Source organism: Pseudomonas sp. MWU13-3659 (assembly GCF_023757525.1).
Lineage (GTDB): Bacteria > Pseudomonadota > Gammaproteobacteria > Pseudomonadales > Pseudomonadaceae > Aquipseudomonas > Aquipseudomonas entomophila_E.
Genome location: NZ_JAMSHW010000001.1, coordinates 396205 through 511547, shown reverse-complemented (window position 1 = coordinate 511547; position 115343 = coordinate 396205). Strand labels below are relative to the sequence as shown.

General features: G+C 64.6%; 97 protein-coding genes and 3 pseudogenes (2 of these 100 only partly in view). 62 read left to right on the top strand and 38 right to left on the bottom strand.

The window, feature by feature from the left end:
* A protein-coding gene (locus tag NGM28_RS02240; protein WP_252088532.1) for an AsmA family protein crosses the window boundary here: on the bottom strand, positions 1-1819 show its 5' portion. Its footprint begins 431 nt before the window's first position; 1819 of the gene's 2250 nt are visible here — the first part of the coding sequence; it begins with the start codon at positions 1817-1819; the stop codon falls past the left edge of the window.
* Between the two features lie 371 nt (positions 1820-2190).
* Between NGM28_RS02240 and NGM28_RS02235 the strand changes: the two genes are divergently transcribed.
* The 6 genes from NGM28_RS02235 (at position 2191) to hisF (ending at position 7291) form a co-directional block, all read left to right on the top strand.
* Complete coding sequence (locus tag NGM28_RS02235; RefSeq protein ID WP_252088531.1) at positions 2191-3849, top strand: OFA family MFS transporter; 1659 nt, start codon at positions 2191-2193, stop codon at positions 3847-3849.
* A 220-nt stretch (positions 3850-4069) separates the two neighbouring features.
* Entirely contained in the window at positions 4070-4663 is a 594-nt protein-coding gene (hisB, locus tag NGM28_RS02230; protein ID WP_011536181.1) for an imidazoleglycerol-phosphate dehydratase HisB, read from the top strand.
* A complete protein-coding gene (gene hisH, locus NGM28_RS02225) occupies positions 4664-5302 on the top strand; it encodes an imidazole glycerol phosphate synthase subunit HisH (RefSeq protein ID WP_028688463.1) in 639 nt (212 codons plus the stop codon).
* Positions 5303-5563: a DUF2164 domain-containing protein gene (locus NGM28_RS02220; RefSeq protein ID WP_252088530.1), complete on the top strand. Its 261-nt coding sequence runs from the start codon at positions 5303-5305 to the stop codon at positions 5561-5563. It abuts the gene before it with no gap.
* Positions 5564-5677: 114 nt separating this feature from the next.
* A complete protein-coding gene (gene hisA, locus NGM28_RS02215) occupies positions 5678-6409 on the top strand; it encodes a 1-(5-phosphoribosyl)-5-[(5-phosphoribosylamino)methylideneamino]imidazole-4-carboxamide isomerase (protein ID WP_252088529.1) in 732 nt (243 codons plus the stop codon).
* A gap of 111 nt (positions 6410-6520) precedes the next feature.
* The gene (gene hisF / locus NGM28_RS02210; RefSeq protein WP_011536177.1) at positions 6521-7291 is read left to right on the top strand and encodes an imidazole glycerol phosphate synthase subunit HisF; all 771 of its coding nucleotides are present in this window, start codon (positions 6521-6523) and stop codon (positions 7289-7291) included.
* A gap of 139 nt (positions 7292-7430) precedes the next feature.
* On the opposite strand, the gene choV is transcribed toward hisF, so the two are convergent.
* The 3 genes from choV to NGM28_RS02195 form a co-directional block, all read right to left on the bottom strand.
* The gene (gene choV / locus NGM28_RS02205; protein ID WP_213658725.1) at positions 7431-8609 is read right to left on the bottom strand and encodes a choline ABC transporter ATP-binding protein; all 1179 of its coding nucleotides are present in this window, start codon (positions 8607-8609) and stop codon (positions 7431-7433) included.
* Positions 8606-9454: a choline ABC transporter permease subunit gene (gene choW / locus NGM28_RS02200; RefSeq protein ID WP_193383931.1), complete on the bottom strand. Its 849-nt coding sequence runs from the start codon at positions 9452-9454 to the stop codon at positions 8606-8608. The genes choV and choW overlap by 4 nt, the downstream gene beginning before the upstream one ends.
* 81 nt (positions 9455-9535) lie before the next feature.
* Complete coding sequence (locus NGM28_RS02195) at positions 9536-10483, bottom strand: choline ABC transporter substrate-binding protein (protein WP_240065269.1); 948 nt, start codon at positions 10481-10483, stop codon at positions 9536-9538.
* A 443-nt stretch (positions 10484-10926) separates the two neighbouring features.
* On the opposite strand from NGM28_RS02195, the gene NGM28_RS02190 reads away from it, so the two are divergent.
* Both NGM28_RS02190 and gbdR read left to right on the top strand, forming a co-directional pair.
* Positions 10927-12303: an L-serine ammonia-lyase gene (locus tag NGM28_RS02190; RefSeq protein ID WP_240065270.1), complete on the top strand. Its 1377-nt coding sequence runs from the start codon at positions 10927-10929 to the stop codon at positions 12301-12303.
* 389 nt (positions 12304-12692) lie between these two features.
* Complete coding sequence (gene gbdR, locus NGM28_RS02185; protein WP_011536172.1) at positions 12693-13799, top strand: choline metabolism transcriptional regulator GbdR; 1107 nt, start codon at positions 12693-12695, stop codon at positions 13797-13799.
* Between the two features lie 80 nt (positions 13800-13879).
* Here gbdR and NGM28_RS02180 read toward each other — a convergent pair whose 3' ends face one another.
* From NGM28_RS02180 to choX, 5 genes are all read right to left on the bottom strand, one after another.
* Positions 13880-14137, bottom strand: coding sequence for a hypothetical protein (locus NGM28_RS02180; protein ID WP_044488534.1), 258 nt, complete (start codon positions 14135-14137; stop codon positions 13880-13882).
* A 371-nt stretch (positions 14138-14508) separates the two neighbouring features.
* A complete protein-coding gene (locus NGM28_RS02175; protein WP_252088528.1) occupies positions 14509-14982 on the bottom strand; it encodes a thioesterase family protein in 474 nt (157 codons plus the stop codon).
* A gap of 10 nt (positions 14983-14992) precedes the next feature.
* Positions 14993-15958 carry an L-carnitine dehydrogenase gene (locus NGM28_RS02170; RefSeq protein WP_252088527.1) on the bottom strand — a complete coding sequence of 322 codons (966 nt, stop codon included), beginning with the start codon at positions 15956-15958 and terminating at the stop codon, positions 14993-14995.
* 82 nt (positions 15959-16040) lie between these two features.
* Complete coding sequence (gene cdhC / locus NGM28_RS02165) at positions 16041-16925, bottom strand: 3-dehydrocarnitine:acetyl-CoA trimethylamine transferase CdhC (protein WP_050703418.1); 885 nt, start codon at positions 16923-16925, stop codon at positions 16041-16043.
* A 97-nt stretch (positions 16926-17022) separates the two neighbouring features.
* On the bottom strand, positions 17023-17967 hold the full coding sequence (gene choX / locus NGM28_RS02160; protein WP_252088526.1) for a choline ABC transporter substrate-binding protein: 945 nt from the start codon (positions 17965-17967) through the stop codon (positions 17023-17025).
* 145 nt (positions 17968-18112) lie between these two features.
* Here choX and NGM28_RS02155 point away from each other — a divergent pair, with 145 nt between their 5' ends.
* Positions 18113-19081 carry a GlxA family transcriptional regulator gene (locus NGM28_RS02155; RefSeq protein ID WP_240065276.1) on the top strand — a complete coding sequence of 323 codons (969 nt, stop codon included), beginning with the start codon at positions 18113-18115 and terminating at the stop codon, positions 19079-19081.
* Between the two features lie 106 nt (positions 19082-19187).
* Complete coding sequence (locus NGM28_RS02150) at positions 19188-20237, top strand: metallophosphoesterase family protein (protein ID WP_252088525.1); 1050 nt, start codon at positions 19188-19190, stop codon at positions 20235-20237.
* A 165-nt stretch (positions 20238-20402) separates the two neighbouring features.
* On the opposite strand, the gene NGM28_RS02145 is transcribed toward NGM28_RS02150, so the two are convergent.
* Positions 20403-20804: a lysozyme inhibitor LprI family protein gene (locus NGM28_RS02145; RefSeq protein WP_240065278.1), complete on the bottom strand. Its 402-nt coding sequence runs from the start codon at positions 20802-20804 to the stop codon at positions 20403-20405.
* 286 nt (positions 20805-21090) lie between these two features.
* On the opposite strand from NGM28_RS02145, the gene NGM28_RS02140 reads away from it, so the two are divergent.
* From NGM28_RS02140 to etfB, 6 genes are all read left to right on the top strand, one after another.
* Complete coding sequence (locus tag NGM28_RS02140) at positions 21091-22068, top strand: dipeptidase (RefSeq protein WP_011536164.1); 978 nt, start codon at positions 21091-21093, stop codon at positions 22066-22068.
* Positions 22069-22145: 77 nt separating this feature from the next.
* Positions 22146-22676: a DUF5943 domain-containing protein gene (locus NGM28_RS02135; RefSeq protein ID WP_252088524.1), complete on the top strand. Its 531-nt coding sequence runs from the start codon at positions 22146-22148 to the stop codon at positions 22674-22676.
* 15 nt (positions 22677-22691) lie between these two features.
* A complete protein-coding gene (dgcA, locus tag NGM28_RS02130; protein WP_240065280.1) occupies positions 22692-24752 on the top strand; it encodes a dimethylglycine demethylation protein DgcA in 2061 nt (686 codons plus the stop codon).
* Between the two features lie 156 nt (positions 24753-24908).
* Positions 24909-26861 (top strand): dimethylglycine demethylation protein DgcB, encoded by a 1953-nt coding sequence (dgcB, locus tag NGM28_RS02125; protein WP_252088523.1) that lies wholly within the window; start codon positions 24909-24911, stop codon positions 26859-26861.
* Positions 26861-28093 carry an electron transfer flavoprotein subunit alpha gene (gene etfA / locus NGM28_RS02120; protein ID WP_252088522.1) on the top strand — a complete coding sequence of 411 codons (1233 nt, stop codon included), beginning with the start codon at positions 26861-26863 and terminating at the stop codon, positions 28091-28093. The genes dgcB and etfA overlap by 1 nt, the downstream gene beginning before the upstream one ends.
* Positions 28094-28104: 11 nt before the next feature.
* Complete coding sequence (gene etfB / locus NGM28_RS02115; RefSeq protein WP_252088521.1) at positions 28105-28875, top strand: electron transfer flavoprotein subunit beta; 771 nt, start codon at positions 28105-28107, stop codon at positions 28873-28875.
* A gap of 572 nt (positions 28876-29447) precedes the next feature.
* Here etfB and NGM28_RS02110 read toward each other — a convergent pair.
* Positions 29448-29903 carry an REP-associated tyrosine transposase gene (locus NGM28_RS02110; protein ID WP_252088520.1) on the bottom strand — a complete coding sequence of 152 codons (456 nt, stop codon included), beginning with the start codon at positions 29901-29903 and terminating at the stop codon, positions 29448-29450.
* A 176-nt stretch (positions 29904-30079) separates the two neighbouring features.
* Complete coding sequence (gbca, locus tag NGM28_RS02105) at positions 30080-31372, bottom strand: glycine betaine monooxygenase oxygenase subunit (RefSeq protein WP_011536156.1); 1293 nt, start codon at positions 31370-31372, stop codon at positions 30080-30082.
* A 298-nt stretch (positions 31373-31670) separates the two neighbouring features.
* Between gbca and gbcB the strand changes: the two genes are divergently transcribed.
* Positions 31671-32771 carry a glycine betaine monooxygenase reductase subunit gene (gene gbcB / locus NGM28_RS02100; protein WP_252088519.1) on the top strand — a complete coding sequence of 367 codons (1101 nt, stop codon included), beginning with the start codon at positions 31671-31673 and terminating at the stop codon, positions 32769-32771.
* Positions 32772-32893: 122 nt separating this feature from the next.
* On the opposite strand, the gene NGM28_RS28905 is transcribed toward gbcB, so the two are convergent.
* Positions 32894-33757 (bottom strand): methyl-accepting chemotaxis protein, encoded by an 864-nt coding sequence (locus NGM28_RS28905; RefSeq protein WP_431196970.1) that lies wholly within the window; start codon positions 33755-33757, stop codon positions 32894-32896.
* A pseudogene (locus NGM28_RS28900) lies at positions 33749-34504 on the bottom strand (MCP four helix bundle domain-containing protein); the annotation flags it as partial. The gene NGM28_RS28905 and the pseudogene NGM28_RS28900, both read right to left, overlap by 9 nt.
* A 291-nt stretch (positions 34505-34795) precedes the next feature.
* On the opposite strand from NGM28_RS28900, the gene NGM28_RS02090 reads away from it, so the two are divergent.
* The 4 genes and pseudogenes from NGM28_RS02090 to NGM28_RS28890 all read left to right on the top strand — a co-directional run bounded on the left by NGM28_RS02090 (position 34796) and on the right by NGM28_RS28890 (position 37446).
* Entirely contained in the window at positions 34796-35026 is a 231-nt protein-coding gene (locus tag NGM28_RS02090; protein WP_011536153.1) for a hypothetical protein, read from the top strand.
* The gene (locus NGM28_RS02085) at positions 35023-35325 is read left to right on the top strand and encodes a cell division protein ZapA (protein ID WP_011536152.1); all 303 of its coding nucleotides are present in this window, start codon (positions 35023-35025) and stop codon (positions 35323-35325) included. The genes NGM28_RS02090 and NGM28_RS02085 overlap by 4 nt, the downstream gene beginning before the upstream one ends.
* A 183-nt stretch (positions 35326-35508) precedes the next feature.
* Positions 35509-36582, top strand: a pseudogene (locus NGM28_RS28895) (HAMP domain-containing protein); the annotation flags it as partial.
* 126 nt (positions 36583-36708) lie between these two features.
* Positions 36709-37446, top strand: a complete 738-nt coding sequence (locus NGM28_RS28890; protein ID WP_420806635.1) for a methyl-accepting chemotaxis protein — start codon at positions 36709-36711, stop codon at positions 37444-37446.
* A gap of 118 nt (positions 37447-37564) precedes the next feature.
* On the opposite strand, the gene NGM28_RS02075 is transcribed toward NGM28_RS28890, so the two are convergent.
* Positions 37565-38605, bottom strand: coding sequence for a threonine aldolase family protein (locus NGM28_RS02075; RefSeq protein WP_240065289.1), 1041 nt, complete (start codon positions 38603-38605; stop codon positions 37565-37567).
* 327 nt (positions 38606-38932) lie between these two features.
* On the opposite strand from NGM28_RS02075, the gene NGM28_RS02070 reads away from it, so the two are divergent.
* The 8 genes from NGM28_RS02070 to NGM28_RS02035 all read left to right on the top strand — a co-directional run bounded on the left by NGM28_RS02070 (position 38933) and on the right by NGM28_RS02035 (position 48620).
* Positions 38933-40186 carry a serine hydroxymethyltransferase gene (locus NGM28_RS02070; protein ID WP_252088516.1) on the top strand — a complete coding sequence of 418 codons (1254 nt, stop codon included), beginning with the start codon at positions 38933-38935 and terminating at the stop codon, positions 40184-40186.
* 15 nt (positions 40187-40201) lie between these two features.
* Positions 40202-41452 (top strand): sarcosine oxidase subunit beta family protein, encoded by a 1251-nt coding sequence (locus NGM28_RS02065; RefSeq protein WP_240065291.1) that lies wholly within the window; start codon positions 40202-40204, stop codon positions 41450-41452.
* 16 nt (positions 41453-41468) lie between these two features.
* Positions 41469-41804, top strand: coding sequence for a sarcosine oxidase subunit delta (locus NGM28_RS02060; RefSeq protein ID WP_011536147.1), 336 nt, complete (start codon positions 41469-41471; stop codon positions 41802-41804).
* On the top strand, positions 41801-44818 hold the full coding sequence (locus tag NGM28_RS02055; RefSeq protein ID WP_252088515.1) for a sarcosine oxidase subunit alpha: 3018 nt from the start codon (positions 41801-41803) through the stop codon (positions 44816-44818). Before NGM28_RS02060 ends, NGM28_RS02055 begins: the two co-directional genes overlap by 4 nt.
* A 121-nt stretch (positions 44819-44939) precedes the next feature.
* Positions 44940-45572, top strand: a complete 633-nt coding sequence (locus tag NGM28_RS02050) for a sarcosine oxidase subunit gamma (protein WP_240065293.1) — start codon at positions 44940-44942, stop codon at positions 45570-45572.
* A gap of 12 nt (positions 45573-45584) precedes the next feature.
* Positions 45585-46442 carry a formyltetrahydrofolate deformylase gene (gene purU / locus NGM28_RS02045; RefSeq protein WP_011536144.1) on the top strand — a complete coding sequence of 286 codons (858 nt, stop codon included), beginning with the start codon at positions 45585-45587 and terminating at the stop codon, positions 46440-46442.
* Between the two features lie 253 nt (positions 46443-46695).
* Positions 46696-47895 carry a formaldehyde dehydrogenase, glutathione-independent gene (gene fdhA / locus NGM28_RS02040; RefSeq protein WP_240065294.1) on the top strand — a complete coding sequence of 400 codons (1200 nt, stop codon included), beginning with the start codon at positions 46696-46698 and terminating at the stop codon, positions 47893-47895.
* A gap of 155 nt (positions 47896-48050) precedes the next feature.
* Positions 48051-48620, top strand: a complete 570-nt coding sequence (locus NGM28_RS02035) for a DUF2780 domain-containing protein (RefSeq protein ID WP_252088514.1) — start codon at positions 48051-48053, stop codon at positions 48618-48620.
* Positions 48621-48807: 187 nt separating this feature from the next.
* Here NGM28_RS02035 and yihG read toward each other — a convergent pair whose 3' ends face one another.
* Positions 48808-49695, bottom strand: coding sequence for a 1-acylglycerol-3-phosphate O-acyltransferase, YihG family (gene yihG / locus NGM28_RS02030; protein WP_240065296.1), 888 nt, complete (start codon positions 49693-49695; stop codon positions 48808-48810).
* Between the two features lie 182 nt (positions 49696-49877).
* Between yihG and rloA2 the strand changes: the two genes are divergently transcribed.
* From rloA2 to creD, 4 genes are all read left to right on the top strand, one after another.
* Complete coding sequence (gene rloA2 / locus NGM28_RS02025) at positions 49878-50375, top strand: retropepsin-like aspartic peptidase RloA2 (protein ID WP_252088513.1); 498 nt, start codon at positions 49878-49880, stop codon at positions 50373-50375.
* 101 nt (positions 50376-50476) lie between these two features.
* Entirely contained in the window at positions 50477-51157 is a 681-nt protein-coding gene (creB, locus tag NGM28_RS02020; RefSeq protein WP_252088512.1) for a two-component system response regulator CreB, read from the top strand.
* Entirely contained in the window at positions 51157-52590 is a 1434-nt protein-coding gene (creC, locus tag NGM28_RS02015) for a two-component system sensor histidine kinase CreC (protein WP_252088511.1), read from the top strand. The genes creB and creC overlap by 1 nt, the downstream gene beginning before the upstream one ends.
* A 214-nt stretch (positions 52591-52804) precedes the next feature.
* Positions 52805-54133, top strand: coding sequence for a cell envelope integrity protein CreD (creD, locus tag NGM28_RS02010; protein WP_240065300.1), 1329 nt, complete (start codon positions 52805-52807; stop codon positions 54131-54133).
* 160 nt (positions 54134-54293) lie between these two features.
* Here creD and NGM28_RS02005 read toward each other — a convergent pair whose 3' ends face one another.
* The 5 genes from NGM28_RS02005 to aceE all read right to left on the bottom strand — a co-directional run bounded on the left by NGM28_RS02005 (position 54294) and on the right by aceE (position 62999).
* Positions 54294-54908, bottom strand: coding sequence for a glutathione S-transferase (locus NGM28_RS02005; protein WP_240065301.1), 615 nt, complete (start codon positions 54906-54908; stop codon positions 54294-54296).
* Between the two features lie 3 nt (positions 54909-54911).
* Positions 54912-55580 (bottom strand): peptide-methionine (S)-S-oxide reductase MsrA, encoded by a 669-nt coding sequence (msrA, locus tag NGM28_RS02000; RefSeq protein ID WP_240065302.1) that lies wholly within the window; start codon positions 55578-55580, stop codon positions 54912-54914.
* A gap of 131 nt (positions 55581-55711) precedes the next feature.
* Entirely contained in the window at positions 55712-58405 is a 2694-nt protein-coding gene (locus NGM28_RS01995) for a putative bifunctional diguanylate cyclase/phosphodiesterase (RefSeq protein WP_240066868.1), read from the bottom strand.
* Positions 58406-58711: 306 nt separating this feature from the next.
* Positions 58712-60340, bottom strand: coding sequence for a dihydrolipoyllysine-residue acetyltransferase (gene aceF / locus NGM28_RS01990; RefSeq protein ID WP_252088510.1), 1629 nt, complete (start codon positions 60338-60340; stop codon positions 58712-58714).
* Between the two features lie 13 nt (positions 60341-60353).
* On the bottom strand, positions 60354-62999 hold the full coding sequence (gene aceE / locus NGM28_RS01985) for a pyruvate dehydrogenase (acetyl-transferring), homodimeric type (RefSeq protein WP_217868016.1): 2646 nt from the start codon (positions 62997-62999) through the stop codon (positions 60354-60356).
* Positions 63000-63382: 383 nt separating this feature from the next.
* Between aceE and glnE the strand changes: the two genes are divergently transcribed.
* The 8 genes from glnE to NGM28_RS01945 all read left to right on the top strand — a co-directional run bounded on the left by glnE (position 63383) and on the right by NGM28_RS01945 (position 73498).
* Positions 63383-66316, top strand: coding sequence for a bifunctional [glutamate--ammonia ligase]-adenylyl-L-tyrosine phosphorylase/[glutamate--ammonia-ligase] adenylyltransferase (gene glnE, locus NGM28_RS01980; protein WP_252088509.1), 2934 nt, complete (start codon positions 63383-63385; stop codon positions 66314-66316).
* Positions 66317-66540: 224 nt separating this feature from the next.
* A complete protein-coding gene (waaF, locus tag NGM28_RS01975) occupies positions 66541-67590 on the top strand; it encodes a lipopolysaccharide heptosyltransferase II (protein ID WP_240066871.1) in 1050 nt (349 codons plus the stop codon).
* On the top strand, positions 67591-68649 hold the full coding sequence (gene waaC / locus NGM28_RS01970; RefSeq protein ID WP_240066872.1) for a lipopolysaccharide heptosyltransferase I: 1059 nt from the start codon (positions 67591-67593) through the stop codon (positions 68647-68649).
* Complete coding sequence (locus NGM28_RS01965; RefSeq protein ID WP_252088508.1) at positions 68649-69770, top strand: glycosyltransferase family 4 protein; 1122 nt, start codon at positions 68649-68651, stop codon at positions 69768-69770. Before waaC ends, NGM28_RS01965 begins: the two co-directional genes overlap by 1 nt.
* Positions 69767-70573, top strand: a complete 807-nt coding sequence (gene rfaP, locus NGM28_RS01960; RefSeq protein ID WP_252088507.1) for a lipopolysaccharide core heptose(I) kinase RfaP — start codon at positions 69767-69769, stop codon at positions 70571-70573. Before NGM28_RS01965 ends, rfaP begins: the two co-directional genes overlap by 4 nt.
* On the top strand, positions 70573-71307 hold the full coding sequence (locus NGM28_RS01955; protein WP_252088506.1) for a lipopolysaccharide kinase InaA family protein: 735 nt from the start codon (positions 70573-70575) through the stop codon (positions 71305-71307). Before rfaP ends, NGM28_RS01955 begins: the two co-directional genes overlap by 1 nt.
* The gene (locus tag NGM28_RS01950; protein WP_252088505.1) at positions 71304-72056 is read left to right on the top strand and encodes a lipopolysaccharide kinase InaA family protein; all 753 of its coding nucleotides are present in this window, start codon (positions 71304-71306) and stop codon (positions 72054-72056) included. Before NGM28_RS01955 ends, NGM28_RS01950 begins: the two co-directional genes overlap by 4 nt.
* On the top strand, positions 72056-73498 hold the full coding sequence (locus NGM28_RS01945; protein ID WP_252088504.1) for a lipopolysaccharide kinase InaA family protein: 1443 nt from the start codon (positions 72056-72058) through the stop codon (positions 73496-73498). The genes NGM28_RS01950 and NGM28_RS01945 overlap by 1 nt, the downstream gene beginning before the upstream one ends.
* A gap of 163 nt (positions 73499-73661) precedes the next feature.
* Here the strand turns inward: NGM28_RS01945 and NGM28_RS01940 are convergent, their stop codons facing one another.
* From NGM28_RS01940 to NGM28_RS01910, 7 genes are all read right to left on the bottom strand, one after another.
* Positions 73662-73838, bottom strand: a complete 177-nt coding sequence (locus tag NGM28_RS01940) for a DUF4175 domain-containing protein (RefSeq protein ID WP_252088503.1) — start codon at positions 73836-73838, stop codon at positions 73662-73664.
* Positions 73835-74947: a PepSY-associated TM helix domain-containing protein gene (locus tag NGM28_RS01935; RefSeq protein ID WP_240066879.1), complete on the bottom strand. Its 1113-nt coding sequence runs from the start codon at positions 74945-74947 to the stop codon at positions 73835-73837. The genes NGM28_RS01940 and NGM28_RS01935 overlap by 4 nt, the downstream gene beginning before the upstream one ends.
* A 129-nt stretch (positions 74948-75076) precedes the next feature.
* Positions 75077-77509, bottom strand: coding sequence for a TonB-dependent siderophore receptor (locus tag NGM28_RS01930; protein WP_252088502.1), 2433 nt, complete (start codon positions 77507-77509; stop codon positions 75077-75079).
* A gap of 198 nt (positions 77510-77707) precedes the next feature.
* Positions 77708-78664, bottom strand: a complete 957-nt coding sequence (locus NGM28_RS01925; RefSeq protein WP_252088501.1) for a FecR domain-containing protein — start codon at positions 78662-78664, stop codon at positions 77708-77710.
* Complete coding sequence (locus NGM28_RS01920) at positions 78661-79179, bottom strand: RNA polymerase sigma factor (protein ID WP_240066882.1); 519 nt, start codon at positions 79177-79179, stop codon at positions 78661-78663. The genes NGM28_RS01925 and NGM28_RS01920 overlap by 4 nt, the downstream gene beginning before the upstream one ends.
* A 232-nt stretch (positions 79180-79411) precedes the next feature.
* Complete coding sequence (locus tag NGM28_RS01915) at positions 79412-80122, bottom strand: 3'-5' exonuclease (protein ID WP_252088500.1); 711 nt, start codon at positions 80120-80122, stop codon at positions 79412-79414.
* A complete protein-coding gene (locus NGM28_RS01910; protein WP_252088499.1) occupies positions 80119-82056 on the bottom strand; it encodes a DUF294 nucleotidyltransferase-like domain-containing protein in 1938 nt (645 codons plus the stop codon). Before NGM28_RS01910 ends, NGM28_RS01915 begins: the two co-directional genes overlap by 4 nt.
* Positions 82057-82282: 226 nt before the next feature.
* Here NGM28_RS01910 and NGM28_RS01905 point away from each other — a divergent pair, with 226 nt between their 5' ends.
* The gene (locus NGM28_RS01905) at positions 82283-82726 is read left to right on the top strand and encodes a response regulator (RefSeq protein ID WP_430624230.1); all 444 of its coding nucleotides are present in this window, start codon (positions 82283-82285) and stop codon (positions 82724-82726) included.
* Between the two features lie 142 nt (positions 82727-82868).
* On the opposite strand, the gene NGM28_RS01900 is transcribed toward NGM28_RS01905, so the two are convergent.
* Positions 82869-85046, bottom strand: a complete 2178-nt coding sequence (locus NGM28_RS01900; RefSeq protein WP_240066886.1) for a malate synthase G — start codon at positions 85044-85046, stop codon at positions 82869-82871.
* Positions 85047-85507: 461 nt separating this feature from the next.
* Between NGM28_RS01900 and NGM28_RS01895 the strand changes: the two genes are divergently transcribed.
* Positions 85508-86026 carry a glycine cleavage system transcriptional repressor gene (locus NGM28_RS01895; RefSeq protein ID WP_240066887.1) on the top strand — a complete coding sequence of 173 codons (519 nt, stop codon included), beginning with the start codon at positions 85508-85510 and terminating at the stop codon, positions 86024-86026.
* A 262-nt stretch (positions 86027-86288) separates the two neighbouring features.
* Here NGM28_RS01895 and rarD read toward each other — a convergent pair whose 3' ends face one another.
* The 4 genes from rarD to NGM28_RS01875 form a co-directional block, all read right to left on the bottom strand.
* A complete protein-coding gene (rarD, locus tag NGM28_RS01890) occupies positions 86289-87176 on the bottom strand; it encodes an EamA family transporter RarD (RefSeq protein ID WP_213658674.1) in 888 nt (295 codons plus the stop codon).
* Between the two features lie 64 nt (positions 87177-87240).
* Complete coding sequence (locus NGM28_RS01885; RefSeq protein WP_240066889.1) at positions 87241-88215, bottom strand: serine/threonine protein kinase; 975 nt, start codon at positions 88213-88215, stop codon at positions 87241-87243.
* A gap of 139 nt (positions 88216-88354) precedes the next feature.
* Positions 88355-89119, bottom strand: a complete 765-nt coding sequence (locus NGM28_RS01880) for a TOBE domain-containing protein (protein WP_252088498.1) — start codon at positions 89117-89119, stop codon at positions 88355-88357.
* A gap of 57 nt (positions 89120-89176) precedes the next feature.
* On the bottom strand, positions 89177-89914 hold the full coding sequence (locus NGM28_RS01875; protein WP_240066891.1) for a ComFC family protein: 738 nt from the start codon (positions 89912-89914) through the stop codon (positions 89177-89179).
* 89 nt (positions 89915-90003) lie between these two features.
* On the opposite strand from NGM28_RS01875, the gene bioB reads away from it, so the two are divergent.
* The 9 genes from bioB (at position 90004) to NGM28_RS01830 (ending at position 100569) form a co-directional block, all read left to right on the top strand.
* On the top strand, positions 90004-91062 hold the full coding sequence (gene bioB / locus NGM28_RS01870) for a biotin synthase BioB (RefSeq protein ID WP_240066892.1): 1059 nt from the start codon (positions 90004-90006) through the stop codon (positions 91060-91062).
* Between the two features lie 2 nt (positions 91063-91064).
* Complete coding sequence (gene bioF, locus NGM28_RS01865; RefSeq protein ID WP_240066893.1) at positions 91065-92237, top strand: 8-amino-7-oxononanoate synthase; 1173 nt, start codon at positions 91065-91067, stop codon at positions 92235-92237.
* Positions 92230-92961: an alpha/beta fold hydrolase gene (locus tag NGM28_RS01860; protein ID WP_252088497.1), complete on the top strand. Its 732-nt coding sequence runs from the start codon at positions 92230-92232 to the stop codon at positions 92959-92961. The genes bioF and NGM28_RS01860 overlap by 8 nt, the downstream gene beginning before the upstream one ends.
* Positions 92954-93778 carry a malonyl-ACP O-methyltransferase BioC gene (gene bioC, locus NGM28_RS01855; RefSeq protein WP_252088496.1) on the top strand — a complete coding sequence of 275 codons (825 nt, stop codon included), beginning with the start codon at positions 92954-92956 and terminating at the stop codon, positions 93776-93778. The genes NGM28_RS01860 and bioC overlap by 8 nt, the downstream gene beginning before the upstream one ends.
* Position 93779: 1 nt before the next feature.
* Positions 93780-94460 (top strand): dethiobiotin synthase, encoded by a 681-nt coding sequence (gene bioD, locus NGM28_RS01850; protein ID WP_240066896.1) that lies wholly within the window; start codon positions 93780-93782, stop codon positions 94458-94460.
* A gap of 240 nt (positions 94461-94700) precedes the next feature.
* Positions 94701-95000: a pyrroloquinoline quinone biosynthesis protein PqqE gene (locus NGM28_RS01845; RefSeq protein WP_240066897.1), complete on the top strand. Its 300-nt coding sequence runs from the start codon at positions 94701-94703 to the stop codon at positions 94998-95000.
* A 272-nt stretch (positions 95001-95272) separates the two neighbouring features.
* Positions 95273-97078 carry a phenylacyl-CoA dehydrogenase gene (locus NGM28_RS01840; protein WP_240066898.1) on the top strand — a complete coding sequence of 602 codons (1806 nt, stop codon included), beginning with the start codon at positions 95273-95275 and terminating at the stop codon, positions 97076-97078.
* Positions 97079-97383: 305 nt separating this feature from the next.
* Positions 97384-98667, top strand: coding sequence for a GGDEF domain-containing protein (locus NGM28_RS01835; RefSeq protein ID WP_240066899.1), 1284 nt, complete (start codon positions 97384-97386; stop codon positions 98665-98667).
* Positions 98668-98790: 123 nt separating this feature from the next.
* Positions 98791-100569, top strand: coding sequence for an acyl-CoA dehydrogenase C-terminal domain-containing protein (locus NGM28_RS01830; protein ID WP_252088495.1), 1779 nt, complete (start codon positions 98791-98793; stop codon positions 100567-100569).
* A 387-nt stretch (positions 100570-100956) separates the two neighbouring features.
* Here NGM28_RS01830 and NGM28_RS01825 read toward each other — a convergent pair whose 3' ends face one another.
* Positions 100957-101880 carry a LysR family transcriptional regulator gene (locus NGM28_RS01825; protein ID WP_252088494.1) on the bottom strand — a complete coding sequence of 308 codons (924 nt, stop codon included), beginning with the start codon at positions 101878-101880 and terminating at the stop codon, positions 100957-100959.
* A 210-nt stretch (positions 101881-102090) separates the two neighbouring features.
* Between NGM28_RS01825 and NGM28_RS01820 the strand changes: the two genes are divergently transcribed.
* Together NGM28_RS01820 and NGM28_RS01815 are read left to right on the top strand one after the other, a co-directional pair.
* Positions 102091-103368: an aspartate aminotransferase family protein gene (locus NGM28_RS01820; protein WP_252088493.1), complete on the top strand. Its 1278-nt coding sequence runs from the start codon at positions 102091-102093 to the stop codon at positions 103366-103368.
* Between the two features lie 166 nt (positions 103369-103534).
* On the top strand, positions 103535-103693 hold the full coding sequence (locus tag NGM28_RS01815; RefSeq protein ID WP_009681539.1) for a YqaE/Pmp3 family membrane protein: 159 nt from the start codon (positions 103535-103537) through the stop codon (positions 103691-103693).
* A gap of 13 nt (positions 103694-103706) precedes the next feature.
* Here NGM28_RS01815 and NGM28_RS01810 read toward each other — a convergent pair whose 3' ends face one another.
* Complete coding sequence (locus NGM28_RS01810) at positions 103707-104111, bottom strand: YkgJ family cysteine cluster protein (protein WP_011536098.1); 405 nt, start codon at positions 104109-104111, stop codon at positions 103707-103709.
* A gap of 198 nt (positions 104112-104309) precedes the next feature.
* Here NGM28_RS01810 and NGM28_RS01805 point away from each other — a divergent pair, with 198 nt between their 5' ends.
* From NGM28_RS01805 to NGM28_RS01795, 3 genes are all read left to right on the top strand, one after another.
* The gene (locus NGM28_RS01805) at positions 104310-106775 is read left to right on the top strand and encodes a glycogen/starch/alpha-glucan phosphorylase (protein ID WP_252088492.1); all 2466 of its coding nucleotides are present in this window, start codon (positions 104310-104312) and stop codon (positions 106773-106775) included.
* 208 nt (positions 106776-106983) lie between these two features.
* A complete protein-coding gene (locus NGM28_RS01800; protein ID WP_011536096.1) occupies positions 106984-107994 on the top strand; it encodes a class 1 fructose-bisphosphatase in 1011 nt (336 codons plus the stop codon).
* Positions 107995-107997: 3 nt separating this feature from the next.
* The gene (locus NGM28_RS01795; protein ID WP_252088491.1) at positions 107998-108594 is read left to right on the top strand and encodes a DUF924 family protein; all 597 of its coding nucleotides are present in this window, start codon (positions 107998-108000) and stop codon (positions 108592-108594) included.
* Between the two features lie 119 nt (positions 108595-108713).
* Here NGM28_RS01795 and NGM28_RS28885 read toward each other — a convergent pair whose 3' ends face one another.
* Both NGM28_RS28885 and NGM28_RS28880 read right to left on the bottom strand, forming a co-directional pair.
* The gene (locus NGM28_RS28885; RefSeq protein ID WP_420806634.1) at positions 108714-109439 is read right to left on the bottom strand and encodes a methyl-accepting chemotaxis protein; all 726 of its coding nucleotides are present in this window, start codon (positions 109437-109439) and stop codon (positions 108714-108716) included.
* Positions 109440-109568: 129 nt separating this feature from the next.
* Positions 109569-110606 (bottom strand): annotated as a pseudogene (locus NGM28_RS28880) (HAMP domain-containing protein); the annotation flags it as partial.
* 224 nt (positions 110607-110830) lie between these two features.
* Here NGM28_RS28880 and bamE point away from each other — a divergent pair.
* Both bamE and NGM28_RS01780 read left to right on the top strand, forming a co-directional pair.
* On the top strand, positions 110831-111085 hold the full coding sequence (gene bamE, locus NGM28_RS01785) for an outer membrane protein assembly factor BamE domain-containing protein (protein WP_240066933.1): 255 nt from the start codon (positions 110831-110833) through the stop codon (positions 111083-111085).
* Entirely contained in the window at positions 111082-111654 is a 573-nt protein-coding gene (locus tag NGM28_RS01780; protein WP_240066932.1) for a lipocalin family protein, read from the top strand. The genes bamE and NGM28_RS01780 overlap by 4 nt, the downstream gene beginning before the upstream one ends.
* A gap of 130 nt (positions 111655-111784) precedes the next feature.
* Here NGM28_RS01780 and NGM28_RS01775 read toward each other — a convergent pair whose 3' ends face one another.
* The gene (locus NGM28_RS01775; protein ID WP_252088489.1) at positions 111785-113149 is read right to left on the bottom strand and encodes a formimidoylglutamate deiminase; all 1365 of its coding nucleotides are present in this window, start codon (positions 113147-113149) and stop codon (positions 111785-111787) included.
* Between the two features lie 145 nt (positions 113150-113294).
* Here NGM28_RS01775 and hutC point away from each other — a divergent pair, with 145 nt between their 5' ends.
* The 3 genes from hutC to hutU all read left to right on the top strand — a co-directional run.
* Positions 113295-114005: a histidine utilization transcriptional repressor HutC gene (hutC, locus tag NGM28_RS01770; protein ID WP_162042970.1), complete on the top strand. Its 711-nt coding sequence runs from the start codon at positions 113295-113297 to the stop codon at positions 114003-114005.
* Positions 114002-114574 carry a HutD/Ves family protein gene (locus NGM28_RS01765; protein WP_252088488.1) on the top strand — a complete coding sequence of 191 codons (573 nt, stop codon included), beginning with the start codon at positions 114002-114004 and terminating at the stop codon, positions 114572-114574. The genes hutC and NGM28_RS01765 overlap by 4 nt, the downstream gene beginning before the upstream one ends.
* A 250-nt stretch (positions 114575-114824) precedes the next feature.
* Positions 114825-115343: the beginning of a urocanate hydratase gene (hutU, locus tag NGM28_RS01760; RefSeq protein WP_011536088.1), read on the top strand. Its footprint extends 1155 nt past the window's final position; the window shows 519 of its 1674 coding nt (coding positions 1-519); the start codon lies at positions 114825-114827; its stop codon lies off the right edge, out of view.

Below are 115343 nucleotides of genomic sequence, written 5' to 3'. Positions count from 1 at the left end.
GTGGCTCACCACTGAGCTGCTTGCGGTTGAGGGTGGCGATGGCCTGGCACAGTTGCTGTTCCAGGTTGGCGTTGACCAGCACGCCGTCGTTGATGGTGAAGCTGGCGTTGCCGTTGAGGGTGTCGACCAGCGCTTTCTGGCTGTTGCCGGTGGCGGTCAGGTCGCTGCTCAGGGTCAGCAGGCCTTTGACGGGGGGCGCCTGGTCGGGGCCTTCGCGCTTGATGAAGTGCTCCACCGGTACGCGGTTGATCTTGGTGTTCACGCCGATCTGCGGCACGGCGGGGCGCACGTCGACCGTGCCCTTGGCTTCGAAGCTGCCGTCGTAAAGGCCGCCGCGCAAGGTCTGCAGGGTCACCAGGCCGCCCTGGCCGGTGGCCGTGAGCTGGGCGTCGCTGATGGGCAGCTTGTCCAGCACCAGGGCGCCGAAGGACAGGTCGGCCTGCAGGTCGAGGGCGCGCAGGCGGTCTACCGGCAGCAGCTTGTCGTTGCTCCAGGCCTGTTGCGTCGGGGCGTTGGGCAGCGGGGTGGTGCCGGCACCGGCGACGGCGCTGGCTTCCTGCTGCTTCACTTCGGCCTGGCGCGCCGCAGTGGCGCCCTTGGCCTCGTCGCTCTTGGCCGGGAGGTAGCGGTCGGCGTCGAACTTGTCGCCCTTGAGGCGAATGCGCAAGGCTTGTTTGGCGAAGTCTTCCACGGCCACGCGGCCGGTGAAGGTGCTGTCGTCCAGTTTCACCGCCAGGTCTTCCAGCGCCAGGCTGTCGCGAGTGCCGTCGAGACGGGTCACCAGCTCCAGTTTCTTGAAGGCGGCCGGGTCGGCGGTGGCCGGCAGCGGGTGGCCGATACCGTCGAGGAAGGTGCGCAGGTCGAACTGGGCGATGGACAGCCCGCCGCTGACCTGCGGCGCCTTGTCCAGGTCGCGCACGTTCAGTTCGCCGAGGGCGCGCAGTTGGTTGGCCGAGACTTTCAGGCCGCTCCACGAGGCGACGTTGGCGGCCAGGTCGACCAGCACCTGGCCCTGGGCGACGAAGGTCAGGGTCTTGCCGGCCAGCGGCTCGCCCGAGGTTTCGCCAGACAGGCGCATGTCTTCGAGGTTGTAGCGCTTGAGCTTGCGGTCGAAGCGCAGTTCGCCGGTCAGCTCGGTGCGTGCCTTCATGTTGGGCTGGCTGGCGCTGAGGAACGCACTGGCCTTGAGCGGAATGTTGATGCCTTCGTGGACGGCGCCGGTGCTCAGCTGGATGCTTTCGGCACCGTAGCTCTGGCCGGCCTTCTCGTCGGTGTACAGCACCCGGGCGTTGTTGACGGTCAGGCTGTCGATGTCGAGCTTGACCATGCGCTCGCTGGCTTCGGGCTTGGCAGGTGGGTTGGTGGGCGCCTCGCCCGGGGTGGCGGCAGGTGCATTGGCGGCCGTCGCGTCGGGCAGTGGCTTGCCGATGTCTTCCCAGTTGCCGTGGCCATTGGCGTCACGGGTCAGGGTCAGGTTCAACCCCTCTACACGCACGTCGCTCATCTGCACTTCGCGGCGCAACAAAGGCAGCACGCGCACCGACAGGCCGAGCATCTGCAGGTCGGCGAACGGCACCTTTGGGTTGTTCAGCGTGGCGATGCTTGCCTCGTGCAGTTCAAGGCCCAGCCAGGGGAACAGGCTCCAGCCGATGTCGCCATTGAGCGTGAGCTCCACATGGGCCTTGTCGCGGGCCAGCTGGCGGATCTCGTCTTTGTAGTCGTTGGGATCGAAGAGGTGGGTCAGGGCGAAGCCCAGCGCCACGATGATCAGCAACAACCCGAGCAGCCCCAGCCCCAGGATTTTGCCGAACGCTTTCATGGGCGAGTCCTTGTAGTCCGAAAGTGAAATTCAGCGGCGAGTATAGCGCCGTGGCGCCAGGCTCTGCGCATTCGACGTTTCGACCGCGCGCAGGGTGGCCTGTTCGCCGGCAAGCCGGCTCCTACCGAATCCCGTAGGAGCCGGCTTGCCGGCGAACCAGGCGACACGGTCGGAGAAATACCGTTTCAGCTGACGAAAAAAACACGATATCAGATTGCTTTCATGCCATCGGCTGCTGGTAATCTTGCGCCGCCCGTGGAGCCCCCGCGACCCATTGTCGCGGGGTGCCGAGCGAAGCGGCCGGGCTGCCTTGCGTGCAGCCGTACAGAGCCCTCCGCGTGCACCGCCCACCTACAAAAAAGGAACAACCCATGAACAGCAGTATCACGGCGGGAGTGGCGGCGAGCGCGCCGGGCTTCCTGTCGAAGGAGCGCATCATCGCCCGCCCGGGCTTCAACCGCTGGCTGGTGCCGCCGGCGGCCCTGGCCATCCACCTGTGCATCGGCATGGCCTATGGTTTCTCGGTGTTCTGGCTGCCGCTGTCCCAGGCCCTGGGTGTCAGTGCACCGGTGGCCTGTGCTGCGGACATGGGCTTTGTCGCCCGCCTGTTCAGCGCCGAGTGCGACTGGCCGATCTCCATGCTCAGCTGGATCTACACCCTGTTCTTCGTGTTCCTCGGCTGCTCGGCCGCAGTACTCGGTGGCTGGTTGGAACACGCCGGCCCGCGCAAGGCCGGCCTGGTATCGGCGCTGTGCTGGTGCGGCGGCCTGCTGATCTCGGCGATCGGCGTGAAGACCCACCAGCTGTGGCTGATGTGGCTGGGTTCGGGGGTGATCGGGGGGATTGGCCTGGGGCTGGGTTACATCTCGCCGGTATCGACGCTGATCAAGTGGTTCCCGGACAAGCGCGGCATGGCCACCGGCATGGCGATCATGGGCTTTGGCGGGGGGGCCATGGTGGGCGCGCCGCTGGCCACCGCGCTGATGGGGCATTTCTCCAGCGCGACCGAAGTGGGCGTGTGGCAGAGCTTCGTGGCCATGGCTGCGATCTACTTCGTGTTCATGACCGTGGGCGCCCTGGCCTACCGCGTGCCGCCGACCGGTTGGAAGCCTGAAGGCTGGACCGCGCCGGCGAAGAAAGCCAATGCCATGGTCACCGACCGTCACGTGCATGTCAGCGTGGCCTGGAAGACGCCGCAGTTCGCGCTGGTGTGGCTGGTGCTGTGCCTGAACGTCTCGGCGGGTATCGGTATCCTCGGCATGGCGTCGCCGCTGTTGCAGGAGGTGTTTGCCGGCAAGCTGCTGGGCAACGAACTGACCTTCAGCCAGCTGAACGCTGCGCAGTTGGCGCAGATCGCCGCCATCGCCGCAGGCTTCACCGGCCTGCTCAGCCTGTTCAACATTGGCGGGCGTTTCTTCTGGGCTTCGTTCTCCGACTACATCGGCCGCAAGAACACCTACTTCGCCTTCTTCGCCCTGGGCGTGGGGCTGTACAGCCTGGTGCCGAACATGGGGCATATCGGTAACGTGGCGCTGTTCGTGGCCGCGTTCTGCATCATCCTGTCGATGTACGGCGGCGGCTTCGCCACGGTGCCGGCGTACCTGGCCGACCTGTTCGGCACGCAGATGGTCGGCGCCATTCACGGTCGCCTGCTGACTGCCTGGGCGGCGGCCGGCGTGCTGGGACCGGTATTGATCACCTACCTGCGCGAGGCGCAACTGGCGGCGGGCGTCGAGCGGGCGGCGGCCTACGACATGACCCTGTACATCCTGGCCGGCCTGCTGGTGCTGGGCTTCATCTGCAACATGCTGGTGCGGCCGGTGGCGGACAAGTACTTCATGACCGACGCCGAATTGGCCGCCGAGCGGGCCTTGAGCCACGACAAGGGCGCGGATTCCGCGCGTGCGCTGGAGTGGCATGCGGCGCCGGGCAGCCTGCCGCTGGTGCTGCTGGCCTGGGCCGTGGTGGTGATTCCGCTGGCCTGGGGGGTGTGGATTACCTTGCAGAAGACGGCCGTGTTGTTTCATTGATTAAGGTTTGACGCTGTTCGCCGGCAAGCCGGCTCCTACAGGGTATTGGCATGCACCTGTAGGAGCCGGCTTGCCGGCGAAAAGGGCTGGTTGTATAGACCTGTAGGCCTGTCCAACCCCCGTAAATGCTTGCCCCGCCATATGTCATCCGCGTTTCAAGCCGGCGCATTCTGGGCCTATAATGGAACCCTTTTCGCCCAATGATTTTGCGGAGCTGGTGATGGTCGAACGTAAGGCTTCCGTCGAGCGCAATACCCTGGAAACCCAGGTCAAGTGCTCGATCAACCTCGATGGCAGCGGCAAGGCCCGATTCGATATCGGCGTGCCATTCCTTGAACACATGCTCGACCAGATCGCCCGGCATGGGCTGATCGATCTGGACATCGAGTGCAAGGGCGACCTGCATATCGATGACCATCACACCGTCGAGGACGTCGGTATCACCCTCGGCCAGGCCTTCGCCCAGGCCATCGGCGACAAGAAAGGCATCTACCGCTACGGCCACGCCTACGTGCCGCTGGACGAAGCCCTGTCGCGGGTGGTCATCGACTTTTCCGGCCGCCCGGGCCTGCAGATGCACGTGCCCTACACTCGCGCATCGGTGGGTGGCTTCGATGTCGACCTGTTCCAGGAGTTCTTCCAGGGCTTCGTCAACCACGCCCTGGTAACCCTGCACATCGACAACCTGCGTGGCCACAACACCCACCACCAGATCGAGACCGTGTTCAAGGCCTTTGGTCGCGCGCTGCGCATGGCCATCGAGCAGGACGAGCGCATGGCCGGGCAGATGCCTTCCACCAAAGGGTGCCTGTAAATGCAGACGGTAGCTGTAATCGACTATGGCATGGGCAACCTGCACTCGGTGGCCAAGGCCCTGGAGCACGTGGGGGCCGGCAAGGTGCTGGTCACCAGCGACGCCGCGGTGATTCGTGAAGCCGACCGCGTGGTGTTCCCGGGCGTCGGCGCGATCCGCGACTGCATGGCCGAGATCCGCCGCCTGGGCTTCGACAGCCTGGTGCGCGAGGTCAGCCAGGACCGCCCGTTCCTCGGCATCTGCGTGGGTATGCAGGCGCTGCTCGACCATAGCGAAGAGAACGATGGCGTCGACTGCATCGGTCTGTTCCCTGGTCAGGTGCGCTTCTTCGGTAAAGACCTGAAGGAAGACGGCGAGCACCTGAAAGTGCCGCACATGGGCTGGAACGAGGTCAGCCAGACCATCGACCACCCGCTGTGGCACGACATCCCTGATCGCGCACGCTTCTACTTCGTGCACAGCTACTACATCAATGCCGGCAAGCCAGGCCAGGTGGTCGGTCGCGGCCACTATGGCGTCGACTTCGCCGCCGCGCTGGCCGACGGTTCGCGCTTCGCCGTGCAGTTCCACCCGGAGAAGAGCCACACCCACGGCCTGCAACTGCTGCAGAACTTCGTCGCCTGGGATGGGCGCTGGTAAATGAGCCGATCGAAGACCAAGGCCCCGATTATCACGCTGGCCCCCGAGCAGGAGCGCGAGGCGCTCGACAAGCTCAAGCGCTTCCTCGAAGACCGTTTCGAGCTGGAGCTGGGGTCGTTCGAGGTGGCCGAGGTCCTCGAGCTGTTTTCCAGGGAAGTGGCTCCGTATTACTACAACAGGGCGATTGCCGATGTTCAACTGCACCTTAAGGAGCGGTTCGAGAGCATCGAAAGCGACCTGTGGGCTTTAGAAAAGAGCTGAAAGCTTCAAGCTTCAAGCTTCAAGCTTCAAGCCAAAGCTGGATCGCCAATCCGACACATAATGCGCATTGCTTGCAGCTTGTCGCTTGCAGCTTGCCGCTTGAAAGGAAAGAGCATGCTGATTATCCCCGCTATCGATCTCAAGGACGGTGCCTGCGTACGTCTGCGCCAAGGCCGCATGGAAGACTCCACCGTATTCTCCGACGACCCGGTGAGCATGGCCGCCAAATGGGTCGAGGGTGGCTGCCGCCGCCTGCACCTGGTCGACCTGAACGGCGCCTTCGAAGGCCAGCCGGTCAACGGTGAAGTGGTTACTGCCATCGCCAAGCGCTACCCGAACCTGCCGATCCAGATCGGCGGCGGCATCCGCTCGCTGGAAACCATCGAGCACTACGTCAAGGCGGGCGTCAGCCACGTGATCATTGGCACCAAGGCGGTCAAGCAGCCGGAGTTCGTCGCCGAAGCGTGCAAGGCCTTCCCGGGCCGGGTCATCGTCGGCCTGGACGCGAAGGACGGCTTCGTCGCCACTGATGGCTGGGCCGAAGTCAGCGCGGTGCAGGTGATCGACCTGGCCAAGCGTTTCGAGGCCGATGGCGTCTCGGCGATCGTCTACACCGACATCGCCAAGGATGGCATGATGCAGGGCTGCAACGTGCCCTTCACCAAGGCGCTGGCCGAAGCCACCTCGATCCCGGTGATCGCCTCGGGCGGCATCCATAACCTGGGTGACATCAAGGCCCTGCTGGACGCGAAAGCCCCCGGCATCATCGGCGCCATCACCGGCCGCGCCATCTACGAAGGCACCCTCGACGTTGCCGAGGCCCAGGCCTTCTGCGACAACTATTGAGAGCAGCGGCAAGCTGCAAGCGGCAAGCCGCAAGAGAAGCGCCAGGCTGCGATCAGCCTTTCTCTTGCAGCTTGCAGCTTGGAGCTTGAAGCTGCCGCTCCAGGAGAAGTCATGGCTTTAGCTAAACGCATCATCCCTTGCCTGGACGTGGACAACGGCCGGGTGGTCAAGGGCGTCAAGTTCGAGAACATCCGCGATGCCGGCGACCCGGTGGAGATCGCCCGTCGTTACAACGAGCAGGGCGCCGACGAGATCACCTTCCTCGACATCACCGCCAGTGTCGATGGCCGTGACACCACCTTGCATACCGTCGAGCGCATGGCCAGCCAGGTGTTCATCCCGCTGACCGTGGGCGGTGGCGTGCGCACCGTGCAAGACATCCGCAACCTGCTCAATGCCGGTGCCGACAAGGTGTCGATCAACACCGCCGCAGTGTTCAACCCCGAGTTTGTCGGCGAGGCGGCGGACCGTTTCGGTTCGCAGTGCATCGTCGTCGCCATCGATGCCAAGAAAGTCTCCGGCCCAGGCGAAGCGCCGCGCTGGGAGATCTTCACCCACGGCGGGCGCAAACCCACCGGGCTGGATGCGGTGGAGTGGGCGAAGAAGATGGAAGGGTTGGGGGCTGGTGAAATCCTGCTGACCAGCATGGACCAGGATGGCATGAAGAACGGTTTCGACCTGGGGGTGACCCGGGCGATCAGCGATGCGCTGGGGATTCCGGTGATCGCCTCAGGTGGTGTGGGTAACCTGCAGCACTTGGCGGACGGGATCCTGGAAGGGCATGCCAGTGCGGTGCTGGCAGCCAGTATCTTCCACTTTGGCGAGTACACGGTGCCTGAGGCGAAGGCCTATATGGCTTCGCGTGGGATCGTCGTGCGCTGAGCCATTGCTGGGAGGGCTTTGCCCTCCTTTCGCGGCACAAGGCCGCTCCTACAGAGATACGCGTTGACCAACAGGTTACACGCTCCCCTGTAGGAGCGGCCTTGTGCCGCGAAAGGGCCGCAACGCGGCCCCGATGCCATCACCCGTGATTCTTGCCGAGCAACGCGTGATACAGCTCGGTATCCCCGAGAATCCCCACCACCTTGTCGTTATCCTGCAACACCAGCTTGTTGCCGGTCTGGTAACGAATCCGCAGCGCCTCGCGCATGCCGATATCGGCGTGCACCACGGTCGGCCTGCGCTCCAGAAGTTCCACGTCCTGCCCCGGTGCCCAGTTCTGCATGTCCAGCCCGTTCTGGCCCTGGCGTGCGCGCTTGATCGAATTGCCTTCGCCCAAGTCCAGCCATGAATCAATACCTGGGTCCAGGCACACCGAGCCATTGACCCGCCTGCAGTTGTCCAGGCTGCGCATCAGGCTGCGGCCGCACAGCACGTTCAGCGGGTTGGTGTGGGCGACGAAGGTGCGCACGTACTCGTCGGCCGGGTTGAGCACGATGTCCTCCGGCTTGCTGTACTGGATGATCCGCCCGTCCTTCATGATCGCGATGCGGCTGCCCAGCTTCAGGGCCTCGTCCAGGTCATGGCTGACGAACACGATGGTCTTGCTCAGCTTGCTCTGCAGGGCCAGCAGTTCGTCCTGCAGGCCCTGGCGAATCAACGGGTCGAGGGCCGAGAACGGCTCGTCCATCAGCAGGATGTCGGCGTCCATCGCCAGTGCTCGGGCCAGGCCCACGCGCTGTTGCATGCCACCGGAAAGCTCATCGGGCTTCTTGTTGCGCCATTGCGTCAGGCCGACCAGCTCGAGTTTCTCGTCGACCAGCTTGCGCCGTTCCTTCTCTGGGCGGCCCTGCATCTCCAGGCCGAAGCTGATGTTCTCGCGCACGGTCAGCCAGGGCATCAGGGCGAACTTCTGGAACACCATGGCGATGCGCTTGGTGCGCATCATCTTCAGTTCGGCCGGGGTGCAGTGGGCGATATCGATATGCTTGCCTTCGTGCTCGACGAACAGCTTGCCGCGGCTGACGGTGTTGAGGCCGTTGATGCAACGCAGCAGGCTGGACTTGCCGGAGCCGGACAGGCCCATCAGCACGCAGATCTCGCCCTTGTTGATGTCCAGGTTGGCTTTTTCGACGCCGACCACCAAACCGGTCTGCTTGAGGATCTGCTCGCGGGTCTTGCCCTGGTCGAGCAGCGACAGCGCCTCGCGCGGCTTGCTGGAGAAGATGACGTCGACGTCTTCGAAACGAATGATGCTCATGCCTCACCCCTTACCGGCAGTTCCGGTTGCTTGCAGATTCGGTCGAGCATGATCGCCAGCAGCACGATGGCCAGGCCCGCTTCGAAGCCCAGGGAGATATCGGCGGTGTTGAGTGCGTTGACCACGGGTTTGCCCAGGCCATCGGCGCCCACCAGGGCGGCGATCACCACCATCGACAGCGACAGCATGATGCACTGGGTGATGCCGGCGGCGATGCTCGGCATGGCGTGGGGCAGTTCGATGCGGGTCAGCAGTTGGCGGCGCGAGCAGCCGAAGGCCTTGCCGGCGTCGAGCAGCTCCTGCGGCACGTCGCAGATACCGAGATAGGTGAGGCGGATCGGTGCGGCGATGGCGAATACCACGGTAGAGATCAGCCCCGGCACCACGCCCAGGCCGAATAGCGTGAGCGTGGGGATCAGGTAGACGAAGGTGGGCACGGTCTGCATCAGGTCGAGCACCGGGCGCATGGCGGTGTAGAACATCGGCTTGTGCGCGGCCGCGATGCCGAGCGGCACGCCGATGACCACGCAGACCACCGTGGCGAAGGTTACCTGCGCCAGGGTTTCCATGGTTTCCTGCCAGTAGCCCAGGTTGAGGATGAGCAGGAACGACAGGGCGACGAAGACGGTAAGGGCCCACTTGCGCTGGATCAGGTGCGCCAGGGCGGCGAACAGGGCGATGAGCACGAACGGGTTGAACCAGGTCAGGGCGCTGGTGACGCCATGGATCATGAACTCCAGGCCCTGGGCGATAGCGTCGAAGTAGCTGGCGCCGTTCTGGGTCAACCATTCGACGAATGAGGCGATGTACTGCCCCAAGGGTATTTTCTGATCGATAAGCATGATAGCGAGCTTCCACCTGCAAAGATTGAAATCATTCCGGGGCGGGCACGGTCCCGCCCCGCGGTGTTGCCATTGCGTCTTGCGTTATTGCGTCAGTTTGGCCTTGGCCGCCTCAAGGCCGGGTTTGCCATCCACGGTGGTCACGCCGGCCAGCCAGGTGTCGAGCACTTGCGGGTTGCTCTTCAGCCACGCCTTGGCGGCGGCATCGGCTTTCATCTTGTCGTCCAGGACCTTGCCCATCAGCTCGCTTTCCATGTCGAGGGTGAACGACAGATTCTTCAGCAGTTGCCCGACGTTGCTGCATTCCTGCGCATAGCCCTTGCGGGTGTTGGTGAGCACGGTGGCCTTGCCGAAATCGGGGCCGAAGAACTCGTCGCCGCCGGTGAGGTACTTCATGGCGAAGCGCTTGTTCATCGGGTGCGGTTCCCAGCCCAGGAACACCACCGCCTCGCCGCGTTTCTGCGAGCGGTCGACCTGCGACAGCATGCCCGCCTCGCTGGACTGCACCAGCTTGAAGCCGGCGCTCTTGAGGCCGAAGGCGTCCTTGTCGATCATGCTCTGGATGGTGCGGTTGCCGTCGTTGCCCGGTTCGATGCCGTAGATCTTGCCGCCCAACTCGTCCTTGAACTTGACGATGTCGGCGAAGTCCTTGAGGCCCTTGTCGTACAGGGCCTGGGGCACGGCCAGGGTGTACTTGGCGTTTTCCAGGTTGGCGCGCACGGTCTCGACGGTGCCGGCGTCGCGGTACTGCTTGATGTCGTTTTCCATGGTCGGCATCCAGTTGCCGAGGAACACGTCGAGGTCCTTGCCCCCGGCCAGCGACTTGTACGTTACCGGGACCGAGATCATGTTGGTGTGGGTCTTGTAGCCCAGGGCTTCGAGCACGACGCTGGTCATGGCGGTGGTCACGGTGATGTCGGTCCAGCCGACGTCCGAGAAACGTACCGTCTGACACTGTTCGGGCTCTGCGGCCTGGGCCAGCAGCGGGGCGGACAGCAACGCGACCAGCAACAGCGAGGGTTTACCTTTCATGGATGGACTCCTGTGATTTTATCTTCGGGTTCGCGTGGGTCGCCGGGCGTTCTCAGGGCTCCGGTCGACCAGGCCTGCAGAGGGCAGGATGCGAGGCCGTGCAATACGAGTCGCTTTCGATAATCCTCCAGCGTTCGGCAATCGCCTACTGGTGGCGTCGTATCCAGTACAGGACGGGTCGCATCCAGTACGGACGATGTCGCAACTGGGCTTTTCCACCCCCACGCCTCGGTTTTTACGGCGCCCGGGCGCTGGAAAACGGCGCACGCAGGGCCGGTTCAGCGGCGGCGCTGCTGGGCAAAAGTACGTCGGTTGCAGACGGCGAGGGGGTGGGCAAAAGCCCGATGATGCGAGCATTCCAAGGCGGCTCGAACTTCAGCCTAGCAGTTGCGCAAGGCAGTGTTCGGCGCCGTGAGACAAGCCCATCAAGAGGTGAATCGGCCATGGCCATCAGCGTGTTCGACCTGTTCAAGATCGGTGTCGGGCCCTCCAGCTCCCACACCGTCGGCCCCATGCGTGCTGGCGCGCTGTTCGTCCAGGGGCTGCGCGAACGCGGCGAGCTGGAGCGGGTGCGGCGCGTCGAGGTGCGGCTCTATGGCTCGCTGTCGGCCACCGGTGTCGGCCACGGCACCGACAACGCCACGATCATGGGGTTGATGGGGGAGTGGCCGGACGCGATCGACCCCGGCCAGATCACCCCACGCATCGCCGACCTGCGCGAAACCAACGTGCTGCAGCTTGATAGCCGGCTGCCCATCGAGTTCGTCTGGGCCCGCGACATGCTGCTGCTGGACGAGAACCTGCCGTACCACCCCAACGCCATGACCCTGATCGCCGAAGGCGAGGGTGGCGAGCTGCACCGCGACACCTTCTATTCGGTGGGCGGCGGCTTCGTGGTCGATGCCGCCCAGGCCGCCAGCGGCGTGCTGGATGCCGACCAGACGGTGTTGCCCTACGACTTCGACAGTGCCGCCGAGCTGCTGCGCCTGTGCAAGCAAAACGACCTGAGCGTGTCGCAATTGATGATGGCCAACGAAAAGGTCTGGCGCAGCGAGGCCGAGATCCGCGCCGGCCTGCTCAAGCTCTGGCAGGCCATGCAGGAGTGCGTGGACAACGGCCTCAAGCACGAAGGGATTCTGCCCGGCGGGCTCAATGTGCGCCGCCGCGCCGCCAAACTGCATCGCAGCCTGCAAGAGCTGGGCAAGCCCAATGTGATCGGCTCGACCATGAGCGCCATGGAATGGGTCAACCTGTACGCCCTGGCCGTGAACGAAGAGAACGCCGCTGGCGGGCGCATGGTCACCGCACCCACCAACGGCGCCGCCGGGATCATTCCGGCGGTGCTGCACTACTACATGCGTTTCTCCGATGTGGTGGACGAATCCAACGTGGTGGATTTCTTCCTGGGGGCGGCGGCGGTGGGCATCCTGTGCAAGAAGAACGCGTCGATCTCCGGCGCCGAGGTCGGTTGCCAGGGCGAAGTCGGTTCGGCCTGCGCCATGGCCGCGGCGGGCCTTGCCGAAGTGCTGGGTGCCACGCCGCCACAATTGGAGAACGCCGCCGAGATCGCCCTGGAGCACAACCTGGGGCTGACCTGCGACCCGGTCGGTGGCCTGGTCCAGGTGCCGTGCATCGAGCGCAACGCCATCGCCGCGGTGAAGGCGATCAATGCCGTGCAGATGGCCCTGCGCGGCGACGGCGAGCATTTCATCTCCCTCGACCAGGTGATTCGCACCATGCGCGACACCGGCGCCGACATGCACGACAAGTACAAGGAAACCTCGCGTGGAGGTCTGGCGGTCAGCGTCATCGAGTGCTGATGCGCCGTTTTTGCCCACGCCTGACCGTTGCGCCACATTCTGGCGCAACGGTTGTCATCTACCGGCCGTCGCCTGTCGTTACCAGCAGGGTCATTGTCGGTGACACTCAAGTCTGTCGCATCTGGGCATCCTTCCCACAAGTGCTACCGAACTGCTCAGGCGTGACACGCAAAGGCGCTGGCGCGCCGATTTGCGTTTAGGTCTACGCTGCTTCCTGACCCGGCTGGAAGGCGCATGCCAACGTCGCTTTTGGGTTTTATTGGATGAGCGTTCAATTTCCGGCATGCCATTTGCGTCGGGATTGGCAAAGCCCCTGCATACGAAACGGGGCCATTACAAGAACAGTGCTCGCCTGAGGCACACCCTGCATTGTGTGAGGAGAAATCGCGATGACGTCGTACACCTCCGGGACCCCAACCCAGAACCGCACAGCACCCCAGTCCATCGGCTTTCTCCTTTTGGACAACTTCACCCTCATTTCGCTGGCCTCGGCCGTCGAGCCCCTGCGCATGGCCAACCAGCTGTCCGGCCGCGAGCTGTACCGCTGGCATACGCTGACCGTTGACGGTGGCCAGGTGTGGGCCAGCGATGGTTTGCAGATCACTCCCGATGCCGCCATGCACAATGCACCGCCCATGGACACCGTGATCGTCTGCGGTGGCGTGGGCATCCAGCGTACCGTCACCCGTGAGCACGTCACCTGGCTGCAGGCCCAGGCTCGCCAGTCGCGCCGACTTGGGGCGGTGTGCACCGGCAGCTGGGCGCTGGCCTGCGCCGGGCTGCTCGACGGTTTCGATTGCAGCGTGCACTGGGAATGCCTGGCGGCGATGCAGGAAGCCTACCCGCGGGTGAACATGAGTACCCGCCTGTTCACCCTCGACCGCAACCGCTTCACCAGTTCCGGCGGCACCGCGCCGCTGGACATGATGCTGCACCTGATCAGCCGCGATCATGGCCGCGAGCTGTCGGCGGCGATCTCCGAGATGTTCGTCTACGAGCGTATCCGCAACGAGCAGGATCACCAGCGTGTACCGCTCAAGCACATGCTGGGCACCAACCAGCCGAAGCTGCAGGAAATCGTCGCGCTGATGGAAGCGAACCTGGAAGAGCCCATCGACCTGGATGAACTGGCGGTGTACGTGGCGGTGTCGCGGCGCCAGCTCGAGCGCCTGTTCCAGAAGTACCTGCACTGCTCGCCGTCGCGCTACTACCTCAAGCTGCGCCTGATCCGGGCGCGGCAGCTGCTCAAGCAGACGCCCATGTCGATCATCGAGGTGGCGTCGGTGTGTGGTTTTGTTTCCACGCCGCACTTCTCCAAGTGCTACCGCGAGTACTTCGGTATTCCGCCGCGTGACGAGCGCGTGGGTTCGAACACCACGCAGCAGGTGGCGATGATGCCGATCCCGCAGGCCATGGCCCTGTCGCCGCACAGCGGGCCGATGGCGGCGCTGAGCCAGGCGCGCAACGAGTCGACTTTTGCCAGCGTGAGGCTCTGATACCGCATTCGCCGGCAAGGCCGGCTCCTACAGGTTGGTTACCCGTAGGAGCCGGCTTGCCGGCGAATGGGCCGTAAAGGTCAGGCGCGCCTGTTGAACTGCGCCAACGCCGGCAGCAACTGCTTGTCGATGGCCTGGCGCACGGCCGGGAGGATGGTCGCGCTGCCAGTGTACATCTGCTCCACCATTCCCTTCAGGGCACGGGCATTGGGCTCGGTCAGCCCGCGTATCACCACCTCGCAGGCCTGCTCGGCGCTGGCGCCGGCCGGAATATCGAAACCGCGCGAGCGCAACTGGCCCAGCAGGTCGTCCTGGTCGATCAAGTCTGCATGCATCATGACTGTTGTCCTTTGCCGCTGTTGTTTGCGATCGATTCTGTGTCCCTCACGCCAGGGCGGCAAGGATAGATTGCCGCGATGGCCGCTTTGGCTAAGAACAGGTCGTTTACGGCTAAATCGCCGGGGAAGGATGGCCGCACACTGAAGTCATTCACGGCACCGGAGGTTTGGTCACCTTCACTTCATGCACAGTGGATGTTGCTCGCTCTTGGCCCCGGATGCTCACGGCTTTCCGGGGTTGTTTTTTTGAGCGCGGTGGGGCTGCTGCGCAGCCCTTTCGCGGCACAAGGCCGCTCCTACAGAGGTTACGCAATCCGTCTGTAGGAGCGGCCTTGTGCCGCGAATGGGGCGCAAAGCGCCCCCAGGATCTGTCAGCCAGCAGATAGCCCCAGTACACGCCCGACAAACCGTGGTGCCTGCAGATCACGCTGCTCATTCATCAGTCCTTGCAACAAGGCGATACTACGCTCCCCGAACGGCGCCGACTTCGGCCCTGCCAGGTCCACATGCAGCAGCATCTGCTCACTGGCCGCCAGCGCCTCGTCGAACCCTGCCCGGTGCAGGCTGTGGTACAGGTGCAGGCGCTTCCTGTCGAAACCGATGATCTGCGTCTGCACCCACACCTCGCTGCCGAGCTTCACCTCGTGCAGGTAGTTGATGTGCGCCTCCAGGGTGAACAACGAATGCCCCGTCTGCCCACGGGCGTCGGCATCCAGGCCGATGCGTTCCATCAGCGCATCGGTGGCGTAGCTGAAGATCAGCAGGTAGTAGGCATCGCGCAAATGCCCGTTGTAATCCACCCAGTCCTCCTGGACGGGGGTTCGGTAGGTGATCAGTGCGGGCATCGGGTTCTCCTCAATCGCCGAAGGCCATGCCGTGGCTGGCCTTGCTGCTGCGCACCGCTTCCAGCACTGCCAGCAGGGTGTCATCTCGATAGCGCTCCAGGGCGGCGATGCTACGTTCGCCCAGTTGCTCCGAAGTACCTTCCACGACATCGTCGATCAGCTTGTCGGTCAGCTCTGGCGCCGGCAGGTAGGTCCAGGGCAGCTTCAGCGCCGGGCCGAACTGGGCCATGAAGTGGCGCATGCCGGCGTCGCCACCGGCAAGGGTGTAGGTGAGGAAGGTGCCCATGAACGACCAGCGCAGGCCCGCGCCGAAGCGGATCGCGTCGTCGATCTCGCCGGTGCTGGCCACCCCGTCGTTGACCAGGTGCAAAGCCTCGCGCCAGAGCGCTTCGAGCAGGCGGTCGGCGATGAAACCTGGGACTTCCTTGCGCACGTGCAGCGGGCGCATGCCCAGCGTGGTGTAGATGGCCTTCGCCGCTTCGATGGCGTCGGGGCTGGTATTCCTGCCGCCGACGATTTCCACCAGTGGCAGCAGGTACACCGGGTTGAACGGGTGCCCGACCACGCAGCGTTCGGGGTGGGTGGCCGACTCGTAGAACTCGCTGGGCAGCAGGCCCGAGGTGCTGGAGCCGATGATTGCGTTTGGCTTGGCGGCGGCGCTGATCTTGGCGTGCAGGTCGAGCTTGAGGTCCAGGCGTTCGGGTGCGCTTTCCTGGATGAAGTCGGCGTCGCGCACGCACTCTTCAATGGTGGTGACGAAGGTCAGGCGGTCTTGCGCGGCGCCGGGGGCCAAGCCCTGTTTCTGCAAGGCTGGCCAGGCGTTGGCGATGCGTTTGCGCAGGGCCGCTTCGGCGCCGGGCGCCGGGTCCCAGGCGATCACGTCCAGGCCGTGGGCCAGGGCGCGAGCGACCCAGCCGCTGCCGATCACGCCGCTACCGAGGGCGGCGAAGGTCTTGATGTCGGTGATGAAAGGCATGTCGAGCTCCAGGGAATCTGATTGGGCGGTGGCTGGCACCGGCTTTGCCGGTGTTCGCCGGCGAAGCCGGCTCCTACAGGGGTTAGCGGCGCTTGAGGTTCATCTTTTCCCGGCCTTCGGCCGGGGTGAGCACGCGGGCGCCCATGCGGGTGATGATTTCCGCTGCCCGCTCGACCAGCTGGCCGTTGCTGGCCAGCACGCCGCGGTCCAGGTAGAGGTTGTCTTCCAGCCCCACCCGCACGTTGCCGCCGAGCAGCACCGCCTGTGCAGCCATGGGCATCTGCATGCGGCCGATGCCGAAGCCGGCCCAGGTCACATCGGCGGGCAGGTTGTCGACCATGGCCTTCATGGTGGTGGTGTCAGCCGGCGCGCCCCAGGGGATGCCCAGGCACAGCTGGAACAACGGGTCGTCCAGCAGGCCTTCCTTGATCATCTGCTTGGCGAACCACAGGTGGCCGGTGTCGAAGATTTCCAGCTCGGCCTTCACACCGAGTTCGGTAATGCGCTTGGCACCGGCGCGCAACTGGGCGGGGGTGGAGACGTAGATGGCGTTGCCGTCGCCGAAGTTGAGCGTGCCGCAGTCGAGGGTGCAGATTTCCGGCAGCAACGCCTCTACGTGGGCCAGGCGCTCCAGCGGGCCGATCAGGTCGGTGCCTGGGCCGAACTCCATCGGCGACTCGCCCGGGCCGATCTCCAGGTCGCCGCCCATACCGGCGGTGAGGTTGACGATGATGTCCACGTCGGCTTCGCGGATGCGCTCCATCACTTCGCGGTAGAGGTTCACGTCGCGGCTGAAGCGGCCGGTCTGCGGATCACGGACGTGGCAGTGGACCACGGTGGCGCCGGCCTTGGCGGCCTCGACGGCGGATTCGGCGATCTGTTTCGGGGTGACCGGGACCAGGTGGCTCTTGGCGACCGTGTCGCCGGCGCCGGTGAGGGCGCAGGTGATGATGACGTCGTGGTTCATGGGGGTTCCTTCTGGAATCGTTTGTGAGCTTTTCGCGGATGAATCCGCTCCTACAGAAGGCGTGCTGTAGGAGCGGATTCATCCGCGATGCGATCTGTCAGTTGGCGGTGAGCTTGAGGTTGTCCGCGGCCGGCTTGCCGTCAAAGGTCGTTACCCCTTCAAGCCAGCGGGCCTTGTCCTCGGGGTGGTCCTTGAGCCACTGGCGGGCGGACTCCAGCGCATCCTTGTGGTCGAGCAGCGGCTGCATCATCCGGCTCTCGTCCTCGGCGCTGAAGCTCAGGTTGGCCAGCAGGCGACTGGCATTGGGGCAACGTTCGGCATAGTCCGGCGCGGTCACCGTCCACACCGTGGCGCGGCCCTCGTCCGGGCCGAGGGCGTCCTGGCTGTCGCCGAGGTAGACCATGTCGATGTTCACGTTCATCGGGTGCGGCGCCCAGCCGAAGAACACCACCGCCTCCTTGCGCCGCACCGCGCGGTCCACCGCGGCGAGCATGCCGGCCTCGCTCGACTCGACCAGCTGGAACTTGCCCAGGCCGAACTGGTTCTTGGCGATCATCGCCTTGATCTGGGTGTTGGCGCCCGAACCCGGCTCGATGCCGTAGAGCTTGCCGCCGAGCTCCTTCTCGAACTTGTGGATGTCGGCGAAGCTCTTCAGGCCCTTGTCGGCGAGGTACTTGGGCACGGCGAGGGTGGCGCGGGCGTCTTCCAGGCTGGGCTTGTCGAGCACCTTGACCTGGTTGGCCTGGATGAACGGGGTGATGGTCTGGGTCATGATCGGGTTCCAGTACCCGAGGAACATGTCCAGGCGCTTGTCGCGAATGCCGGCGAAGATGATCTGCTGCGAGGCGCTGGTCTGCTTGGTCTGGTAGCCCAGGCCGTCGAGCAGCACCTGGGCCATGGCGCTGGTGGCGATCACGTCGGTCCAGTTGACCACGCCCAGGCGCACGTCCTTGCAGGCGGCGGGCTCGGCGGCGAACAGGGGGGTTGCGAGGGTGGTGCTGAGTGCGAGGGACAACAGGCTGCGGCGGATAAAGCGTTGCATGGTGGCTCTCCATCGGCAGTGCGTTTTTTATGGGTGCCGGCCTCTGCGGGCCGTGTGAACAAGCTACGCTGGCAGCGGGGTGGAAAATCGCACCCTGGCGACCAAGACTTGCACGGAGGCGACCACTTTCACTGTGGAGCGAGCAATGCCCGAAACCATCGATTTCCTGCTGCTGCCGGGCTTTTCGGCCATGGGCTTCATCAGCGCCATCGAGCCGCTGCGGGTGGCCAATCGCTTCCGTGGCCCGCTGTATCGCTGGCGCGTGCTCAGCCTGGATGGCGGCGCGGTGCAAGCGAGCAATGGCATGTCGGTGAATGCCGATGGCGTGCTGGGCGAGGGCGAGCATGCCCGGCTGTTGCTGGTAGTCGCCGGCTTCGAGCCGCTGGCCTGCCATGGGCCGGTGCTACAGCAGCAGTTGCGCCGTTTCGATCATGAAGGCGTGGTGCTGGGCGGTATCGATACCGGTGCCATGGTGCTCGCCGAAGCCGGCCTGCTCGACGGCCATCGCGCCACCTTGCACTGGGAGGCGCTGGAGGCGTTCAAGGAGCGTTATCCACGCTTGCAGGCTACCCAGGAGCTGTTCGAGATCGACCGTCGGCGCATTACCTGCGCGGGTGGCACCGCCTCCATCGACCTGATGCTCGACCTCATCGCCCAGGCCCATGGCAGCGAGCTGGCGGTGCAGGTGTCGGAGCAGTTCGTGCTCGGGCGCATCCGTCCGCGCCAGGACCATCAGCGCATGCAGATCGCCACGCGCTACGGGCTGCGCAACAAGAAACTGGTCAAGGTGATCGGCGAGATGGAGCGCAACACCGAGCTGCCGCTGAACACCCAGGTGCTGGCTGACGCGGTACAGGTCACCCGGCGCCAGTTGGAGCGGTTGTTTCGCCTGCACCTGGACGACACGCCCAGTGGCTTTTACCTGCGGCTGCGGCTGGACAAGGCCCGGCAGTTGTTGCGCCAGACCGACATGAGCGTGCTGGAGGTTGGGGTGGCCTGCGGGTTCGAGTCAGCTTCGTATTTCACCCGTTGCTACAGGACGCGGTTCGAGTGTTGCCCGCGGCAAGACCGTCAGGCATCCACCCGCGTCGAGCGTTTCATTGCGAATCAGTAGGACTTGCTTCCAGATTATTGTGAGGCCGATACATCGATAGCGTGGGTAATCTATCAATCACACAAGGATTGCCATGATGTCGCCTACAAATCTGATGACTGGCACAATGCTGCTCCTCTCTACCCTACTTGTTCCCTGGATGGCCCATGCCGAGGTGGAAGGCTGTGAAAGCACCTCCACCGATCTCTATCGGGACTATTACCAGTCGGGCTGGAACCGCCTGGTCGACTACCCCGATGGCAAGCAGAAGATGATCATCGCTTCTGATCCGCAAGGCTTCCGTTACATGAGCCAGCGTTTCGACGAGTATCAGGAGGAAATCGATTCGGCCGGTTGGCACAAGACCGCGCCGGTCTACGAGGCCATCGCCCGGGAGCGCGACGAACCCTACCATGTGCCGGTGGTGATCAATGGCGATATCACCGAATACGGTCATGGCGGCGAGCGTGAGGCGGTGCAGAAGATGTTCCGCAAGATGGCGGCCGGCGTGGGTGGGCCGCTGATGCTGCCGGGGCTGGGCAACCACGACTACAAGAACAATGTCGACGACTGCGCCAATAACGGCTGTGCACGTGATGCCGTATGCGACCATATCGCCTGGGTCAAGGCCATGGAGCCAGTCAATGCCTTCGACCATCGCTACCTCGAAAGCACACACAAAGGCTCGTTGTCCTACTCGGTGACGGTGGGGCGTGTACGCATTATCCAATTGAACAATGAGCCGACCTACAACCAGCAATGGAGCACGGGCGGCGGTATAACCCTGAAGCCCAAACGCCACTTCTCGATTACCCAGTCGCTGGGTTGGCTGGAGAGACAGCTGGAGGAAGCAACGGCGCTTGGTGAGGTGGTGATCGTTAACATGCACACCTCGGAGGATTGGGATGACGCCAGCAAACGCGACTTCGAGTTCGCTCAAATGCTGGAGCGCCACGGTGTGGTTGCGGTCTTCTCCGGCCATAGGCATTGGAGTTTAGGTGAGTACCACCGCGGTTTCGGCAGCGTGCCCAACTTCAAGAGCGGTGCGCTGAATGCAGGTACTTACCTGCGCTTGACGTTCGACTGGAACGCCGGGCGGTTGAGTATCGACGAGGTGAGCATGGATGGGCACTTCGACAAGACCCATAACCTTGATTTGAAGCTTGCCGGCAAGTGACCAGCCCTCAGGCAGGAACAGAAAACGGTGCCTAGTGTTGCGTGTACTGGCCCGTTCGCCGGCAAAGCCGGCTCCTACAGGAAAAGCGCTGAGCTTGAGGCCTGCGTTGTACCTGTAGAAGCCGGCCTTGCCGGCGAAAATCAGTACCAGGCCACGAATGCGCTGTTACTGCTGGCCGATCGACTGCAGATACTCCGAACGCTCATCGCTACGCTGCGCCACGCAGGTATTCCATGCCGCCTCGAAGGCCTTGCTGCCGGGTTTCTCGGCATAGGTCTCGACCTTGCAGTCGGCGTCGCGCAACTGGGCCCAGAGTTTTTCCGCCGCCTCCATCTTCGTACTCAAGGCCGTCGCCTTGTCGCTCTCGTCCGCATACTGGTCGCGAATGCGCTGGATCAGGTCGTCGTAGGCCGACTTCAGCTCCCGCTCGGCGGTCTGCTTGTTGTAGGCGGCGCACGCGTAGCCTTGCTGGTCGCTCTCGACATTGTCGCAGGGCGTGCTTTCTTCCTCGGCGGCCTGAGCGCCGCACGCGACAGCCAGCAGAACCAGCCATGCCATTGATTTCATCCGTTTTCTCCCGATCAGGCTGACGAATCGCAGGATTCTCGCTCAGCCGGCGGCAGCGGCGATAGCTCCCTGACAAAAAGTTCATCAAAGCCTTACAAATCACGGTTGTCGAGACTCGCTCTCATCTGCGAAGGCCGCGCCAGAGCGCGCCGGGGCAGCCATTGACGCTTTCGGCAAACCCCCTGTCGTTTTTGCATCGGGGCGCATCCAGCCGCAGGCATATGCTGGCCCCAAAGCGCCGGCACAGGATTCGGCGCGGTCACACTCGATAAAAGGGGACAGCCTGATGAGCCCAGCCGAACTTCACGCCGACAGCATCGTCATCGACGGCCTGATCATTGCCAAATGGAACCGCGAGTTGTTCGAGGACATGCGCAAGGGCGGGCTGACCGCGGCCAACTGCACGGTGTCGGTGTGGGAGGGCTTCAAGGCCACCGTCGACAACATCGCATCCAGCCAGAAACTGATCCGCGAGAACAGCGACCTGGTGATGCCGGTGCGCACCACCGCCGACATCCGCAAGGCCAAGGAGCTGGGCAAGACCGGCATCCTCTTCGGCTTCCAGAACGCCCATGCGTTCGAAGACCAGATTGCCTATGTCGACGTGTTCAAACAGCTCGGCGTGGGCATCGTGCAGATGTGCTACAACACCCAGAACCTGGTGGGCACCGGTTGCTACGAGCGTGACGGCGGCCTGTCGGGCTTTGGCCGCGAGATCGTCGCCGAGATGAACCGCGTGGGCATCATGTGCGACCTCTCGCACGTCGGCTCCAAGACTTCCGAAGAAGTCATCCTCGAATCGAAGAAGCCAGTCTGCTATTCCCACTGCCTGCCTTCCGGGCTCAAGGAACACCCGCGCAACAAGTCCGATGCAGAGCTGAAGTTCATCGCCGACCACGGCGGCTTCGTCGGCGTGACCATGTTCGCGCCGTTCCTGGCCAAGGGCATCGACTCGACCATCGATGACTACGCCGAAGCCATCGAGTACACCATGAACATCGTCGGCGAGGATGCCATCGGTATCGGCACCGACTTCACCCAGGGCCACGGCCAGGACTTCTTCGAGTACCTGACCCACGACAAGGGCTACGCCCGGCGCCTGACCAACTTCGGCAAGATCATCAACCCGCTGGGTATCCGTACCGTCGGCGAGTTCCCCAACCTGACCGAGACCCTGCTCAAGCGCGGCCACTCCGAACGCGTAGTGCGCAAGATCATGGGCGAAAACTGGGTCAACGTCTTGAAAGACGTCTGGGGCGAGTAAGCCGCTCTCCAAGCCTGAAAGCCCCTGCCAGCAACACCAGGGCATCCAAATAAAAAATTTTATGGAGTTGAGTTTCCATGGCCAAGATCGCCCCGCAATTGCCAATCGAAGTCGACAGCGAGACCGGTGTCTGGACCAGTGATGCCCTGCCGATGCTGTACGTGCCACGGCATTTCTTCGTCAACAACCACATGGGCATCGAGGAAGTGCTGGGCGCCGAGAAGTACGCCGAGATTCTCTACAAGGCCGGCTACAAGTCCGCCTGGCACTGGTGCGAGAAAGAAGCCGAGTGCCATGGCCTGGAAGGCGTGGCGGTGTTCGAGCACTACATGAAACGCCTGTCGCAGCGTGGCTGGGGCCTGTTCCAGATCCAGGACATCGACCTGGACAAAGGTACCTGCAGCGTCAAGCTCAAGCACTCCGCATTCGTGTACGTCTATGGCAAGTGCGGCCGCAAGGTCGACTACATGTTCACCGGCTGGTTCGCCGGGGCCATGGACCAGATTCTCGCTGCCCGCGGCAGCTCGATCCGCACCGTGGCCGAACAGGTCTACGGCGGGTCGGAAGAAGGCCACGAAGATGGCCTGTTCGTTACGAAGCCGTTGTAAGCCGGAGACTGCGTCATGGCATTCGAAGCAATGTTCCAGCCGATCCAGATCGGCAAACTGACCATCCGCAACCGCGTGCTCAGCACCGCGCACGCCGAGGTCTACGCCACTGACGGCGGCATGACCACCGACCGCTACGTGAAGTACTACGAAGAGAAGGCCAAGGGCGGCATCGGCCTGGCGATCTGCGGCGGCTCGTCGGTGGTGGCCATCGACAGCCCGCAGGAGTGGTGGTCGTCGGTCAACCTGTCCACCGACCGCATCATCCCGCACTTCCAGAACCTCGCCGACGCCATGCACAAGCATGGCGCCAAGATCATGATCCAGATTACCCACATGGGCCGTCGCTCGCGCTGGGACGGCTTCAACTGGCCGACCCTGATGTCGCCATCGGGCATCCGTGAACCCGTGCACCGCGCCACCTGCAAGACCATCGAGCCGGAAGAGATCTGGCGGGTGATCGGCAACTACGCGCAAGCCGCGCGCCGGGCGAAGGAAGGCGGCCTGGACGGTGTCGAGCTGTCGGCCGTGCACCAGCACATGATCGACCAGTTCTGGAGCCCGCGGGTCAACAAGCGCACCGACGAATGGGGTGGCACCTTCGAAGGCCGCATGAAGTTCGGCCTGGAAGTGCTCAAGGCGGTGCGCAAGGAGGTCGGTGACGACTTCTGCGTGGGCATGCGCATCTGTGGCGACGAGTTCCACCCTGATGGCCTGAGCCACGAGGACATGAAGCAGATCGCCGCCTACTACGATGCCACCGGCATGCTCGATTTCATCGGCGTGGTCGGCTCGGGCTGCGACACCCACAACACCCTGGCCAACGTCATCCCCAACATGAGCTACCCGCCGGAGCCGTTCCTGCACCTGGCGGCCGGCATCAAGGAAGTGGTCAAGGTCCCGGTGCTGCATGCGCAGAACATCAAGGACCCGAACCAGGCCACGCGTATTCTGGAGGGCGGCTACGTCGACATGGTCGGCATGACCCGCGCGCACATCGCCGACCCGCACCTGATCGCCAAGATCAAGATGGGCCAGGTCGACCAGATCAAGCAGTGCGTGGGCGCCAACTACTGCATCGACCGCCAGTACCAGGGCCTCGACGTGCTGTGCATCCAGAACGCCGCGACTTCCCGTGAATACATGGGCGTGCCACATATCATCGAGAAATCCACCGGGCCGAAACGCAAGGTGGTGGTGGTTGGCGCCGGCCCGGCCGGCATGGAGGCGGCTCGCGTTGCCGCCGAGCGTGGCCACGACGTCACCGTGTTCGAGAAGAAAGAGCAGATCGGCGGGCAGATCACCATCGCCGCCAAGGCGCCGCAGCGCGACCAGATCGCCGGCATCACCCGCTGGTACCAGCTGGAGTTCGCCCGCCTGAAGATCGACCTGCGCCTGGGCACCGCCGCTGACGTGGCGACCATCCAGGACCTGCGCCCGGACATCATCGTGCTGGCCGTGGGCGGGCATTCGTTCCTCGAGCAGAACGAGCACTGGGGTGCCGCCGAAGGGCTGGTGGTCAGCAGCTGGGATGTGCTCGACGGCAAGGTCGCGCCGGGCAAGAACGTGCTGGTGTACGACACCATCTGCGAATTCACCGGCATGTCGGTGGCTGACTTCATCGCCGACAAGGGCAGCCAGGTCGAGATCGTCACCGACGACATCAAGCCGGGCGTGGCCATGGGCGGCACGACCTTCCCGACCTACTACCGCAGCATGTACCCGAAAGAAGTGATCATGACCGGCGACATGATGCTGGAAAAGGTCTACCGCGAAGGCGACAAGCTGGTAGCGGTGCTGGAGAACGAGTACACCGGCGCGAAGGAAGAGCGCGTGGTCGACCAGGTGGTGGTGGAGAACGGCGTGCGTCCTGACGAACAGCTGTACTACGCGCTGAAGGACGGTTCGCGCAACAAGGGCCAGATCGACGTGGAGGCGCTGTTCGCCATCAAGCCGCAGCCGATCCTCGGCCAGCCGGGCGAAGGCTACCTGCTGTACCGCATCGGCGACTGCGTGGCCCAGCGCAACGTGCACGCGGCGATCTACGACGCCTTGCGCCTGTGCAAGGACTTCTGATCTGGCCCCCCCTGTAGGAGCGGATTCATTCGCGATGAGGCCGGCACAGGCGGATGTGTTGTCGCTGCCGACGCTATCGCGGATGAATCCGCTCCTACAGGGCTCCGCGCCGCTCTTGGGAGCGGCGCAAGAATCCAGCTGTTGTGGGAGCCTCCCATGTTGAACACCCTTCTACCCATCCTGCTATTCGCCGCCCTCGGCCTGGCGGTGCTCGGTGCCCTGCGCCGGGTGCGCATGTGGCGGCGCGGGCGGCCGAGCAAGGTCGACCTGATCGGCGGCCTGCTGGCCATGCCGCGGCGCTACCTGGTGGACCTTCACCATGTGGTCGAGCGCGACAAGTACATGTCCAAGACCCATGTGGCCACGGCCGGTGGTTTTGTACTGTCGGCCGCGCTGGCGATCCTGGTGCATGGCTTCGGCTTGCACAGCAAGATCCTTGGCTACGCCTTGCTGGTGGCCACGGTGATCATGTTCACCGGTGCGATCTTTGTCTTCAAACGCCGCCTGAACCCGCCGTCGCGCCTGTCAAAGGGCCCTTGGATGCGCCTGCCCAAGAGCCTGCTGATGTTCGCGGCGAGTTTCTTCATCGCCACGCTGCCGGTGGCCGGCATCCTGCCGGAGGGTACGGGTGGCTGGGTACTCGTCGTTGTGTTGGGCATTGGTGTGCTCTGGGGTGTGTCCGAGCTGTTCTTCGGCATGACCTGGGGCGGCCCGATGAAGCACGCCTTCGCCGGCGCCCTGCACCTGGCCTGGCACCGCCGTGCCGAGCGCTTCGGCGGTGGGCGGTCCACCGGCCTCAAGCCGCTGGACCTGGAAGACCCGAACGCACCACTGGGCGTGGAAAAACCGGTCGATTTCACCTGGAACCAGCTGCTTGGTTTCGACGCCTGTGTGCAGTGCGGCAAGTGCGAGGCCATGTGCCCGGCGTTCGCCGCCGGCCAGCCGTTGAACCCCAAGAAGCTCATCCAGGACATGGTCATCGGCCTGGCCGGTGGCACCGATGCGCAGTTCGCTGGCAGCCCTTATCCGGGCAAGCCGGTCGGTGAGCATGGCGGCCACCCGCACCAGCCGATCGTCAATGGCCTGGTCGACGCCGAGACGCTCTGGTCGTGCACCACCTGCCGTGCTTGCGTGGAGGAGTGCCCGATGATGATCGAGCACGTCGACGCCATCGTCGACATGCGCCGCCACCTGACCCTGGAGAAGGGCGCTACCCCGAACAAGGGCGCCGAGGTGCTGGACAACCTGATCGCCACCGACAACCCCGGCGGCTTTGCTCCGGGCGGAAGGATGAACTGGGCAGCCGACCTCAACCTGAAACTGTTGTCCGAGGTGAAGCGTACCGACGTGCTGTTCTGGGTCGGCGACGGTGCCTTCGACATGCGCAACCAACGCACCCTGCGCGCGTTCGTCAAAGTGCTCAAGGCCTCGGGCTTGGACTTTGCGGTGCTCGGCCTGGAAGAGCGCGACAGCGGCGACGTGGCCCGGCGTCTGGGTGACGAGGCGACCTTCCAGCAACTGGCCAAACGCAATATCCAGACCCTGGCCAAGTACCAGTTCCAGCGCATCGTCACCTGCGACCCGCACAGCTTCCATGTGCTGAAGAACGAGTACGGCGCGCTGGGCGGCGAGTACCAGGTGCAGCACCACAGCACCTACATCGCCGAACTGATCGCCGCGAACAAGCTCAACCTCGGCCAGCATAAAGGTGGCAGCGTCACTTACCACGACCCGTGCTACCTGGGTCGCTACAACGGCGAGTACGAAGCCCCGCGCGACGTGCTCAGGGCATTGGGCATCGAAGTGCGCGAGATGCAACGTTCGGGCTTCCGTTCTCGTTGCTGCGGCGGCGGCGGCGGTGCGCCGATCACCGATATCCCCGGCAAGCAGCGCATTCCCGACATGCGCATGGACGATATCCGCGAGACCCAGGCCGAGCTGGTGGCGGTGGGTTGTCCACAGTGCACGGCAATGCTCGAAGGCGTGGTCGAGCCGCGCCCACAAATCAAGGACATTGCCGAGTTGGTGGCCGACGTGCTGATCGAAGAAGAAGCGCCTGCAACCGCCAAGTCGCAAGCCGCCAAACGTGAACCTGCGGAGGTGCATTGATGAGCGACATCATCCGCCGCGACCCACGCGCCGAGTGGATCGCCCGTAACCGCCTGCACCCTCTGCATGCGGCGATGCAGACGCAACAGACAAGCTGGATGGGCCCCAATGGCGTCATCCGCAAGAACCCGCACGCGATCGCCACCGGCTTCATCGGCCCCAGCGGCCTCAAGCGTATCGACCGCAGCGGCGCCCAGCAGGGCACCAGCGTGGGCGGGCGGCGTACGGCCGCCGCCGAAGTGCAGTTGCCGCTGCACCAGGTGGCGGAGCCTGCCTTCTACATTGCCGTGGTGCCCGATATGGTCGGTGGCCGCCTGGGCAGCCATGACCGCGACCTGCTCGGCCTGGCCCATAGCCTGGCCGGTAGCGGCGGCGCGGTGCTGGCCATCGTCTTTGGCGAACACAAGGAAAACAACTTTTCCACAGCCGGTGTCGACCGCTTGCTGGTTATCGAGGGCGAGGCGTTCGAGGGTTATGCACCGGAGCAACTGGTGCAGGGGCTGCGCGCTGTGGATAACCAATTGTCCCCGCGCCACTGGTTGCTGCCCGACAGCCGCAGCGGTGGCGGCGAACTGGGCCGGCGTTTCGCCGCTGCCTTGGGCGAGCGCCCGGCGACGCGGGTGTGGCAGGTCAAGGATGGCCAGTGCATTGGCCGTGCCGGGGCCGGCCAGCACGATATTCAACGCGATCTGCCACGGTTGATCCTGGGCGCCGCCGAATGCGCCGAACCGGTCAGCGAAACCCGCCACGAAGCGCTGCCCGTGGAGTTGTCCACAGGTGTGGCGCGCAGCCTGTCACGCATCGAGGACCTTGGCCCGGTGGCCGTGGACCCGGCTGCCATCGCCATGGCCGAGGCCGAGTTCATCGTCTCTGGCGGCAACGGTGTCAAGGACTGGGACCTGTACCACAAGGCCACGGCGGCGCTCGGTGCCACCGAAGGCGCCTCGCGGGTGGCGGTGGACGACGGCTTCATGCCGCGCAATCGCCAGGTCGGTGCCACCGGAACCTGGGTCACCGCGCGGGTCTACGTGGCTGTGGGTATCTCCGGCGCTATCCAGCATCTGCAAGGTATCGGCGCCTGCGACAAGGTGGTGGCGATCAACATGGACCCGGGTTGCGACATGATCAAACGGGCCGACCTGTCGGTGATCGGCGACAGCTCAGCCATTCTTCAAGCCTTGATCGACGCTGTGGATAACTACCGCAGCGGCGGCCAGCGCGACGCGGCATAGGGGCAGCGAGCATGAGTACGAAAGTCATCAGCCTGGTCTCGATCGGTGCCCACCCCAGCTCTGGCCGCGCCCGTCGCGCCGAGCAGGATGCCCGTGCCGTGGAACTGGGTTTGCAACTGGCTGGGGATAACTTGCAGGTGGTGCATGCCGGTGACCCGCGTGAAGAGGCGCTGCGCGCTTACCTGGGTATGGGGCTTGAGCATCTGGATGTCCTGGAGCAGCCGGCCGGTGCCGATGTGCTCGGCGTGCTGGGCGACTACCTGCGTGATGCCGGTGCTCAACTGGTGCTGGCGGGCAGCCAGGCCGAGACGGGGGAAGGTTCGGGCATGCTGCCGTTCCTGCTGGCCGAGAAGCTGGGTTGGCCGCTGGTGGTCGGGCTGGCCGAGGTGGAGTCCATCGAGAATGGCACCGCCCAGGTGCTGCAGGCCTTGCCCCGGGGTCAGCGGCGTCGCTTGAAAGTGCGGCTGCCGTTGCTGGCGACTGTGGATAACGCTGCGCCCAAGCCACGCCAGAGTGCTTTTGGTCCGGCACGCCGGGGTGTGTTGGCGGCGCGCAACGTGGCGGTGGTGGAGGACCCGGTGCTGGGCGAGGATGCCCTGCAACCCGCTCGCCCACGGCCGAAACGGCTCAAGGTGATCAAGGCCAAGAGCGGCGCCGACCGGATGAAGGCAGCCACGGCCAAGGCCAGTGGCGGGGGTGGCAAGGTGCTCAAGGATGTTTCTCCGCAGGAGGGGGCTGAGGCCATCCTCAAGCTGCTGGTGGAGGAGGGGGTGCTGCGCTGACCTGTTGTACCCAGAATCTGTTGGGGGTTCTGTGGATAAAGTGTTTGCGTATTGCTGCAGGCCCTTATTCATGGGGCTTGCAGGGATATGATCAATTTTTGATCAGTTAAAGCCACGACCCGTTCGTGGCTTTTTCATTTCCGCGGTGGGGTGGAGGGTGAATATTGCCCACAATGGCTGTTGGCGGGTCTGTGGATAATATGTTTGGTATGTGCTGTAGGCGTTGATTTCATTGGCTTTGACAATTTTGATCAAAAATTGATCGACGGGGCTTGGTTGTGCCTGGAAATCAATATTTTCAGAGGGTTGCAGTGTTATCCACAGCAGGTTTTCGCACAGGCAGCGACTTGCTCACAAAGTCTGTTGGCGAACGTGTGGACAAGTTGTTTGGATAACTCTGTAGCCATTGAATTCATTGGCTTACACGGAATTGATTAAAAAATAACCAGTTCCATGTCTGTATTTTTTTGCAGAGTTTCCACAATTGCTGTTGGCCGCGCTGTGGATAAAGTGTTGGTGGGTATCTGCACACCTTAAAGGGCGTGGGCTGCGGTGGTTTGGGTGTTTTTTGATCAAAGCCACACGGCATCCCAGTGTGGATAGTGGCGCAAGCTGCACACGAGCCCGGACCGCAGGGGGTTGCTAACGATATAGCGCGCGGCAGTGCGGATGTCTTCGTCCTGGCGCAGGGCGTGATCGTGGAAGTTCTTTTGCCAGAGGCTGCCTTGGCGGGAGGCTGCTGCGTTGATCAGGCGGGTGCTCCTGGATTTGACCTTGCGCATGAGGTTGGAGAGGTCGACTGCTTGTGGTTCCACCAACCAGTGAAAATGGTCGGGCATAACCACCCAGCAGAGGCTGCGTGCCCATTGCTGGTCATGGGCGTGGCGCAGTTCAGCGATCAGCAGGCGTGCGAGTTGGAAGTCGCAGAACAGCGGTTCTCGACCGAGTACGACGCTGGTGATGATGTATGGGCGGCCTGGTTCGGAGTAGCGGCCGGTTCTCAAGCGATGGGAATGGGCGATTTTCATCCGTGATCTCCTCTGTTGTGGGGAGAGTCTAGGTATCGGACTACCTGAGATCGGAGCGATATTGAGGCTGGATGTAACGCAAGCAGCGCAAACTGCGTAGGAGCCAGCTTGCTGGCGAACGAGGTCGCCAGGTTCGCCAGCAAGCTGGCTCCTACGGGATGGGGGGTGTTTGCAGATTATTGCGCCTTGATCTCCTTGAGGTAGGACGCAGGCTCGGCGCCAAGGTTGTTCAGCAAACGCTGGCTGTACCAGTCGATGAAATTCACCACGCCGAACTCATAGGTCTTCGAATAAGGCCCAGGTTGATAGGCGGTGGAGTTGATCCCACGCTGGTTCTCCTCGGCCAACCGGCGGTCCTGGTCGTTGGTCGCGTCCCAGACCTTGCGCATGTCCTCGGGGTTGTAGTCGACCCCCTCCACCGCATCCTTGTGCACCAGCCACTTGGTGGTGACCATGGTCTCCTGCGCGCTGATCGGCCACACGGTGAACACGATCATGTGGTCACCCATGCAGTGGTTCCACGAATGCGGCAGGTGCAGGATGCGCATCGAGCCCAGGTCCGGGTTCTTGATGCGGCCCATCAGCTTCTGGCAGGCCTGCTTGCCGTCCATGGTCATGGACACGGTGCCCTTGAGCAGCGGCATGCGCACAATGCGGTTACGCAGGCCGTGGCTCTTGTGCAGGTACGGGATCTTCTCGGCTTCCCAGGCAGCGGCCGAGGCGGCCACGTGGTCCTTGAATTCCTGGCTGGCGCGCGGGTCGTTGGTGTCGTCCCACTCCAGCAGCGTCTTCAGCAGCTCAGGGTGCGAGCCGTTGCAGTGGTAGCACTCGCGGTTGTTCTCCAGCACCAGCTTCCAGTTGGCCTTTTCCATCAAGGTGGTCTGCACCGCCACCTTGGTGTTCTCCATGTCGTACGGTTCCATGTAGTGGTCGAGCGTGGCCAGGAACTCGTCGATGGCCGGCGGGTTCTCGGCCAGGCTGATGAAGATGTAGCCACCGGCCACCTTCACGTTCACAGGCTTGAGGCCGTACTGGTTCATGTCGAAGTCGGCACCCATCTCGGTGCCGGCGAACAGCAGGCGGCCGTCGAGCTCGTAGGTCCACTGGTGGTACGGGCATACCAGCTTGGCCACCTTGCCCTTTTCACTGACGCACAGGCGCGAACCGCGGTGGCGGCAGACGTTGTGGAAGGCATGCACCTTACCTTCCGCGCCACGCACCACGATGATCGGGTTCTTGCCGATCTGCAGGGTGATGTAGTTGCCCTTGGCCGGGATTTCGCACACCAGGCCGGCGATCAGCCACTCCTTGTGGAAGATCTCCTGCATGTCGATCTGGAACAGGCGTTCGTCGCTGTAGAACGGTTGCGGCAGCGAGTAGGTGCGCTCGCGGGTCTGCAGCATCTCGGCGGTGGCCTTGCGTGCAGGTTCCAGTGGATCGCCCAGGCTCAGGGTTGCGGTGACGTCCATCGTGTGGTCCTCAGGGCCGTGGTCGGCCGGCGAAAGGTGGCTAATCGTTTCGTTGTTTTTATGCCGCAAGGCTGCTGTGGATAAACAACCTGTTCTTTTGCCGGAGTGTGCGTTCGGGCCGGGAAACGGCCATGTCCACGGGCGACATGGCCGAATCGAATTCCGACGCGCCAACCCTTGTAGCGCGGGGCTGGTCGCGATAAGCACGCCGATGTCGCGGATGGGAATGTACACAGCCCCAGGCTTGCGCATTATCGGAGCCATAAGAAAGGCCGACAGTCGGCTGCTGGAGATGAACATGTCCGATACCTTCCTCAATCCGGTCACCACCCAGACCTGGGCCAATGGCCGCCACATCGTGCGCTGCGTCAAGGTCATCCAGGAGACCTGGGACGTGCGCACCTTCTGCTTCATGGCCGACCAGCCGATCATGTTCTTCTTCAAGCCCGGGCAGTTCGTCACTCTTGAACTGGAGATCGAAGGCAAGCCGGTGATGCGCTCGTACACCATCTCCAGTTCGCCGTCGGTGCCCTACAGCTTTTCCATCACCGTCAAGCGCGTGCCGGGCGGGCTGGTGTCGAACTTCCTCCACGACACCATGCACGAAGGCGCCGAACTGCCGGTGCACGGGCCGGTGGGGCTGTTCAATGCCATCGACTTCCCGGCGCCCAAGGTCCTGTATCTTTCCGGTGGCGTGGGCATCACGCCGGTGATGTCCATGGCGCGCTGGTTCTACGACACCAACGCCAATGTCGACATGGTGTTCGTGCACAGCGCCCGCTCACCGAAGGACATCATCTACCACCGCGAGCTGGAGCAGATGGCTTCGCGCATCCCCAACTTCAGCCTGCACATCATTTGCGAGAAGCATGGGCTGGGCGAGCCGTGGGCGGGTTATCGCGGCTACCTGAACCAGCGGTTGATGGAGCTGATCGCCCCGGACTACCTCGAACGCACGATCTTCTGCTGCGGCCCGACGCCCTACATGAGCGCGGTCAAGCGCATGCTCGAAGCCGTCGGTTTCGACATGAAGAACTACCACGAGGAATCGTTCGGCGCGACGCCGCCAGAGGCCAAGGCCGATGCGGTCGAGCACGCCGAGCAGGCCGCCGATGCGCCGGAAGTGGATGTGGCCGACCTCAACCTGGTGGAGTTCGTCGGCAGCGACAAGAGCATCCGCGTGGCCCCGGGCGAGACCGTGCACGCAGCGGCGGCCAAGGTCGGGCTGATGATTCCCAAGGCCTGTGGGATGGGCATCTGCGGCACCTGCAAGGTGCTCAAGCTGGGTGGCGAGGTGGAGATGGAGCACAACGGCGGGATCACCGAGGAGGATGAGGCTGAAGGCTACATCCTGTCGTGCTGCAGCGTACCGAAGGGGGATGTGCGGATCGAGTACTGATCCGAGCGTGCATGGGGCTGCTGCGCAGCCCATCGCGGCACAAGGCCGCTCCTACAGGGTTACGCGTTTCCTTGTAGGAGCGGCCTTGTGCCGCGATGGGCCGCAAAGCGGCCCCAGCTTTTTCAAGTACGGAAGCGAGCCACCAGGCCACTGAGATCCACCGCCAGGCGCGACAGCTCAGCGCTTGCCGCGCTGGTCTGGTTCGCCCCGGTGGCGCTCTGCACCGACAGGTCGTTGATGTTCACCAGGTTGCGGTCCACCTCGCGGGCCACTTGGGCCTGCTCCTCGGCGGCGCTGGCGATCACCAGGTTGCGCTCGTTGATCTGCGCCACCGCCCCGGCGATGGTGTCCAGCGCAAGGCCCGCGCCACGGGCGATGTTCAGGGTCGACTCGGCGCGCTCGGTGCTGGTGCGCATCGAGTCCACGGCCTGCTCGGTGCCGCCCTGGATGCTGCCGATCATCCGTTCGATCTCGCTGGTGGACTGCTGGGTGCGATGCGCGAGGGCGCGTACTTCGTCGGCGACCACGGCGAAGCCACGGCCCGCTTCACCGGCGCGGGCGGCTTCGATGGCGGCGTTGAGCGCCAGCAGGTTGGTCTGGTCGGCCAGGCCACGGATCACGTCGAGCACCTTGCCGATATCGCGCGATTGCTCGGCCAGGTGGGTGATCAGCTTGGCGGTGGCCTGCACATCGCCGCTCATGCGCTCGATGGCACCCACGGTCTCCATCACCAGGTCGCGGCCATCACCGGCCGAACGGCTGGCTTCGCTGGAGGCTTCCGAGGTGCTCACCGCGTTGCGCGCTACTTCCTCGACTGCGCTGGTCATTTCGGTGACAGCGGTGGCGGCCTGCTCGATCTCGTTGTTCTGCTGCTGCAGGCCACGGGCGCTCTCGTCGGTGACGCTGTTGAGCTCTTCGGCGGCCGAGGCCAGCTGGGTGGCGGAACCGGCGATCAGCTGCAGGGTGTCGCGCAGCTTGTCCTGCATCTTGGCCATGGCTTTCAACAGGCGCGCGGCCTCGTCGGTGCCGTCGGCGTCGATGTGGTGGGTCAGGTCGCCCTCGGCGATCTGCTCGGCAGATTTCAGCGCTTCGTCGATGGGCTTGACGATGCTGCGGGTGAGCAGGAAGGCGAACAGCAGGGTCAGCACGGTCGCGGCCACCAGCAGGCTGATCACCAGGCCGAAGGCGCCGCTGTACTGGCTGGCGGCGGCTTCGTTGGTGGCGCTGGTCTGGTCGGTGTTGATGCGTACCAGGGTGTCCATGACTTTGTTGACCTGCTCGGAGTTGTCCAGCAGGTCACGGTTGAGCAGGTCGCGCAGGGCATCGAGGTCGCCGGCCTGGCTCAGGGTGCGCATGCGCGCCTCGAGCTGGCGGTACTGGTTCAGCAACTGGCTGTACTGGTCGTAGGCGGCCTGTTCGTCGGCGGCGCTGACCAGCGGCTCGTAGGCACGGCGGGCCTTGTCGATCTGGGCATTGCGTTCGTCCAGCAGGCGCAGCGTCTCCTGCTGGGTGGCCGGCTCGCGGTTGAGCAGCAGGCGGTAGGAGAGGGTGCGCAGGCGCAGGTTCAGCGCGGTCAGCTCATCGAGGGTCTTGATGCTGGGTACGCTGACTTCTTCGATGGTCACGCCGGCCTGGCGGATGTTGCCCATCTGGATCAGGGAGAACACACCCAGGCCGAGCATCAGCAGGCCGATGACCGAAAACCCGAGCAGCGCGCGCGGGGCGATGTTCATGTTGCGTAGGGACATGGAGGCGGTATCCAAGGCAGTGAGGGGGCCGCGATCCATGCGACGGAAAAAGACCTACCTGCCTATCGGTCGTGACCGACCAGTCTTGAGTGGCGGATGATGAAACTGTGAAGCCGCTAACGAACTTCCTGACCAGCGGTTGCCGCAGGTTGGAACAAGGGGGGCGATATCCGGTCAACCTCCCCAGGCAAAAACCTTTTGAATCCGATATTTAATGGCGGGGGCGCAGGTTTTTCCTTATCGTGTGCGCCCTTTGCAACAACCCGAGATAGACGCATGTTGGAAACTTCCCTGAATCAACTCGAGCAACTGGTCAGCGACCTGATGCACAAGAACGCGCAACTGGCCGAGCAGAATGCCAGCCTCAGCCAGGAACTGGCCCAGGCCAAGGAAGAGAACGACAGCCTGCAGTTGTCGCTGATGGAGCAGGAAGAGAAGCACGGCGCCACCGCCGCCCGCATCCAGGCCCTGGTCGAGCGCGCCAGCGCGGGTGTCGTGAACGCATGAGGCGGCCAGAACAGCCGATCAATGTCGTGTCGATCCTTGGCAACGACTATTCGCTGAAGGCCCCCGAGGGCCAGGAAGACACCCTGAACCAGGCCGTGCGCATGCTCAATGTCGCCCTGGCCGAGACCAAGCGCCAGTTCCCGACCCTGATCGGCGACAAGCTGCTGGTGCTGGCCGCCTTGAACCTGTGCTCCAAGCAGATCGAACTGCAGCGCGAGCACGACCGCACCCTCGAGCGCACCCAGGCGCAGATCGACGCCACCGTCGACGCCATCAGCCGGACCATCGGCGACCAATAACAACAGAATGCGCAACCCCCTGTAGGAGCCGGCTTGCCGGCGAACCATGCGGTGAAGTCACCGACGCGTTCGCCGGCAAGCCGGCTCCTACAGGGGTATTTGTATTGTTCAATATCTGTGGATTGATCGGATACTTGAGTGTATACACTTCCCCAAAAACAATAATTGGCGGGGAAGATTGGCATGCGCATCTGGCGGCGGAGTATCCAGTGGCAACTGATCGCGAGCATGGGCGGCGCCCTGCTGGCGAGCATCCTGGTGGTGGTGGCGATCTACACGGTGGCGGTCAACCGCCTCACCGAGCGCTACCTGGTCGACACGGCGCTGCCGGCCAGCGTCGAGGCGATCCGCAACGATATCGAACGTATGCTCGGCCAGCCGCTGGTGGCGGCGGCGGACATCGCCGGCAACACCCTGCTGCGTGACTGGCTGGCCGCCGGGGAAAACCCCGCCGAGCTGCCACGCTTCATCGAATACCTCGAGGCCGCCAAGCAGCGCAACAAGGCCTTCACCACCCTGTTCGCCTCCACCCGCACCGGCCACTACTACAACGAGAAGGGCCTGGACCGCACCCTCAGCCGCGCCAACCCCAAGGACAAGTGGTTCTACGGCTACATCGACAGTGGCGCCGAGCGCCTGATCAACATTGACATCGATGGTTCCACGGGTGAGCTGGCGCTGTTCATCGACTACCGGGTGGAAAAGGCTGGCCAGCTGGTCGGCGTGGCCGGCATGGGCCTGCGCATGACCGAGCTGTCGAAGCTGATCCATGACTTCAGCTTCGGCGAGCACGGCAAGGTATTCCTGGTGCGCAACGATGGCCTGATCCAGGTGCATCCCGACCAGCAGTTCAGCGGCAAGCGCCAGCTGGCCGAGCAGCTGGACGCGGAGGCGGCCAAGGCGGTGATGAGCGGCGCCGCTGGATTACGCACCACCCGCTTCGACCGTGACGGGGAGCGTTATCTGGCATTGGGCCTACCTCTGCGCGACCTGAACTGGACCCTGGTCGCCGAGGTGCCAGAGGCCGAGATCTATGCCCAGATGCGTCACGCCGTCTGGCTGACCAGCCTGATCGGCGGCGCGGTTGCCCTGGCGTCGTTGTTGCTGGTGGTGCTGCTGGCGCGCGGGCTGGTGCGACCGATTCGCCAGGTCACTGCGGCGTTGGTGCAGATCGGCAGCGGTGGGGGCGACCTCAGCCATCGCCTTGACGACTCGCGCCAGGATGAACTGGGCGACCTGGCCCGGGGCTTCAACCGTTTCCTCGACAGCCAGCGTGGCCTGATCGGCGAAGTGCTGCGCACCACCGAGCGCCTGCACCTGTCGGTGGAGCAGGTCACCCAGGTTGTGGATAACACCGCTGATCGCTCCGGGCGGCAGCAGGAAATGACCGAGATGGTCGCCACTGCCGTTCATGAAATGGGCCTGACCGTGCAGGACATCGCCCAGAATGCCGGCGCCGCCGCGCAAGCTTCGCAGTCTGCACGCGACGAGGCGTTGCAGGCGCGGGAGGTGGTGCGCCGTTCGATCCATGGCATCGAAGGCATGTCCGGCGAGATCGGCCGTGCCGCCGAGGCGGTCACGCAACTGGCCGACGAGGTCGCCTCGATCGACGAGGTACTGGCGGTGATCCGCAGCATTTCCGAACAGACCAACCTGCTGGCGCTCAATGCTGCCATCGAGGCTGCTCGGGCGGGCGAGATGGGGCGTGGTTTCGCCGTGGTCGCCGACGAGGTGCGCACCCTGGCGCGGCGCACCCAGGTGTCCACCGACGAGGTGCAGCAGATGATCCACCGTCTCAAGCAAGGTGCGGGCACTGCCGTGGCGTCGATGCAGGCGGGGCAGCAGGCGACTGGCAGCGGTGTCGAGTCCAGCCAGCGCACGGGCACCTCGCTGGGGGCGATCACCGATCAGGTCGAACGCATCAGCGACATGAACCATCAGGTGGCCACGGCGACCGAGGAGCAGTCGGCGGTAACCGAGGAAATCAACCGCAACGTGCAAGGGATTTCCGATCTGGCGCGGCAAACGGCCAGCGAAGTGCAGGGGTGTCGCGAGGAGTGCCAGGCGTTGCGTGGCTTGGCCGATGACCTGGCGCGGCAGATGGGCGGTTTCAGGCTTTAGGTCGCTGGGGCCGCGTTGCGGCCCTTTCGCGGCACAAGGCCGCTCCTACAGGTATTGCGATCCCCTGTAGGAGCGGCCTTGTGCCGCGAAAGGAGGGCAAAGCCCTCCCGGCATTGGATCAGGCACCAAAGATGGCGCGGATATCCGCCGCCAGTTCTCGCACCCGGGCTTCCTGGGTATCCCACGAACACATGAACCGTGCCCCACCACTGCCTATGAAGGTATAGAACCGCCAACCTTTGTTGCGCAGTACTTCCAGCGCATGCTCCGGCATCTGCAGGAACACCCCGTTGGCCTCTACCGGGAACATCAGTTCCACACCCGGCAAGTCACTCACCAACGACGCCAGCAGCTGCGCGCAGTGGTTGGCGTGCTTGCCATGGCGCAGCCAGGCGCCGTCTTCCAGCAGCCCGACCCATGGCGCCGACAGGAAGCGCATCTTCGACGCCAGTTGCCCGGCCTGCTTGCAGCGGTAGTCGAAGTCCTCGGCCAGCTGGCGATTGAAGAACAGGATCGCCTCGCCCACCGCCATGCCGTTCTTGGTGCCGCCGAAGCACAGCACATCGACCCCGGCCTTCCAGGTCAGCTCGGCCGGCGAGCAGCCGAGGAACGAACAGGCGTTGGTGAAGCGCGCGCCGTCCATGTGCAGGTTCAGGCCCAGCTCCTTGCAGGTGGCGCTGATCGCCTTGAGCTCTTCAGGGCGATACACGGTGCCCACTTCGGTGGCCTGGGTGATGGTCACCACGCGGGGCTTGGGGTAGTGGATGTCCTGGCGCTTGAGCGCCACTTCGCGGATCGATTCGGGCGTGAGCTTGCCGTTGACGCTGGCGGCGGTGAGCAGCTTGGAGCCGTTGGAGAAGAACTCCGGCGCGCCGCATTCGTCGGTCTCGACGTGGGCGGTCTCGGAGCAGATCACGCTGTGGTAGCTCTGGCACAGCGAGGCCAGGGCCAGGGAGTTGGCGGCGGTGCCGTTGAAGGCGAAGAACACCTCGCAGTCGGTCTCGAACAGCTTGCGGAAGTATTCCGAGGCGCGTTCGGTCCACTGGTCGTCGCCGTAGGCGCGTTGGTGGCCGTGGTTGGCCTTTTCCATGGCCGCCCAGGCTTCGGGGCAGATGCCGGAGTAGTTGTCGCTGGCGAATTGTTGATTGTTGTCGGTCATGACGCCTGTCCTTTTGTACGACGCAGGCACGCACTCTAAACCATCGATTCAGCGGTTGCCTATGTAGGAGCGGCTTCAGCCGCGAAAGGGGCGCGAAGCGGCCCTGGGGATCCATGGCAAGGCGCGGATCGTCGGGGCTGCCGTGCAGCCCTTTCGCGGCTGAAGCCGCTCCTACAGAGGATTCGCGGAGTCCGCAGGCCAATGTCGTAAACGCGCCATTGCAAGGCGCGCGCAGGCATCTGTGCCGCCGTGCCCGGTCATACCATCGCTGCAAAGGGTGGGAAAACCCTCACCAGACAAGAAACGATCGCTGCCGGGAGATACACGATGTTCAGCAAGCAAGACCAGATCCAGGGTTATGACGACGCACTGCTGGCGGCGATGAATGCCGAGGAGCAGCGCCAGGAAGATCACATCGAGCTGATCGCCTCGGAGAACTACACCAGCAAGCGCGTGATGCAGGCCCAGGGCAGCGGCCTGACCAACAAGTACGCCGAGGGCTACCCGGGCAAGCGCTACTACGGCGGCTGCGAGCATGTGGACAAGGTCGAGGCCCTGGCCATCGAGCGCGCCAAGCAGCTGTTCGGCGCCGACTACGCCAACGTCCAGCCGCACTCCGGCTCCTCGGCCAACGGTGCCGTGTACCTCGCCCTGCTGCAGGCCGGCGACACCATCCTGGGCATGAGCCTGGCCCACGGCGGCCACCTGACCCACGGCGCCAAGGTGTCGTCCTCGGGCAAGCTGTACAACGCCGTGCAGTACGGCATCGACACCAGCACCGGGCTGATCGACTACGACGAAGTCGAGCGCCTGGCCGTCGAGCACAAACCGAAGATGATCGTCGCCGGCTTTTCGGCCTACTCGAAGACCCTCGATTTCCCACGCTTCCGTCAGATCGCCGATAAAGTCGGCGCGCTGCTGTTCGTCGACATGGCCCACGTCGCCGGCCTGGTCGCCGCCGGCTTGTACCCGAACCCGATCCCCTTCGCCGACGTGGTCACCACCACTACCCACAAGACCCTGCGTGGCCCGCGTGGCGGCCTGATCCTGGCCAAGAGCAACGAAGAAATCGAGAAAAAGCTCAACGCCGCCGTGTTCCCCGGCGCCCAGGGCGGCCCGTTGATGCACGTGATCGCCGCCAAGGCGGTGTGCTTCAAGGAGGCGCTGGAGCCTGGCTTCAAGGCCTACCAGAAGCAGGTCATCGAAAACGCCCAGGCCATGGCCCAGGTGTTCATCGAGCGCGGCTACGACGTGGTCTCCGGCGGCACCGACAACCACCTGTTCCTGGTCAGCCTGATCCGCCAGGGCCTGACCGGCAAGGACGCCGACGCCGCCCTTGGCCGCGCCCATATCACCGTCAACAAGAACGCCGTGCCCAGCGACCCGCAGTCGCCGTTCGTCACCTCGGGCCTGCGCATCGGCACCCCGGCCGTCACCACCCGTGGCTTCAAGGTCGCCCAGTGCGTGGCGCTGGCCGGCTGGATCTGCGATGTGCTGGACAACCTGGGTGATGCCGATGTCGAGGCCGATGTGGCCAAGAACGTCGCCGCCTTGTGCGCCGACTTCCCGGTCTACCGCTGAGTGGAGCAGAACACCATGCAACGTTATTCAGGCTTCGGCCTCCTCAAGCACTCCCTCAGCCACCACGAGAACTGGCAGCGCATGTGGCGCACGCCGACCCCGAAAAAGGTCTACGACGTGGTCATCGTCGGCGGTGGCGGCCATGGCCTGGCCACCGCCTACTACCTGGCGAAAGAACACGGCATCACCAACGTGGCGGTGGTCGAGAAGGGCTACCTGGGCGGCGGCAACACCGCCCGCAACACCACCATCGTGCGCTCCAACTACCTCTGGGACGAGTCGGCGCACCTGTACGAACACGCCATGAAGCTGTGGGAAGGGCTCTCGCAAGACATCAACTACAACGTGATGTTCTCCCAGCGCGGCGTGTACAACCTGTGCCACACCCTGCAGGACATCCGTGACTCCGAGCGCCGGGTCAACGCCAACCGCCTCAATGGCGTCGACGGCGAGCTGATCCGCACCGAGCAGGTCGCGGCCGAGATCCCGTACCTCGACTGCTCGAAGAACACCCGCTACCCGATCCTCGGCGCCACCGTGCAACGCCGTGGCGGCGTGGCCCGTCACGACGCCGTGGCCTGGGGCTTCGCCCGTGCCGCCGACGCCCTGGGCGTGGACCTGATCCAGCAGACCGAGGTGATCGGCTTCCGTAAAGAGAACGGCGCCGTGATCGGCGTCGAAACCAACAAGGGCTTCATTGGCGCCAAGCGCGTCGGCGTGGTCACCGCGGGCAACTCCGGCCACATGGCCAAGCTGGCGGGCTTTCGCCTGCCGCTGGAATCGCACCCGTTGCAGGCGCTGGTATCCGAGCCGATCAAACCGATCATCGACAGCGTGATCATGTCCAACGCCGTGCACGGCTACATCAGCCAGTCCGACAAGGGTGACCTGGTGATCGGCGCCGGTATCGACGGCTGGGTCGGCTACGGCCAGCGCGGCTCCTACCCGATCATCGAGCACACCCTGCAGGCGATCGTCGAGATGTTCCCGATCCTCTCCCGCGTGCGCATGAACCGCCAGTGGGGCGGCATCGTCGACACCACACCGGACGCCTGCCCGATCATCTCCAAGACCCCGGTGAAGAACATGTTCTTCAACTGCGGCTGGGGCACCGGCGGCTTCAAGGCCACCCCGGGCTCGGGCAACGTCTTCGCCGCGAGCCTGGCCAAAGGCGAGATGCACCCGCTGGCCGCGCCTTTCTCCATCGACCGTTTCTACAACGGTGCGTTGATCGACGAACACGGCGCCGCTGCCGTCGCCCACTGACCCGGAGACAACCGTCATGTTGCAAATCTTCTGTCCCCACTGCGGCGAGCTGCGCTCCGAGGAAGAATTCCACGCGTCGGGCCAGGCGCACATCGCCCGCCCGCTGGACCCGAACGCCTGCTCCGACGAGGAGTGGGGCACCTACATGTTCTTCCGTGACAACCCGCGCGGCATCCACCACGAACTGTGGGACCACGTCGCCGGTTGCCGCCAGTACTTCAACGTCACCCGCGATACCGTGACCTACGAAATCCTGGAAACCTACAAGATCGGCGAGAAGCCGCAGGTCACCGCCACCTCGAAACAGAGCACCGCGCCAGCGACCGCCAAGGGCCAAGGGGAAAAAGTATGAGCCAGACCTATCGCCTCGCCAGCGGCGGCCGTATCGACCGCAGCAAGGTGCTGAACTTCAGCTTCAACGGCAAGACCTACCAGGGCTATGCCGGCGACACCTTGGCCGCCGCGCTGCTGGCCAACGGTGTCGATATCGTCGGGCGCAGCTTCAAGTACTCGCGCCCCCGCGGGATCATCGCCGCCGGCACCGAAGAGCCGAACGCGATCCTGCAGATCGGCTCCAGCGAAGCCACCCAGATCCCCAACGTGCGCGCCACCCAGCAGGCCCTGTATGCCGGCCTGGTGGCCAACAGCACCAACGGCTGGCCGAACGTCAACAACGACATGATGGGCATCATCGGCAAGGTCGGCGGCAACATGATGCCGCCCGGGTTCTACTACAAGACCTTCATGTATCCCAAGTCGTTCTGGATGACCTACGAGAAGTACATCCGCAAGGCGGCGGGCCTGGGCCGTGCGCCGCTGCAGAACGACCCGGACAGCTACGACTACATGAACCAGCACTGCGACGTGCTGATCGTCGGCGCCGGCCCTGCCGGCCTGGCTGCCGCCCTGGCTGCCGCACGCAGCGGTGCCCGGGTGATCCTCGCCGACGAGCAGGAAGAGTTTGGCGGTACCTTGCTCGACAGCCGCGAGACGCTGGACGGCAAACCGGCCGCCGATTGGGTCAACGCCGTCGTCGCCGAACTGGAGTCGCTGCCGGAAGTCACCCTGCTGCCGCGCAGCACGGTCAACGGCTACCACGACCATAACTTCCTGACCATCCACGAGCGCCTCACCGACCACCTCGGCGACCGTGCGCCGATCGGTCAGGTGCGCCAGCGCGTGCACCGCGTGCGTGCCAACCGCGTGGTACTGGCCGCTGGCGCCCACGAGCGTCCGCTGGTGTACGGCAACAACGACCTGCCGGGCAACATGCTGGCTGGCGCGGTCTCGACCTACGTGCGCCGCTACGGCGTGGCCCCTGGCCGCAAGCTGGTGCTGTCGACCAACAACGACCACGCCTATCGCTGCGCGCTGGACTGGCACGACGCCGGCCTGCAGGTGATCGCCATCGCCGACGCCCGCCACAACCCACGCGGTTCGCTGGTCGAGGAAGCCCGCGCCAAAGGCATCCGCATCCTCACCTCCAGCGCCGTGATCGAGGCCAAGGGCAGCAAGCACGTCACCGGCGCCCGCGTGGCCGCCATCGATGTGCAGGCGCACAAGGTCACCAGCCCGGGGGAAACCCTCGAGTGCGACCTGATCGCGACTTCCGGCGGCTACAGCCCGGTCGTGCACCTGGCCTCGCACCTGGGCGGTCGCCCGGTCTGGCGTGAAGACATCCTCGGCTTCGTGCCGGGCGATGCACCACAGAAGCGCGTATGTGTGGGTGGTGTGAACGGTGTCTACGCCCTGGGCGATGTGATCGCCGACGGCTTCGAAGGCGGCGTGCGCGCGGCCACCGAGGCCGGTTTCAAGGCCAGCGCCGGCACCCTGCCGAAAACCCTGGCACGCAAGGAAGAAGCCACCGTGGCGCTGTTCCAGGTGCCCCACGACAAGGGCACCGCCCGTGCGCCCAAGCAGTTCGTCGACCAGCAGAACGACGTCACCGCCGCCGCCATCGAACTGGCCACCCGCGAGGGCTTCGAGTCGGTCGAGCACGTCAAGCGCTACACCGCCCTGGGCTTCGGCACCGACCAGGGCAAGCTGGGCAACATCAACGGCCTGGCCATTGCCGCCCGTTCGCTCGGGATCGGCATCCCGGAAATGGGCACTACCATGTTCCGCCCCAACTACACGCCGGTGACCTTCGGCGCAGTGGCGGGCCGGCACTGCGGCCACCTGTTCGAACCGGTGCGCTTCACCGCCCTGCATGCTTGGCACATCAAGAACGGTGCCGAGTTCGAGGACGTTGGCCAGTGGAAGCGCCCGTGGTACTTCCCCAAGCCCGGCGAAGACATTCACACCGCCGTGGCCCGCGAGTGCAAGGCCGTGCGTGACAGCGTCGGCCTGCTGGACGCCTCGACCCTGGGCAAGATCGACATTCAGGGCCCGGATGCGCGTGAATTCCTCAACCGCATCTACACCAACGCCTGGACCAAGCTTGACGTGGGCAAGGCCCGCTATGGCCTGATGTGCAAGGAAGACGGCATGGTCTTCGACGACGGCGTGACCGCCTGCGTCGGCGACAACCACTTCATCATGACCACCACCACCGGCGGCGCCGCCCGCGTGCTGCAATGGCTGGAGCTGTACCACCAGACCGAATGGCCAGAGATGAAGGTGTACTTCACCTCGGTCACCGACCACTGGGCGACCATGACCCTGTCCGGCCCCAACAGTCGCAAGCTGCTGGCCGAAGTCAGCGACATCGACCTGGACAAGGAAGGTTTCCCGTTCATGAGCTGGAAGGAAGGCTTGGTCGGCGGTGTGCCGGCGCGGGTGTTCCGCATCTCGTTCACCGGCGAGCTGTCGTACGAGATCAACGTCCAGGCCAACTACGCCATGGGCGTGCTGGAACAGATCGTCGAGGCGGGCAAGAAGTACAACCTGACCCCGTACGGCACCGAGACCATGCACGTGCTGCGCGCCGAGAAGGGCTTCATCATCGTCGGCCAGGATACCGACGGCTCGATGACCCCGGACGACCTCAACATGAGCTGGTGCGTCGGCCGCAACAAGGCGTTCTCGTGGATCGGCCTGCGTGGCATGAACCGCGAGGACACCGTGCGCGAGAACCGCAAGCAGCTGGTGGGCCTGAAGCCGGTCGACCCCAACGTGTGGCTGCCGGAAGGCGCCCAGTTGGTGTTCGATCCGAAGCAGCCGATCCCGATGGACATGGTCGGCCACGTCACTTCCAGCTACGCGGCCAACTCCCTGGGTTATTCGTTCGCCATGGGCGTGGTCAAGGGCGGCCTCAAGCGCCTGGGCGAACGGGTGTATTCGCCCCAGGCCGACGGCAGCGTGATCGAGGCCGAGATCGTGTCTTCGGTGTTCTTCGACCCGAAAGGCGAGCGGCAGAACGTTTGATTCCAGGGATTGTGGAGGCAGGCCGCGTTCCTGTAGGAGCCGGCTTGCCGGCGAACAGGGCCCTGGGCCTCACCACACCGCTGCGTCGTATCGACGAACAAGAATTCAAGGCAGGTAAGAAATGAGCGCTATCAACGTCTTCCAGCAAAATCCCGGCAGCGATGCCAAGGCCCAGTCGCCGCTGCACCACGCCGACCTGGCCAGCCTGGTCGGCAAGGGCCGCAAGAACGCAGGCGTGACCCTGCGGGAAAAGAAACTGCTTGGCCATCTGACCATCCGTGGTGATGGCCACGACCAGGCCTTCGCCGGCGGCGTGCACAAGGCCCTGGGCCTGGAACTGCCGGTGGCCCTGACCGTGGTCGCCAACAACGAGATGTCGCTGCAGTGGGTGGGCCCGGACGAGTGGCTGCTGATCGTCCCCGGCGGCCAGGAATTCGCCGTCGAGCAAAAACTGCGCGACGCCCTCGAAGGCCAGCACATCCAGGTGGTCAACGTCAGCGGCGGGCAGACCCTGCTCGAACTGCGCGGCCCCAATGTGCGCGACGTGCTGATGAAATCCACCAGCTATGATGTACACCCGAACAACTTCCCGGTCGGCAAGGCCGTCGGCACCGTGTTCGCCAAGTCGCAACTGGTGATCCGTCGTACCGCCGAAGACACCTGGGAACTGGTGATTCGCCGCAGCTTCTCCGACTACTGGTGGCTGTGGCTGCAGGACGCGTCGGCCGAGTACGGCCTGGCCATCGAAGCGTAAGGAGCAATCATCATGAGTCGGGCACCGGACACCTGGATTCTCACTGCCGACTGCCCGAGCATGCTCGGCACGGTCGATGTGGTGACGCGTCATCTCTACGAGCAGCGCTGCTACGTCACCGAGCACCATTCCTTCGATGACCGGCTGTCGGGGCGGTTCTTCATTCGCGTGGAGTTCCGCGCCCCGGACGGTTTCGACGAAAACGCCTTCCGCGCGGGGCTGGCCGAGCGCAGCGAAGCGTTCGGCATGGCCTTCGAGCTGACCGCGCCGAACCACCGGCCCAAGGTGGTGATCATGGTGTCCAAGGCCGACCACTGCCTGAACGACCTGCTGTACCGCCAACGCATCGGCCAGCTGGCCATGGACGTGGTCGCGGTGGTGTCGAACCACCCCGACCTCGAGCCCTTGGCGCACTGGCACAAGATCCCCTACTACCACTTCGCCCTCGACCCCAACGACAAGCCCGGGCAGGAGCGCAAGGTGCTGCAGGTGATCGAGGAAACCGGTGCCGAGCTGGTGATTCTTGCCCGCTACATGCAGGTACTGTCACCGGAGCTGTGCCGGCGGCTGGACGGCTGGGCGATCAACATCCACCACTCGTTGCTGCCGGGGTTCAAGGGCGCCAAGCCGTATCACCAGGCGTACAACAAGGGCGTGAAGATGGTCGGCGCCACGGCGCACTACATCAACAACGACCTGGATGAAGGGCCGATCATCGCCCAGGGCGTGGAGGTGGTGGACCATGCCCACTACCCCGAGGACCTGATCGCCAAGGGCCGTGATATCGAATGCCTGACCCTGGCGCGGGCGGTGGGCTATCACATCGAGCGGCGGGTGTTCCTCAACGCCAATCGCACCGTCGTTCTCTGATCCAACCCGATCCCTGTAGGAGCCAGCTTGCTGGCGAATAGCCGCGCCACCCAGGTGCTGCTGTTCGCCAGCAAGCTGGCTCCTACAGGGGAAGCGGCGCTTCGGCGCAATCAGATATCCCCCTGTCGCATCCAGTCACCGCCCCACCGCTTATCCAGCCCACAATCCCCTCATTCCAGTAACACAGGCCGCCCACGGACGGCGGCGCTTTCCACCACCGCTGCATAACTACAAATCAAGCGAGGTAAGAAGCATGTCTGGTAACCGTGGAGTGGTGTATCTCGGCGCGGGCAAGGTCGAGGTGCAGAAGATCGACTACCCCAAGATGCAGGACCCGCGCGGCAAGAAGATCGAGCACGGGGTCATCCTCAAGGTGGTCTCCACCAACATCTGCGGCTCCGACCAGCACATGGTCCGCGGCCGCACCACCGCCCAGGTCGGCCTGGTCCTGGGCCACGAAATCACCGGTGAAATCGTCGAAATGGGCCGTGACGTCGAACGCCTGAAAATCGGCGACCTGGTGTCGGTACCCTTCAACGTCGCCTGCGGCCGCTGCCGCTCGTGCAAAGAGATGCACACCGGCGTCTGTCTCACCGTCAACCCGGCCCGCGCCGGCGGCGCCTACGGCTATGTCGACATGGGTGACTGGACCGGTGGCCAGGCCGAGTACGTGCTGGTGCCCTACGCCGACTTCAACCTGCTGAAACTGCCCGACCGCGACAAGGCCATGGCGAAGATCCGCGACCTGACCTGCCTGTCTGACATCCTCCCCACCGGTTACCACGGTGCCGTCACCGCAGGTGTTGGCCCGGGCAGCACCGTGTACGTTGCGGGTGCCGGCCCGGTCGGCTTGGCCGCTGCCGCTTCCGCCCGCCTGCTGGGCGCGGCCTGCGTCATCGTCGGCGACCTCAACCCGGCCCGCCTGGCCCACGCCAAGTCGCAAGGTTTCGAAGTGGTCGACCTGTCCAAGGACACCCCGCTGCACGAGCAGATCATCGATATCCTCGGCGAGCCGGAAGTGGACTGCGCCGTCGATGCGGTTGGCTTCGAGGCCCGCGGCCATGGCCATGAAGGCGCCAAGCACGAAGCCCCGGCCACCGTGCTCAACTCGCTGATGCAGGTGACCCGCGTGGCCGGCAAGATCGGTATCCCCGGCCTGTACGTGACCGAGGACCCAGGCGCGGTGGATGCCGCCGCCAAGATTGGCGCCTTGAGCATTCGCTTCGGCCTGGGTTGGGCCAAGTCGCACAGCTTCCACACCGGGCAGACCCCGACCATGAAGTACAACCGTCAGCTGATGCAGGCGATCATGTGGGACCGTATCAATATCGCCGAAGTGGTGGGGGTGCAGGTGATCAGCCTGGACCAGGCACCTGAAGGGTATGGCGAGTTCGATGCGGGTGTGCCGAAGAAATTCGTGATCGACCCGCACAAGACCTTCAGCGCTGCGTGATGGCTGGCAGTGGGGGGCCACCAGATGGGTGGTGGCCCCACGCTGTGCAGGCTGGCCCGTCGGGATGAACACCGATGGCCGGGCTGGAACAAACCTTCGGTAACCCAGTCCAAACCCTCGTTTCCCGGCCATCCCGGCCGACGAGGTCCCTCCCGATGAAAGCATTCACCCTGGCAACCCTGATGACCCTGGCCGCAAGCCCGGTGTTCGCCCTCAACCTCGGCGATGTCGCCAATGCGGTGTCCGCTGCGCAAAGTTCGCATCAACAGGGCCAGGTGCAAGCACCGGCGGCTCAGGCCAACTTGCTCAACAGCCTGGGCAGCGAACTGAAGATCACGCCTGAGCAGGCCATCGGTGGGGCAGGGGCGATGCTGGGGCTGGCGCGCAACAACCTCAGCGGTGACGACTATGGGCAACTGGCCAAGGCTGTGCCGGGGCTGGACCTGCTGTCGGGCAACAGTGCTTTGGGCGGGTTGAGTGGCCTGGGCCAGTTGCTGGGCAATGACAAGAATTCCTCCGCCTTGAGCAACGCCCTGGGCGGCGAGGTGCAGAACCGCAACGACCTGGACACCGTGTTCAAGGCGCTGGGCATGGAGACCGGGATGATTGGCCAGTTCGCGCCGTTGATCCTCCAGTACCTGGGGCAGCAGGGCATCGCCAGCTCGCTGCTGCAGAACCTGGGCAACCTGTGGGCCACCCCGGCCGCCGCTGTGCCTTCCGTCTGACGCGTACCTTGCCGGTGAACTGCGGTGCCTGGGTTCGCCAGCAAGGCTGGCTCCTACGGGCAACTTGCTGTAGGCGCCGTTTTGTCAACGCAGTACCCCCGTAGGAGCCAGCTTGCTGGCGAACCGCGGTGCCTGGGTTCGCCAGCAAGCTGGCTCCTACGGGCAACCCGCTGCTGACGCCGGTTTGTCAACGCAGCTCGGCGCGCAGTTCTTCGATCCGCTGGTCTTTCTCCACCCACAGCTGGTTCACCCAGCCCTGCACCACCTGACGGAACGCCGGGTCGTTCTCGTAATCGCCCTCGCACAGCGCCGGGTCCAGCTCGCGCACGCGAATGTCGATGATCACCCGGCTGATGCTGCCGTTGAGCAGGTCCCAGAACCCTGGCGCCTTGTTGCCGGGGTAGACGATGGTCACGTCGAGCAGCGCATCGAGCTGCTCGCCCAACGCCGCCAGCACGAAGGCCACGCCGCCGGCCTTGGGTTTGAGCAGGTGGCGGTAGGGCGACTGCTGCTGTTCGCGCTTGGCCTCGGTGAAGCGGGTGCCTTCAAGATAGTTGACCACGGTCACCGGCTGGCGCTTGAACAGCTCGCAGGCGGCCTTGGTGATTTCCAGGTCCTTGCCCTTGAGCTCAGGGTGCTTGTCGAGGAAGGCCTTGCTGTAGCGCTTCATGAACGGGTAGTCCAGGCCCCACCAGGCCAGGCCCAGCAGCGGTACCCAGATCAGCTCCTTCTTGAGGAAGAACTTGAAGAACGGCACCCGGCGGTTGAGGCTTTCGATCAGCGCGGGGATATCGACCCAGGTCTGGTGGTTGCTGACGCACAGGTACGAGGTGTCGTTGCGCAGCGTGTCCACCCCGCGGATGTCCCACTGCGTGGGGATGCACAGGGCGAAGATGACCTTGTCGACTTCCGACCAGGTTTCGGCAACCCACATCACGGCGGCCGACGCATAGTCGCGGCCACGGCCGGGCAGCACCAGCTTGAGCAGGGCGAACACCAGCAGCGGGCCGATCATCACCAGGGTGTTGAGCAGCAGCAGGGTGAGGGTGAGGGTGCCGGTCAGCAGGCGACGCATAAGGGGACTCTTGTGGTGTGAGGTAAACGGTCGGCAATGATAAGCAGGGGAAGGTCCTTAGCCAAACGTCGTACGTCCATTAATTGGTACAAATGTTTCACATTGTGTTGTTTAGCCTGTGACAACGAACCTATCCTGCTTGCGCAGTCTAAGCACTGACCCCTCTCAAGGAAGCCAGCCCCGTGAAATCCCTGCTTGCCCTGTTGTCCCTCCTGGCGCTGCCAGTCATGGCCGCCGAACCGACCCTGTACGGCCGATACGAGAACATCAAGCTGCCTGAGATCGGCCAGACCCTGAAAGCCAAGATGGACACCGGTGCCTGGACCGCCTCGCTGTCGGCCAAGGATATCGAGATGTTCACCCGTGATGGCAACGAGTGGGTGCGCTTCCGCCTGGCGACCGAGGGTGCCGGCGACAAGGTCTACGAGCATGAAGTGGCGCGCATCAGCAAGATCAAGAACCGCGCCGAGGAAGAAGAAGGCGATGCGCCGGATCTCTCGCACCGGCCGGTGATCGAGTTGGAGATGTGCCTGGGCGACGTCAAGCGCACCGTGGAGGTCAACCTGGTCGACCGCAGCAATTTCCGTTACCCGCTGCTGATCGGCTCCAAGGCCCTGCGCAAGTTCAAGGCGGCGGTGGATCCGCGCGAGAAGTTCACGGCGGGCAATCCGGGCTGCTGAGGCAGCAGCTTCAAGCTTCAAGCTGCAAGAAACAGCGAATCGGTGTAAGTTGCCGCGAACCGATTTCACTTGCAGCTTGCAGCTTGAGGCTTGCCGCTCAGATGCCCCACATCCTCATCGTCGAAGACGAATCCGCCATCGCCGACACCCTGGTCTACGCCCTGCAGGCCGACGGCCATAGCACCGAATGGGTGTCGCTGGGCAGCGCCGCAGTTGAACAGCAGCGCCTGCGCCCGGCCGACCTGGTGATCCTCGACATCGGCCTGCCCGACATCAGCGGCTTCGAGACCTGCCGCCAACTGCGCCGCTTCAGCGAGGTGCCGGTGATGTTCCTCAGCGCCCGCGACGCCGAGATCGACCGGGTGCTGGGGCTGGAGATCGGCGCCGACGACTATGTGGTCAAGCCCTTCAGCCCGCGCGAAGTCGCCGCGCGGGTACGGGCGATCCTCAAACGCATGGCACCACGGCCCGAGCCTGTCGCCGAAGTTGCGCCATTCCAGCTCGACACCCTGGCCATGCGCATCGTCTACCGTGGCCAGCCCCTGGCGCTGACCCGCCACGAATTCCGCCTGCTGCAATGCCTGCTCGAGCAACCACGGCGGGTGTTCAGCCGCGAGCAACTGCTCGACGGCCTGGGCGTGGCCTCGGACGTGGGCTACGAGCGCACCATCGACAGCCACATCAAGAGCCTGCGGGCCAAGCTGCGCCTGGTCGCCGGCGAGGCCGAGCCGATCCAGACCTACCGTGGCCTGGGCTACAGCTACAGCCCGGAGCATGCCTGATGCGTCTGGGGATTCGCATCTTCCTGGTGTACTTCCTGTTCGTCGGTCTCGCGGGCTACTTCCTGCTCAACACCGTGCGCGAACAGATCCGCCCGGTGGTGCGCCAGTCGTCCGAGGAAACCCTGGTGGATACCGCCAACCTGCTGGCGGAAATCCTCCACGACGACGTCAAGGCCGGCACCCTCGGCCAGAGCCGCCTGCCCCAGGTGCTCGCCTTGTACGGCGAGCGGCGCCCCAGCGCGCAGATCTGGGGGCTGGCGAAGAACCAGGTCAGCCACCGGATCTACGTCACCGACGCCAAGGGTATCGTCCTGCTCGACTCCAGTGGCCAGGACCTGGGCAAGGATTACTCGCGCTGGAACGATGTCTACCTGACCTTGCGCGGCCAGTACGGTGCACGCTCCACCCGCAGCGACCCGGACGATGAAAGCACCTCGGTGATGCACGTGGCGGCGCCGATCCTCGACGACGGTCGGATCATCGGCGTGGTGACCGTGGCCAAGCCCAACAGCTCGCTGCAGCCCTATATCGACCGCTCCGAGCAGCATCTGCTGACGCTCGGGCTGGGGCTGATCGTGCTGGGGCTGCTGGTGGGCGCGGCACTGTCGTGGTGGCTGGCCCGCTCGCTGCGCCGGCTTACCCAATACGCCCAGGCGGTCAGCGAGGGCGAGCGTACCGCCTTGCCGCACTACAAGGGCGGCGAACTGTTGCAACTGGCCACAGCGGTGGAACGCATGCGCACGCAGCTTGAGGGCAAGGCTTATGTGGAGCGCTACGTGCACACCCTCACCCATGAGCTCAAGAGCCCGCTGGCGGCGATACGTGGCGCCTCCGAGCTGCTGCAGGGCGACATGCCGCAGGAGCAGCGGGCGCGTTTCGCCGGCAATATCGAGCGCGAGAGCGAGCGCTTGCAGCAGATGATCGAGCGGCTGCTCAACCTGGCCCGGGTCGAGCAGATGCAGGCGCTGGAGGACGAGCAACAGGTGGCGCTGGCGGCGCTGGTGGATGAGCTGCTGCTGGCCCATGCGGCGCGGATCGAAGGGGCCGGCCTGCAAGTGCGCCAGCGAGTGCCGGTGGCCACCCGGCTGTGGTGCGATCCGTTCCTGATGCGTCAGGCGCTGGCCAACCTCTTGGACAACGCGCTGGACTTCACCCCGCCGGGCGGCGCCTTGCTGTTCGAATTGGAGCGGTCGGGCGAGCGGGTGGCGCTGAGCCTGTTCAACCAGGGGCAGGCGATACCCGAGTACGCCCTGGGGCGGGTCAGCGAGCGGTTCTATTCGCTGCCCAGACCCGGGACGGGGCGCAAGAGCACCGGGCTGGGGCTGAACTTCGTCGACGAAGTGATGCTGCTGCACGGCGGGGCGCTGGCGGTGGACAACGTTGAAGGTGGGGTGCGGGTGCGTCTGTGGCTACCGGCGCGGCGGCTCAGCTGAATCGACGTGTATCTCTGTAGGAGCGGCTTCAGCCGCGATCACCCGCAAAGCGGGTGCCAGGTCGCGTTGTCTGCATCGCGGCTGAAGCCGCTCCTACAGGCGGCGATGTCGTGCAGCGGACCGTGGGTAATCTCCACACAATCTCCACATTCCCTCCCTGAGGGCTCCACGCGACGGGCAGACACTGCCCCCATCGCAAACGGAGCCCCACCCCATGAACAAGACCCTAGGTTTCAAGCTCGGCCTGATCGGCACCTTGATCCTGCTACTGCTCATACCCCTGCTGATGATCGGCGGCCTGATCGACGAACGGCAGCAATTGCGCAACAACGTGCTGGGCGAGATCGCCGCCAGTTCGAGCTTCGGCCAGGTGGTCAGCGGGCCGCTGCTGGTAGTGCCCTACCGCAAGTACGAGCGGCGCTGGATCGACAAGGACGGCACGAGCGTCCAGGAAACCACCACGATGCACGGCAATCTCTACTTCCTGCCGGAAACCTTCGCGATGGATGTGGGCGTCGATACCGAACTGCGCGCCCGCGGCATCTACCAGGCGCGCCTGTTCCACGCCAAGAGCCAAGTCAGCGGCCGCTTCAAGCTGCCCGAGCGCTGGGGCATCGAGAAGGACTACGACGACTACCGCTTCGACAAACCGTTCCTGACGGTCGGCATCAGCGACATTCGCGGCATCGAGAACAGCCTGGAACTGACCCTGGATGACCAGCGCCTGCCGTTCGAGGCTGGCAGTGGCGTCGACTGGTTGTCCGGTGGCGTGCATGTGCCGCTGCCGCAGTTCAGTGACCAGAAGGCCCACGAGTTCGACTACGCCTTCGACCTGGCCCTGCTGGGCACCAGCCAGCTGGCGGTGCTGCCGGTTGGTCGCAGCACCACCGTGGACATGCGCGCCAACTGGCCGCACCCGAGCTTCGTCGGCAGCTACCTGCCCAGCCGCCGTGCCATCGATGAAAAGGGCTTCAGTGCCCACTGGCAGACGTCGTTCTTCGCCACCAACCTGGAAGAGGTCGTGCGCCTCTGCGCAACCGTCGGCAAGTGCGGCGACTTCAACGAGCGTGCCTTCGGCGTCAGCTTCGTCGACCCGGTGGACCAGTACCTCAAGAGCGAGCGGGCGATCAAGTACGCGCTGCTGTTCATCGCCCTGACCTTTGCCGGCTTCTTCCTGTTCGAGGTGCTGAAGAACCTCAGCGTGCACCCGGTGCAGTACATCCTGGTGGGCGTGGCCCTGGCGTTCTTCTACCTGTTGCTGCTGTCGCTGTCGGAACACCTGGGGTTTGGCCTGGCCTATGGGCTGTCGGCGTCGGGTTGTGTGCTGCTGATCGGTTTCTACCTGGTGCACGTGTTGCGCAGCCTGGGGCGCGGGATTGGCTTCGCGGCGGGGCTGGCGGCGTTGTACGCGATGCTCTACGGGCTGCTCAGTGCCGAGGACTATGCGCTGCTGATGGGTTCGCTGCTGTGCTTCGGGCTGCTGGGCGTGTTCATGGTGCTGACCCGCCGGCTGGACTGGTCGCGGGTGGGGAGAGGGGTATGAGGGAGGATAGAGAGGTCGGGCGGTGGTTGGCTGCTCGCATCGGCCAACTGTTCGCCACTGTAGGAGCCAGCCTTGCTGGCGATGCAAGGCGCAGCCTTGCCTGGGGATCTCAGGGGCCCCTTCGCCAGCAAGGCTGGCTCCTACAGGACGGTGGTGCCGTTCAGAGCGACGGGGCTGTGGCCATCATCGACGGGCGCTGACTCACCTCGGCATACCACGCCGCCAGCCCTGGCTGACGCTCACGCCAGCCGAAGCCGGGCTGGCGCAGGTCCAGGTAGCCCAACGCGCAGGCCACGCCGATGGCCGCGATATCGAACCCCGAAGCCAGTTCAGCAAGATGGACCTGCTCCAGGTTCATCAGGCTGCGACGGATCTTCTCGGCCTGCGCCTCGACCCAGCCGTCCCACTGCTTGTCCGCCGGGCGCAGGAAGGTCTCGTAGCGCGAAGCCACCGCCGCATCCATGATCGCATCGGCCTGCGAGGCCAGGGTCAGCCGGCGCCAGCGCGCCGAACCCTCACGGGGGATCAGCGGGTTGCCGACGTGCTGGCTGTCGAGGTACTCGCAGATCACCCGGCTGTCGTGCAGCACGCTGCCGTCGTCCAGGCGCAGGGCCGGGATCTTGCCAATCGGGTTGCCCTGGTTGAGCTGGTCGTCGCCGCTCACCGGGCTGATATTGACGCCTTGCAGGGTCACACGGTCGAGCTGCCCGGTCTCGTGCAGCACCACCATGACCTTGCGCACGAATGGCGACAACGGCGAATGGAACAGGATCATGGCTCAGTTACCTTGCAGGCTGGGCGGCAGGCACACACCGGTGCCACCGATGCCGCAGTAGCCGTCCGGGTTCTTGGCCAGGTACTGCTGGTGGTAGGCTTCGGCGAAGTACACGGTCGGTGCTTGTTCGATCTCGGTGGTGATCTCGCCGAAGCCGGCCTTGCTCAGCTCGGCCTGGAAGGCATCACGGCTGGCCTTGGCTTCCTCGAGCTGCTGCGGCGAGGTGCAGTAGATCGCCGAGCGGTACTGGGTGCCGACGTCGTTGCCCTGGCGCATGCCCTGGGTGGGGTTGTGCAGCTCCCAGAACATCGTCAGCAGTTCGTGATAGCTGACCTTGTTCTTGTCGAACACCACCAGCACCACTTCGGTGTGGCCGGTCAGGCCCGAGCAGACTTCTTCGTAGGTGGGGTTGGGGGTGAAGCCGCCGGCGTAGCCGACCACGGTACTGACCACGCCGTCACGCTGCCAGAAGCGGCGCTCGGCGCCCCAGAAGCAACCCAGGGCGAAGATGGCGAAGTCGATGTCGCCCTCGAAGAACGGGCCGAGCAGCGGGGTGCCTTCGAACACGTAGTGGAACTCGGGCAGGGCCATTGGGGTTTCGCGGCCAGGCAAGGCCTGTTCCGCGGTGGGCAGGACGTTTTTGTTCACCAGGATTTCCGAACGCAGGACCATGGCCGTTCCTCTGTGTTTTCCAGTGGGATGGGGGTTGACCCATTCGCCGGCAAGCCGGCTCCTACGTAGGAGCCGGCTTGCCGGCGAATGGGCCCGAATGGTCTCTATAGTGCCCGAGCTTTATGCCGCTGTCAGTCCATCGGCCCGCGCGGATAGCGGCGCAGTTTCTCGGCCAGTTCGCGGCCGGGGATTGGCCGGTCGAACAGGTAGCCCTGGCCGACGTCGCAGCGATGGCGGCGCAGGAAGGCCAGCTGCTCCGGTGTCTCGATCCCCTCGGCCACCACCTTGAGCTTGAGGTTGTGGGCCATGGCCACCACCGCCGAGGTGATCTCCATGTCGTCCTGGTTATCGGGAATCTCGTTGATGAAGCTGCGGTCGATCTTGATGATGTCGATCGGGAATTTCTTCAGGTAGCTCAGCGACGAGTAGCCGGTGCCGAAGTCGTCCATCGCCAGCGTCAGGCCCAGGGCCTTGAGCTCGTCGAGCTGGCGGTGGGTGTCTTCGGTGGCTTCCAGCAGCAGGCCTTCGGTCAGTTCCAGCTCCAGCAGGTGCGGCGGCAGCGCTTCCTCCTTGAGGATGCTGCCGATCGAGCCAACCAGCTCAGGGTCGGAGAACTGCTTGGGCGACAGGTTGATGGCCACATGCAGGTTGCCCATGCCGGCCCCGCGCAGTTCCTGGCTCTTGCGGCAGGCCTGGCGCACCACCCATTTGCCAATCGGGATGATCAGGCCGGTTTCCTCGGCGACGCTGATGAACTGGTCGGGGCGGATCATGCCGCGCTCGGGGTGGTTCCAGCGCAGCAGCGCCTCCAGCCCGAGCAGACGACCGCTGCGTAGGCACAGCTTCGGTTGGTAGAACACTTCCAGTTCGTTCTGGGTCAGGGCACGGCGCAGGTTGTTCTCGACGAACAGCTTGTAGCTGGCCTCGGCGTTGAGCACCTCGGTGAACACCTGCACCTGGTGCTTGCCGTTGGCCTTGGCCTTGTGCAGGGCCAGGCCCGCGTTCTTCATCAGCGTCGCCGGGTCGCTGCCGTGCAGCGGCGCGCAGGCCAGGCCCACGGAGGCGGTGACGTTGATCAGCTGGTTGTCGACGAACATCGGTTTGTCGAGGGTGCGCAGCAGCTGCTGGGCGACGCCTTGGCCGTCCTCCAGGCTGGTGTCGTCGAGCAGCACGGCGAACTCGTTGCTGGCAAAGCGCGCCAGGCTGCCACCGCTGCTCAGGCTGTTGCGCAGGCGCCGGGCCAGGCTGATCAGCAGCTTGTCGCCGGTCTGGTGGCCGAGGCTGTCGTTGATCCGCTTGAAGTTGTCGATGTCCACCAGCAGCAGGCAGATCGGCGTGTTGCTGTCGCGGGCGAAGCGCTCGTCGAGGTTGCGGATGAACGCCGGGCGGTTGCCGAGGTTGGTCAGGTTGTCGGTGTAGGCCAGGCGCTCGATGCGTTGCTGGGCCAGCTTGGTCTGGGTGACGTCTTCGTAGATGCCGATGTAGTGGGTCAGCTCGCGGTTGTCGCCGTACACCTTGGAGATCGACAGCTGGCCCCAGTAGGGTTCGAGGTTCTTGCGCCGGCTCTTGAACTCGCCCTGCCAGCTGTTGCCCATGGCCAGGCTCGATGGCGAGTCGAACAGCAGTTCGCTCAGGTTTTCCAGGGCCGGCAGCTCGCCCAGGTGATGGCCCTGGACCTCTTCGGTGCTGTATTGGGTGATCGCGGTGAAGCTTGGGTTGACGTATTCCACCATGCCGTCGCGGTTGACCAGCAGGAAGGCGCTGGCGCTTTGTTCCACGGCTCGCTGGAACAGGTGCAGGGCGCTGGCGGCGGTACGCCGGTTGTGGTTGTTGATGACCTGGGCGAACTGGTCGGCCAGCTCGCCGGCGAAAGCAATTTCGTCGGTCTGCCAGGCCCGTGGCTGGCCAGTTTGCTCCAGGCACAGCACGCCGACCACCTGGCCGTCGATGCGGATGCTGGCGTCGAGCATGGCGTTGTCGTCGGTGTTGTACAGCGACTCGGCCATCTCGCGGGTACGCGGGTCGTGGCTGGCGTTGTGGGCGTCGATGGCGCGGCTGGCGTGCAGGGCGTCGAGGTAGTCGGGGAAGCGGCTGGCGTCGATCGCCTCCGGCAGGCGGTGCTGCTGCTCGCTGCGGTACCAGGCGCTGATCGGCTCCAGGCGCTGGTCGTTCAGGTACCAGATGCTGGCGCAGTCGACCTTGTAGATCTCGCAGGCGCTGCGGGTGATCAGCTCGGCGGCTTCGAGCAGCGAGTTGCCGACGCTGTAGCGCTGGCGGGCCAGGCGCAGGATCAGGTCCTGCTGGGCACGCACCCGCTCCAGGTGCTCAAGCTGTTCCTGCTGGGCACGCTGGTTCAACTGCAGGGCCAGTTGCAGGCGGTTGTTGCGCGACTCGAGGTCGTCGGTGTCCAGTTCCGCCAGCTCGTCTTGCTGGTCGTCCATCACCGTCAGGTAGCCGCGCAGCAGCTGGCGGTTGTGCTGCTTGTAGCTCTCGCCCACTTCCAGCAGGCGCAGCGCCAGCGGGCTGGCGTGCAGGGTATAGCGCACCCGGTAGTGCCCGCGCAGGGCCAGTTGCCGCTGGATCTCGTCGTGCAGCTTGTAGCGCGCCTCTGGCTCCATGAGGCTGGCGTAGGGCGAGCCGATCAGGGCGCAGAGTTCGGCGGCTGGCAGGCCGAACTGGCGGTCGCAGGCGGGGTCGAGGTAGAGCATGGCCCAGCTGGCTTCGTTGAGCCGTTCGAAACGCAGCATGCCGAGCCGCGAGGGCACGGGGAGCTGCGTGACGACCTCGGCCGCCACACGGCTGGCGGCATCGGGTTGGCTTTTCATCGAAGACTCGCTTGAACAGGGGGCGCTGCCTGGAGAGCGGCGCATCGGGCAAGGTTGCATCATGTCCCATGGGCTGGCAAGCGGCCATGGGGGATGCTGTGAACAGGTTGTCGGCCAGTTGCATGAAATCTGTAGGAGCCAGCTTGCTGGCGAACAGGTGCACGGTTCGCCAGCAAGCTGGCTCCTACAGGGTGGTGGTGTTCATGCGGGCAAAAAAAAGCCCCGCCAAAGTGACGGGGTTGAGGTACGAGCGTGGCAGCTCGAAAGGGTACCTGCCCCTCGCGGGAGGGGCAGGAAAACAGCGGTTTACAGCAGCATCGTGCGGATATCCGCCAGCACGTCGCCCAGGCGCTTGGTGAAGCGCGCGGCGGCGGCGCCGTTGATCACGCGGTGATCGTAGGACAGCGACAGCGGCAGCATCAGCTTCGGCTGGAAGGCCTTGCCGTCCCAGACCGGCTGCATGGTCGCTTTCGATACGCCCAGGATCGCCACCTCAGGCGCGTTGACGATCGGCGTGAAGCCGGTGCCGCCAATGTGGCCGAGGCTGGAGATGGTGAAGCAGGCGCCCTGCATGTCGTCGGCCGAGAGCTTCTTGGTGCGGGCTTTCTCGGCCAGCGCGGCGGCTTCGGCAGCCAGTTGCAGCAGGCTCTTCTGGTCGACGTTCTTGATCACAGGGACCAGCAGGCCGTCCGGGGTGTCCACGGCGAAGCCGATGTGCACGTACTTCTTGCGGATGATCGCCTTGCCGCTTGGTGCCAGCGAGCTGTTGAAGTCCGGCAGTTCCTTGAGCAGGAAGGCGCAGGCCTTGAGCAGCAGCGGCAGCACGGTCAGCTTGACGCCGGCCTTTTCAGCGACGGCCTTCTGCGCAACGCGGAAGGCTTCCAGCTCGGTGATGTCGGCGGAGTCGAACTGGGTGACGTGCGGCACGTTCAGCCAGCTGCGGTGCAGGTTGGCGGCGCCGACCTGCATCAGGCGGGTCAGGGCGACTTCTTCCACTTCACCGAACTTGCTGAAGTCCACGGCCGGGATCGGCGGGATGCCAGCACCACCGGTAGCACCGGCGGCCGGGGCGCCCGATGCCTTCTGCATCATCGCCTTGACGTAGACCTGCACGTCTTCCTTGAGGATGCGACCGTGCGGGCCAGTGGCCGCGACGGCGCCCAGGTCGACGCCGAATTCACGGGCCAGCTGACGAACGGCTGGGCCAGCGTGGACCTTGGCGTTGCTGCCGGCTGCCGGCGCGGTGGCGACCGGGGCTGGAGCAGCAGCTGGGGCGGCAGCGGCCGGTGCAGCAGCTGGGGCAGGAGCGGCAGCCGGAGCAGCAGCGGCCGGAGCCGGCGCTGCAGCAGGGGCGGCGCCTGCGGCCTTGATCTTGAAGATCAGATCGCCGGTGCCCACTTCGTCTTCCAGCTTGCACAGCACGGCTTCGATCACGCCGGCGCTAGGCGACGGGATCTCCATGGAGGCCTTGTCGGACTCCAGGGTGATCAGCGACTGGTCGGCTTCGACGGTGTCGCCGACCTTGACCATGACTTCGATGATCTTGGCCTTGCCCGACGAGCCGATATCCGGCACGTGGATGTCTTGCACGCTGGCGGCAGCCGGGGCTGCGGCAGGCGCAGGGGCGGCTTCGGCAGCCGGTGCTGGGGCAGCAGCCGGAGCCGGGGCGGCAGCGGCTGGAGCCTCGGGCGCCGCAGCGGCGCCCTCGACTTCCAGGACCAGCAGCTCGTCGCCTTCTTTCAGGCGGTCGCCCAGCTTGACCTTCAGCTCCTTGACCACGCCGGCCTTGGGGGCCGGGATTTCCATGGAGGCCTTGTCGGACTCCAGGGTCAGCAGGCTCTGGTCTGCTTCGATACGGTCACCGACCTTGACGAACAGCTCGATGATTTCACCTTCACCGCTGCCGATGTCAGGTACGCGAATGAGTTCGCTCACTTAAAAATACTCCTCAGCAGTCCAGTGGGTTGCGCTTGTCCGGATCGATGCCGAACTTGACGATGGCGTCAGCCACAACCTTGGGTTCGATCTCGCCACGGTCAGCCAGGGCTTCCAGGGCAGCCAGCACCACGAAGTGGCGGTCGACTTCGAAGAAGTGACGCAGCTTCTTGCGGCTGTCGCTGCGACCGTAACCGTCGGTACCCAGGACCTTGAACTCTTTGCTCGGGACCCACTGGCGAATCTGCTCGGCGAACAGCTTCATGTAGTCGGTGGAGGCGATGACCGGGCCCTTGCGGCCGGCCAGGCACTCTTCGACGTAGGTCTGCTGAGGCTTCTGGCCAGGCTTGAGGCGGTTGGCGCGTTCCACGGCCAGGCCGTCGCGACGCAGTTCGTTGAAGCTGGTGACGCTCCACACGTCGGCACCGACGTTGAACTCTTCACGCAGGATCTTCGCCGCTTCGCGAACTTCGCGCAGGATGGTGCCGGAGCCCATCAGCTGTACGTGGTGCGCGGCTTCGCGGGTGTCTTCTTCCAGCAGGTACATGCCCTTGATGATGCCGTCCTCGACACCGGCCGGCATGGCTGGTTGCTGGTACGACTCGTTCATCACGGTGATGTAGTAGAAGATGTCCTGTTGCTCTTCGGTCATCTTCTTCATGCCGTCCTGGATGATCACCGCCAGCTCGTAGCCGTAGGTCGGATCGTAGGTGCGGCAGTTCGGGATGGTGCCCGCCATCATGTGGCTGTGACCGTCTTCGTGCTGCAGGCCTTCGCCGTTCAGGGTGGTACGGCCGGCGGTACCGCCGATCAGGAAGCCACGGGTGCGGCTGTCGCCAGCGGCCCAGGCCAGGTCGCCGATACGCTGGAAGCCGAACATCGAGTAGAAGATGTAGAACGGCAGCATCGGCTGGTTGTGGCAGCTGTACGAAGTACCGGCAGCGATGAACGACGACATGGCGCCGGCTTCGTTGATGCCTTCTTCGAGGATCTGGCCCTTCTTGTCTTCGCGGTAGAACATCACCTGGTCTTTATCGACAGGCTCGTAGAGCTGGCCGACCGACGAGTAGATGCCCAGCTGGCGGAACATGCCTTCCATACCGAAGGTACGGGCTTCGTCCGGGATGATCGGGACGATGCGCTGGCCGATGTCCTTGTCCTTGACCAGCTGCGCCAGGATGCGCACGAAGGCCATGGTGGTGGAGATTTCGCGGTCGCCCGAGCCGTCCAGGATCGCTTTCAGCGTTTCCAGTGGCGGGGTGGGGACGCTGAAGCTCTTGGCGCGGCGCTGTGGCACGAAACCACCCAGGGCGGCGCGGCGCTCGGCCAGGTACTTGGCTTCGGCGGAGCCTTCTTCCGGCTTGAAGAACGGCAGGTTCTCAAGGTCGGCATCCTTGACCGGGATGTCGAAGCGGTCACGGAAGTGACGCAGGCTGTCGACGTCGACTTTTTTCGTATTGTGCGCGGTGTTCTTGGCTTCGCCGGCACCGGTACCGTAACCCTTGATGGTCTTGGCCAGGATGACGGTCGGCTGCTCTTTGTGGTTCACAGCCTGGTGGTACGCCGCGTAGACCTTGTACGGGTCGTGGCCGCCACGGTTGAGCTTCCAGATCTCGTCGTCGGACAGGTCTTCGACCATGGCCTTGAGCTCTGGGGTGTTGAAGAAGTTCTCGCGAACGTACGCGCCGTCTTTGGCCTTGTAGTTCTGGTACTCGCCGTCGATGACTTCGTCCATGCGGCGCTGCAGGGCACCGTTGGTGTCCTTGGCCAGCAGTGGGTCCCAGAAGCGGCCCCAGACGACCTTGTTGACGTTCCAGCCACCGCCGCGGAACACGCCTTCGAGTTCCTGGATGATCTTGCCGTTGCCGCGAACCGGGCCGTCGAGGCGCTGCAGGTTGCAGTTGATGACGAAGATCAGGTTGTCCAGCTTCTCGCGGCCGGCCAGGGCGATCGCGCCCAGGGATTCCGGCTCGTCGCACTCGCCGTCGCCCATGAAGCACCAGACCTTCTGCTTGCCGGCCGGGATGAAGCCGCGGGCTTCCAGGTACTTCATGAAGCGTGCCTGGTAGATCGCCTGGATCGGGCCCAGGCCCATCGATACGGTCGGGAACTGCCAGAAGTCAGGCATCAGCCACGGGTGCGGGTACGAAGACAGGCCGTTGCCGTCCACTTCCTGACGGAAGTTGTTCATCTGCTCTTCGTTGATGCGGCCTTCCATGAAGGCGCGGGCGTAGACGCCTGGCGAAGCGTGGCCCTGGAAGAAGATCAGGTCGCCGCCGTGTTCGTCGGTCGGGGCCTGGAAGAAGTAGTTGAAGCCGATGTCGTACAGCGTGGCGCTGGAGGCGAAGCTCGAGATGTGGCCACCCAGGTCCGAGTCTTTCAGGTTGGTGCGCATGACCATGGCCAGGGCGTTCCAACGCACCATCGAGCGGATGCGGCGTTCCATGAACAGGTCGCCAGGCATGCGTGCTTCGTGGGTGACAGGGATGGTGTTGCGGTACGGCGTGGTGATGGCATACGGCAGCTGGGAGCCACTACGGGTGGCCAGCTCGCCCATACGGGTCATCAGGTAATGAGCGCGGTCTTCGCCTTCTTTGTCGAGGACCGACTCCAGGGCATCCAGCCATTCCTGGGTTTCGATTGGATCGAGGTCTTGCATGGCTTGCTCCAGGGCGGAAAGGCCACCAGAATCGATGGCCTGAGTTTGCGACTGGCCTTATGGGCAGACGTCGTGAATTCTTGGATTACCGGACAGTCATCCGGCGCGGTGTAGTTTTACTACAAATGCTTTCGCATTTCATGCTTTTGCACCTACGGGGTAGTAGTAAAACTACACAAATGCGACGGTTTGTCGCATCCCGGGTTGTGAGGATAAACGTTCATGTTGGTTGGTGGCGTGTCGCGATCAGGTGGTTTTTGATGCTTTTTGCCAATTTTTCGGCTTTATCGGCTATTTCCAACTTTTGTATGACAGTCCAACCGTGGCCGGGCCTCCTTTTGAGCGCCCACGCCCCTCACTTTCACGCCGATCAAGGATAGACCATGCGCCTGCCTTTGCCGCTCGATCTGCCCGCCGCACTCCAACCGCTGGTCGCCCGCAACCAACAGTTCCTGCGCGATGCCCTGGCCGCCCATCCCGACCTTCATCTGGAGGGGTGGAGTGCCGAGCACCGACAGCAGTTCGACCAGGTGGCCGCCGCCAGCGATTTCGTCCTGACCCAGGCCCAGCGCGAGCCGGCCATGCTGTTCGAGTTGCTGGGCAGTGGCCTGATGGGCCGCCCGTTCGCGCCGGGTGAGTTGCGTGGGCAGGTCAATGCCGCCGCCCAGGCCGCGCAGACCGAGGACGAACTGGCGCGCAACCTGCGCCGCGAACGCAACCGCCAGCAATTGCGCATCATCTGGCGCGACATCACCCGCCAGGCGGCGCTGGGGGAAACCTGCCGTGATCTATCCGACCTGGCCGACGCCGCCATCGACGAAGCTTATCAATGGCTGTACCCGCGCCACTGCCAGCAGTTCGGCACGCCCATCGGCAACCGCAGCGGCGAGCCACAGCACATGGTGGTGCTGGGCATGGGCAAGCTGGGCGCGGTGGAGCTCAACCTGTCGTCCGACATCGACCTGATCTTCGCCTTCCCCGAAGGCGGCGAGACCGAGGGTGTAAAACGCTCGCTGGACAACCAGGAGTTCTTCACCCGCCTGGGCCAGCGCCTGATCAAGGCGCTTGACCCGGTCACCGTCGATGGCTTCGTGTTCCGCGTCGACATGCGCCTGCGCCCTTATGGGTCGGCCGGGGCGCTGGTGCTCAGCTTCAATGCGTTGGAACAGTACTATCAGGACCAGGGCCGCGACTGGGAACGCTACGCGATGATCAAGGCCCGGGTCGTGGCCGGCGACCAGGCTGCAGGCGCCCAGTTGCAGGAAATGCTGCGGCCGTTCGTCTACCGCCGCTACCTGGACTTCTCCGCCATCGAGGCGCTGCGCACCATGAAGCAGCTGATCCAGCAGGAGGTGCGGCGCAAGGGCATGGCCGAGAACATCAAGCTGGGGGCTGGTGGCATTCGCGAAGTGGAGTTCATTGCCCAGGCGTTCCAGCTGATCCACGGCGGGCGCGATCTGAGCCTGCAACAACGTCCGCTGCTCAAAGTGCTGGCGACGCTCGAAGGGCAGGGTTATCTACCGCCGGCGGTGGTCGCCGAACTGCGCGAGGGCTATGAGTTTCTGCGTTATACCGAACACGCCATCCAGGCCATCGCCGACCGCCAGACGCAGATGCTGCCGGACGATGAGACCGACCGCGCGCGCATCGCCTATATGCTCGGCTATGCCGACTGGGCCAGCTTCCATGAGCAATTGATGCACTGGCGTGGCCGCGTCGACTGGCATTTCCGCCAGGTGATCGCCGACCCGGACGAAGACGACGCCGAGGGCGAACTGGTGGTTGGCGGCGAGTGGTCGCCGCTCTGGGAGCAGGCCCAGGATGAAGAGGCCGCCTGCCGTCAATTGGAAGAGGCAGGTTTCAAGCAGCCCGCCGAGGCGCTGCGGCGCCTGACCGCGTTGCGCGCCAGCCCGTCGTTGCGTTCGATGCAACGCATCGGCCGTGAACGCCTGGATGCCTTTATTCCTCGTTTGCTGGCCCAGACGGTGGAGCATGACAACCCGGACCTGGTGCTGGAGCGCGTGCTGCCGCTGGTCGAGGCCGTGGCGCGACGTTCTGCTTATCTTGTGCTGTTGACGGAGAACCCGGGCGCCCTGCGCCGTCTGCTGACCCTGTGCGCCGCCAGCCCGTGGATCGCCGAGCAGATCGCCCGCTACCCGCTGCTGCTCGACGAGCTGCTCAACGAGGGCCGGCTGTTCAGCCCGCCGCTGGCACCGGAGCTGGCCGCCGAGCTGCGTGAACGCCTGACGCGCATCCCCGAGGACGACCTGGAACAGCAGATGGAGGCGCTGCGGCACTTCAAACTGGCCCACAGCCTGCGGGTGGCGGCCTCGGAGATCACCGGCAACCTGCCGCTGATGAAGGTGAGCGATTACCTCACCTGGCTCGCCGAGGCGATTCTCGACCAGGTGCTGGCACTGGCCTGGCGCCAGACGGCGGCCCGCCATGGCCAGCCCAAGCGCAGTGACGGCAGCCTGTGCGACCCGGGTTTCATCATCGTGGGTTATGGCAAGGTCGGTGGCCTCGAACTGGGCCATGGCTCGGACCTGGACCTTGTGTTCATCCACGATGGCGACCCTAATGCCGAGACCGATGGTGCCAAACCCATCGATGGCGCGCAGTTCTTCACCCGCCTGGGCCAGCGCATCATCCACCTGCTGACCACCCAGACCAACTCTGGCCAGCTCTACGATGTGGATATGCGCCTGCGCCCCTCCGGCGCCTCGGGGCTGCTGGTCAGCTCGCTGGGCGCGTTCGAGCGCTACCAGCAGAACGAAGCCTGGACCTGGGAACACCAGGCCCTGGTGCGGGCACGGGTGCTGGTGGGCTGCCCGCAGGTGGCGACGGCGTTCGAAGGCGTGCGTGCCAAGGTGCTGGGCCAGGCCCACGACCTGGCCACATTACGTACCGAAGTCAGTGAAATGCGCGCCAAGATGCGCGACAACCTGGGCACCAAGGCGACCGCCGCCGGTACCGCGGCCAATGCCTTCGACGCGGGTGTGGCGTTCGATATCAAGCAGGATGCCGGCGGTATCGTCGATATCGAATTTATGGTGCAATACGCCGCTTTGGCCTGGTCCCACGACCACCCGGCCTTGCTGCGCTGGACCGATAACATCCGCATCCTCGAAGAGCTTGAGCAGGCCGGGTTGATGCCCGCCAGCGATGCCGTGCTGCTGCGCGAGGTGTACAAGGCGTTCCGCTCGGCCTCGCACCGCCAGGCCCTGCAGAAGCAGGCCGGGGTGATCGATGCGGCGCAGTTCGCCGACGAGCGCCGCGAGGTGCGGCGGATCTGGGGGCAGTTGGGTTTGACCTGAAATTGACGGGGCCGCTGTGCGGCCCTTTCGCGGCACAAGGCCGCTCCTACAGGGAACGCAATCCTTTGTAGGAGCGGCCTTGTGCCGCGAAAGGGCTGCGTAGCAGCCCCAAGAAACGTCGTCTCACCACCGGTGGTACACTGTCCGCCACATAGCCTGAATATAAAGAGGGGAGGCCAGGTTTAACGCAGCCTGCAGCCTCCCCGAATGTTTCTGGATAACGCATGAGAATACTGATCATTGGCCCCAGCTGGGTCGGCGACATGGTGATGGCGCAGACCCTGTTCCAGTGCCTCAAACAGCAGCACCCCGATGGTGTGATCGACGTGCTGGCCCCTGAGTGGAGCCGGCCGATCCTCGAGCGCATGCCCGAGGTGCGCCAGGCCTTGAGCTTCCCGCTCGGCCACGGCGCGCTGGAGCTGGCCACGCGCCGGCGCATCGGCAAGTCGCTGGCCGGCCAGTACGACCAGGCGATCCTGCTGCCCAACTCGCTCAAGTCGGCGCTGGTGCCGTACTTCGCCGGTATCCCCAAGCGCACCGGCTGGCGCGGCGAAATGCGCTATCTGCTGCTCAACGACGTGCGCAAGCTGGACAAGGCGCGCTACCCGCTGATGATCGAGCGCTTCATGGCCCTGGCCTACGCGCCGGACGTCGAACTGCCCAAACCCTACCCACGCCCCTCCTTGCAGATCGAGGCCCAGAGCCGCGACGCGGCCCTGGCCAAGTTCAAGCTGGAAATGGACCGCCCGGTGCTTGCCCTGTGCCCCGGCGCCGAGTTCGGCGAAGCCAAGCGCTGGCCGGCCGAGCATTACGCACAAGTGGCCGATGCGATGATCCGCCAGGGCTGGCAGGTGTGGCTGTTCGGTTCGAAGAACGACCACGCCGTGGGCGAACAGATTCGCGACCGCCTGATCCCGGGGTTCCGGGAAGAGTCGTACAACCTGGCCGGCGAAACCTCGCTGGCCGAAGCCATCGACCTGATGTCCTGCGCCAACGCGGTGGTCTCCAACGACTCCGGGTTGATGCATGTGGCCGCCGCGCTGAATCGCCCGCTGGTGGCGGTGTACGGCTCCACCTCGCCAGGTTTCACCCCGCCGTTGGCCGACCAAGTCGAGATCGTGCGCACGGGCATCGAATGCAGCCCCTGCTTCGACCGCACCTGCCGTTTCGGCCACTACAACTGCCTGCGCCTGCTGGAGCCTGAAAAGGTCATCGCGGCCCTGCACAGCCTGGGCGGGCCAAACCTGATCGATACCGTGGCCGAGGTCGACTGAGTGCGGGTCCTGATCATCAAGACGTCGTCGCTGGGCGACGTCATCCACACGCTTCCGGCGTTGACCGACGCGGCCCACGCCATCCCCGGCATCCGTTTCGACTGGGTGGTGGAAGAAGGCTTCGCCGAGATCCCGAGCTGGCACCCGGCAGTCGACCGGGTGATCCCGGTGGCGATCCGCCGCTGGCGCAAGAATATCTGGCAGACGCTCAAGAGCGGCGAGTGGAAGGCGTTCAAGCAACGCCTGCGCGAGCACAAGTACGACTTGGTGATCGACGCCCAGGGCTTGGTCAAGTCTGCCTGGCTGACCCGCTACGTCAAGGCGCCGGTTGCCGGCCTGGACCGTTACTCGGCCCGCGAGGGCTGGGCCAGCCGCTTCTACGACCGGCGCCTGTCGGTTGCCGTCGGCCAGCACGCCGTGGAGCGTGTACGCCAACTGTTCGCCCTGGCCCTGGCCTATGACCTGCCCGAAGGGCTGGGTGACTACGGCCTTGACCTCAACCGCCTGCAACTGCCGCCCGCCGCGCCGTATGTGGTGTTCCTGCATGGCACCACCTGGGCCACCAAGCATTGGCCGGAAGCCTACTGGCGCGAGCTGGCCGAGCGCATGGGCCGGCGCAAGCTGCAGGTGATGCTGCCCTGGGGCAACCCGGCGGAGAAGGCCCGCGCCGAGCGCATCGCCCAGGGCTTGAACAACTGCCAGGTGCTCCCCAAGTTGAACCTGGTGGGCGTCGCCCGCGTGCTGGCGGCGGCCAAGGCCTGCGTGGCCGTGGACACCGGCCTCGGCCACCTGGCCGCGGCGCTGGATGTGCCGACCATCTCGCTGTTCGGCCCTACCAACCCTGGTTTGACGGGCGCCTACGGACGCGCCCAGATCCACCAGGCGAGTAACTTCCCCTGCGCGCCGTGCCTGCAGAAGAAGTGCACCTACAAACCGAGCGCCGAGGACCAGCGCCGGTTCGATCTCAAACGCGAGTGGCCGTTGTGCTTCACTCGCCTGAATCCCGAGCATGTGGCGGGCCGCTTGAGCGCGCTGCTGCTGGCTGAGGATGTTCGTTGATGCAACTGGCTTTTGTGCTCTACAAGTATTTCCCCTTCGGCGGGCTGCAGCGCGACTTCATGCGCATCGCCCTCGAGTGCCAGAAGCGGGGCCACCAGATTCGTGTGTACACGTTGATCTGGGAAGGTGACATTCCGCCAGGCTTCGAGGTGCTGGTGGCGCCGGTGAAGGCGCTGTTCAACCATCGCCGCAACGAGAAGCTCAGCGCCTGGATGGAGGCGGACCTGAAAAAGCGTCCGGTCGACCGCCTGGTCGGTTTCAACAAGATGCCCGGGCTCGACGTCTACTACGCTGCCGACGGCTGCTTCGAGGACAAGGCCCAGACCCTGCGCGGTGGCCTGTACCGCCGTTGGGGCCGCTACCGGCATTTCGCCGAGTACGAGCGGGCGGTGTTCGCCAAGGATGCCCGCACCGAGGTCCTGATGATCTCCGAGGTGCAGCAGCCGTTGTTCATCAAGCACTACGGCACGCCGGAGGCGCGTTTCCACCTGCTGCCACCGGGCATTTCCCAGGACCGCCGGCGCCCGGCCGACGCCGATGCCATCCGCGCCGAGTTTCGCAAGGCGTTCGGCCTGGCCGACGACGAGCTGCTGCTGGTGCAGATCGGTTCGGGCTTCAAGACCAAGGGCGTCGACCGCAGCCTCAAGGCCCTGGCGGCGCTGCCATCGAGCCTGCGCAAGCGCACGAGGTTGATGGTCATCGGCCAGGACGACCCCAAGCTGTTCCAGGTACAGAGCACTGCGCTCGGCCTGGGTGACCAGGTGCAATTCCTCAAGGGGCGCAGCGACATTCCGCGCTTCCTGCTGGGCGCCGACCTGCTGATTCACCCGGCGTACAACGAGAACACTGGCACCGTGCTGCTGGAGGCGCTGGTCGCCGGCCTGCCGGTGCTGGTGTCGAAGGTGTGCGGCTACGCCCACTACATCGCCGAGGCCGACAGCGGCCTGGTGCTTGACGAGCCGTTCGAGCAGGAGCAGCTCAACCGCTACCTGCAACGCATGCTCGAAGATGGCCCGCAGCGCGCCGCCTGGTCGCGCAATGGCGTGGCCTTCGCCGACAGCGCCGACTTGTACAGCATGCCGCAGCATGCTGCCGACGTGATTCTCCAGGAGCCTGCATGAAGCTGATACTGGCAGAGCCGTTCAAGCGCCTGTGGGCTGGCCGTGATGCGTTCGAGGCCGTCGAGCAGTTGCAGGGCGAGGTGTACCGCGAGCTGGAAGGCCGCCGCACCCTGCGCACCGAAGTCGACGGCGCGGGCTTCTTCGTCAAGATCCACCGTGGCATCGGTTGGGGTGAGATCTTCAAGAACCTGTTCAGCGCCAAGCTGCCGGTGCTGGGCGCCGGCCAGGAGTGGCGGGCTATCCAACGGCTGCACGAGGCAGGCGTACCGACCATGACCGCCGTGGCCTATGGCGAGTGCGGCAGCAACCCGGCTACCCAGCACTCGTTCATCGTTACCGAGGAACTGGCGCCAACCGTCAGCCTGGAAGACTTCAGCATCGACTGGGTCAAGCAGCCGCCGACGCCACGCCTCAAGCATGCATTGATCGCCGAAGTGGCAAAGATGACCGGCGGCATGCACCGCGCCGGGGTCAACCACCGCGACTGCTACATCTGCCACTTCCTGCTGCACACCGACCGCCCGGTGACGGCGGAAGACTTCAAACTGTCGGTGATCGACCTGCACCGCGCCCAGACCCGGGCGAAGATTACCCGTCGCTGGCGCGACAAAGACCTGGCCGCCCTGTACTTCTCGGCACTGGACATCGGCCTCACCCGCCGTGACAAGCTGCGCTTCCTGCGTGGCTACTTCCAGCGTCCGCTGCGCCAGGTGCTCAAGGAGGAGGCCGCACTGCTCGCCTGGCTCGATCGCAAGGCGCAGAAACTCTACGATCGCAAGCAACGCTATGGGGACGCACTCTGATGGCGGGTTGGACACTGGCGCCGGGCTACAAGCACCTGGCGGCGGACTTCGGCAGTCTCGACGCGGTGTTCGCCCTGCAGGGCGAGCGCCTGACCCGCGACCCGCTCAGCGAGGTCATCCGCATCGAGCGCGACGGGGTCAACTATTACGTCAAACGTTACACCGGCGCCGGCAAGCACATGCGCCGTTACCTGGGCCGGCCACGGATCAAGGCTGAATGGCAGAACATCAAGCAGTTCGCCAAATGGGGTATTCCCACCGCCGAGGTAGTCGCCTGGGGGCTGGAGCGCAACGGCCTGGCGTTCGGCCGCGGGGCCATGATCACCCGTGAACTGGCACGTACCGAGGACCTTTCGGCCCTGGCCGAGCGCGACGACCCGCGTCTGCGCGATCGCGCCTGGGTCGACCACATCAGCCGCCAGCTGGCACGGCATACCCGGGTCATGCATGATCACCATTTCGCCCACAACGACCTGAAGTGGCGCAACCTGCTGGTGGACGACGAAGGCACGCTGTTCTTCATCGATTGCCCCACCGGCGATGTCTGGCGCGGTTTCATGCTGCGCCACCGGCTGATCAAGGACCTGGCGTGCCTGGACAAGGTCGCCAAATACCACCTGTCGGCGACCCAGCGCCTGCGCTTCTACCTGCAGTACCGCAGGCACGATCGCCTGAACGCCCGTGACAAGCGGCGCATTCGCCAGGTGCTGGGCTTTTTCGAGGGAAGGGAATGACCGATTACCTGGCCAGTGCCGACCAGGCACTGCTCAAGCGCCATGGCCTGGGCGATTTCGAGGCGCTCTGGGCGCTGCAGCTCGAAGCCGTGGACGAACCCAACACTGGCCGTGGCGGCTGGAGCAGCGTGTTCCGCCTGGAGCTGGAGGGCAAGGGCTACTACCTCAAGCGCCAGAGCGACTACCTCACCCGCACTTTGCACCGCCCTTTCGGCGAGCCGACCTTCGCCCGCGAATTCCGCAATATCAGCCGCTACCAGAAGCTCGGTATCCCGGCGTTGCAGGCGGTGTTCTACGGCGAGCGCAAGCAGGATGGGCAGCACCGCGCCATCCTCATGACCCGCGCCCTGGACGAATGGCGCGACCTGGACAGCCTCCTGGCCGAATGGCCGCAGCTTGAAGACAGCCAGCGCCAGCTGATCCTTCAGGCCTGCGGTGAGCTGGCGCGCACCCTGCACGCGGCGGGGCAAGTGCATGGCTGCTTCTACCCAAAGCACATTTTCCTGCGCGAGCGCCGCGAAGGCTGGCAGGCACAGCTCATCGACCTGGAGAAGACCCGCCCGCTGCTGCTCGGCATGCGAGACCGGCTCAAGGATCTTGAGCCCCTGCTGCGCCGTGCGGGTGCCTGGAGCGAGGCGGACGTGCGCACGCTGCTCGGCGCCTACCTGGCCCTGCCGGCGGAAAGCCCGCAGGTCGACACCTGGCTGCAGCGCTTGATGCAACGCCGTCGTCACAAAGAGGCCCGCTGATGCGATTGTCCGAACTCAAGGACGCCGGGCGCAGCCCGACGTTGCCCCTGACCGTCACCCTTGCCGACGCCGCAGGCGTGGCCGACCTGCAACTGCTCAGCCTGCTGCGCGTGCTGCCGGGCCAGCGTTATGTCGGTGCCGGGATCTGGCGCGGCACCAAGGTGCTGGCCAAGCTGCTGGTCGGCGGCAATGCCGCCCGCCATTTCCAGCGCGAGCTCGATGGCGCCCGTTTGCTGGCCGACCAGGGCCTGACCACGCCACGTTTGCTGGCTGATGGGCTGAAGGAAGGCGAGGGCGGCTGGTTGCTGTTCGAGTTCCTGGAAGATGCCGAGAGCCTGGGCGATGCCTGGGCCGAGGTGGAGCGCCTGCCGATGCTCGCCGACGAGCAGCACCTGGTGCTGGGCGAGGCGCTGACCGCGGTGGCGCAGATGCACGCCAAGGGCCTGTGGCAGCAAGACCTGCACCTGGACAACCTGCTGCGCCAGGGTGGCCAGCTGTACCTGATCGATGGCGCCGGCATCAAGGCCGAGACGCCTGGCCAGCAGCTGTCGCGCCAGCGCGTGCTGGAAAACCTCGGGGTGTTGTTTGCCCAGCTGCCCAAGCGCCTGGAGCCGTTCATCGAAGAGGCACTGGTGCATTACCTGCTGGCCAACGCCGAGCATGCGTTGCCCCTGGAAGCTTTGCTCAAGCAGGTGGACAAGGTGCGCAGCTGGCGGCTCAAGGATTACCTCGACAAGGCCGGGCGCGAATGCACGCTGTTCAGCGTCCAGCGCAGGCTGTCGGGCTTGCAGGCGATCCGTCGTGGCGAGGTGGCGGCGATGCTGCCGGTGCTCGAGCAGGCCGACACGCTGATCGACCAGGGCCACCTGTACAAGACCGGTGGTGCCGCCAGCGTGGCGCGCATCGAGGTGAATGGCCGCACCTTGGTGCTCAAGCGCTACAACATCAAGAACACCGCCCACTGGTTCAAGCGCTTCTGGCGCCCGAGCCGGGCCTGGCATTCGTGGATCGAAGGGCATCGCCTGGAATTCCTCGACATCGCCACCCCGCGCCCGTTGGCGGTGCTGGAGCAGCGGGTGATGGGCCTGCGCAGCCGAGCGTACCTGGTGACCGAATACGCCGATGGCCCAGACCTGACGGCCTGTTTCGCACCCTTCGTCGAAAGCGGCGAGGCGCCGGACGAGCAGGTCGAGGCGTTGGTGCGGTTGATGCAGCAGCTGATCCGCGAGCGTATCAGCCATGGCGATTTCAAAGGCCACAACCTGTTCTGGCAGGACGGCCAGTGGTCGCTGATCGATCTTGATGCCATGTGCCAGCATGCCACCCAGCTCAGCTTCGCTCCCGCCTATGCTCGCGACCGGGCGCGGTTGCTGCGCAACTGGCCGAAGAGCAGCGTGTTGCATCAGCGGCTCGATCAGGTGCTGCCACGCCTGGCCGACTGACGCCTGGCGTATGGGCGCCCGGGCAAGGCTGCGCCTTGCATCGCCAGCAAGGCTGGCTCCTACAGGAGAGACCGGGCGCTGTTCACGGCGGTGGCGATGACCGTGGTATCTGTAGGAGCCAGCCTTGCTGGCGAACGGGCGCCCCGGCAAGGATGGTGAACGGTCAGCGCCGCCAGAAGCCGCTCAGCCCCAGGCCGGCCGAAAGGCCGAGGCCCAGCCAGGCCAGGCTGTCCCACACCCCATCGCCCAGCAACGCGGCGAACAGCCCGGCGCCACTGAGCAGGGCGATCAACGCCGGCCAGGCAAAGATGCGCCGGTTCGATTGCGAGCGATGGCTCATGGCCGGGCCTCCCGTGGCTTGCGCTGCTTGCCCCACCACAGGTACAGCCCGCTGCCCAGCACGATGATGGTCAGCACATCCAGCACAGCCCAGAGGATCTGCATCGGGCGCCCGCCGTAATCACCGAAGTGCAAGGGCGACGACAGGCTCATGGCGTCCATGTACCACGGGCGCTCGCCAACGGCGGTGACCTCGAGGGTACGTGCATCGATCAGCACCGGCGTGAGCAGGTGAGAGGTCAGGTGGGTGTCGCCTTTCATGAATACCGCATAGTGATGCTCGCTGGAAAAGCGTGTACCGGGGAAGGCGATGAAGTCCGGGCGCATGCCCGGCGCGGCCTCGGCGGCGATGTCCAGCAGGCGGCTGGCCGGGGCGCGCTCGGTGAGTGCCGGCGCGTCGCGGTAGGGGGCGACCATGGCGGCCAGGCTGTCGTTGCGCCAGGCGGCGATGACCAGGTCGGACAGCGCGCTGATCACCCCGGTGACGCCGACCACCAGGGCCCAGGTCAGGGTGACCACGCCGATCAGGTTGTGCAGGTCGAGCCAGCGCAGGCGCCGGGACTTGTCGTGGCGTACCGTGGCGAAATCCAGGCGGCGCATGAACGGTGCGTAGAGCACGGTGCCGGAAATGATCGCGACGACGAACAATACCCCCATGAAAGCCAGCAGCAGCTTGCCGGGCAGCCCGGCGAGCATGTCCACGTGCAGGCGCAGCATGAGCATGATGAAGCCACCGTTGGCGGCCGGCATGGCCACGGCCTCGCCGGTGCGCGCATCGAGCATGAACGTGTGCGACAGGTCAGGTTCGGTGCCAGCGGTGGCGGCCATGATCGCCACCACGCCGTTGCGCTCGTCGTCTTCGTAGCCGAAATACTGCATCGCCTCGCCCGGGCGGTGTTGCTCGGCCTTGAGCACCAGTTGCTGCAGGTCCAGGTGCGGGGTGTCGGCGGGCATCTCGCGCAGCTCGGGGGCTTCGCCGAGCAGGTGTTCCAGCTCGTGGTGGAAGATCAGCGGCAGGCCGGTGACGGCCAGCAGCAGCAGGAACAGCGTGCACACCAGGCTGCTCCAGGTGTGGATCGCTGACCAGCGGCGGATGGTTTGGCTTTTCATCACGGTTCCATTTGCGTCTGATTACGACGGGGCTGCTGCGCAGCCGTTCGCCGGCAAGCCGGCTCCTACGGGGATGGCGGTGTAGGCGCCGGCTTGCCGGCGAACGGGCCGCAGGGCGGCCCCGGTCACTCAGAACTTGTAGGAAGCACTGGCGACGACGCTGCGCTGGTCGCCGTAGTAGCAGTAGTACCCGTCGCAGGTGGAGAGGTAGTCCTTGTTCAGCAGGTTGGTGGCGTTGATCGCCACCGAGGCGCCCTTGAGGCTGTTGTCCAGACGGCCCAGGTCGTAGTGCACGGCCGCGTCGAACACGGTGTAGGCGTTGGCCTTGCCCAGCCAGGTGTTCTCCTGGTTGCCATAGGTGTTGCCGGTGTAGCGCGCGCCCAGGCCGATCCCGAAACCGTCGAGCACGCCGCTGTGCCAGGTGTAGTCGGCCCACAGCGAGGCTTGCTGGTTCGGCATCAGTTGCAGGCGGTTGCCCTTGTACTGGCCGTCCTGTACTTCGGACTTGGCCAGGGTGTAGGCGGCAACCACCTTCAGGTTTTCGGTCACATCGGAAACGGCTTCAAGCTCCAGGCCACGCACCTTCACTTCACCGGTCTGGCTGGTGACGCTCACACCGCCCTCGATATTGCTGACCTGGATGTTCTTCTGGGTCAGGTCATACACGGCGGCGGAAAGCAGGGTATTGGAGCCCGGTGGCTGGTACTTGATACCCAGTTCCCATTGCTTGCCTTCGGTTGGCTTGAATGTCTTCAGCGGGTCCGCGTCCGCGCTGCTGGCGGGCTGGAAGGACTCGGCATAGGACAGGTAAGGCACGAACCCGGAATCGAAGACGTAGCTGATTGCCGCGTTGCCGCTGAACTTGCTGTCGCGCTGGGTGTTGGTGGCGTCGTTCTTGTTGAAGAACTTAGTGCCGGTGTGTACCCAGTCCTCACGACCGCCAAGGGTCAGGCGCCACTTGTCGAGGGCCATCTGGTCCTGAACGTAGAGGCCGGTCTGGACGGTCTTCTGGTTGTAGTCGTAGTAAGCCGAGGAACGGTCCGGACGGGTGATCGGCACGCCATATACCGGGTTGACGGCGTTGGTGGGCGGTACGTTGAAACCGTAGATCGACAGGAAATCGTGGTTGGTGCGCTGGTGGTCCAGGCCGATCAGCACGGTATGGCTGATGGCGCCGGTGGCGAAGTCGGCCTGGAAATTGTTGTCGACCGCGAACTGGCCGATGTTTTCATCGACGTTGGTGGACATGCGGTTGACGGTGCCATCGTCGCGCACTGGCCCTTCGGGGGCGTAGTAGCTGCCGGGGGTGATGTTCTGGAATGACAGCTCTGTCTTGGTATAGCGCAGGTTCTGACGGAACTGCCAGACATCGTTGAAACGATGCTCGAACGCATAGCCGAGGGCGTAGTAGGTGCGATCGTAGAACTCATAGTCCGGATCGCCAAGGTTCTTGTGGTGGGAGATCTTGCCGAACGGCATGTCGATCTTGGTGCCCTGGATCGGGCGGAACTGGCTGGTGGCCCCGGTATCGTCGCGGGTGAACTGGGTGAGGAAGGTCAGCGACGTGTCTTCGTCGATGTTCCAGGTCAGGCTCGGAGCGATGTTGTAGCGTTTGTCTTCGATATGGTCGATCTGGGTGCCGCCATCGCGCACCACGCCACTGACGCTGTAGAGGAACTGACCCTGGTCATCGATCTTGCCGGTGCTGGCGAAGTTGATCTGGCGATGGTTGTCGCTGCCGTACTGCAGTTCGATCTCGTGGGCGCTTTCGGCCTGCGGGCGACGGCTGACCATGTCCAGCAGGCCGCCGGGCGGGGTCTGGCCATAGATTGAGGAGGCTGGGCCGCGTAGCAGTGCGAGGCGGTCCAGGTTCCAGGTCTCGGCTTTCGGGTTGGCGTAGATGCCGCGCGGCAGTGGCAGGCCATCGAGGAACTGGGTCGGCTCGAAACCGCGCACGCGCATCCAGTCGTAGCGGGTGTCGCTGCCATAGCTGGCGGAGACGATCCCGGGCATGTAGCGCACGGCATCGTCGAGGCTGTGCACACCGCGGTCGCTCATCTGCTCGCGGGTGGCGACGGAGATGGAGCGGGGTACTTCGACCAGTGCGGTGTCGGTCTTGGTACCGGCGGCGGTGCGCTTGGCGACGTAACCGTCTACCGGGCCCCAGGCGCTTTCGCTGTCGCTGGCGGCGTTCACGCTGGTTTCCGGCAGCACCAGGCTGTCATCCGGCGCTGCGACCAGGCTGTAGGTCCCGGCGCCGCTTTGTTGCAGTTGCAGGCCGGTGCCACGCAGGGCCGCCTGCAGGGCGCCGACACCGTTGTACTCGCCGTTGACCGGCGCCGAGGCGCGGCCACTGACCAGCGCCGGGTCCAGCGCCAGGGCGATGCCGGCCTGGCTGGCGATCTGGTTCAGGGTGCTGCCCAGCGGTGCGCTGGGCAGGTTGTAGGCGCGCGGGGCGGACTGTTCGGCGGCGAACAGGGCGGGGCTGGCCAACGGCGCGGCCAGGCCGATGGCCAGGGCCATCAGGCTGGGGCGAAGCAAAGCATCAACGGCACGGGACATGCAGCGGCTCCTCGACGAAATAGTGCTGACTGCTTCCTTGCCGAGCGAGAGTGGGAAAGTGACAGGGGGCTTTTGAAAAAATTTCAGAGGCGGTGGGGGCCTCTGTAGGAGCCGGCTTGCCGGCGAACGGGCCCGGCGCGTAACCGAGGCGGGCCCGTTCGCCAGCAAGGCTGGCTCCTACAGGGTAGGCGCCGGCCTTTAATTGGCGGTGACGGTCACCCACCACGGCGTGTGCCGTTCGATCTTCACCGGCAACGCTGGCTGCAGCGACGCCAGGGCCAGGTCGGTGTCGGTCAGCGGGAAGCTGCCGCTCACGCGCAGGTCGGCGACCTCGTCGGCCACGCCCAGGTGGCCACTGCGGTACTGCCCGAGGGTGGCTACCAGGTCGGCCAGGCGCACGTTGTCGACCACCAGCATGCCGCGGGTCCAGGCGTCGCTGCCGGCGGTCACGGGGTCGACGCGGCCAAGGCCATCGGCGCTCATCAATACTTGCTGGCCTTCGCGCAGGACCTGTTCGTCGCCACTGTTCTGCGGTTTGGCGGCCACCGAGGCTTGCAGCACCTCCAGCCGCGTGCCGCCTGCTTCGCGTTTGACCAGGAAGCGCGTGCCCAGCGGGCGCAGGCGCCCATCCTCGGTACGCACCAGCAGCGGGCGACTGTCGGCGTGGCCGGTTTCCACGGAGATTTCGCCTTGGTGCAGCACGATCAGGCGCTGCTCGCCGTGGAAGTCGATATCCACCGCGGTGTGGGTGTTCAGGCTGAGCAAGGTGCCGTCTTCAAGGCGCAGGGTGCGCATTTCGCCGGTGGCGGTGCGCTGGTCGGCCAGCCAGTAGCCCGGTGCAAGGGTAGGGACCCCGGCCCAGGCCAGCAACCCGCCAAGCACCAGCATCCCGGCCAGGCCCGTGCCCAGCCCGCCGAGCCGCTGGCGCAGGCCAGCACGCGATTGCAGCAGGGTGTGGCGTACCGGGCCGGCGGCGGCGCTGACGCGTTGGTCGAGAGCGCCCAGTTGCTGCCAGGCGCGGGCGTGCTCCTCATGGGCCGCATGCCAGCGCATGAATTCGCTGCGTTCGTCCGGGGTACCGCTGTCTTCGTCCAGGCACAGCTTCCAGGCAATGGCCGCTTCCAGCACCTTGCCGGATACCGGTGCAGCGTTCATGTCGGCTCCCCGTACAGGGCGACATAGCACTGGCGCAGCCCCTGGGCGATGTACTGGCGCACACGCGACACCGAAACACCCAGGCGTTCGGCGATTTCGGCATGGCCCAGGCCGTCCAGGCGGTTGTACAGGAAGGCGGCGCGGGCCTTGCTCGACAGTTTGCAGAGCAGGTGGTCGATGGCCTTGAGGTCTTCGAGGATCAAGTGTTGCAGTTCCGGGGAGGGGTGCTCAGTCTCCGGCAGCAGGGCAAGCTCCGCAAGGTAGGCCTGTTCCAGGGCCGCGCGGCGGAAGTGATCGAACAGTAGCCCTTTGGCGACGGCAACCAGGAACGCCCGGGGTTCGCGAGGGGCGTCCAGCCGTTCGCGGCCGAGCAGGCGCACAAAGGTGTCCTGGCTCAGGTCCTCGGCGCGCTGGCGGCAGGCGGTGCTGCGCTGCAACCAGCCGAGCAGCCAGCCGCGATGGTCGCGGTACAGCGCCCCGACCAGATCGGCATGTGGACTCTGCGCAGACGTCAAGAAGCGTCCCCCGGGAAAGAATGCGTTAACTAACGATAATTATTCGCGATTGTGGCAGAGGCGGGGGGCGGGGCGCAATTGACGCTTATCGGATTGCCATCACGTTGGGTTACTACGGCTACTGGCGGTTCGCCGGCAACGCCGGCTCCTACAGGGGAGCGGCGCAAGGTTTGTGATCGGTGTGCTATCCCATGTAGGAGCCGGCGTTGCCGGCGAACGGGCCGATGCCAATTCAGAAGCCGTGGTTATGTACCTTGCGTCGGCGCCACTGCTTGAGCCGCTGCTCCAGCTGCAATGGACTGTCCAATTGCTGGCGGCGGGCCTGGCTGAACAGGATCAAGGCTAACTCCGCCGTCACCTGGGCGTCGGCGCTGGCATGGTGACGGGCCTGTACCTCCAGGCCAAAGCGGGCAATCCAGTCATCCAGCCCGGCTTCGCGCAACACCGTGTCGGGGTTGAGCATCGGCGCCAGTTCCGCAACGTCGAGGAACACGTGCTGCAGGCGCAGGCCCAGGCTGTCCTTCAGGGCGCGGGCCAGCATGCGCTGGTCGAACGGGGCATGGAATGCCAGCACCGGGCTGTCGCCGATGAACGCCAGCAGCTCGAGCAACGCCTCGGCCGGGTCGCATCCCGCCGCCAGGGCACTGGGGCCGAGGCGGTGGATCAATACGCTGGCATTGGTCTTCTGGGTGGGCCGGTGCAGCGTGCGCTCGAATGGGCGCCCCAGGTCGATGGCGCCATCCTCGATGGCCACCGCGCCAATTGACAGCACCTGGTCACGGTTGAGGTTCAGACCGCTGGTCTCCAGGTCCAGCACCACCCAGCGCTGTTCGCGCAGCGAGCACACCGCCGCTGGCGCGGGCCTGGGCAACTGCGCGAGGCGCTGGCGCAAGTGGTCGTCCAGTTCCGGCACCGCCGGGCGCAACCAGGCGAACAGGTTCACAGCTGGTACCGCAGGGCCAGGCTGCTTTGCAGGCGCTGGGCCTGGCGCAGGGATTCGCGCAGGATGCGCCGGTCCAGGTGGTTGAGGCTGTCTGGGTCGAGGCGGTTGGAATAAGGCAGGTTGTCGCGGCTCTGGCGCTGGTGCTGCTGCATGCGGGTCTGCTGGATGAAGTGGTACGCCTCTTCATACGCGGCGCCATCCAGCGGTGCGATGACGCCCTTGTCCACCAGCTGGCGCAGGCGCTCGAGGGTGTTGCAGGCACCGATGCCATTGGCCAGGGCCAGCAGCCGCGCGCCATCGACGAACGGGGTCAGGCCTTGTACCTTGAGGTCGAGCGTGGCGGCCTTGTCGTCGCCCTGGCGGGTCAGCACGAATTCGCGCAGGCGCCCGACCGGTGGGCGCTGGCGCAGTGCGTTGTCGGCCAGCATGCGCTGGAAGATGCGGTTGTCTGCCACCTGCTCCAGCAGGCCCCGGCGCAGCTGTTCGCAACCTTGGTCATCGCCCCAGACCACACGCAGGTCGAAATAGATGCTCGACCCCAGCAAGTTCTCGGGGCTGGCTTCGCGCACGAAACCGGCAAAGCGCCGTGCCCACTCGCTGCGCGACAGGCACAGCTCGGGGTTGCCGGCCATGACGTTGCCCTTGCACAGGGTGAAGCCGCACTGGGCGAGGTTATGGTTGATGAACTGGGCCAGCGGCAGCAGTTTCGCGCGAATCGCATCGGCTTCGGCGGCGTCGCGCGCCTCGAACAGAATCCCGTTGTCCTGGTCGGTGTGCAGGGTCTGTTCGCGGCGCCCTTCGCTGCCAAAGCACAGCCAGCTGAACGGCACGCCCGGGTCGCCGCGCTCGGCGATGGCCAGTTCGATCACCCGGCACACGGTGTGGTCGTTGAGCAGGGTGATGATCTGGGTGATCTGGGTCGAGGAGGCGCCGTGGGCGAGCATGCGCTCGACCAACTGGCCGATCCCGCCGCGCAGCGACACCAGGGTGTCCAGCTTCGGTGCATGGCGGATGGTACGTGCCAGGTGCACCAGGTCGACGCGTTGCAGGGAGAACAGGTCGCGCTCGGAGATCACCCCGCACAGGCGCTGGTTTTCCACCAGGCAGACATGGGCGATGTGCCGCTCGGTCATGGCCATGGCGGCGTCGAAGGCGCTGGCCTGGGGGCTGAGCGAGAACGGCCGGGCGGTCATGTAGCGCTCGATCGGCGCAGTCAGTTCGGCGCTGGCATCGGCCACTACCTGACGCAGGTCACGCAGGGTGAAGATGCCAGTGGGGTGTCGCTGTTCATCGACGATGACGATGCTGCCCACCTGCTGCTCGTGCATCAGTCGCACCGCTTCGCGCAGTGGTGTATCCGCCGAGCAGACCACCGGATGGCGCAGGGCCAGTTCGCCCAATGGCGTGTTCAGCGAATACTGGGTACCGAGGGTTTCCACGGCCCGTTGGCGCACCTGCTGGTTGACCTGGTCGAGCAGGCTGCTCACGCCACGCAGGGCGAAGTCGCGGAACGCCTCGGACATGGAGAACACACGGATGAACGCGGCCTTGTTCAATTGCAGGCAGAACGTGTCTTCGCCGGCCAGGTGTTCGGTGCGGGTGGCCCGCTCGCCCAGCAGCGCGGCCAGCGGGAAGCATTCGCCGCTGGCGATCTCGAAGGTGGTTTCGGTGCCGGGCCGGGTGACATGCTGGCGCTCGCCGACCACGCGCCCTTGCTTGACGATGTAGAAGTGCTCGACGGGGCCGTCGGCGGGCTTGATGATGCTTTCACCGCTTGCGTAGAAGCGCAGCTGGCATTGTTCCACCAGGTAGGCCAGGTGGCTCTGCTCCATCTGATTGAACGGCGGGAAGCGCTGCAGGAACTGCAGGGTGCCTTGGATGTTCTGCAGCACTGCTGTCCTGCCTGCTTGGGTGTAGGCGTCCTTTTTGCTCATGGAACCAACCGCGTTAAAAATGTCTGCATGGAGAAGCGCAGACCTTGTTGTTCTAGGCCTCCATGGTCGGACGACGGCTCTGCGGTGCCCATTGGACGTAAGTCTATAAGGCGCAGGAGTGGGTTCGCTGCTTATGCCAGGTGTCAAATTGCCGACGAAAGGCAGTTTGCATGCAGGGGGTTTGCAGTCTGAACTTGAATAACGAGGTTTTTTTGACGAGATGGCCATGGCTGAGCATGACGATATCCTGAGTGACGCCGAGCGTGAGGCGTTGGCCATGGTTACTGCCCCACCTGCAAAGACGTCTCTGGTATTGGTGGTGGACGACGAGCCGAAGAACAGCCAGGCGCTGAGTGATTATCTGATGGCCAAGGGCATCGATTGCGTGATTGCCAATGGTGCCCAGGCGGCCTTGGATTATCTGCAAAAGCAACCGCGCATCGGGCTGATGATCACTGATCTGCGCATGGAGCCGCAGGATGGCCTGGAGTTGATCCGCCAGGTTCGCGAATCCGAGCGGGCGGCGCTTTCGATCATCGTGGTGTCGGGCGACACCGATGTGAAGGAGGCGGTGGACGTGATGCACCTGGGGGTGGTGGATTTCCTGCTCAAGCCGGTGGACCTGGACAGGTTGATGGAACTGGTGAAAAAAGAACTGAAAATCGAGTAGGAGCGGCTTTAGCCGCGATCACCTGCGAAGCGAGAGTGCCAGGCACCGCGTTGCCCGCATCGCGGCTAAAGCCGCTCCTACAGAGGAAGCTGTTCCCTGCACGACAGCGCAGCGAACGGGCCGCATGGCGGCCCCTCACGGATCACAACCCGTTACGCGCCTTGAACTCGCGGCGACGGCGGTGCAGCACCGGCTCGGTGTAGCCGTTCGGTTGCTTGGCACCCTCGACCACCAACTCGATAGCGGCCTGGAACGCGATGTTGTCATCGAAGTTCGGCGCCATCGGGCGGTACAGGGCATCACCGGCGTTCTGCTTGTCCACCACTGCGGCCATGCGCTTGAGGCTTTCCAGCACCTGTGCCTGGGTGACCACGCCATGGCGCAGCCAGTTGGCCAGCAACTGGGCCGAGATGCGCAGGGTGGCGCGGTCTTCCATCAGGCCGACATCGTTGATGTCCGGCACCTTCGAGCAACCCACGCCCTGGTCGATCCAGCGCACCACGTAACCGAGGATGCCCTGGGCGTTGTTGTCCAGTTCGTTGCGGATCTCTTCTTCCGACCAGTTGGTGTCGGCGGCCAGCGGGATGGTCAGGATGTCGTCGACCGAAGCTGGGGTACGCGCAGCCAGTTCGCGCTGACGCGCCTGCACATCGACCTTGTGGTAGTGCAGGGCGTGCAGGGTCGCGGCGGTCGGCGACGGTACCCAGGCGGTGTTGGCGCCAGCCAGCGGGTGGGCGATCTTCTGCTCGAGCATGGCGGCCATCAGGTCCGGCATGGCCCACATGCCCTTGCCGATCTGCGCGCGGCCTTGCAGGCCAGTGGCCAGGCCGACGTCGACGTTGTTGTTCTCGTAGGCGCCGATCCACTTTTCGTTCTTCATGGCGCCCTTGCGCACCACGGCGCCGGCTTCCATGGAGGTGTGGATTTCGTCACCGGTGCGGTCGAGGAAGCCGGTGTTGATGAACACCACGCGTTCGGCGGCGGCCTTGATGCAGGACTTGAGGTTGACCGTGGTGCGGCGCTCCTCGTCCATGATGCCGACCTTGACGGTGTTGCGCTTCATGCCCAGCAGGTCTTCGACGCGGCTGAAGATTTCGGCGGCGAAGGCGACTTCTTCAGGGCCGTGCATTTTCGGTTTGACGATGTACACGCTGCCGCTGCGGGTGTTCTTGCGGCTGGTGTTGCCGTTGAGGTTGTGCAAGGCGATCAGGTTGGTGAACAGGCCATCCTGGATGCCCTCGGGGATCTCGTTGCCCTGGGCGTCGAGGATCGCCGGGTTGGTCATCAGGTGACCGACGTTGCGCACGAACAGCAGCGAACGACCGTGCAGGGTGACGCTGCCACCATTCGGTGCGGCGTACTCGCGGTCCGGGTTCATGGTACGGGTGAAGGTCTTGCCGCCCTTGCTCACGCTCTCGGCCAGGTCGCCTTTCATCAGGCCCAGCCAGTTGCGGTAGACGATCACTTTGTCGTCGGCGTCGACAGCGGCGACCGAGTCTTCGCAGTCCATGATGGTGGTCAGCGCCGACTCCATCAGGATGTCCTTCACGCCCGCCGCGTCGGTGCTGCCGACTGGGGTGGTGGCATCGACCTGGATTTCGAAGTGCAGGCCGTTGTGCTTGAGCAGCACGGCGGTCGGGGCCTTGGCATCGCCATGGAAGCCGATCAGCTGGGCGTCGTCGCGCAGGCCGCTGTTGCTGCCGCCCTTGAGGGCGACCACCAGCTTGCCGCCTTCGATGCGGTAGGCGGTGGAGTCGACATGGGAGCCGGCAGCCAGTGGCGCGGCCTCGTCAAGGAAGGCGCGGGCGAAGGCGATGACTTTGTCGCCGCGCAGCTTGTTGTAACCCTGGCCTTTCTCGGCACCGCCCTCATCGCTGATGACGTCGGTGCCGTACAGCGCGTCGTACAGCGAGCCCCAGCGGGCATTGGCGGCGTTCAGGGCGAAGCGGGCGTTCATCACCGGCACCACCAGCTGCGGGCCGGCCATGTGGGCGATTTCTTCGTCTACGTTTTGCGTGGTGGCCTGGAAGTCCTCGGCCTGCGGCAGCAGGTAGCCGACTTCCTGGAGGAAGGCTTTGTACGCCACGGCGTCGTGGGCCTGGCCCTTGCGCGCCTGGTGCCAGGCGTCGATCTTCGCTTGCAGCTCGTCGCGCTTGGCGAGCAGGGCTTTGTTCTTGGGAGCGAGGTCGTTGATGATCTTCTCGGCACCGGCCCAGAACTGCTCGGCGTTGATGCCGGTCCCCGGAATGGCTTCGTTGTTGACGAAGTCGAACAGGACCTTGGCGACCTGAAGGCCACCGACTTGAACGTATCCAGTCATTGCTTGCCTCACCTCTGCTCAGCTATTTCGCTTTCGCTCTTCTGTATTAAGCCTGTAGCGCTTCTCTAAACACGGCACCAGTGCATGCCCCAATGACTCACGAGGGCGGCTGGGTGCGGCTCGCCAGACGGGTCGGCGAGCGGGTGGCGTATTTTCACAGGCGCCTTGGCAGACATCGAAACGACGTTTTGTAGTCCGCGTCGACGCATACTACATGAAGCAGCAGGCAGGTAAACATCAGACTAAAAGCGTCGCTCCGCGACCGGTTGGTCGCATAGGGTCACGCTGGGAGACGACATGTTCGCAAAAAACAGGTGGATTGTTCCAGATAAATCTTGAAACAGTACACGATTGGTTGGCTGGGCTGTCCTGCGGCAGGTTGCCGCGCCTTGCCTATACTGATGCGATCCCCGTTTTTCGGCCGTCTGCCGCGGCCCTGACCGAACCAAGAGGAGTGGCCTGTGGACCATCTCGTACTCACCGTGATCGCCCCCGACAAGGCCGGGCAGGTCGAACGCATCGCCGAGTGCATCGCCAATCACAACGGCAACTGGCTGGAAAGCCGCATGTCGCGCATGGCCGGGCAGTTCGCCGGGATCTTGCGGGTGGCGGTGCCGGCGGAAAACTATGACGAGCTTGTTGAGTCGCTGCACAGGCTGGCCCAGTACGACATCCGCGTGCTGATCGCCGAAAGCGGCATCGAGCCGTCCTGCACCTGGAAACCGATTGCCATGGAACTGGTGGGCAACGACCGGCCGGGTATCGTCCGTGATATCACCCGCTTGCTGGCCGAGCAAGGGGTGAACGTGGAACGCCTGAGCACCGAGGTTCGCCCGGCACCGATGAGCAGCGAGCCGCTGTTCCGCGCCGATGCCTTGCTGGCACTGCCATTGACCTTGTCGCTGGAAGACCTGCAGCGGCGGCTGGAGAGCCTGGCGGATGACCTGATGGTGGAATTGAAGTTGCGGCCGGAGGAGTGAAGTGAATGCGCCGCGCGCCTTTGTAGGAGCCGGCTTGCCGGCGAACAAGGTTATCCCCGATTTCAGAGGGACGTCTCTGTGGATAACCTGGGGGCGCCACGCTGCAGGCCAATAACGGCAATGCCTGGCGCGATTTGAGCAAAAAGCATCCACTAATCTGTGGCTTGTGCACAAACGCCGGGGACGAGGGTGTGGATAACCTTTGGAGCGCTTGCTACAGGCCGCGTCCTCCGTGGCCTGTAGCAATATGATCAATTTCTGATCAGGCGCGCTTGCGCAAGCTGAGCCAGGCATCGACGCTATAAACCGCCAGGCCGGCCCAGATGCAGGCGAACGCCAGCAGGTTGCTCGCCGTCAGGTGCTCGTCGAACAGCAGCACCGCCTGCAACAGCACCAAGGTCGGTGCCAGGTACTGCAGGAAGCCCAGCGTGGTGTAGGGCAGGTGACGGGCAGCGGCATTGAAGCAGACCAGCGGCACCAGCGTCACCGGGCCGGCTGCGATCAACCACAGCGCCTCGCTGCTGCTGAAGAACTCAGGGCTGGCGCTGCTGGCCGCAGGGTGCAGCAACAACCAGCCGATGGCGATGGGCACCAGCATCCACGTCTCGACCACCAGCCCTGGCAGCGCGGCCACGGGCGCCTGCTTGCGAATCAACCCATAGAAACCGAACGACAGCGCCAACGCCAGCGACACCCATGGCAGGCTACCGACCTGCCACACCTGTTGCACCACCCCCAGTGCCGCCAGCCCCACCGCCAGCCATTGCAGGCGGCGCAGGCGCTCGCCGAGCAGCAGCATGCCCAGCAGCACGTTGATCAGCGGGTTGATGTAGTAGCCCAGGCTGGCTTCGAGCATGCGCCCGTTGTTCACCGCCCACACGTAGGTCAGCCAGTTGCCGGCGATCAACGCACCGCTCAGGGCCAGGATCGCCAGGCGTCGCGGGTTTTCGCGCAGCTCGCGCCACCAGCCGGGGTGTTTCCACACCAGCAGCAGGAGCGAGCCGAACAGCGCGGACCAGAGCACCCGGTGGACAATGATCTCCACCGCCGGGACGCTCTGGATGGCTTTGAAGTACAGGGGGAACAGGCCCCAGATGATGTAGGCGCCGAGGCCCAGGAGGTACCCGCGGCGCGGGTTGGCGGCGTGCATGAAAAATCCTTGCTTAGGTAGCTAAATAAAGCGACGCCTATTGTAGACAGACCACGACGCGCTTCTAGAACAATTTCAGCGGTTCTTCATCGAGTGCAGCGATCTGCTCGCGCAGGGCGAGGATCTGGTCGCCCCAATAGCGCGGCTGGCCGAACCAGGGGAAGCTCGGCGGAAACGCCGGATCGTCCCAGCGCCGCGCCAGCCAGGCGCTGTAGTGCAACTGGCGCAGGGCGCGCAGCGGCTCGATCAGGGCCAGTTCGCGCGGGTCGAAGTCGTGGAACTCGTTGTAGCCGTCGATCAGCTCGGCCAACTGGCCCAGGCGTTCCTCGCGGCTGCCGGCGAGCATCATCCACAGGTCCTGGACAGCCGGCCCCATGCGGCAGTCGTCGAGGTCGACGACGTGGTACACCTCGTCGCGGTGCATCAGGTTGCCGGGGTGCAGGTCACCGTGCAGGCGGATCGTCTGGTGCGGGGTGCGGGCGTAGATGTCCTCGACCCGCTTGAGCAGGTCGCGGGCCACCGACTCGTAGGCCGGCAGTAGTTCGCGGGGCACGAAGTCACCGTCGAGCAGGGTCTTGAGCGAGGCGTGGCCGAAGTTGTCCACAGCCAGGGATTCGCGGTGAGCGAAAGGCTTGGTCGCGCCTACCGCGTGCAGGCGGCCGAGCAGTTGCCCAAGGCGATAGAGCTGGTCGAGGTTGCCTGGCTCTGGGGCATGACCGCCACGGCGTGGGAACAGGGTGAAGCGAAAACCCTGGTGTTCGAACAGTGAACGACCTTCATGTAGCAGCGGCGCCACCACTGGCACCTCGCACTCGGCCAGTTCGGCGGTGAAGGCATGTTCTTCAAGGATTGCCGCATCGCTCCAGCGCCCTGGGCGGTAGAACTTGGCGATCAGCGGCTGTTCCCCCTCGATGCCCACCTGATAGACGCGGTTCTCGTAGCTGTTGAGCGCCAGTACCCGGGCGTCGCTGAGAAAGCCCAGGCTTTCCACGGCGTCCAGCACGAGGTCGGGGGTGAGGGTATCGAAGGGGTGGGACATGAAAGGCTCCAGGCGCGGGGACTGCGTGGGCGCATGGTAGCGCATTGGCCTGGGCGTGGACGTGTTCGGCAGATGCACGACCTGCCTGTAGGAGCCGGCTTGCCGGCGATGGGCTGCGCAGCAGCCCAGGTTCAGAGGGTTACACCGGCACCCCAAGCAACACGTACGACGGATGGAACTGCACGCTCAACGTGCTGCCTGCCTCCACCTTGTGCTGCACCAGCCATTGCTCCTCGGCAATGGCGCACAGCGTCTGGCCGTTGCCCAGTGCCAGGCGCACTTCGCTCGGGCCATCGCTATCGGCCAGCACCTCCTCGACCTTGGCTTGCAGGCAGTTGCTGCCGGGCTCCTGAATCTCATCCGCACCAAGCAACTGCACCCACCCCGCCTTCAGCAGTGCCACCACGGTCGCGCCCAACGCCAGTTCCAGCCGTTCGGTGCTGCCGCGTGTGATCAACGCTTCGATCTCAAGCCCACCACCCAGGTTCAGGCTGATGCGGTCATGCCGGCCTTCCCGGCGTAGCCCGCTGATTCGCCCCTGTAACTGGTTACGCGCGCTGGTGCGCAGCATCAGGCGCCCGAGCAGGTCGAGGTCGCTGGTCTCTTCGGCAGCCTCGAGGATCTGCGCTTGCAGGGCCTGCAGGCGCTGATAGAGGCGCAGCACCCGTTCACCCTCCGTGGACAACCGTGCGCCACCGCCGCCGCGCCCCCCGGTGCTGCGCTCCACCAAGGGTTGTGCCGCCAGGTTGTTGAGTTCGTCGATGGCGTCCCAGGCCGCCTTGTAGCTGATGCCGGCGGCTTTCGCCGCACGTGTGATCGAGCCTTGTTCGGCCACATGCTGCAACAGGGCGATGCGCTGTGGGCGGCGGGCGATGTGCTGGGTGAGCAGGGCGGGCAGGGACATGGGCGGGTATCGAATGTGGTGAATATCCCGCGACGTTGCCGCCCGCATCTGGTCAAGTCAAGCCTGGCCAGGGCGAGGGGTGCGTGCCAGGCAGTAGATATCGACGCGGCGGGCGCCGGCCCTGCGCAGCAGCGCGGCGATTGCCTGGGCGGTCGCGCCGGTGGTCATGACGTCGTCGACTACGGCCAGGTGCAGGCCTTTGACCTCTGTGCCTGGCGCCAGGGCGAAGGCCTGGCGCAGGTTGCGCTGCCGGGCGCTGGCGCCCAACGCCTGCTGGGCGGGCGTGTCGCGCGTGCGCTCCAGCAGGTGTTCATTCCAGGGCAGTTCAAGCTGCCTGGACAGCCAGCGACACAACATGGCTGCCTGGTTGAAGCCGCGCTGGCGCAGCCGACGCCTGGCTAAAGGAACAGGCAACAGCCGGTCGGGCCTCGGCAAGCCCATGCCATGACGATGTTCCACGGCATGCCCGAGTAATTGCGCCATCAACCGCCCAAGGGGCCACTGGCTGTGGTGCTTGAAGCGGCTGATCAGGGTGTCGACCGGGAAACCATAGTGCCAGGCGGCGACGACCCGGCTATAGGCGGGTGGGCGTCGACTGCAGCTGGCGCACGTGAGCCCGTCCAGTGACAGCGGCAAGGCGCAGTGCAGGCACTGTTCGCCCAGCCAGGGCAGTTCGCTCTCACAGGCCGCGCACACTGGGTAGGGCTGCCTGGCGGGCTCATCACAAAGCAAACATGTATGGTTATTATTTATACACTTGTAAACCAGTGATTTTATATTTGGTTGACAGTTCATAGGGCTTCCATGACTATGCGAGCTATCCGTGATGCGCTGGTAGGTTTTCCTGTCCCGGCGTCAGTCAGACCCTAGATAAGGAAACGCCGATGAGCGCCAGCGCAATTGCAACTACACGTCACGATTGGTCCCTGGCCGAGGTCAAGGCGCTGTTCCAGCAGCCGTTCAACGACCTGCTGTTCCAGGCCCAGACCATGCACCGCGCACATTTCGACCCTAATCGCGTGCAGGTTTCCACGCTGCTGTCGATCAAGACCGGTGCCTGCCCGGAAGATTGCAAATATTGTCCACAGTCCGGCCACTACAACACCGGGTTGGAAAAGCAGAAGTTGATGGAAGTGCAAAAGGTGCTGGAGGAGGCCGCCCGGGCCAAGGCCATCGGCTCGACCCGCTTCTGCATGGGGGCGGCGTGGAAGCACCCCTCGGCCAAGGACATGCCCTACGTGCTGGAGATGGTCAAAGGGGTCAAGGCCATGGGCCTGGAGACCTGCATGACCCTCGGCAAGCTCGACCAGGAGCAAACATTGGCCCTGGCCCAGGCCGGCCTCGACTACTACAACCACAACCTCGACACTTCGCCGGAGTTCTACGGCAGCATCATCACCACTCGCACCTACAGCGAGCGCTTGCAGACACTGGCCTATGTACGTGATGCCGGGATGAAGATCTGCTCCGGCGGCATCCTCGGCATGGGCGAGTCGCTGGACGACCGCGCCGGCCTGCTGATCCAGCTGGCCAACCTGCCCGAACACCCGGAGTCAGTGCCGATCAACATGCTGGTCAAGGTAGCGGGTACGCCGCTGGCCGAGGAAGAAGACGTCGACCCGTTCGACTTCATCCGCATGCTGGCCGTGGCCCGCATCCTCATGCCCAAGTCCCACGTGCGCCTGTCAGCCGGCCGCGAGCAGATGAACGAGCAGATGCAGGCCCTGGCTTTCATGGCCGGTGCCAACTCGATCTTCTACGGCGAGAAACTGCTGACCACCGCCAACCCGCAGGCCGACAAGGACATGCAACTGTTCGCCCGCCTCGGCATCAAGCCCGAAGCCCGTGAAGAGCATGCCGACGAAGTCCACCAGGCGGCCATCGAGCAGGCATTGGTCGAGCAGCGCAACAGCGAGCTGTTCTACGACGCAGCCTCGGCCTGAGCATGGCGTTCAACCTCGCCGCGCGGCTGGCCGAACGGCGTGCCGCCGACCTTTACCGGCAACGGCCACTGCTGCAAAGCCCGCAGGGGCCGCAGGTGGTGGTCGACGGCCAGCCACTGCTGGCGTTCTGCAGCAACGACTACCTGGGGCTGGCCAACCACCCTGACGTGATCCAGGCCTGGCGCGATGGCGCCGAGCGCTGGGGCGTCGGCGGCGGTGCCTCGCACCTGGTGATCGGTCACAGCACCCCCCATCACCAGGTCGAGGAGGCGCTTGCCGAGCTGACCGGGCGCCCGCGCGCGCTGCTGTTCTCCACCGGCTATATGGCCAACCTGGGCGCCATCACCGCCTTGGTGGGCCAGGGCGACACGGTGCTGCAGGACCGCCTCAACCACGCTTCGCTGCTCGACGGTGGCCTGCTCAGCGGCGCCCGCTTCAGCCGTTACCTGCACAACGACCCCGCGAGCCTCGCCAGCCGCCTGGAGAAGGCCACCGGCAATACACTGGTGGTCACCGATGGCGTGTTCAGCATGGATGGTGATTGCGCCGACCTGCCCGCCTTGGCTGGCGCGGCGCGGGCCCGTGGCGCCTGGCTGATGGTCGATGACGCCCATGGCCTGGGCACGCTGGGTGCCAACGGCGGCGGTCTGGTGGAACAGTTTGGCTTGGGCGTCGACGATGTGCCGGTGCTGATCGGCACCCTGGGCAAGGCCTGTGGCACTTCCGGTGCCTTCGTCGCCGGCAGCGAGGAACTGATCGAGGCACTGGTGCAGTTTGCGCGGCCCTATATCTACACCACCAGCCAGCCGCCTGCGCTGGCCTGCGCGACGCTCAAGGCACTGGAACTGTTGCGCCGCGACACCTGGCGCCGGGAGCACCTGACCGCGTTGATCCACCAGTTCCGCGAAGGGGCGCAGCAGATAGGTCTGACCCTGATGGACAGCCAGACGGCGATCCAGCCGATCTTGATTGGCGATGCCGGACGCGCCATGGCGCTGTCGCGCAAACTGCGTGAGCGCGGTTTGCTGGTCACCGCGATCCGCCCACCCACCGTGCCCGCTGGCAGCGCACGTTTGCGTGTAACCCTGAGCGCGGCCCACAGTGAGGCTCAGGTCCAGCTATTGTTGAATGCATTGGCCGAGTGTTATCCACAGCTGGAGTCCGCCGATGCGTAACCGACTGATCCTCCTGCCCGGCTGGGGGCTGGGCACCGCGTCCCTGGAGCCGTTGGCCGCCAGCCTGCGTGCCCAGGACTCGCGCCTGCAGGTCGAACTGATGCCGCTGCCGGAACTGCCCGACAGCGATCTCCAGGCCTGGGTCGATCATCTCGACCGCAAGCTGCCCACCGACGTATGGCTGGGCGGCTGGTCACTGGGCGGCATGCTCGCCAGCCTGCTGGCCCACAAGCGCGGCGACCACTGCTGCGGCTTGCTGACCCTGGCCAGCAACCCCTGTTTCGTCGCTCGCCCCGACTGGCCCCACGGCATGGCGCCGGACACTTTCGGTACTTTTCTCGACGGTTGCCGCAGCCATACCCACGTCACCCTCAAGCGCTTTCGCACCCTGTGCAGCGACGGCGCCCTGCAGCCGCGCACCTTGTTGCGCCAGCTTGGCGTGGGGGTGCCGGACACTGACCCGTTGTACCTGGCCAATGGCCTTGAAGTACTGGCCAAGCTGGACACCCGCGCCGCGCTGGAGCAATACGGCGGCCCGCAGCTTCATCTGTTCGCCGGCAGCGACGCTCTGGTGCCGGCCGATGCGGCCAAGGCCCTGAGCGATCTGTTGCCGGACGTGGAAGTCGGCCTGGTTGAAGACAGTTCCCACGCCTTCCTGCTGGAATATCCACAGGAGCTGGCGGCGGGCATCAAGAGTTTCCTGCATGAGAGTGGCGATGACTGACCTTTCCCACCCAACCCTGCCCGGCGCCCTGCCGGACAAGCGCCAGGTGGCGGCTTCGTTCTCCCGCGCGGCGGCCAGCTACGACAGTGTCGCGGCCCTGCAGCGCGCGGTCGGTGTTGCCTTGCTGGACAAGCTGCCCGACGGCCTGGCGCCTGCGCGCTGGCTCGACATGGGCAGTGGCACCGGGCATTTCAGCCGGGTGCTGGCCGAGCGTTTCAGAGAGGCGAACGGTGTGGCCCTGGACATTGCCGAGGGCATGCTGCGCCATGCCCGCGAGCAAGGTGGCGCGCGCCACCATGTGGCCGGCGATGCCGAGCGCCTGCCGTTGCGTGACGCCAGTGTCGACCTGTTGTTCACCAGCCTGGCGGTGCAGTGGTGCGGCCAGTTCGCCAGTGTGCTCGATGAGGCGCGGCGGGTCCTGCGTCCAGGCGGTGTACTGGCATTCAGCAGCCTGTGCGTGGGCACATTGGAAGAGTTGCGCGCCAGCTGGCAGGCAGTGGACGGCATGGTTCACGTCAACCGCTTCCGCCGTTTCGAGGACTACCAGCGGCTGTGCGGCGACAGTGGCCTGCAACTGCTCGTCCTGGAGCGTCGCCCCCATGTCCTCCATTACCCGGACGTGCGCAGCCTGACCCATGAACTCAAGGCGCTGGGCGCCCACAACCTCAACCCGGGGCGCCCTTCCGGGCTCACCGGCCGGGCGCGGATGCAGGGCCTGTTGCAGGCCTACGAACAGTTCCGTCAGCCGCAGGGCCTGCCGGCCACTTACCAGGTGGTCTATGGTGTGTTGCGCAAACCCATGGCGCAGGAGCAGTAGCATGAGCCAGGCCTATTTCATCGCCGGCACCGACACCGACGTGGGCAAGACCACCATCGCCGCCGGCCTGCTGCACGCGGCGCGGCAACTGGGCATGAGTACCCTGGCGGCCAAGCCAGTGGCTTCCGGCTGTACGGTTTCCGGCAAGGGGCTGCGTAACAGCGATGCCCTGGCCTTGATCGACGAGAGCACGATCAAACTGCCTTACGAAGTGGTGAACCCGTTCGCCTTCGAGCCGGCGATAGCTCCGCACGTGGCGGCACGTGAGGCAGGGGTGGCATTGAACGTGTCGACCTTGAGTGATGCCATGCGCCACGTTCTCGCCCAAGGTGCCGACTTCACGTTGATCGAAGGGGCAGGGGGATGGCGGGTGCCACTGTCCGACACTGCCAACCTTTCGGACCTGGCCATTGCTCTGAAGCTGCCGGTGATCCTGGTAGTTGGGGTGCGCCTTGGTTGTATCAACCACGCCTTGCTCAGTGCCGAGGCCATTGCCCGCGATGGGCTGCAGTTGGCCGGTTGGGTGGCGAACATCGTCGATCCGCGCACATCGCGCCTGGAAGAGAATCTCTCCAGCCTGGCCGAACGCTTGCCGGCGCCGTGCCTCGGGCGTGTCCCCTGGCTCAAGCAGGCGGGGGCGGATGCGGTGGCCGAGCACTTGCAACTGGACTTGCTGGACTAGCGTGGTCTGATTTGGCGCGACCTCTGTAGGAGCGGCTTTAGCCGCGATCACCCGCAAAGCGGGTGCCAGGCACCGCGTCGCCTGCATCGCGGCTAAAGCCGCTCCTACAGCTCCCTGCGTGAACCCATATCGCCGGGCTCTATTGGATGGCACTAGGCTATTAGTGATTTAAACGGGCCTTTTGCCTGATGTGCTGCTTTAATAAGGCCTGTTCACTATCCAGCGTCACGGAGTCCTGACATGGAAATCAATGCGAGCTCCGCCTTCTACGCGGGCCTTGGCGCCATCCAAAACGGGCAGAACCGCGTCGACCAGGCCGCCCAGCAGATCGCCAGTGGCGCGGTCGAGCGCGGCGAGGAAAGCGGCCAGTCCAGCCAATTCCAGGCCGAACGCCTGCGCGGCGTCGATCGCAGCCAGCAGTTGGACCTGGCCACCAGTACCGTGCAGCTGGCGCTGGGCAAGCACGAGGTCGAACTGGGCGTGAAAGTCGCCAAGGCTTCGGACGAAATGCTCGGCCGTTTCATCGACACCTACGCCTGACCTGCTGAATCACATCCGGCTACACCCTCGCGGGGCAAACCCGCTCCCATGCCCCGCTGAGCGGTGATTGCGTGGGAGCAGGCTTGCCCCGCGATGCGTTCAGGTGGGCATGGCGGAAATACCATGTTCGGCGACTGAAATGGCACCATAGTGCCTTCTTGACATTGGCGCCACCTAAACGTAAGTTTCAAACAACTGTTTGACCGAAAGCCGCCAAGAGCTGGTCGGTATCCGCGGTCTCCCCACCGAACTCATCACAGAGGTTCATCGCAATGCCTGATTACAAAGCCCCCTTGCGTGATATCCGCTTCGTTCGCGACGAACTGCTCGGCTATGAGGCGCACTATCAGAGCCTGCCGGGCTGCCAGGACGCGACGCCAGACATGGTCAACGCGATCCTGGAAGAAGGCGCGAAATTCTGTGAGCAGGTGCTGGCACCGCTGAACCGCGTCGGCGACCTGGAAGGCTGCACCTGGAGCGAATCGGGCGTGAAGACCCCGACCGGCTTCAAGGAAGCCTACGAGCAATTCGTCGAAGGTGGCTGGCCGAGCCTGGCCCATGACGTCGCCCATGGCGGCCAGGGCCTGCCCGAGTCGCTGGGCCTCACGCTCAGCGAAATGGTCGGCGAGTCGAACTGGTCGTGGGGCATGTACCCAGGCCTGTCCCACGGCGCAATGAACACCATCTCCGAGCACGGCACCCCCGAGCAGCAAGAGACCTACCTGACCAAACTGGTGTCCGGCGAGTGGACCGGCACCATGTGCCTGACCGAGCCGCACTGTGGCACCGACCTCGGCATGCTGCGCACCAAGGCCGAACCTCAGGCCGACGGCAGCTACAAGGTTTCCGGCACCAAGATCTTCATCTCGGCCGGTGAGCACGACATGGCCGACAACATCGTCCATATCGTCCTGGCCCGCCTGCCCGATGCACCGGCCGGTACCAAGGGTATCTCGCTGTTCATCGTGCCGAAGTTCCTGCCGAACGCCGAAGGCGGCGTAGGCGAGCGCAACGGCGTGAGCTGCGGCTCCCTGGAACACAAGATGGGCATCCACGGCAACGCCACCTGCGTGATGAACTTCGACGCTGCCACCGGCTACCTGATCGGCCCGGCCAACAAGGGCCTGAACTGCATGTTCACCTTCATGAACACTGCCCGCCTGGGGACCGCCCTGCAGGGCCTGGCCCACGCCGAAGTGGCGTTCCAGGGTGGCCTGAAGTACGCCCGTGACCGCCTGCAGATGCGCTCCCTGACTGGCCCGAAAGCGCCGGAAAAGGCCGCTGACCCGATCATCGTCCACCCGGACGTGCGTCGCATGCTGCTGACCATGAAGGCCTTCGCCGAAGGCAACCGTGCCATGGTCTACTTCACCGCCAAGCAGGTGGATATCGTCAAGTACAGCCAGGACGAGGAAGAGCGCAAGAAGGCCGACGCCCTGCTGGCCTTCCTCACCCCGATCGCCAAGGCATTCATGACCGAAGTCGGCTTCGAGGCCGCCAACCACGGTGTGCAGATCTACGGTGGCCACGGCTTCATCGCCGAGTGGGGCATGGAGCAGAACGTGCGCGACAGCCGTATCTCGATGCTGTACGAAGGCACTACCGGTATCCAGGCCCTCGACCTGCTCGGCCGTAAAGTGCTGATGACCCAGGGCGAGGCGCTCAAGGGCTTTACCAAGATCGTCCACAAGTTCTGCCAAGGGCAGGAAGGCAACGCCGCTACCAAAGAGTTCGTCGAGCCACTGGCGGCGATCAACAAGGAGTGGGGCGAGCTGACCATGAAGATCGGCATGGCCGCCATGAAGGACCGCGAGGAAGTGGGTGCCGCTTCGGTGGATTACCTGATGTACTCCGGCTATGCGTGCCTGGCCTACTTCTGGGCCGACATCGCCCGCCTGGCTGCCGAGAAACTGGCTGCCGGCACCAGCGAAGAGGCGTTCTACACCGCCAAGCTGCAGACCGCGCGCTTCTACTTCCAGCGCATCCTGCCGCGCACCCGCTCGCACGTGGCGGCGATCCTGTCCGGCGCCGACAACCTGATGGCGATGAAGGAAGAAGACTTCGGTCTTTCCATCTAAGCCCGCCGGTTGTACGAAAAACCGCCTGCCCTCACCGGCAGGCGGTTTTTTTTGCTCCCTGTAGGAGCGGCTTCAGCCGCGATGATGGCGGTGGGTTCACCGACGCATTCGCGGATAAATCCGCTCCTACAGGAACCGCGTGAACATGAAGAATCCGACCAGGTGTCGCATCCAGTAACGAGAAAGTCTCAAGCTTCGCCCCTGATCTGCCGTTAAAGCGGGCATCTGTATTCATCTATTCATGTGCACTGCCGATGAAGTAGGGGCACAATGCCATTATTGATCTGCCGGGTCGGAGATTACCCTTGTTTCGTCTATCCGCTGTACGCGCGAGCCATTTCCTGCCTTCGCTGATTCTGTTGCTGGCAGGGCTTGCGGCAGCCTATGTAAGAGACCTCAGCGTCTTCTTCACATCGCTGTTCAACGTTCTTCCCACCTTGGTGCTGCTGCTGGGGGGCGCCTACTGCGCCGTGTACCGCCGCCAGCGCGAGCTGTTCCTGATGGTGGCGGTGTACATCGCCTACTTTCTGCTCGACACCCAGACCGACTACTACCGAGACAATGGCCGGGTGCGCGACGACGCCGCGGTGATCTTCCACCTGGTCTGCCTGTTGTTGCCCGCGTTGTTCGGCTTGTATGCCGCCTGGCAGGAGCGCACCCACCTGGCCCAGGACATGCTCGCCCGGTTTGCCGTGCTGTTCGCCGTCGGCAGCGTAGCGGTGGCTCTGGAACAGAGCTTCCCAGAGGCTCTGCTGGGCTGGCTGGCGGAGATCCGCTGGCCATCGCTGCACGGGCAGTGGATGAGCCTGATCCAACTGGCCTACCCGCTGTTCCTGGCGGTATTCATCTTGCTGGTGGTGCAGTACCTGCGTGAACCCAGGCCGCTGCACGCGGCGCAGGTCATCGGCCTGATCGGCATCTTCTGGATGCTGCCCAAGACCTTCATCCTGCCCTTCACCCTCAACATCATGTGCAGCCAGGTGATGCTGATGATCGCCGCGGCGGTTTCCCACGAGGCCTACCAGATGGCCTTCCGCGACGAGCTGACCGGCCTGCCGGGGCGCCGTGCGCTGAACGAGCGCATGCAGCGGCTGGGGCGCAACTATGTGATTGCCATGACCGACGTCGACCACTTCAAGAAATTCAACGACACCCACGGCCACGATGTCGGCGACCAGGTGTTGCGGCTGGTCGCCAGCCGTTTGTCCAAGGTCACCGGAGGTGGGCGCGCCTACCGCTATGGCGGCGAGGAGTTCGCCCTGGTATTCGCCGGCAAGACCGCCGAGGAATGCCTGCCCCACCTGGAGGCGGTGCGCGAGATGATCGCCAACTACGCTATTCAGCTACGGGACCAGAACAGCCGCCCCAATGATGACTCTGCCGGCCGGCAGCGCCGAGGGGGCGGGGCCAGCAGCACGGTGTCGGTGACCATCAGCATCGGTGTCGCCGAGCGTCAGGTCGATCACCGCAACCCCGACGAAGTGCTCAAGTCCGCCGACCAGGCGCTCTACAGCGCCAAGGGCGCGGGGCGCAACTGTGTGATGACCTTCGGTCAGCAATCACGGCGTGGCGCCGTTCGCATGGCGTGACTATCTGCGACTATTCAGTCGCATGATGACCCTATGTCTCGTAAAAGTTGTTCGGTTACACTGCGTTCATCCCAGTGCCGCGGCCCCGACGGGCCGCCCCGACCCCGATAGCGAGAGGTTGTCATGGCTGAATATAAAGCGCCCCTGCGTGACATGGGCTTCGTCCTCAATGAAGTCTTCAACGTGGCCGAGCTCTGGTCGCAGCTGCCCGCCCTGGCCGAAGTGGTCGACGCGGACACCGCCATGGCGGTACTTGAGGAAGCCGGCAAGGTCACTGGCAAGACCATCGCTCCGCTGAGCCGCGCCGCCGACGAAGAGGGCTGCCATTGGGACAACGGCGCGGTACGCACCCCGGCAGGCTTCATTGACGCCTACAAGACCTATGCCGAAGGTGGTTGGGTGGGTGTTGGCGGTGATCCGCTGTTGGGTGGCATGGGCATGCCCAAGGTGATCTCGGCCCAGGTCGAGGAGATGGTCAACGCTTCGAGCCTGGCCTTCGGCCTGTACCCGATGCTGACCGCCGGCGCCTGCCTGTCGATCAACGCCCACGCCAGCGAAGCGCTCAAGGAACAGTACCTGCCGAACATGTACGCGGGTGTCTGGGCGGGCTCCATGTGCCTCACCGAGCCCCATGCCGGCACCGACCTGGGGATCATCCGCACCAAGGCCGAACCGCAGGCCGATGGCAGCTACAAGGTCAGCGGCACCAAGATCTTCATCACCGGCGGCGAGCACGACCTCACCGAGAACATCATCCACCTGGTGCTGGCCAAGCTGCCGGACGCCCCGGCGGGCCCGAAAGGCATCTCGCTGTTCCTGGTGCCCAAGTTCCTGGTCAACCAGGATGGCAGCCTGGGCGCGCGCAACCCCGCCAACTGCGGCTCGATCGAGCACAAGATGGGCATCCAGGGCTCGGCCACCTGCGTGATGAACTTCGACGAAGCGGTCGGCTACATCGTCGGCGAGCCGAACAAGGGCCTGGCGGCCATGTTCACCATGATGAACTACGAACGTCTTGGCGTTGGCATCCAGGGCCTGGCTTCGGCCGAGCGCTCCTACCAGAACGCCGTGGAGTACGCCCGCGACCGTCTGCAAAGCCGTGCTCCGACCGGCCCGCAAGCGAAAGACAAGGTGGCCGATCCGATCATCGTCCACCCGGATGTGCGCCGCATGCTGCTGACCATGAAGGCGCTGACCGAAGGCGGTCGCGCGTTCTCCACCTATGTGGCGATGCAGCTCGACAGCGCCAAGTACAGCGAAGACGCCGCCACCCGCAAGCGCAGCGAGGAACTGGTGGCGCTGCTGACCCCGGTGGCCAAGGCGTTCCTCACCGACCTGGGCCTGGAGTGCACTGTGCACGGCCAGCAAGTGTTCGGTGGCCATGGCTATATCCGTGAGTGGGGCCAGGAACAACTGGTGCGCGACGTGCGCATCACCCAGATCTACGAAGGCACCAACGGCATCCAGGCACTGGACCTGATGGGCCGCAAGGTGGTGGCCAGCGGTGGTGCCTACTACCAGCTGTTTGCCGACGAAGTCCGCCAGTTCATCGCCAGTGCCGGTGGCGAACTGGGTGAGTTCACCAAGCCATTGGCGGCTTCCCTCGACCAGCTCGACGAGCTGACCGCCTGGGTGCTGGACAAGGCCAAGGGCAACCCCAACGAGATCGGTGCCGCATCGGTCGAGTACCTGCATGCGTTCGGTTATGTCGCCTATGCCTACATGTGGGCGTTGATGGCGCGTGCCGCCCAGGCGGGTGAGGGTGATGCCGATTTCTATGGCGCCAAGCTGGGGACCGCGCGCTTCTACTTCGCGCGCTTGCTGCCGCGGGTTCATTCGCTGGTGGCTTCGGTGAAGGCGGGGAGCGAATCGCTGTACCTGCTGGATGCCGCGCAGTTCTGAGTCGGGCCCGTTCGCCGGCAAGCCGGCTCCTACACGGAGAGCGCCGAACCTGTAGGAGCCGGCTTGCCGGCGAACCTCGGTAGCCTGGCCTTCACATAAAGACGGGTGTAATCCATAGAGGGGGCTGCGATGCAGCCCCTTGTCGTTTCCTACGTTTGGAGAGGTCATTTCGTGTAAGCATTCTCCTACACGACGTGGTGACTTTTCTCCTCTTTCCTAAGATTGGATCCACGGTTACTCTTTCTTACATGGACGGAGCGCAGGAAGCGCAATGGACAGAACAGGGACACCGTAGGATTTCCTGCCAGGATGGCGGGGTGAAAGGGAAGTCACAGGGAAACAGTCTGGAAAACCCCGCTTCGGCGGGGTTTTCTTTGTGCGCGTGTTTCAGCCAAGCACATCCAGTGGCGACACGCCAAGCTGACGTGCGTCGGTCTCTTCCTCCAGCAGGGTTCGCAGCAGCTCGACCGAGGCTTGCTGGCGCTGGGCATCGCGAAACACCAGGCCGACCTTCAGCGGTACCCGCGGCTCGCTCAATGGTTTCCACAACAGCGCCTGGTCATCCTCCGCGGCATCCTTGGCCCGCCCGGGCAGGATGGTCGCCAGCGCGGTGTGCGCCAGGCTGTCGAGGATCCCCGCCATGTTGTTCATCTCTGCCTGCACCTGCGGCCTGCGCCCCAGGTTGGCCAGCTGTGCCTTCCAGATCTGGCGGATCTGGAACTCCTCTCCCAGCATCAGCATCGGCAGCTCCGCCGCCTGGCGGATCGAGACTTTCTTGAAGTCCTTGAGCGGGTGGTTGTTGGGAATGACCAACTGCAGCTCGTCCTCGTACAGCATCAAGCCATGCAGGCCGGGTTGGCGCGGCGGCAGGTAGCTGATGCCGATGTCCAGGCTGCCATTGAGCAGGCGCCGCTCGATCTCCAGCCCCGACAGTTCGTAGATCTGCACCACAAGATGCGGCTGCGCACGGCGCACGCGCTCCAGCAGCTGCGGCACCAGGCTCGGCCTCACGGTCTGCAGCACACCGATAGCCAAGGTGCGCAACGACTGGCCCTTGAAGTTGCGCATGGCTTCGTGGGCCCGTTGCAAGCCATCGAGCAAGGGCAGGGCATGGTTGTACAGGGTATGGGCGGCCAGGGTAGGCAGCAGGCGTTTGTTGCTGCGCTCGAACAGGTTCAGGTCGAGGCTGTGCTCGAGCTGGCGGATCTGTTGTGAAAGGGCCGGCTGGGACAGCGACAGGCGCTCGGCGGCGCGGCCTACATGGCCTTCTTCATAGACCGCGACGAAATAGCGCAGTTGGCGGAAATACATAAGCAACACTTATCGAAAAAGCTGGAAAATCGGAATGGCCCCAGCGTGCCTTGGCGCCTAGTCTATCGCCGTATTCCAGAGGGTTACAGCGATCATTGCGAAGATTGTTACCCCGGATGAGAAACACTTTTGATAGGCAAGGCAAAATATTCATCACCCGGCGCCAGACCGGGCCTTGACCGCTCACGACCGTGAAAGGCTGGAACCTCGATGAACCTGTTCAACCTGCGCCGTCCGGCCCCTGCGCCGGCAGAGCCAAAGCGTGCACCGGCCGCCGAGGCGGCCCCGGCGCAGACTGCCCGCAATCGCTTGATGCCCAGCACCGCACATGCGCCGCAGGTGTTTGTGCGTGGCCAGGGCTCCTGGCTGTGGGACAGCGAAGGGCATGCCTTCCTGGACTTCACCCAGGGCTGCGCGGTCAACAGCCTCGGCCACAGCCCGAGCGTGCTGGTCAAGGCGCTGGGCGACCAGGCCCAGGCGTTGATCAACCCTGGCTCGGGTTTGCATAGCCATGGCCTGCTGAGCCTGGTCGACCGGCTGTGCCAGAGCACCGGCAGCGACCAGGCCTACCTGCTCAACAGCGGCGCCGAAGCTTGCGAAGGGGCAATCAAGCTGGCGCGCAAATGGGGCCAACTGCACCGTAATGGTGCCTACCACATCATCACCGCCAGCCAGGGCTGTCATGGCCGTAGCCTGGGGGCGTTGTCGGCTTCCGATCCGCTGCCATGCAACCGCTGCGAACCAGGCCTGCCAGGTTTCAGCAAGGTGCCGTTCAACGACCTCGCGGCGCTGCATGCGGAGGTCGATTCGCGCACCGTGGCGATCATGCTCGAGCCGATCCAGGGCGAGGCCGGGGTGATCCCGGCGACCCGGGACTACCTCCAGGGCGTCGAACGGCTGTGCCGTGAGCTGGGCATCCTGCTGATTCTCGATGAGGTACAGACCGGCATCGGGCGCTGCGGCGCGCTGCTGGCGGAAGAAACCTACGGCGTACGCGCCGACATCATCACCTTGGGCAAAGGCCTGGGTGGCGGCGTGCCATTGGCCGCGCTGCTGGCACGGGGCAGCGCCTGCTGCGCCGAACCGGGGGAGCTGGAGGGCAGCCACCACGGCAACGCGTTGATGAGCGCGGCCGGCCTGGCCGTGTTGCGCACGGTGCAGGAGCCCGGCTTCCTCGAACACGTGCAAGACAGCGGCCGTCATCTGCGCGATGGCCTCAGCCGCCTGGCCGGGCGCTATGGCCAGGGCGAGGTGCGTGGCCAGGGCCTGTTGTGGGCCATGCAGTTGCAAGCGGCCGAGGCTGGTGAGCTGGTCGAGGCGGCGCTGCAGGAAGGCTTGCTGCTCAACGCCCCGCAGGCCGATGTGCTGCGCTTCTCGCCAGCCCTGACCGTGAGCAAGGGCAACATCGACGAGATGCTGGTACGCCTGGCCGGCGCCTTCGCCCGCCTGCATGCCCGGCAGCAGGGCCGCCGCGAGGTATCGGCCTGAACGGCCGCCCCGGCAAATTGAATTTCAACGAACCGTCTCGCGTTTCTGCGCATCGCCCCTGGCCTGCAGTATTTGGCCCGGGGCGTTTTTTTTGCCGCGCGCGCGGCGGTGGAACCTCTGTGCTGGGCGGCGGGTCTGTGTTGAAACCCTTCAAGGAGCGTACCCCATGGACTTCATCCGCATCATCATCGCCATCATCCTGCCGCCACTGGGGGTGTTCCTCCAGGTCGGGTTCGGTGGGGCGTTCTGGCTGAATATCCTGCTGACCCTGCTGGGCTATATCCCAGGGATCGTCCATGCGGTGTACATCATCGCCAAGCGTTGAGCCGAGGCCGGCCTCAGCGGCTGGCCACCTTCGGCTTGTATGCGCAGTAGCCTGGCCGCGGCCCGATCTTCGGGTGATTGCGGCAGGTGTCCGGGCGCTTGTCATAAATGGTGCACAGGCGGCTCTTGCGGTCCAGATAGAGGCAGTCGTCGTTGCTCATCCGGGTCAGGGTGAAGATCCCCGACTTCTGGTTGAAGCGCTCGATGATGCCGTCCTTCTGCAGGCGCTTGGCGATGTTCTTCGGCGGCTCGTCTTTCTCGAATTCATCCACCACGCCAATGCGGATCAGATCCTTGATCTTCACCTCCACCGGCAGGGTGCAGCAGGTCGAGTGGCAGCCGCCGCACATGTGGCTGGCGTAACGCTGCCAGGTCTCCAGGCGGTCGACTTCGGCGGCGGCGATCAGGGTCGGTTTCATGGTTGCGGTTTTATTCTTGCAAGGGAAATCACGGTTTCAGGGCGCGCGATGATACCGGAGTTGTTCAAATTGTGAACAACCTTTTGCCGGGTTTGCCGGTGCTCGATGAAAACCGCGAACCGTCGCTGTCGCTCCGTGTCAGAGCGTCTAGGCTGAACACTCTCCCTGCGCTTTCGCCCATTTGCCCGAGGATGCCCCATGTCCCAGGAAACCGAAGCCCGTGACGAAAAGGACCATAGTGCAGAGGTGGCGGCCTTTCGCGCCGCCGTGCTGGCCAAGCTGACCTACGCGGTCGGCAAGGACCCGGAGCACGCCTTCGACCACGACTGGTTCGAAGCCATCGCCCTGGCGGCCCGCGATCACATGGTCGATCACTGGATGGACCACACCCGGCGGGCCTACCGCCGCAGCCAGAAGCGCGTCTACTACCTCTCCCTCGAATTCCTCATCGGCCGCTTGCTGTACGACAGCCTGAGCAACCTCGGTTACCTGGAGATTGCCCGCGAGGCCCTGCAAGGGCTGGACGTGGACCTCGAGCGCATCCGCCTGCTCGAGCCCGACGCGGCGCTGGGCAACGGTGGCCTGGGGCGGTTGGCGGCGTGCTTCATGGAGAGCATGTCGACCTTGGGCATCGCCGCCCACGGCTATGGCATCCGTTACGAACACGGCCTGTTCCGCCAGGCGGTGGTCGATGGCTGGCAGCAGGAGCAGACCGAGAACTGGCTGGACTTCGGCAACCCCTGGGAATTCGAGCGGGCCGAGGTGATCTACCCGATCAGCTTCGGCGGCAGCGTCGAGACCGTGACTGAAGCCGGTGGCCAGCAGCACCAGGTCTGGTGGCCAGGCGAGACGGTGCGGGCGGTGGCCTACGACACGCCGGTGGTCGGCTGGCGCGGGGCCAGCGTCAACACCTTGCGCCTGTGGCGTGCCCGGGCCCTGGAAGAGCTGCACCTGGAGCGTTTCAATGCTGGCGATCACTTGGGGGCGGTGGCTGAAGTGGCGCGTGCCGAAAGCATCTCGCGGGTGCTGTACCCGGCCGACAGTACCGAGGCCGGGCAGGAACTGCGCCTGCGCCAGGAGTATTTCTTCGTCTCCGCCTCGTTGCAGGATCTGCTGCGCCGTCACCTGAACATGCATGAAACTTTGCTCAACCTGCCGGATGCCGCCGCGATCCAGCTCAATGACACGCACCCGTCGATCGCGGTCGCAGAGTTGATGCGCCTGCTGGTCGACCAGCATGAGATTCCCTGGGACAAGGCCTGGCAGCTGACCGTTGGCACCCTGGCCTACACCAACCACACCCTGCTGCCCGAGGCGCTGGAAACCTGGCCGGTGGCGTTGATGGAGCGCATGCTGCCGCGGCACATGCAGATCATCTATTTGATCAACGCCTATCACATCGATTCGCTGCGGGCCAAAGGCCTGCACGACTTCGACGTGCTGCGCGCGGTGTCGCTGATCGAGGAAGACAATGGCCGGCGGGTGCGCATGGGCAACCTGGCCTTCCTCGGTTCGCACAGCGTCAACGGTGTGTCGGCGCTGCACAGCAAGTTGATGAAGAGCACGGTGTTCGCCGAGCTGCACAAGCTCTACCCGCAGCGGATCAACAACAAGACCAACGGCATTACCTTCCGCCGCTGGCTGTACCAGTCCAACCCGCCGCTTACCGCCATGCTGATCGAGGCCCTGGGCCCGGAGGTGCTGGACGACCCGGAGGGCAGGCTCAAGGCGCTGGTGCCGTTCGCCGACAAAGCCACCTTCCGCGCGCAGTTCGCCGCCCAGCGCCTGCACAGCAAGCGCGCGCTGGCCAGCATCATCCAGGACCGCCTGGGGGTGACGATCAACCCGGAGGCGTTGTTCGACGTGCAGGTCAAGCGTATCCACGAGTACAAGCGCCAGTTGCTCAACCTGCTGCACACCGTGGCGCTGTACCAGGCCATTCGCAACGACCCCGGCATCGACTGGGTGCCGCGGGTGAAGATTTTCGCCGGCAAGGCCGCGGCCAGCTATCACCAGGCCAAGCTGATCATCAAGCTGGCCAACGACATCGCCCGGGTGGTCAACAACGACCCCACCGTGCGTGGCCTGCTCAAGGTAGTGTTCCTGCCCAACTACAACGTCAGCCTGGCCGAGAGCATCATCCCCGCGGCGGACCTGTCCGAGCAGATATCCACCGCCGGCTACGAGGCATCCGGTACCAGCAACATGAAGTTCGGCCTCAACGGCGCGCTGACCATCGGTACCCTCGACGGCGCCAACGTCGAGATGTGCGAGCAGGTGGGGGCGGAGAACATGTTCATCTTCGGCCTGACCGCCCAGCAGGTGGAGGCGCGCAAGCGCAGTGGTGATTTTGGCGCCGCTGCGGCGATCGGCGCCTCGCACCGCCTGGGGGATGTGTTGCAGGCGATCCGCAGCGGAGTGTTCTCGCCGGACGATCCGGCGCGCTATGCCGGTTTGGTCGACGGGCTGGTCGCCTATGACCGCTTCCTGGTGTGCGCCGATTTCGACGCCTACTGGGATGCCCAGCGCCGGGTCGAGGAGTTGTGGCATGCGCCGCAGGACTGGTGGCGCATGGCAGTGCTCAATACGGCGCGGATGGGCTGGTTTTCGTCGGACCGGACCATTCGCGAGTATGCGACCGAGATCTGGAAGGCTTTGGATTGAGCTAGCGGTTCGCCGGCAAGCCGGCTCCTGCACGTACCCGTAGGAGCCGGCCTTGCCGGCGAACCGCCGCTACGCAGGGCCCAAGCCGACCACTGACCGGCCTCTCGCTGAACTCAAGCCCGCCCGACGAGTCTCTTTGCTCGCTAGCGCTGCACTCTCCCTGTAAACTGCGGGGGTTTTTCTCACCCTTTCCATTTCGGAGCCATACATGTCCCGCGTTACCCTGAGTCGCTATCTGATTGAGCAGACCCGCAGCAACAATACCCCTGCCGATCTGCGCTTCCTGATCGAAGTGGTGGCGCGTGCGTGCAAGGAGATCAGCCACCACGTGTCCAAGGGCGCCCTCGGCGGCGTGCTGGGCAGCATGGGCACCGAAAACGTGCAGGGCGAGGTGCAGAAGAAGCTCGACGTGATCTCCAACGACATCCTGCTCGAAGCCAACGAGTGGGGCGGCCACCTGGCCGGCATGGCGTCCGAGGAAATGGACAACGCCTACCAGATCCCGGGCAAATACCCCAAAGGCGCCTACCTGCTGGTCTTCGACCCGTTGGACGGTTCGTCGAACATCGACGTCAACGTCTCGGTCGGCACCATCTTCTCGGTACTGCGTTGCCCTAACCAGTACCTGAGCCAGAACGAAAGCCTCAACGAAGCGGCCTTCCTGCAGCCTGGCACCGAGCAGGTCGCCGCCGGTTACGCCATCTATGGCCCGCAGACCATGCTGATCCTGACCCTGGGCAACGGCGTCAAGGGCTTCACCCTGGACCGCGAGCTGGGCAGCTTCGTGCTCACCCACGAAAACATCCGTGTACCGGAAACCACCGCCGAATTCGCCATCAACATGTCCAACCAGCGTCACTGGGAAGCCCCGGTACAGCGTTACGTGGGCGAGCTGCTGGCCGGTGAGACCGGCCCGCTGAAAAAGAACTACAACATGCGCTGGATCGCCTCGATGGTGGCCGACGTGCACCGCATCCTGACCCGTGGCGGCCTGTTCATGTACCCGCGCGACGCCCGTGAACCGAGCAAGCCGGGCAAGCTGCGCCTGATGTACGAGGCCAACCCTATGTCCTTCATCATCGAGCAGGCCGGCGGCGCCTCCACCAACGGTTACGATCGCATCCTCGACATCAAGCCGGAGAGCCTGCACCAGCGCGTGTCGGTCATCCTCGGCTCGAAGGAAGAGGTCGAGCGCGTCACCGCCTACCACAAGGAGTAAGTCATGCTCGCACCTTGGCAGCCGTTGCTGGAATGGTGGTTCGGTTGGGGCGCCAGTCCCCAGGCCGTGGCTGACGAGAAGAGCACGCTGTGGTTTGGCAAGCACCACGACGACGAGGCGCGCGAGCGCTTCGGCGACTTGTGCACGCAGGCCCTGGCGGGCGGCCTTGACGAGTGGCAGCAGAGCCCGCAGGGCTGGCTGGGCCTGATCCTGCTGCTCGATCAGCTGCCGCGCATGCTCCACCGCGACACGCCGCTTGCCTTTGAAGGCGACCGACGGGCGCAGGTCGTGGCCATGCAAGGCCTGCAGAAGGACTGGGACCACCAGCTGCTCCCCATCCAGCGGGTGTTCGTGCTGCTGGTGTTGGAGCATGCCGAGGTGCTGGACTGGCAGAACCTGTGCGTCGAGCGCTATCAGGCGCTGCTGGCTGAGCAACCCGAGGCCAACCGCCGGTTGTTCGAAGGTTTCCTCGACTACGCAGAACAGCACCAGCGGGTGATTGCCCGGTTCGGGCGCTTCCCGCACCGCAACCTGGTGCTGGGGCGGCCGAGTACGAGCGAGGAGATGGACTTCTTGCTGGAGCCTGGGTCCCGCTTCTGAATTGCCGGGCCTGCTGCGCAGGCCTTTCGCGGCACAAGGCCGCTCCTACAGGGGATTGCGAATCTCTGTAGGAGCGGCCTTGTGCCGCGAATGGGCCGCAACGCGGCCCCGGGCCATGATCAGATCCTGAAGCTACCCACCAGGTGCTTCAACCGCTCGACCTGATGTTCCAGGTCGGTGCAGGCACGCAAGGTGCTCTGCAGGTTGTGCACCCCTTCCTGGTTCAACGTATTGATCTCGTTGATGTCGACATTGATCGACTCGACCACGGCCGTCTGCTCTTCGGTGGCGGTGGCCACCGACTGGTTCATGCCATCGATCTCGCCGATGCGCTGGGTGACGCTGCCCAGGCGTTCGCCGGCCTGGTTGGCGATGCCCACGCTGCGGTCGCTGTGCGCCTGGCTCTGGTTCATGGTGCTGACCGCCACCTGGGCGCCGGCCTGCAGTTCCTCGATCAGGCGCTGTACCTGCTGCGCCGAGTCCTGGGTGCGGTGGGCCAGGTTGCGCACCTCGTCCGCCACCACGGCGAAGCCACGGCCGGCCTCACCGGCGCGGGCAGCCTCGATCGCAGCGTTGAGCGCCAGCAGGTTGGTCTGCTGCGAGATGCCACTGATCACGTCGAGGATCTGGCCGATGTTCGCCGTGTGGTTGTTCAGGGTCTCGATGTTGCCGCTGGCGTCACTGATGCGTGCCGACAGCTGGTTCATCACGTCGATGGTCTCGCCGACCACTTGCTGGCCTTCCTCGGCCAGGCCTCGGGCGGCGCTGGAGTGCTGCGAGGCGAGGGCGGCGTTCTGGGCGATTTCCTGGGCGGCGGCACCCAGCTGATTGATCGCCGCGGCCACGCTGCTGGTGCGGCTCGACTGCTGGTCGGCGTTGTGGATCGAGGCGTTGGAGGCATTGACCACCTGGCCGGCCACGGCATTCACCTGGCCGGTGGCCGAGGCCACTTCACGGATGGATTCGTGGATCCGCTCGACGAAGCGGTTGAACGACTGCGCCAGGCTGCCGAACTCGTCCTGGGCGTGGATGTTCAGGCGCCGGGTCAGGTCGCCTTCGCCCTCGGCGATATCGCGCATGGCGCGGCCCATGACGTGCAGTGGCTCCATCAGCACGCGGATCAGCAAGCCCAGCAGGGCGATGATCACCACCACGGCGATCAGCGTCGCCACCACCGCCGAGGTGCGCAGTTCACCCAGCATGGCGAAGGCCGCGTCCTGGTCCAGCACTAGCGCCACGTACCAGTCCGCCGACGGCACGCCGTCGACATGGGTGAAACTGATGAACTGCTTGCGGCCGTCGACTTCGACCTCTTCAAGGCCGCTGCCGATGCGCAGGGCGCTGCCGGGATAGACATCGGCCAGGGTCTTGAGCGCCAGCTCGGCCTTGGGGTGGATGAGCACCTTGCCTTCGCCGTTGACGATGAAGGCATGCCCGCGGCCGCCGAAGTCCAGGGTGTTGATCAGGTTGCTGATGGTCTGCAGGTCGGTGTCCACGCCGCTCACGCCGATCATGCGCCCACCTTGTTGCACCGGGGTGGCGAGGGTGATCACCAGCTTGCCGGCCGAAACCGAGATGTACGGCTCGGTGACGATGGTCTGGCCCGCCGCGCTGGCCGCTTTGTACCAGCCGCGCACGCGCGGGTCGTAGTCGGCGGCGCGGTTGCCCACCGGCACCGACTGCATGCTGCCGTCCTGGCCGCCGAAGTAGGTGAGGATGAAGTTGCTGCCATACACCGGCAGCGCCAGGATGCGGTCGAGGCTGTTCTTGCCCGGGCCGTCGACGGCGACCTGCTGGGCCACCGAGTTCACCAGCTGGATGCGGCTGTCGAGCCAGGTGCGGATGTTGCCGGCGGTGAGGTTGCCCAGTGACTGCAACGTCGACTCCGTGTCGCTGCGCAGCGACTGGCGCTGTCGGTAGTCGTTGAACAGGACGAAGCAGGTGAAGGCAACAGCGACCACCAGGGCGGCGGCCAGCAGGATCTTGTGGCTGAACTTGAGGTTCTTGGTCATTTTTTTGAAGTCTGCGCACGGGCACGAAGGAGGGGTGGGTGCGGCAAAAGGCCACACCACGGCTCTGTGTCGGTACGCCGGGATAAAACATTAATCGTTTGCGCACCAGGCGACCAACGGCGCACAACGAAACCTCGACGGGCAGGGAACCGAGCAGCCATTTTCCCTTCTAAGCTCCCTGCAGGCCCTCGTACCTGTGTACCTATCTCCAGGAGTGTCCCTTCATGTCGTTGCGTTCCCTCGCCCTGTTGTCCTTGTGCGTCGTCCTGACTGCCTGCAGCAAGATCAACCAGGAAAACTATTCCAAGCTCAAGGCCGGCATGAACAAGGCCGATGTCGAGCAACTGCTCGGTACACCGAAAGAGTGTTCCGGCGCGCTGGGCATGAGCAGCTGCACCTGGGGTGACGAGAAGAGCTTCATCAGCGTGCAGTACGCTGCCGACAAGGTCCTGATGTATTCCGGTCAGGGGCTCAAATGAGGCGCCTGCACCTGCTGTTGGGGGTTTGCCTGGTGATGCTGCTGGGTGGCTGCGCCACCTCGGCCACCGACCCGCTGGCACCGAAGACCGCAGGTGCGGTCGATCTGAAGCGTTACCAGGGCAAGTGGTTCGAGCTGGCGCGCCTGCCGATGAAGTACCAGGACGGCTGCGCCCAGTCCGAGGCCCACTACAACCTGAAGCCGGACGGCAGCGTGGGCGTGCTCAATCGCTGCCGCACCATGGGCGATGAGTGGCTGCGCGCAGAAGGGCATGCCACGCCGCAGCAGCCGGGGCACACCGACAAGCTGTGGGTGGAGTTCGACAACTGGTTCACCCGGCTGGTGCCTGGCGTGGCCAAGGGCGCGTACTGGATCCTCTATGTGGACGATCGCTATCGCACGGCGATCGTCGGCAGCCCGGACCGCAAGTACCTGTGGATACTTTCGCGCACGCCTTCGTTGCCGGCCTGGGAGCGGGAGAACCTGCTGGCCAGGGCGCGGCAGCAGGGCTTCGATACCCGTCGGCTGATCTGGCGCACGCCGGACAAGGACATCGTCGCCCGGCATTGAGGCCGTAAGGCTTGAATGCTTGAGTCGCAGGGGCCTGTAGGAGCGGCTTTAGCCGCGAACCCCGGCAAGGCCGGGGGCTGGCACCGCGTTGTTTGCATCGCGGCTGAAGCCGCTCCTACAGGATATGTGCTCAGGCCAGGAGCTGGCGCAGTACCTCGATAAACGCCACCGCGCTTGCCTCTTCCTGTTCATGCCGCCCCTGGCGCACCACCCACTGGCCGTTGACCATGACATCGCGGACCTGGCGGTCGCCACCGGCGAACAGCCAGCGGTTCAGGATGGCATCGCCATCGGCCACGGCCAGGTACGGGTCCTGCCCATCCAGCACCAGCCAGTCAGCCCGTTTGCCCACCGCCAGTTCGCCGATCGGCTGCCCCAGCGCCTGGGCACCGCCTACCAGCGCGGCGTCGTACAAGGTCCGCCCGACCATCGGCTGGTCCGCGCGATACAGCCGGTTGCGCCGTTGGTCGCGCAGGCGCTGGCCATATTCCAGCCAGCGTAGCTCCTCGACCACACTAAGCGACACATGGCTGTCCGAACCGATCCCCATTCGCCCGTTTTGGGCCAGGAAATCCACGGCCGGGAAGATGCCATCGCCCAGGTTGGCCTCGGTGGTCAGGCACAGCCCGGCCACCGCGCCACTGCGGGCCATGGCGGCGACTTCGTCGGCTTCGGCGTGGGTGGCGTGAACCAGGCACCAGCGCTCATCCACCTCGACATGCTCGTACAGCCATTGCAGTGGGCGGCGGCGGCTCCAGGCCAGGCAGTCGTCGACTTCCTTCTGTTGCTCGGCGATGTGGATATGGATCGGGCAAGCCTTGTCGCTGGCGCCCAGCACATCGGCGATCTGCCCTGGGGTGACCGCGCGCAAGGAGTGGAAGCACAGCCCCAGTTGCTGCGCCGGCTGTTGCGCCAGCAGCGGGGCAAGCTGTTGCTGCAGTTGCAGGTACTGTTCGGTCGAGTTGATGAAGCGGCGCTGCCCCTCATTGGGCGCCTGCCCGCCAAAGCCCGAATGGCTGTAGAGCACCGGCAGCAGGGTCAGGCCAATGCCGCTTGCCGCTGCGGCGGCGCTGATGCGCCGGGACAGCTCGGCCGGATCGGCGTAGCGCTGGCCGGCCTGGTCATGGTGCACGTAGTGGAATTCCGCCACCGAGGTGTAGCCGGCCTTGAGCATCTCGATGTAGAGCTGGCGGGCGATGACTTGCAACTGCTCGGGGGTGATGCGCCCGACCAGGCGATACATGAGATCGCGCCAGGTCCAGAAACTGTCATTGGGGTTGCCGGCCACTTCCGCCAGCCCCGCCATGGCCCGTTGGAACGCGTGCGAGTGCAGGTTGGGCATGCCCGGCAGCAACGGGCCGGCCAGGCGCTCGGCGCCTTCGGCGTCGGCATCGGCCATGATCGCGGCCAGTCGGCCATCGGCGGCGACCTCCAGACGGACATTGCGGGCCCAGCCCGTGGGGAGCAGGGCGCGTTCGGCGAAAAAGGCTGGCATCGGTGAAATCCTGTTATTGTTCAACTTGTATATACATATACAGCCGTTTGCCTGCCGGGTAAACTCCGGCAAGCTACCGTTCACTCCAACCGTACAAGGACTCAACGCCGTGCCGACACTTCCTGTCTCCGCGCTGGTTGCCCAGATGGGCGAAGGGCCGGCGCCGCTCTACGCCCGGGTGAAACAGATGATCATCCAGCAGATCGAGAGCGGCAGCTGGCCGCCTCATCATCGGGTGCCTTCCGAGAGCGAACTGGTCAACGAGCTGGGCTTCAGCCGCATGACCATCAACCGCGCGCTGCGCGAGCTGACCGCCGAGGGCCTGCTGGTGCGCATGCAGGGCGTCGGCACCTTCGTCGCCGAACCCAAGACCCGCTCGGCGCTGTTCGAGGTCAACAACATCGCCGACGAGATCGCCGGCCGTGGCCACCAGCATAGCTGCCAGGTGATCAAGCTCGCCGAGGAAGCCGCCGGCTCCGAGCGCGCCCTGGCCCTGGACATGCGCGAAGGCCAGCGGGTGTTCCACTCGCTGATCGTGCATTACGAGAACGGCGTGCCGGTGCAGATCGAGGACCGCTATGTCAACGCGGCCATCGCCCCGGACTACCTCAAGCAGGACTTCACCCGGCAGACGCCCTACGCTTACCTGTCGCAGGTCGCGCCGCTCACCGAGGGTGAGCACGTGGTCGAGGCCATCCTCGCCGAGCCTGAAGAATGCAAGCTGTTGCAGATCGAGCGGGGCGAGCCTTGCCTGTTGATCCGCCGCCGCACCTGGTCGGGCCGCCAACCGGTGACCGCCGCGCGCCTGATCCACCCCGGTTCCCGTCATCGCCTTGAAGGACGATTCAGCAAATGAGCCAGCTGCAGCTGTTGCGCGCCCATGACTACCCGCGCATGCCTTGGAAGAACGGTGGTGGTTTCACCGAAGAGATCACCCGTGACGCCGGCGACAGCCTGGATGGCTTCGGCTGGCGCCTGTCGATCGCCGATATCGAGGAGTCTGGTGGTTTTTCCACCTTCGCCGGCTATCAGCGGATCATCACCGTGCTTCAGGGTGATGGCATGCGCCTGCTGGTCGACGGGCAGGCCAGCCGTCCGCTGCTGCCGTTCGATGCGTTCGCCTTCAGTGGCGAGAGCCAGGTCAGCTGCAAGTTGCTGGGTGGGGCGATTCGCGATTTCAACCTGATCTATGCGCCGCAGCGGTATCAGGCGCGCTTGCAGTGGTTCGATGGCTCCAGCCGGTTGTTCAGTTCGGCGTCGACGGTGTTGCTGTTTGCCGCGAGCAATCATGTCGAGGTGGCGCTGGCCGGGCAGGGCACGCAGGAGCTTGGACGCTATGACTGCCTGCGGATCGATGGCAACGAGGGGTTGCTGGAGCTGGATGTGCAGGGGCGGTTCTGCCTGATCGAGCTGGTGGCTCGCTGAATTCGTAATCTGTGAACTGGGGCTGCTGCGCAGCCCTTTCGCGGCACAAGGCCGCTCCTACAGGTCATGCGCAATCCTGTAGGAGCGGCCTTGTGCCGCGAAAGGGTCGCGCAGCGGCCCCTTTTCATTTTTCACCCGAGGAACGGTCGGTCTTTTTTGGTTGCCTATGCTTGTACATACAAGTAAAGATGTGTTTGTATAGTCGCCACGACACACACATGCCGTCGGATGACCGCAGAGGACCTTTCCCGTGACTGACAACAACAAATACCGTGACGTAGAAATCCGCGCCCCGCGTGGCAACAAGCTGACCGCCAAGAGCTGGCTGACCGAAGCCCCGCTGCGCATGCTGATGAACAACCTCGACCCGCAGGTCGCCGAAAACCCCAAAGAGCTGGTGGTGTACGGCGGCATCGGCCGCGCCGCGCGCAACTGGGAGTGCTACGACAAGATCGTCGAGACCCTGACCCGCCTGGAAGACGACGAAACCCTGCTGGTGCAGTCGGGCAAGCCGGTCGGCGTGTTCAAGACCCACAGCAATGCCCCGCGCGTGCTGATCGCCAACTCCAACCTGGTGCCGCACTGGGCCAACTGGGAGCACTTCAACGAGCTGGACGCGAAAGGCCTGGCCATGTACGGCCAGATGACCGCCGGCAGCTGGATCTACATCGGCAGCCAGGGCATCGTCCAGGGCACCTACGAAACCTTCGTCGAGGCTGGCCGCCAGCACTACAACGGCAGCCTCAAGGGCAAGTGGGTACTGACTGCG

Excerpts from the sequence above, each read along its gene's own strand:
- NGM28_RS02235 (WP_252088531.1), top strand. The coding sequence starts at position 2,191 with ATGAACAGCAGTATCACGGCGGGAGTGGCGGCGAGCGCGCCGGGCTTC.
- hisB (WP_011536181.1), top strand. The coding sequence starts at position 4,070 with ATGGTCGAACGTAAGGCTTCCGTCGAGCGCAATACCCTGGAAACCCAG.
- hisH (WP_028688463.1), top strand. The coding sequence starts at position 4,664 with ATGCAGACGGTAGCTGTAATCGACTATGGCATGGGCAACCTGCACTCG.
- NGM28_RS02220 (WP_252088530.1), top strand. The coding sequence starts at position 5,303 with ATGAGCCGATCGAAGACCAAGGCCCCGATTATCACGCTGGCCCCCGAG.
- hisA (WP_252088529.1), top strand. The coding sequence starts at position 5,678 with ATGCTGATTATCCCCGCTATCGATCTCAAGGACGGTGCCTGCGTACGT.
- hisF (WP_011536177.1), top strand. The coding sequence starts at position 6,521 with ATGGCTTTAGCTAAACGCATCATCCCTTGCCTGGACGTGGACAACGGC.
- choV (WP_213658725.1), bottom strand. The coding sequence starts at position 8,609 with ATGAGCATCATTCGTTTCGAAGACGTCGACGTCATCTTCTCCAGCAAG.
- NGM28_RS02195 (WP_240065269.1), bottom strand. The coding sequence starts at position 10,483 with ATGAAAGGTAAACCCTCGCTGTTGCTGGTCGCGTTGCTGTCCGCCCCG.
- NGM28_RS02190 (WP_240065270.1), top strand. The coding sequence starts at position 10,927 with ATGGCCATCAGCGTGTTCGACCTGTTCAAGATCGGTGTCGGGCCCTCC.
- gbdR (WP_011536172.1), top strand. The coding sequence starts at position 12,693 with ATGACGTCGTACACCTCCGGGACCCCAACCCAGAACCGCACAGCACCC.
- NGM28_RS02180 (WP_044488534.1), bottom strand. The coding sequence starts at position 14,137 with ATGATGCATGCAGACTTGATCGACCAGGACGACCTGCTGGGCCAGTTG.
- NGM28_RS02175 (WP_252088528.1), bottom strand. The coding sequence starts at position 14,982 with ATGCCCGCACTGATCACCTACCGAACCCCCGTCCAGGAGGACTGGGTG.
- NGM28_RS02170 (WP_252088527.1), bottom strand. The coding sequence starts at position 15,958 with ATGCCTTTCATCACCGACATCAAGACCTTCGCCGCCCTCGGTAGCGGC.
- cdhC (WP_050703418.1), bottom strand. The coding sequence starts at position 16,925 with ATGAACCACGACGTCATCATCACCTGCGCCCTCACCGGCGCCGGCGAC.
- choX (WP_252088526.1), bottom strand. The coding sequence starts at position 17,967 with ATGCAACGCTTTATCCGCCGCAGCCTGTTGTCCCTCGCACTCAGCACC.
- NGM28_RS02155 (WP_240065276.1), top strand. The coding sequence starts at position 18,113 with ATGCCCGAAACCATCGATTTCCTGCTGCTGCCGGGCTTTTCGGCCATG.
- NGM28_RS02150 (WP_252088525.1), top strand. The coding sequence starts at position 19,188 with ATGCTGCTCCTCTCTACCCTACTTGTTCCCTGGATGGCCCATGCCGAG.
- NGM28_RS02145 (WP_240065278.1), bottom strand. The coding sequence starts at position 20,804 with ATGAAATCAATGGCATGGCTGGTTCTGCTGGCTGTCGCGTGCGGCGCT.
- NGM28_RS02140 (WP_011536164.1), top strand. The coding sequence starts at position 21,091 with ATGAGCCCAGCCGAACTTCACGCCGACAGCATCGTCATCGACGGCCTG.
- NGM28_RS02135 (WP_252088524.1), top strand. The coding sequence starts at position 22,146 with ATGGCCAAGATCGCCCCGCAATTGCCAATCGAAGTCGACAGCGAGACC.
- dgcA (WP_240065280.1), top strand. The coding sequence starts at position 22,692 with ATGGCATTCGAAGCAATGTTCCAGCCGATCCAGATCGGCAAACTGACC.
- dgcB (WP_252088523.1), top strand. The coding sequence starts at position 24,909 with ATGTTGAACACCCTTCTACCCATCCTGCTATTCGCCGCCCTCGGCCTG.
- etfA (WP_252088522.1), top strand. The coding sequence starts at position 26,861 with ATGAGCGACATCATCCGCCGCGACCCACGCGCCGAGTGGATCGCCCGT.
- etfB (WP_252088521.1), top strand. The coding sequence starts at position 28,105 with ATGAGTACGAAAGTCATCAGCCTGGTCTCGATCGGTGCCCACCCCAGC.
- NGM28_RS02110 (WP_252088520.1), bottom strand. The coding sequence starts at position 29,903 with ATGAAAATCGCCCATTCCCATCGCTTGAGAACCGGCCGCTACTCCGAA.
- gbca (WP_011536156.1), bottom strand. The coding sequence starts at position 31,372 with ATGGACGTCACCGCAACCCTGAGCCTGGGCGATCCACTGGAACCTGCA.
- gbcB (WP_252088519.1), top strand. The coding sequence starts at position 31,671 with ATGTCCGATACCTTCCTCAATCCGGTCACCACCCAGACCTGGGCCAAT.
- NGM28_RS28905 (WP_431196970.1), bottom strand. The coding sequence starts at position 33,757 with ATGCAGGACAAGCTGCGCGACACCCTGCAGCTGATCGCCGGTTCCGCC.
- NGM28_RS02090 (WP_011536153.1), top strand. The coding sequence starts at position 34,796 with ATGTTGGAAACTTCCCTGAATCAACTCGAGCAACTGGTCAGCGACCTG.
- NGM28_RS02085 (WP_011536152.1), top strand. The coding sequence starts at position 35,023 with ATGAGGCGGCCAGAACAGCCGATCAATGTCGTGTCGATCCTTGGCAAC.
- NGM28_RS28890 (WP_420806635.1), top strand. The coding sequence starts at position 36,709 with ATGACCGAGATGGTCGCCACTGCCGTTCATGAAATGGGCCTGACCGTG.
- NGM28_RS02075 (WP_240065289.1), bottom strand. The coding sequence starts at position 38,605 with ATGACCGACAACAATCAACAATTCGCCAGCGACAACTACTCCGGCATC.
- NGM28_RS02070 (WP_252088516.1), top strand. The coding sequence starts at position 38,933 with ATGTTCAGCAAGCAAGACCAGATCCAGGGTTATGACGACGCACTGCTG.
- NGM28_RS02065 (WP_240065291.1), top strand. The coding sequence starts at position 40,202 with ATGCAACGTTATTCAGGCTTCGGCCTCCTCAAGCACTCCCTCAGCCAC.
- NGM28_RS02060 (WP_011536147.1), top strand. The coding sequence starts at position 41,469 with ATGTTGCAAATCTTCTGTCCCCACTGCGGCGAGCTGCGCTCCGAGGAA.
- NGM28_RS02055 (WP_252088515.1), top strand. The coding sequence starts at position 41,801 with ATGAGCCAGACCTATCGCCTCGCCAGCGGCGGCCGTATCGACCGCAGC.
- NGM28_RS02050 (WP_240065293.1), top strand. The coding sequence starts at position 44,940 with ATGAGCGCTATCAACGTCTTCCAGCAAAATCCCGGCAGCGATGCCAAG.
- purU (WP_011536144.1), top strand. The coding sequence starts at position 45,585 with ATGAGTCGGGCACCGGACACCTGGATTCTCACTGCCGACTGCCCGAGC.
- fdhA (WP_240065294.1), top strand. The coding sequence starts at position 46,696 with ATGTCTGGTAACCGTGGAGTGGTGTATCTCGGCGCGGGCAAGGTCGAG.
- NGM28_RS02035 (WP_252088514.1), top strand. The coding sequence starts at position 48,051 with ATGAAAGCATTCACCCTGGCAACCCTGATGACCCTGGCCGCAAGCCCG.
- yihG (WP_240065296.1), bottom strand. The coding sequence starts at position 49,695 with ATGCGTCGCCTGCTGACCGGCACCCTCACCCTCACCCTGCTGCTGCTC.
- creB (WP_252088512.1), top strand. The coding sequence starts at position 50,477 with ATGCCCCACATCCTCATCGTCGAAGACGAATCCGCCATCGCCGACACC.
- creC (WP_252088511.1), top strand. The coding sequence starts at position 51,157 with ATGCGTCTGGGGATTCGCATCTTCCTGGTGTACTTCCTGTTCGTCGGT.
- creD (WP_240065300.1), top strand. The coding sequence starts at position 52,805 with ATGAACAAGACCCTAGGTTTCAAGCTCGGCCTGATCGGCACCTTGATC.
- NGM28_RS02005 (WP_240065301.1), bottom strand. The coding sequence starts at position 54,908 with ATGATCCTGTTCCATTCGCCGTTGTCGCCATTCGTGCGCAAGGTCATG.
- msrA (WP_240065302.1), bottom strand. The coding sequence starts at position 55,580 with ATGGTCCTGCGTTCGGAAATCCTGGTGAACAAAAACGTCCTGCCCACC.
- NGM28_RS01995 (WP_240066868.1), bottom strand. The coding sequence starts at position 58,405 with ATGAAAAGCCAACCCGATGCCGCCAGCCGTGTGGCGGCCGAGGTCGTC.
- aceE (WP_217868016.1), bottom strand. The coding sequence starts at position 62,999 with ATGCAAGACCTCGATCCAATCGAAACCCAGGAATGGCTGGATGCCCTG.
- glnE (WP_252088509.1), top strand. The coding sequence starts at position 63,383 with ATGCGCCTGCCTTTGCCGCTCGATCTGCCCGCCGCACTCCAACCGCTG.
- waaF (WP_240066871.1), top strand. The coding sequence starts at position 66,541 with ATGAGAATACTGATCATTGGCCCCAGCTGGGTCGGCGACATGGTGATG.
- NGM28_RS01965 (WP_252088508.1), top strand. The coding sequence starts at position 68,649 with ATGCAACTGGCTTTTGTGCTCTACAAGTATTTCCCCTTCGGCGGGCTG.
- rfaP (WP_252088507.1), top strand. The coding sequence starts at position 69,767 with ATGAAGCTGATACTGGCAGAGCCGTTCAAGCGCCTGTGGGCTGGCCGT.
- NGM28_RS01955 (WP_252088506.1), top strand. The coding sequence starts at position 70,573 with ATGGCGGGTTGGACACTGGCGCCGGGCTACAAGCACCTGGCGGCGGAC.
- NGM28_RS01950 (WP_252088505.1), top strand. The coding sequence starts at position 71,304 with ATGACCGATTACCTGGCCAGTGCCGACCAGGCACTGCTCAAGCGCCAT.
- NGM28_RS01945 (WP_252088504.1), top strand. The coding sequence starts at position 72,056 with ATGCGATTGTCCGAACTCAAGGACGCCGGGCGCAGCCCGACGTTGCCC.
- NGM28_RS01940 (WP_252088503.1), bottom strand. The coding sequence starts at position 73,838 with ATGAGCCATCGCTCGCAATCGAACCGGCGCATCTTTGCCTGGCCGGCG.
- NGM28_RS01935 (WP_240066879.1), bottom strand. The coding sequence starts at position 74,947 with ATGAAAAGCCAAACCATCCGCCGCTGGTCAGCGATCCACACCTGGAGC.
- NGM28_RS01930 (WP_252088502.1), bottom strand. The coding sequence starts at position 77,509 with ATGTCCCGTGCCGTTGATGCTTTGCTTCGCCCCAGCCTGATGGCCCTG.
- NGM28_RS01925 (WP_252088501.1), bottom strand. The coding sequence starts at position 78,664 with ATGAACGCTGCACCGGTATCCGGCAAGGTGCTGGAAGCGGCCATTGCC.
- NGM28_RS01910 (WP_252088499.1), bottom strand. The coding sequence starts at position 82,056 with ATGAGCAAAAAGGACGCCTACACCCAAGCAGGCAGGACAGCAGTGCTG.
- NGM28_RS01905 (WP_430624230.1), top strand. The coding sequence starts at position 82,283 with ATGGCTGAGCATGACGATATCCTGAGTGACGCCGAGCGTGAGGCGTTG.
- NGM28_RS01900 (WP_240066886.1), bottom strand. The coding sequence starts at position 85,046 with ATGACTGGATACGTTCAAGTCGGTGGCCTTCAGGTCGCCAAGGTCCTG.
- rarD (WP_213658674.1), bottom strand. The coding sequence starts at position 87,176 with ATGCACGCCGCCAACCCGCGCCGCGGGTACCTCCTGGGCCTCGGCGCC.
- NGM28_RS01885 (WP_240066889.1), bottom strand. The coding sequence starts at position 88,215 with ATGTCCCACCCCTTCGATACCCTCACCCCCGACCTCGTGCTGGACGCC.
- NGM28_RS01880 (WP_252088498.1), bottom strand. The coding sequence starts at position 89,119 with ATGTCCCTGCCCGCCCTGCTCACCCAGCACATCGCCCGCCGCCCACAG.
- NGM28_RS01875 (WP_240066891.1), bottom strand. The coding sequence starts at position 89,914 with ATGAACTGTCAACCAAATATAAAATCACTGGTTTACAAGTGTATAAAT.
- bioB (WP_240066892.1), top strand. The coding sequence starts at position 90,004 with ATGAGCGCCAGCGCAATTGCAACTACACGTCACGATTGGTCCCTGGCC.
- bioF (WP_240066893.1), top strand. The coding sequence starts at position 91,065 with ATGGCGTTCAACCTCGCCGCGCGGCTGGCCGAACGGCGTGCCGCCGAC.
- NGM28_RS01860 (WP_252088497.1), top strand. The coding sequence starts at position 92,230 with ATGCGTAACCGACTGATCCTCCTGCCCGGCTGGGGGCTGGGCACCGCG.
- bioC (WP_252088496.1), top strand. The coding sequence starts at position 92,954 with ATGACTGACCTTTCCCACCCAACCCTGCCCGGCGCCCTGCCGGACAAG.
- bioD (WP_240066896.1), top strand. The coding sequence starts at position 93,780 with ATGAGCCAGGCCTATTTCATCGCCGGCACCGACACCGACGTGGGCAAG.
- NGM28_RS01845 (WP_240066897.1), top strand. The coding sequence starts at position 94,701 with ATGGAAATCAATGCGAGCTCCGCCTTCTACGCGGGCCTTGGCGCCATC.
- NGM28_RS01840 (WP_240066898.1), top strand. The coding sequence starts at position 95,273 with ATGCCTGATTACAAAGCCCCCTTGCGTGATATCCGCTTCGTTCGCGAC.
- NGM28_RS01830 (WP_252088495.1), top strand. The coding sequence starts at position 98,791 with ATGGCTGAATATAAAGCGCCCCTGCGTGACATGGGCTTCGTCCTCAAT.
- NGM28_RS01825 (WP_252088494.1), bottom strand. The coding sequence starts at position 101,880 with ATGTATTTCCGCCAACTGCGCTATTTCGTCGCGGTCTATGAAGAAGGC.
- NGM28_RS01820 (WP_252088493.1), top strand. The coding sequence starts at position 102,091 with ATGAACCTGTTCAACCTGCGCCGTCCGGCCCCTGCGCCGGCAGAGCCA.
- NGM28_RS01815 (WP_009681539.1), top strand. The coding sequence starts at position 103,535 with ATGGACTTCATCCGCATCATCATCGCCATCATCCTGCCGCCACTGGGG.
- NGM28_RS01810 (WP_011536098.1), bottom strand. The coding sequence starts at position 104,111 with ATGAAACCGACCCTGATCGCCGCCGCCGAAGTCGACCGCCTGGAGACC.
- NGM28_RS01805 (WP_252088492.1), top strand. The coding sequence starts at position 104,310 with ATGTCCCAGGAAACCGAAGCCCGTGACGAAAAGGACCATAGTGCAGAG.
- NGM28_RS01800 (WP_011536096.1), top strand. The coding sequence starts at position 106,984 with ATGTCCCGCGTTACCCTGAGTCGCTATCTGATTGAGCAGACCCGCAGC.
- NGM28_RS01795 (WP_252088491.1), top strand. The coding sequence starts at position 107,998 with ATGCTCGCACCTTGGCAGCCGTTGCTGGAATGGTGGTTCGGTTGGGGC.
- bamE (WP_240066933.1), top strand. The coding sequence starts at position 110,831 with ATGTCGTTGCGTTCCCTCGCCCTGTTGTCCTTGTGCGTCGTCCTGACT.
- NGM28_RS01780 (WP_240066932.1), top strand. The coding sequence starts at position 111,082 with ATGAGGCGCCTGCACCTGCTGTTGGGGGTTTGCCTGGTGATGCTGCTG.
- NGM28_RS01775 (WP_252088489.1), bottom strand. The coding sequence starts at position 113,149 with ATGCCAGCCTTTTTCGCCGAACGCGCCCTGCTCCCCACGGGCTGGGCC.
- hutC (WP_162042970.1), top strand. The coding sequence starts at position 113,295 with ATGGGCGAAGGGCCGGCGCCGCTCTACGCCCGGGTGAAACAGATGATC.
- NGM28_RS01765 (WP_252088488.1), top strand. The coding sequence starts at position 114,002 with ATGAGCCAGCTGCAGCTGTTGCGCGCCCATGACTACCCGCGCATGCCT.